The sequence below is a fragment of the Scopulibacillus daqui genome (assembly GCF_016908855.1).
Taxonomy (GTDB): Bacteria; Bacillota; Bacilli; order Bacillales; family Sporolactobacillaceae; genus Scopulibacillus_A; species Scopulibacillus_A daqui.
On record NZ_JAFBER010000004.1, the window covers coordinates 1 to 115343 of the forward strand.

106 protein-coding genes, 2 tRNA genes, 2 pseudogenes, 1 riboswitch and 6 other annotated features (1 of these 117 running past the window's edge) are annotated in these 115343 nt (G+C 40.2%); of the genes and pseudogenes, 10 read left to right on the forward strand and 100 right to left on the reverse strand.

Annotated elements, in window-relative coordinates; genetic code table 11:
- Positions 1 to 125 precede the first annotated feature (125 nt).
- Positions 126 to 367 (reverse strand) — a binding site (T-box leader).
- 293 nt (positions 368 to 660) lie between these two features.
- The 7 genes and pseudogenes from dtd to JOD45_RS04385 form a co-directional block, all read right to left on the reverse strand.
- Positions 661 to 1110, reverse strand: a complete 450-nt coding sequence (dtd, locus tag JOD45_RS04355; protein ID WP_205002647.1) for a D-aminoacyl-tRNA deacylase — start codon at positions 1108 to 1110, stop codon at positions 661 to 663.
- A 124-nt stretch (positions 1111 to 1234) separates the two neighbouring features.
- A complete protein-coding gene (locus tag JOD45_RS04360; RefSeq protein ID WP_205002648.1) occupies positions 1235 to 3409 on the reverse strand; it encodes a RelA/SpoT family protein in 2175 nt (724 codons plus the stop codon).
- A 266-nt stretch (positions 3410 to 3675) separates the two neighbouring features.
- Positions 3676 to 4194: an adenine phosphoribosyltransferase gene (locus tag JOD45_RS04365; protein WP_205002649.1), complete on the reverse strand. Its 519-nt coding sequence runs from the start codon at positions 4192 to 4194 to the stop codon at positions 3676 to 3678.
- A complete protein-coding gene (recJ, locus tag JOD45_RS04370; protein ID WP_205002650.1) occupies positions 4172 to 6541 on the reverse strand; it encodes a single-stranded-DNA-specific exonuclease RecJ in 2370 nt (789 codons plus the stop codon). Before recJ ends, JOD45_RS04365 begins: the two co-directional genes overlap by 23 nt.
- A gap of 43 nt (positions 6542 to 6584) precedes the next feature.
- Complete coding sequence (locus JOD45_RS04375) at positions 6585 to 6911, reverse strand: LapA family protein (protein ID WP_205002651.1); 327 nt, start codon at positions 6909 to 6911, stop codon at positions 6585 to 6587.
- A gap of 113 nt (positions 6912 to 7024) precedes the next feature.
- Positions 7025 to 9227 (reverse strand): annotated as a pseudogene (secDF, locus tag JOD45_RS04380) (protein translocase subunit SecDF).
- Positions 9228 to 9526: 299 nt separating this feature from the next.
- Positions 9527 to 9826 (reverse strand): post-transcriptional regulator, encoded by a 300-nt coding sequence (locus JOD45_RS04385; protein ID WP_239549078.1) that lies wholly within the window; start codon positions 9824 to 9826, stop codon positions 9527 to 9529.
- Between the two features lie 212 nt (positions 9827 to 10038).
- Between JOD45_RS04385 and spoVB the strand changes: the two genes are divergently transcribed.
- The gene (gene spoVB / locus JOD45_RS04390; RefSeq protein ID WP_205002653.1) at positions 10039 to 11592 is read left to right on the forward strand and encodes a stage V sporulation protein B; all 1554 of its coding nucleotides are present in this window, start codon (positions 10039 to 10041) and stop codon (positions 11590 to 11592) included.
- A gap of 31 nt (positions 11593 to 11623) precedes the next feature.
- Here spoVB and JOD45_RS04395 read toward each other — a convergent pair whose 3' ends face one another.
- Positions 11624 to 12277, reverse strand: a complete 654-nt coding sequence (locus JOD45_RS04395; RefSeq protein ID WP_239549079.1) for a YetF domain-containing protein — start codon at positions 12275 to 12277, stop codon at positions 11624 to 11626.
- Positions 12278 to 12453: 176 nt separating this feature from the next.
- Between JOD45_RS04395 and JOD45_RS04400 the strand changes: the two genes are divergently transcribed.
- Positions 12454 to 12831, forward strand: a complete 378-nt coding sequence (locus JOD45_RS04400) for a TIGR04086 family membrane protein (protein ID WP_205002655.1) — start codon at positions 12454 to 12456, stop codon at positions 12829 to 12831.
- A gap of 31 nt (positions 12832 to 12862) precedes the next feature.
- Here JOD45_RS04400 and yajC read toward each other — a convergent pair whose 3' ends face one another.
- From yajC to safA, 10 genes are all read right to left on the reverse strand, one after another.
- The gene (yajC, locus tag JOD45_RS04405; RefSeq protein WP_205002656.1) at positions 12863 to 13192 is read right to left on the reverse strand and encodes a preprotein translocase subunit YajC; all 330 of its coding nucleotides are present in this window, start codon (positions 13190 to 13192) and stop codon (positions 12863 to 12865) included.
- Between the two features lie 78 nt (positions 13193 to 13270).
- Entirely contained in the window at positions 13271 to 14410 is a 1140-nt protein-coding gene (gene tgt / locus JOD45_RS04410) for a tRNA guanosine(34) transglycosylase Tgt (RefSeq protein WP_205002657.1), read from the reverse strand.
- Positions 14407 to 15453 carry a tRNA preQ1(34) S-adenosylmethionine ribosyltransferase-isomerase QueA gene (gene queA, locus JOD45_RS04415; protein ID WP_205002658.1) on the reverse strand — a complete coding sequence of 349 codons (1047 nt, stop codon included), beginning with the start codon at positions 15451 to 15453 and terminating at the stop codon, positions 14407 to 14409. Before queA ends, tgt begins: the two co-directional genes overlap by 4 nt.
- Before the next feature lie 55 nt (positions 15454 to 15508).
- On the reverse strand, positions 15509 to 15709 hold the full coding sequence (locus tag JOD45_RS04420) for a DUF2905 domain-containing protein (protein WP_205002659.1): 201 nt from the start codon (positions 15707 to 15709) through the stop codon (positions 15509 to 15511).
- Complete coding sequence (gene ruvB, locus JOD45_RS04425) at positions 15706 to 16710, reverse strand: Holliday junction branch migration DNA helicase RuvB (RefSeq protein ID WP_205002660.1); 1005 nt, start codon at positions 16708 to 16710, stop codon at positions 15706 to 15708. Before ruvB ends, JOD45_RS04420 begins: the two co-directional genes overlap by 4 nt.
- 16 nt (positions 16711 to 16726) lie before the next feature.
- Positions 16727 to 17320, reverse strand: coding sequence for a Holliday junction branch migration protein RuvA (gene ruvA / locus JOD45_RS04430; RefSeq protein WP_205002661.1), 594 nt, complete (start codon positions 17318 to 17320; stop codon positions 16727 to 16729).
- A gap of 171 nt (positions 17321 to 17491) precedes the next feature.
- Entirely contained in the window at positions 17492 to 18040 is a 549-nt protein-coding gene (locus JOD45_RS04435) for a BofC C-terminal domain-containing protein (protein ID WP_205002662.1), read from the reverse strand.
- A gap of 62 nt (positions 18041 to 18102) precedes the next feature.
- A complete protein-coding gene (locus tag JOD45_RS04440) occupies positions 18103 to 18828 on the reverse strand; it encodes a YebC/PmpR family DNA-binding transcriptional regulator (RefSeq protein WP_205002663.1) in 726 nt (241 codons plus the stop codon).
- A gap of 189 nt (positions 18829 to 19017) precedes the next feature.
- On the reverse strand, positions 19018 to 19593 hold the full coding sequence (locus tag JOD45_RS04445; RefSeq protein ID WP_205002664.1) for a YhcN/YlaJ family sporulation lipoprotein: 576 nt from the start codon (positions 19591 to 19593) through the stop codon (positions 19018 to 19020).
- A gap of 187 nt (positions 19594 to 19780) precedes the next feature.
- A complete protein-coding gene (safA, locus tag JOD45_RS04450) occupies positions 19781 to 21409 on the reverse strand; it encodes a SafA/ExsA family spore coat assembly protein (RefSeq protein WP_205002665.1) in 1629 nt (542 codons plus the stop codon).
- Between the two features lie 191 nt (positions 21410 to 21600).
- Here safA and JOD45_RS04455 point away from each other — a divergent pair, with 191 nt between their 5' ends.
- Entirely contained in the window at positions 21601 to 22125 is a 525-nt protein-coding gene (locus JOD45_RS04455) for a transcription repressor NadR (protein WP_205002666.1), read from the forward strand.
- Here JOD45_RS04455 and JOD45_RS04460 read toward each other — a convergent pair.
- The 20 genes and pseudogenes from JOD45_RS04460 to JOD45_RS04550 all read right to left on the reverse strand — a co-directional run bounded on the left by JOD45_RS04460 (position 22120) and on the right by JOD45_RS04550 (position 40308).
- On the reverse strand, positions 22120 to 22569 hold the full coding sequence (locus JOD45_RS04460; protein ID WP_205002667.1) for an ACT domain-containing protein: 450 nt from the start codon (positions 22567 to 22569) through the stop codon (positions 22120 to 22122). The genes JOD45_RS04455 and JOD45_RS04460 overlap by 6 nt on opposite strands.
- A 124-nt stretch (positions 22570 to 22693) precedes the next feature.
- On the reverse strand, positions 22694 to 23983 hold the full coding sequence (gene obgE / locus JOD45_RS04465) for a GTPase ObgE (protein ID WP_205002668.1): 1290 nt from the start codon (positions 23981 to 23983) through the stop codon (positions 22694 to 22696).
- Between the two features lie 17 nt (positions 23984 to 24000).
- On the reverse strand, positions 24001 to 24537 hold the full coding sequence (locus JOD45_RS04470; RefSeq protein WP_205002669.1) for a Spo0B C-terminal domain-containing protein: 537 nt from the start codon (positions 24535 to 24537) through the stop codon (positions 24001 to 24003).
- Positions 24538 to 24840: 303 nt separating this feature from the next.
- Positions 24841 to 25131, reverse strand: coding sequence for a 50S ribosomal protein L27 (gene rpmA / locus JOD45_RS04475; protein WP_205002670.1), 291 nt, complete (start codon positions 25129 to 25131; stop codon positions 24841 to 24843).
- A 5-nt stretch (positions 25132 to 25136) separates the two neighbouring features.
- The gene (locus tag JOD45_RS04480) at positions 25137 to 25475 is read right to left on the reverse strand and encodes a ribosomal-processing cysteine protease Prp (RefSeq protein ID WP_205002671.1); all 339 of its coding nucleotides are present in this window, start codon (positions 25473 to 25475) and stop codon (positions 25137 to 25139) included.
- An 8-nt stretch (positions 25476 to 25483) separates the two neighbouring features.
- Positions 25484 to 25792, reverse strand: coding sequence for a 50S ribosomal protein L21 (rplU, locus tag JOD45_RS04485; RefSeq protein WP_205002672.1), 309 nt, complete (start codon positions 25790 to 25792; stop codon positions 25484 to 25486).
- 12 nt (positions 25793 to 25804) lie between these two features.
- Positions 25805 to 25908: a sequence feature (ribosomal protein L21 leader region), on the reverse strand.
- A gap of 47 nt (positions 25909 to 25955) precedes the next feature.
- Positions 25956 to 27137, reverse strand: a complete 1182-nt coding sequence (locus tag JOD45_RS04490; protein WP_205002673.1) for a ribonuclease E/G — start codon at positions 27135 to 27137, stop codon at positions 25956 to 25958.
- Between the two features lie 81 nt (positions 27138 to 27218).
- Complete coding sequence (locus JOD45_RS04495) at positions 27219 to 28073, reverse strand: M50 family metallopeptidase (protein WP_239549089.1); 855 nt, start codon at positions 28071 to 28073, stop codon at positions 27219 to 27221.
- A 1-nt stretch (position 28074) separates the two neighbouring features.
- Positions 28075 to 28848 carry a M23 family metallopeptidase gene (locus JOD45_RS04500; protein WP_205002675.1) on the reverse strand — a complete coding sequence of 258 codons (774 nt, stop codon included), beginning with the start codon at positions 28846 to 28848 and terminating at the stop codon, positions 28075 to 28077.
- A 132-nt stretch (positions 28849 to 28980) separates the two neighbouring features.
- Positions 28981 to 29778 (reverse strand): septum site-determining protein MinD, encoded by a 798-nt coding sequence (minD, locus tag JOD45_RS04505; RefSeq protein WP_205002676.1) that lies wholly within the window; start codon positions 29776 to 29778, stop codon positions 28981 to 28983.
- 18 nt (positions 29779 to 29796) lie between these two features.
- Positions 29797 to 30477, reverse strand: coding sequence for a septum site-determining protein MinC (gene minC, locus JOD45_RS04510; protein ID WP_205002677.1), 681 nt, complete (start codon positions 30475 to 30477; stop codon positions 29797 to 29799).
- 65 nt (positions 30478 to 30542) lie between these two features.
- On the reverse strand, positions 30543 to 31061 hold the full coding sequence (gene mreD / locus JOD45_RS04515; protein WP_205002678.1) for a rod shape-determining protein MreD: 519 nt from the start codon (positions 31059 to 31061) through the stop codon (positions 30543 to 30545).
- A gap of 3 nt (positions 31062 to 31064) precedes the next feature.
- Complete coding sequence (gene mreC, locus JOD45_RS04520; RefSeq protein ID WP_205002679.1) at positions 31065 to 31925, reverse strand: rod shape-determining protein MreC; 861 nt, start codon at positions 31923 to 31925, stop codon at positions 31065 to 31067.
- 18 nt (positions 31926 to 31943) lie between these two features.
- Positions 31944 to 32981 carry a rod shape-determining protein gene (locus JOD45_RS04525; protein WP_205002680.1) on the reverse strand — a complete coding sequence of 346 codons (1038 nt, stop codon included), beginning with the start codon at positions 32979 to 32981 and terminating at the stop codon, positions 31944 to 31946.
- Between the two features lie 72 nt (positions 32982 to 33053).
- Entirely contained in the window at positions 33054 to 33743 is a 690-nt protein-coding gene (gene radC, locus JOD45_RS04530; protein WP_205002681.1) for a RadC family protein, read from the reverse strand.
- 462 nt (positions 33744 to 34205) lie between these two features.
- Positions 34206 to 35240, reverse strand: coding sequence for a hypothetical protein (locus JOD45_RS04535; RefSeq protein ID WP_205002682.1), 1035 nt, complete (start codon positions 35238 to 35240; stop codon positions 34206 to 34208).
- Between the two features lie 121 nt (positions 35241 to 35361).
- Positions 35362 to 35814: a prepilin peptidase gene (locus tag JOD45_RS16855; protein WP_338056026.1), complete on the reverse strand. Its 453-nt coding sequence runs from the start codon at positions 35812 to 35814 to the stop codon at positions 35362 to 35364.
- 42 nt (positions 35815 to 35856) lie between these two features.
- Positions 35857 to 36087 (reverse strand): annotated as a pseudogene (locus JOD45_RS16860) (prepilin peptidase); the annotation flags it as partial.
- A 155-nt stretch (positions 36088 to 36242) separates the two neighbouring features.
- Positions 36243 to 37574 carry a bifunctional folylpolyglutamate synthase/dihydrofolate synthase gene (locus JOD45_RS04545; protein ID WP_205002684.1) on the reverse strand — a complete coding sequence of 444 codons (1332 nt, stop codon included), beginning with the start codon at positions 37572 to 37574 and terminating at the stop codon, positions 36243 to 36245.
- Between the two features lie 91 nt (positions 37575 to 37665).
- A complete protein-coding gene (locus tag JOD45_RS04550) occupies positions 37666 to 40308 on the reverse strand; it encodes a valine--tRNA ligase (RefSeq protein WP_205002685.1) in 2643 nt (880 codons plus the stop codon).
- A gap of 47 nt (positions 40309 to 40355) precedes the next feature.
- Positions 40356 to 40770, reverse strand: a binding site (T-box leader).
- Between the two features lie 144 nt (positions 40771 to 40914).
- Between JOD45_RS04550 and JOD45_RS04555 the strand changes: the two genes are divergently transcribed.
- Entirely contained in the window at positions 40915 to 41097 is a 183-nt protein-coding gene (locus JOD45_RS04555; protein ID WP_205002686.1) for a hypothetical protein, read from the forward strand.
- Here the strand turns inward: JOD45_RS04555 and JOD45_RS04560 are convergent.
- The 26 genes from JOD45_RS04560 to JOD45_RS04685 form a co-directional block, all read right to left on the reverse strand.
- A complete protein-coding gene (locus tag JOD45_RS04560; RefSeq protein ID WP_205002687.1) occupies positions 41060 to 42106 on the reverse strand; it encodes a protein kinase family protein in 1047 nt (348 codons plus the stop codon). The two genes, JOD45_RS04555 and JOD45_RS04560, sit on opposite strands and share 38 nt — an antisense overlap.
- Positions 42103 to 43020, reverse strand: a complete 918-nt coding sequence (locus JOD45_RS04565) for a hypothetical protein (RefSeq protein WP_205002688.1) — start codon at positions 43018 to 43020, stop codon at positions 42103 to 42105. The genes JOD45_RS04560 and JOD45_RS04565 overlap by 4 nt, the downstream gene beginning before the upstream one ends.
- A gap of 44 nt (positions 43021 to 43064) precedes the next feature.
- Entirely contained in the window at positions 43065 to 44921 is a 1857-nt protein-coding gene (locus tag JOD45_RS16865) for a LysM peptidoglycan-binding domain-containing protein (RefSeq protein WP_205002689.1), read from the reverse strand.
- A 179-nt stretch (positions 44922 to 45100) separates the two neighbouring features.
- The gene (gene hemL / locus JOD45_RS04575) at positions 45101 to 46390 is read right to left on the reverse strand and encodes a glutamate-1-semialdehyde 2,1-aminomutase (RefSeq protein ID WP_239549080.1); all 1290 of its coding nucleotides are present in this window, start codon (positions 46388 to 46390) and stop codon (positions 45101 to 45103) included.
- Between the two features lie 106 nt (positions 46391 to 46496).
- The gene (gene hemB / locus JOD45_RS04580; protein ID WP_205002690.1) at positions 46497 to 47474 is read right to left on the reverse strand and encodes a porphobilinogen synthase; all 978 of its coding nucleotides are present in this window, start codon (positions 47472 to 47474) and stop codon (positions 46497 to 46499) included.
- Positions 47471 to 48253, reverse strand: coding sequence for a uroporphyrinogen-III synthase (locus JOD45_RS04585; protein WP_205002691.1), 783 nt, complete (start codon positions 48251 to 48253; stop codon positions 47471 to 47473). Before JOD45_RS04585 ends, hemB begins: the two co-directional genes overlap by 4 nt.
- On the reverse strand, positions 48250 to 49182 hold the full coding sequence (gene hemC / locus JOD45_RS04590) for a hydroxymethylbilane synthase (RefSeq protein ID WP_205002692.1): 933 nt from the start codon (positions 49180 to 49182) through the stop codon (positions 48250 to 48252). The genes JOD45_RS04585 and hemC overlap by 4 nt, the downstream gene beginning before the upstream one ends.
- 54 nt (positions 49183 to 49236) lie before the next feature.
- Entirely contained in the window at positions 49237 to 50055 is an 819-nt protein-coding gene (locus JOD45_RS04595; protein WP_205002693.1) for a cytochrome C assembly family protein, read from the reverse strand.
- A gap of 11 nt (positions 50056 to 50066) precedes the next feature.
- Complete coding sequence (gene hemA / locus JOD45_RS04600; protein WP_205002694.1) at positions 50067 to 51440, reverse strand: glutamyl-tRNA reductase; 1374 nt, start codon at positions 51438 to 51440, stop codon at positions 50067 to 50069.
- A gap of 262 nt (positions 51441 to 51702) precedes the next feature.
- The gene (gene yihA, locus JOD45_RS04605) at positions 51703 to 52284 is read right to left on the reverse strand and encodes a ribosome biogenesis GTP-binding protein YihA/YsxC (protein ID WP_205002695.1); all 582 of its coding nucleotides are present in this window, start codon (positions 52282 to 52284) and stop codon (positions 51703 to 51705) included.
- Positions 52274 to 54607: an endopeptidase La gene (gene lon, locus JOD45_RS04610; protein WP_205002696.1), complete on the reverse strand. Its 2334-nt coding sequence runs from the start codon at positions 54605 to 54607 to the stop codon at positions 52274 to 52276. Before lon ends, yihA begins: the two co-directional genes overlap by 11 nt.
- A gap of 71 nt (positions 54608 to 54678) precedes the next feature.
- Positions 54679 to 56349: an ATP-dependent protease LonB gene (gene lonB, locus JOD45_RS04615; RefSeq protein WP_205002697.1), complete on the reverse strand. Its 1671-nt coding sequence runs from the start codon at positions 56347 to 56349 to the stop codon at positions 54679 to 54681.
- A gap of 104 nt (positions 56350 to 56453) precedes the next feature.
- A complete protein-coding gene (clpX, locus tag JOD45_RS04620; protein WP_205002698.1) occupies positions 56454 to 57725 on the reverse strand; it encodes an ATP-dependent protease ATP-binding subunit ClpX in 1272 nt (423 codons plus the stop codon).
- Between the two features lie 287 nt (positions 57726 to 58012).
- Positions 58013 to 59317 carry a trigger factor gene (tig, locus tag JOD45_RS04625; RefSeq protein WP_205002699.1) on the reverse strand — a complete coding sequence of 435 codons (1305 nt, stop codon included), beginning with the start codon at positions 59315 to 59317 and terminating at the stop codon, positions 58013 to 58015.
- Positions 59318 to 59476: 159 nt separating this feature from the next.
- Positions 59477 to 60505 (reverse strand): tetratricopeptide repeat protein, encoded by a 1029-nt coding sequence (locus tag JOD45_RS04630; protein WP_205002700.1) that lies wholly within the window; start codon positions 60503 to 60505, stop codon positions 59477 to 59479.
- A 562-nt stretch (positions 60506 to 61067) separates the two neighbouring features.
- Positions 61068 to 61144, reverse strand: a tRNA-Arg gene (locus JOD45_RS04635).
- 141 nt (positions 61145 to 61285) lie between these two features.
- A tRNA-Gly gene (locus JOD45_RS04640) sits at positions 61286 to 61359 on the reverse strand.
- A gap of 69 nt (positions 61360 to 61428) precedes the next feature.
- Complete coding sequence (locus tag JOD45_RS04645) at positions 61429 to 61950, reverse strand: metallophosphoesterase (protein ID WP_205002701.1); 522 nt, start codon at positions 61948 to 61950, stop codon at positions 61429 to 61431.
- On the reverse strand, positions 61951 to 62553 hold the full coding sequence (locus tag JOD45_RS04650) for an XTP/dITP diphosphatase (RefSeq protein WP_205002702.1): 603 nt from the start codon (positions 62551 to 62553) through the stop codon (positions 61951 to 61953).
- The gene (gene rph, locus JOD45_RS04655) at positions 62553 to 63311 is read right to left on the reverse strand and encodes a ribonuclease PH (RefSeq protein WP_205002703.1); all 759 of its coding nucleotides are present in this window, start codon (positions 63309 to 63311) and stop codon (positions 62553 to 62555) included. The genes JOD45_RS04650 and rph overlap by 1 nt, the downstream gene beginning before the upstream one ends.
- 159 nt (positions 63312 to 63470) lie before the next feature.
- Entirely contained in the window at positions 63471 to 64532 is a 1062-nt protein-coding gene (locus JOD45_RS04660; protein ID WP_205002704.1) for a GerMN domain-containing protein, read from the reverse strand.
- A gap of 158 nt (positions 64533 to 64690) precedes the next feature.
- On the reverse strand, positions 64691 to 65500 hold the full coding sequence (gene racE, locus JOD45_RS04665) for a glutamate racemase (RefSeq protein ID WP_205002705.1): 810 nt from the start codon (positions 65498 to 65500) through the stop codon (positions 64691 to 64693).
- A 277-nt stretch (positions 65501 to 65777) separates the two neighbouring features.
- The gene (locus JOD45_RS04670; protein WP_205002706.1) at positions 65778 to 66002 is read right to left on the reverse strand and encodes a helix-turn-helix domain-containing protein; all 225 of its coding nucleotides are present in this window, start codon (positions 66000 to 66002) and stop codon (positions 65778 to 65780) included.
- A gap of 148 nt (positions 66003 to 66150) precedes the next feature.
- Entirely contained in the window at positions 66151 to 66912 is a 762-nt protein-coding gene (gene sdhB, locus JOD45_RS04675; protein ID WP_205002707.1) for a succinate dehydrogenase iron-sulfur subunit, read from the reverse strand.
- A 14-nt stretch (positions 66913 to 66926) separates the two neighbouring features.
- Positions 66927 to 68678: a succinate dehydrogenase flavoprotein subunit gene (gene sdhA, locus JOD45_RS04680; protein WP_205002708.1), complete on the reverse strand. Its 1752-nt coding sequence runs from the start codon at positions 68676 to 68678 to the stop codon at positions 66927 to 66929.
- 16 nt (positions 68679 to 68694) lie between these two features.
- A complete protein-coding gene (locus tag JOD45_RS04685; RefSeq protein ID WP_205002709.1) occupies positions 68695 to 69318 on the reverse strand; it encodes a succinate dehydrogenase cytochrome b558 subunit in 624 nt (207 codons plus the stop codon).
- A 227-nt stretch (positions 69319 to 69545) separates the two neighbouring features.
- Here JOD45_RS04685 and JOD45_RS04690 point away from each other — a divergent pair, with 227 nt between their 5' ends.
- The gene (locus tag JOD45_RS04690; RefSeq protein ID WP_205002710.1) at positions 69546 to 70031 is read left to right on the forward strand and encodes a YslB family protein; all 486 of its coding nucleotides are present in this window, start codon (positions 69546 to 69548) and stop codon (positions 70029 to 70031) included.
- Between the two features lie 53 nt (positions 70032 to 70084).
- Here JOD45_RS04690 and JOD45_RS04695 read toward each other — a convergent pair whose 3' ends face one another.
- The 8 genes from JOD45_RS04695 to JOD45_RS04730 form a co-directional block, all read right to left on the reverse strand.
- The gene (locus JOD45_RS04695; protein WP_205002711.1) at positions 70085 to 71317 is read right to left on the reverse strand and encodes an aspartate kinase; all 1233 of its coding nucleotides are present in this window, start codon (positions 71315 to 71317) and stop codon (positions 70085 to 70087) included.
- A gap of 105 nt (positions 71318 to 71422) precedes the next feature.
- Positions 71423 to 71601, reverse strand: a riboswitch (Lysine riboswitch).
- Positions 71602 to 71661: 60 nt separating this feature from the next.
- The gene (gene uvrC / locus JOD45_RS04700; protein WP_205002712.1) at positions 71662 to 73434 is read right to left on the reverse strand and encodes an excinuclease ABC subunit UvrC; all 1773 of its coding nucleotides are present in this window, start codon (positions 73432 to 73434) and stop codon (positions 71662 to 71664) included.
- Positions 73435 to 73746: 312 nt separating this feature from the next.
- Positions 73747 to 74061: a thioredoxin gene (trxA, locus tag JOD45_RS04705; RefSeq protein ID WP_205002826.1), complete on the reverse strand. Its 315-nt coding sequence runs from the start codon at positions 74059 to 74061 to the stop codon at positions 73747 to 73749.
- Positions 74062 to 74181: 120 nt separating this feature from the next.
- Positions 74182 to 75156 carry an electron transfer flavoprotein subunit alpha/FixB family protein gene (locus JOD45_RS04710; protein ID WP_205002713.1) on the reverse strand — a complete coding sequence of 325 codons (975 nt, stop codon included), beginning with the start codon at positions 75154 to 75156 and terminating at the stop codon, positions 74182 to 74184.
- Between the two features lie 12 nt (positions 75157 to 75168).
- Positions 75169 to 75939, reverse strand: coding sequence for an electron transfer flavoprotein subunit beta/FixA family protein (locus JOD45_RS04715; protein WP_205002714.1), 771 nt, complete (start codon positions 75937 to 75939; stop codon positions 75169 to 75171).
- 15 nt (positions 75940 to 75954) lie between these two features.
- The gene (locus JOD45_RS04720) at positions 75955 to 76728 is read right to left on the reverse strand and encodes an enoyl-CoA hydratase (RefSeq protein WP_205002715.1); all 774 of its coding nucleotides are present in this window, start codon (positions 76726 to 76728) and stop codon (positions 75955 to 75957) included.
- A 43-nt stretch (positions 76729 to 76771) separates the two neighbouring features.
- Positions 76772 to 77356, reverse strand: a complete 585-nt coding sequence (locus JOD45_RS04725; protein WP_239549081.1) for a TetR/AcrR family transcriptional regulator — start codon at positions 77354 to 77356, stop codon at positions 76772 to 76774.
- A gap of 116 nt (positions 77357 to 77472) precedes the next feature.
- Positions 77473 to 79164, reverse strand: coding sequence for an AMP-binding protein (locus tag JOD45_RS04730; RefSeq protein WP_205002717.1), 1692 nt, complete (start codon positions 79162 to 79164; stop codon positions 77473 to 77475).
- A 357-nt stretch (positions 79165 to 79521) separates the two neighbouring features.
- Here JOD45_RS04730 and JOD45_RS04735 point away from each other — a divergent pair, with 357 nt between their 5' ends.
- Positions 79522 to 79794, forward strand: coding sequence for an autorepressor SdpR family transcription factor (locus JOD45_RS04735; RefSeq protein ID WP_338056024.1), 273 nt, complete (start codon positions 79522 to 79524; stop codon positions 79792 to 79794).
- A complete protein-coding gene (locus JOD45_RS04740) occupies positions 79794 to 80432 on the forward strand; it encodes an SdpI family protein (protein ID WP_205002719.1) in 639 nt (212 codons plus the stop codon). The genes JOD45_RS04735 and JOD45_RS04740 overlap by 1 nt, the downstream gene beginning before the upstream one ends.
- A 178-nt stretch (positions 80433 to 80610) precedes the next feature.
- Here JOD45_RS04740 and JOD45_RS04745 read toward each other — a convergent pair whose 3' ends face one another.
- The 3 genes from JOD45_RS04745 to JOD45_RS04755 form a co-directional block, all read right to left on the reverse strand.
- Positions 80611 to 82971 carry an endonuclease MutS2 gene (locus JOD45_RS04745; RefSeq protein ID WP_205002720.1) on the reverse strand — a complete coding sequence of 787 codons (2361 nt, stop codon included), beginning with the start codon at positions 82969 to 82971 and terminating at the stop codon, positions 80611 to 80613.
- Between the two features lie 17 nt (positions 82972 to 82988).
- Positions 82989 to 84713 carry a DNA polymerase/3'-5' exonuclease PolX gene (gene polX / locus JOD45_RS04750; RefSeq protein WP_205002721.1) on the reverse strand — a complete coding sequence of 575 codons (1725 nt, stop codon included), beginning with the start codon at positions 84711 to 84713 and terminating at the stop codon, positions 82989 to 82991.
- Positions 84714 to 84894: 181 nt separating this feature from the next.
- Entirely contained in the window at positions 84895 to 85428 is a 534-nt protein-coding gene (locus JOD45_RS04755; RefSeq protein WP_205002722.1) for a CvpA family protein, read from the reverse strand.
- Between the two features lie 263 nt (positions 85429 to 85691).
- Here JOD45_RS04755 and rnhC point away from each other — a divergent pair, with 263 nt between their 5' ends.
- Positions 85692 to 86636: a ribonuclease HIII gene (gene rnhC, locus JOD45_RS04760; protein WP_205002827.1), complete on the forward strand. Its 945-nt coding sequence runs from the start codon at positions 85692 to 85694 to the stop codon at positions 86634 to 86636.
- Positions 86637 to 86671: 35 nt separating this feature from the next.
- Here the strand turns inward: rnhC and pheT are convergent, their stop codons facing one another.
- From pheT to JOD45_RS04775, 3 genes are all read right to left on the reverse strand, one after another.
- Complete coding sequence (pheT, locus tag JOD45_RS04765; protein WP_205002723.1) at positions 86672 to 89098, reverse strand: phenylalanine--tRNA ligase subunit beta; 2427 nt, start codon at positions 89096 to 89098, stop codon at positions 86672 to 86674.
- 15 nt (positions 89099 to 89113) lie between these two features.
- Positions 89114 to 90148: a phenylalanine--tRNA ligase subunit alpha gene (gene pheS / locus JOD45_RS04770; protein WP_205002724.1), complete on the reverse strand. Its 1035-nt coding sequence runs from the start codon at positions 90146 to 90148 to the stop codon at positions 89114 to 89116.
- A 62-nt stretch (positions 90149 to 90210) separates the two neighbouring features.
- Positions 90211 to 90421 (reverse strand) — a binding site (T-box leader).
- 66 nt (positions 90422 to 90487) lie between these two features.
- Positions 90488 to 91258 carry a TrmH family RNA methyltransferase gene (locus JOD45_RS04775; protein ID WP_205002725.1) on the reverse strand — a complete coding sequence of 257 codons (771 nt, stop codon included), beginning with the start codon at positions 91256 to 91258 and terminating at the stop codon, positions 90488 to 90490.
- Positions 91259 to 91346: 88 nt separating this feature from the next.
- On the opposite strand from JOD45_RS04775, the gene sspI reads away from it, so the two are divergent.
- Positions 91347 to 91550, forward strand: a complete 204-nt coding sequence (sspI, locus tag JOD45_RS04780) for a small acid-soluble spore protein SspI (protein WP_205002726.1) — start codon at positions 91347 to 91349, stop codon at positions 91548 to 91550.
- Between the two features lie 73 nt (positions 91551 to 91623).
- Here the strand turns inward: sspI and JOD45_RS04785 are convergent, their stop codons facing one another.
- The 21 genes from JOD45_RS04785 to citZ all read right to left on the reverse strand — a co-directional run bounded on the left by JOD45_RS04785 (position 91624) and on the right by citZ (position 113764).
- Positions 91624 to 92712, reverse strand: coding sequence for a M42 family metallopeptidase (locus JOD45_RS04785; protein ID WP_205002727.1), 1089 nt, complete (start codon positions 92710 to 92712; stop codon positions 91624 to 91626).
- Between the two features lie 69 nt (positions 92713 to 92781).
- A complete protein-coding gene (locus JOD45_RS04790) occupies positions 92782 to 93288 on the reverse strand; it encodes a dUTP diphosphatase (RefSeq protein ID WP_205002728.1) in 507 nt (168 codons plus the stop codon).
- A 253-nt stretch (positions 93289 to 93541) separates the two neighbouring features.
- Positions 93542 to 93901 carry a 50S ribosomal protein L20 gene (gene rplT / locus JOD45_RS04795; RefSeq protein WP_205002729.1) on the reverse strand — a complete coding sequence of 120 codons (360 nt, stop codon included), beginning with the start codon at positions 93899 to 93901 and terminating at the stop codon, positions 93542 to 93544.
- Between the two features lie 95 nt (positions 93902 to 93996).
- Positions 93997 to 94185, reverse strand: a complete 189-nt coding sequence (gene rpmI, locus JOD45_RS04800) for a 50S ribosomal protein L35 (protein WP_205002730.1) — start codon at positions 94183 to 94185, stop codon at positions 93997 to 93999.
- Positions 94186 to 94207: 22 nt separating this feature from the next.
- Positions 94208 to 94711, reverse strand: coding sequence for a translation initiation factor IF-3 (gene infC, locus JOD45_RS04805; RefSeq protein WP_205002731.1), 504 nt, complete (start codon positions 94709 to 94711; stop codon positions 94208 to 94210).
- Positions 94712 to 94791: 80 nt separating this feature from the next.
- Positions 94792 to 94914: a sequence feature (ribosomal protein L20 leader region), on the reverse strand.
- 131 nt (positions 94915 to 95045) lie between these two features.
- Positions 95046 to 97010 carry a threonine--tRNA ligase gene (gene thrS, locus JOD45_RS04810; protein WP_239549083.1) on the reverse strand — a complete coding sequence of 655 codons (1965 nt, stop codon included), beginning with the start codon at positions 97008 to 97010 and terminating at the stop codon, positions 95046 to 95048.
- Positions 97011 to 97037: 27 nt separating this feature from the next.
- Positions 97038 to 97270 (reverse strand) — a binding site (T-box leader).
- A 158-nt stretch (positions 97271 to 97428) separates the two neighbouring features.
- Positions 97429 to 98259 (reverse strand): putative sporulation protein YtxC, encoded by an 831-nt coding sequence (locus tag JOD45_RS04815; protein ID WP_205002732.1) that lies wholly within the window; start codon positions 98257 to 98259, stop codon positions 97429 to 97431.
- A gap of 167 nt (positions 98260 to 98426) precedes the next feature.
- Positions 98427 to 99359, reverse strand: a complete 933-nt coding sequence (gene dnaI / locus JOD45_RS04820; RefSeq protein ID WP_205002733.1) for a primosomal protein DnaI — start codon at positions 99357 to 99359, stop codon at positions 98427 to 98429.
- A gap of 12 nt (positions 99360 to 99371) precedes the next feature.
- Positions 99372 to 100769, reverse strand: coding sequence for a replication initiation and membrane attachment family protein (locus JOD45_RS04825; RefSeq protein WP_205002734.1), 1398 nt, complete (start codon positions 100767 to 100769; stop codon positions 99372 to 99374).
- Positions 100770 to 100822: 53 nt separating this feature from the next.
- A complete protein-coding gene (gene nrdR / locus JOD45_RS04830; RefSeq protein ID WP_205002735.1) occupies positions 100823 to 101293 on the reverse strand; it encodes a transcriptional regulator NrdR in 471 nt (156 codons plus the stop codon).
- Positions 101294 to 101470: 177 nt separating this feature from the next.
- Positions 101471 to 101854 carry an adenosylmethionine decarboxylase gene (gene speD / locus JOD45_RS04835; RefSeq protein ID WP_205002736.1) on the reverse strand — a complete coding sequence of 128 codons (384 nt, stop codon included), beginning with the start codon at positions 101852 to 101854 and terminating at the stop codon, positions 101471 to 101473.
- 338 nt (positions 101855 to 102192) lie between these two features.
- The gene (locus JOD45_RS04840; RefSeq protein ID WP_205002737.1) at positions 102193 to 103227 is read right to left on the reverse strand and encodes a glyceraldehyde-3-phosphate dehydrogenase; all 1035 of its coding nucleotides are present in this window, start codon (positions 103225 to 103227) and stop codon (positions 102193 to 102195) included.
- A gap of 99 nt (positions 103228 to 103326) precedes the next feature.
- Positions 103327 to 103923, reverse strand: a complete 597-nt coding sequence (gene coaE, locus JOD45_RS04845) for a dephospho-CoA kinase (RefSeq protein ID WP_205002738.1) — start codon at positions 103921 to 103923, stop codon at positions 103327 to 103329.
- Between the two features lie 26 nt (positions 103924 to 103949).
- A complete protein-coding gene (mutM, locus tag JOD45_RS04850) occupies positions 103950 to 104774 on the reverse strand; it encodes a DNA-formamidopyrimidine glycosylase (protein ID WP_205002739.1) in 825 nt (274 codons plus the stop codon).
- Positions 104775 to 104789: 15 nt separating this feature from the next.
- Positions 104790 to 107420 (reverse strand): DNA polymerase I, encoded by a 2631-nt coding sequence (polA, locus tag JOD45_RS04855; RefSeq protein WP_205002740.1) that lies wholly within the window; start codon positions 107418 to 107420, stop codon positions 104790 to 104792.
- Entirely contained in the window at positions 107417 to 108814 is a 1398-nt protein-coding gene (pnpS, locus tag JOD45_RS04860; RefSeq protein ID WP_205002741.1) for a two-component system histidine kinase PnpS, read from the reverse strand. The genes polA and pnpS overlap by 4 nt, the downstream gene beginning before the upstream one ends.
- A complete protein-coding gene (locus JOD45_RS04865; RefSeq protein ID WP_205002742.1) occupies positions 108811 to 109518 on the reverse strand; it encodes a response regulator transcription factor in 708 nt (235 codons plus the stop codon). The genes pnpS and JOD45_RS04865 overlap by 4 nt, the downstream gene beginning before the upstream one ends.
- A 256-nt stretch (positions 109519 to 109774) precedes the next feature.
- Complete coding sequence (locus JOD45_RS04870) at positions 109775 to 110251, reverse strand: MaoC/PaaZ C-terminal domain-containing protein (RefSeq protein ID WP_205002743.1); 477 nt, start codon at positions 110249 to 110251, stop codon at positions 109775 to 109777.
- Between the two features lie 94 nt (positions 110252 to 110345).
- The gene (mdh, locus tag JOD45_RS04875) at positions 110346 to 111281 is read right to left on the reverse strand and encodes a malate dehydrogenase (RefSeq protein WP_205002744.1); all 936 of its coding nucleotides are present in this window, start codon (positions 111279 to 111281) and stop codon (positions 110346 to 110348) included.
- 18 nt (positions 111282 to 111299) lie between these two features.
- Positions 111300 to 112568, reverse strand: coding sequence for an NADP-dependent isocitrate dehydrogenase (gene icd / locus JOD45_RS04880; RefSeq protein ID WP_205002745.1), 1269 nt, complete (start codon positions 112566 to 112568; stop codon positions 111300 to 111302).
- An 80-nt stretch (positions 112569 to 112648) separates the two neighbouring features.
- Positions 112649 to 113764 (reverse strand): citrate synthase, encoded by a 1116-nt coding sequence (gene citZ, locus JOD45_RS04885; protein ID WP_205002746.1) that lies wholly within the window; start codon positions 113762 to 113764, stop codon positions 112649 to 112651.
- A 234-nt stretch (positions 113765 to 113998) separates the two neighbouring features.
- On the opposite strand from citZ, the gene ytvI reads away from it, so the two are divergent.
- Positions 113999 to 115141, forward strand: coding sequence for a sporulation integral membrane protein YtvI (gene ytvI, locus JOD45_RS04890; protein WP_205002747.1), 1143 nt, complete (start codon positions 113999 to 114001; stop codon positions 115139 to 115141).
- A gap of 24 nt (positions 115142 to 115165) precedes the next feature.
- Here ytvI and JOD45_RS04895 read toward each other — a convergent pair whose 3' ends face one another.
- Positions 115166 to 115343, reverse strand: partial view of an FxsA family protein gene (locus tag JOD45_RS04895; protein WP_205002748.1) — the end only. Its footprint extends 224 nt past the window's final position; 178 of the gene's 402 nt are visible here — the last part of the coding sequence; the start codon falls outside the window, past its right edge; it ends in the stop codon at positions 115166 to 115168.

Genomic DNA, 115343 nt, shown 5'->3' on the forward strand with positions numbered 1-115343 from the left:
TTTTATGTTTCCCCATGTTACCACCCCAAAGTAAATCTACGAACATTTTACCGAACAATTATCCACAAATCGACATTTTATAGTTTCCTAAACAATAAAAAATCCCTTGCTCATCGCGATGATGAACAAGGGACGAGAATTTTTGAAACCCGTGGTGCCACCCTTATTTAAAGACAACACATGCACAATGGCAGCATTATCTTTCTCATAATACAGTTAACGCCTGCGACGTTCTCTCCTACTCTAAATTTCAGAGAGACACCTCTCGAAGTGTCTTTCATTAGACGCATGCAGAAATGCTTGCAGCCTCCGGCATTTCCTCTCTTTGCATACGCTACCTAATTACTCTCTTCATCATCGGTTTTATCCGTGAAACTATTTATGTTTCAATATATTACTTATAACTATTTATATTGTCAAGATATTTTAACGAAAAAATTTTCTTTTTATTTCCGAAATTGATTCTCGGTTATGATGTGTCGGATCTAATATATGTTCATTCAGCGACATAATTAAAGCCGCTTCTTTCTGATCTTCATGTTTATGAAAAAGCCGTGCATATTGTGTGCGGTTAATTCTCATCTTGGCAATCCCTTCCTTTAAGGCTTTTCACATTCTGAAAAAGCACTTTTTGGTTAGGATAGCCAAAATCATTTTTATTTAAACTTTCTGCTTGCTTTCGACGATAAGAGTAACAGGACCGTCATTTGTAAAAGATACATCCATCATCGCTCCGAAACGCCCTGTTTCTACGCGAAGTCCCTTTTCTTTCAAGATATCGTTAAATTGATTATAAAGTTTTTCAGCCTGATCCGGTTTTGCTGCTTCCATAAAATTAGGGCGCCTGCCCTTAGAAACGTCTCCATAAAGCGTAAATTGAGAAACCGATAAAATATCGCCTTGAACGTCTTGAACCGAAAAGTTCATTTTTCCTTCCTGATCTTCAAATATTCTAAGACCGGCAATTTTATCAGCAGCATATTTGAGATCATCAATGGTGTCGTCATGTTTTATGCCAACTAATAATAATAATCCTTTATCTATTTGGCCAACCGGTTCACCATCGACGAGAACAGCAGCATTTTTTGCCCTTTGTACGACAACCTTCATAATAGCCTCCATCCTTCTCTAAATAGGGATAGTGTGCGCGGTGCTCTTGCGCCGCAGCCTATTCTATTCCTAGAAGTTCTCCCTTTCTCGCCGCGGCTTGCAGCGCGATTCGAGATGATTATGCTTATTGCATAACACGTCTGACGCTGTATATGTCTGGGATTTTCTTAATTTTATCGACGACTTTTTTCAAGTGATTTAAGTTGCGGATCGCTATGGTCATGTGAATGATGCCTATTTTGTTTTTATCTGATTTTCCAGAGACAGCATGCATCATTGTATGGCTTTCGGCAACAACTTGAAGAACGTCATTTAATAAACCGGTGCGGTCAAAGCCGGTAATTTCAATATCAACATTATATTGCTTTGAATTTTCCGTATACCCTTCCCATTCAACTTCAAGCAGGCGGTTTTCATCATGATCCAGTTTTATATTCGGGCAATCCTTTCGATGAATAGAAACGCCTCTACCTTTAGTTATATACCCGACAATCTCATCCCCCGGGACAGGGTTGCAGCATTTTGACAATCGAATTAATAAATTATCAACGCCCTTGACCCTAACGCCTGATTCAGTACGTCTTTTTGGTGTATAAGTCTTTACATCAGGAAATGAATTTAATATCTTTTCCGCGCTTTCTTCCTGGCTTTTACGGAGCTTTTCCGTCAAGCGAGTGACCACTTGTTTTGCTGTAATGCCGTTATATCCGACAGCCGCGTATATTTCTTCCTCAGTTGCAAAATGATATTTTTGGGCAACATTTGCGAGGTTTTCTTGAGTAAGAATCTCTTTTGTATCAAAACCTTGGTTTTTCAGCTCTTTTTCAATCATTTCCCGGCCCTTAGCCACATTTTCTTCACGCCGCTGCTTTTTGTACCATTGGCGAATCTTATTCTTAGCGTGGGAGCTCTGGGTAATTTTTAACCAGTCTTGACTGGGGCCGTAAGAATGTTTTGAAGTGAGCACTTCGACAATATCGCCTGTTTTCAGCTTATAATCAAGCGGCACCATTTTACCGTTAACCTTGGCGCCTACAGTCTGATTACCAATCTCAGTGTGAATGCGGTAGGCAAAGTCAATTGGGACCGACCCCGCCGGCAGTTCTATCACATCGCCCTTCGGAGTAAAAACAAAAACCATATCTGAAAATAAGTCTACCTTCAGAGATTCCATAAACTCCTTGGCATCCGCTGTATCGTTTTGCCATTCAAGAATTTCCCGGAACCATGCTAATTTATCTTCAAATTTATTATTGACATTCTTTAGCTTGCCTTCTTTATATGCCCAATGTGCGGCAATCCCGTATTCCGCTACCCTATGCATATCCTGGGTTCTGATTTGAACTTCTAACGGATCGCCCTTCGGACCGACAACTGTTGTGTGCAGCGATTGATACATATTGGCCTTCGGCATCGCAATGTAATCTTTAAAGCGGCCGGGCATCGGTTTCCAATGTGTGTGTATAATCCCTAGAACAGCATAGCAATCTTTAATGCTTTTAACAATAATTCTTACAGCAAGCAAATCATAGATTTCATTAAATTGCTTATTTTGGTGAATCATTTTTCTATAAATGCTGTAAATATGCTTGGGCCTCCCGGAGATCTCTGCATCTATATGAACTTCTTTAAGACGCTCGTCTATATCCTCAATAACTGAGGCAATATAATCTTCACGTTCTTGGCGCTTCCGCTTCATTAAATTAACGATCCTGTAATATTGCTGAGGATTAAGATAGCGTAAAGCAATATCTTCTAATTCCCACTTTATCGTGGAAATACCTAAGCGGTTGGCAAGCGGCGCAAAAATTTCCAAAGTTTCATTGGCCTTTTGGAGCTGTTTTTGTTTAGACATGTATTTTAACGTTCTCATATTATGGAGCCGGTCGGCTAACTTGATCAAAACACACCGTAAATCTCTCGCCATAGCAACAAACATTTTCCGGTGATTTTCGGCTTGCTGATCTTCCTTTGATTTAAATTCAAAATGCCTCAGCTTAGTTACGCCGTCAACAAGAAGCGCTACTTCTTCGCCAAATGTTTCCTGAATATCTTCAAGGGTGACTGAAGTATCCTCAACGACATCGTGCAGCAATCCCGCAATTACTGTTGTCGGATCCATTTGCAAATTAACCAATATATTGGCAACCTCTACAGGATGATTGATATACGGTTCACCGGACTTGCGAAATTGACCATCATGTGCCCGTTCAGCATAATCATAGGCTTGTTTGATTTTATCTACTTGTTCTTGATTAAGGTAGGAGGATGCCTTATCCAATAATTCTTCAATCGTCATATAATCCATCACCTTTAAAAATTCGTTTCGAATGATATTGGTTTGTTAACGATACACTTATTTAAAAAAATTCTTCTTCTCGACGCATTTTTTATAAAAGGCTGAGCATGTAAAGGGCAAGCTGCAATATCAACCGAAAACGAATATATTTAGATGGTATATGCTTGTCCTTTCATTTACCTAAATAGCTTATAACAAAAACTTTTTATCATTTTAAATGATATTTTCCCAACATGTAAACAAAGAGCGCCCTTTTCCGAGCACTCTCAATCATAATATTGCATTAATGTAAATATATCATAGTTGTCAAGCTTTTCTCTACCCTTTAGCTGAGTTAATTCAATCATAAAAGCAAGACCTACGACAATGCCTCCAAGCTTTTCGACTAATTCAATAGTTGCTTTAATTGTACCGCCAGTTGCTAGAAGGTCGTCTGTAATGATAACTTTTTGGCCGGGTTGAATCGCATCCTTATGTAAGGTAAGAACGTCTTTCCCGTATTCTTTTCCATAACTTACCTTGACAACTTCACGAGGCAATTTTCCTTCTTTTCTTACTGGTACAAAGCCGACACCTAGACTGTATGCAACAGGGCAGCCAACAACAAATCCTCTTGCCTCCGGCCCAACGATAACATCCGCATGTTTTTCTTTTGCATATTCCGCAATATCATGAACCGCAGCCCGGTAAGCTTCGCCGTTAGCCATAAGGGGGGTAATATCTTTAAAGACTATGCCTTCACTTGGAAAGTCATTGACGATTTCAATATAATCCTTGTAATTCACAGCTTGTTGCCTCCTCTATGGTGTCTCCTTCTAACCGCCATTGGTTAAACCAATCTTTTAACGATCGATAGGAGGAATAGCAAAATATATCTTCAAGTTCCATTTGCTCTTGTTTTTGTTGATAAATTCGTGATTCGATTAAAGGTTTTTTTTGCGGTGATGGAACAACTGTTATGACATCCTTGTCTTTTTTAACAAAACCTAAATCAAGAAACACATTGACCATAAATTGGATCGTTTCTTTCTGCCACCCCTTATAACGGGCAATCACAGTTTGCATTTTTGATAAGCTTAGAGGGCTCTGTTTTAAAATAAATGCGTACAGCCATTTAAAATGATCCCTTGACGGAAATTCCGAAAAAAAATGTTCTTCTTTATGATGAAAGACCGCATAAATTCTTTTAGGAAACTGTTCGGCATGCAAAAGCGTTTGAAGCTGCTTTTTATCATACGGCAAATCTAACAGCACCAAGTATTCTCTTTTAAGCATTTCTCTGTCTATCTCATCAAAAGAAAAAATCTCATCCTTTAACTCTTGCAAATTCAAATGCTTAATCGTTTGTTCGTCAAATGCAACCATTAAGCTTTTTTCTTTTGGCAGACCGGATAATTGCTCTTGTATCTTTTGTTCATTGCGAAGGTCAAATAATTGCCATTCGTCGACCTTTAAATCTTCAATTAAGATTTGCGGTTTCCTGAACCCGTTCCACTCATTGATAGATAACTCACCAACAGCCGATACTTTGACATCCGGTGTTATTTGCGCATACTTATCACCAAGGTAAAAACCTATACCATCTATTTGCAATTCTTCATCAACAAATGATAATTTAAGATGGTTTTGATTTTTGCCTATTTTTCTCAAGCCGGAAGTTTGGACATTATTGATGACAAACTTAGGCTTTGGATGATCAACACCAAACGGAGCAAGCCTGTTTAATTCTTCTATAAAGTCAATAGTGATGTCATCTAATTTGCATTCACAATCAACCCTTGTCAACGGTGTCATAAGTTCTTCAGTCAACATAACATCACAATATTTATTCAGCCTGCCCGCCAAGATATGTAAATCATCAGCTGCAGCAGTCATACCTGCGGCCATAGGGTGTCCGCCAAAATGCGGCAATAAGTCCTTTACGCCGGACAGCGCCTGAAAAATATCAAACCCTTCAATACTTCTGGCTGAACCTTTGGCCAGGCCTGTATCCGGATCAATGGAGAACACAACAGTCGGCCGATAAAATTTTTCAACAACTCTTGAAGCCGTTATGCCTATGACACCTTCATGCCAGTTTTCCCCGGAAATAACTAAAAACTTCTGCCCATGATTAAACTGCTTTTCCGCCTGCTGCAAAGCCTGCTTCGTCATTTGATCGACAACAGATTTTCTTTTCTGATTAAGCTGATCCAAATCAGAAGCAAGCTGGTTCGCCGTTTCATCATCATCAGTTAACATAAGATGGATTGCCGGTTCCGCATGATCCATCCTTCCAGCGGCATTTAAACGCGGACCGATGCCAAAACCTATGTGTTCGCTATCAACCGGTCTATCAATCCCGCTGACCGATAATAGAGCTTCAATACCAATATATGAACCTTCGTTGATTTTTTTGAGCCCTTTATAGGCTATAAGCCTGTTTTCATCCACTAGGGGGACTAGGTCAGAAATCGTGCCGATGGCTGCCAAACTGAGCAAATCACCCGGCGGCTCCCCCATTAAGGCATGGGCAAGCTTGTATGCCACGCCAACGCCCGCCAGCGATTTAAATGGATAGGGGCAGCCTGGCTTTTTAGGATTAATAATACAATAGGCATCCGGAAGAACAGGAAGCGGTTCATGATGATCTGTAATAATATAATCCATCCCTAATTCTTTTGCCCGCTTCGCTTCTTCAACAGCAGCAATACCCGTATCGACAGTAATCACGAGTTCGGTGCCCGCTTCTTTTGCTTTTTCTAATGCCGGTTTATTAGGGCCATATCCTTCAGCAAACCGGTCAGGAACATAAAAAGAGACGTCAGCCCCTAACTTCTTTAACACTCTTACAAGAAGAGAGGTCGAACTAACGCCGTCAGCATCATAGTCGCCAAAAACTAATATGCGTTCCTGGTTATCTATCGAGCTTTGAATACGTTCTACAGCTTCTTTCATGCCATCCATTAAGAACGGGTCATAAAAGTCTTGTTTATCATTGTTTATAAAAGCTTCTGCTTGAGCCGTTTCTTCAATACCGCGGCTTAAAAGAAGCCTTCCAATAATGGGTGAAACATTTAATGATGCGGCAAGCTGAGCTGCCTGCTGTTCATCTATGGATTTAATTTCCCATCTCGTCATTGGCTCGAGCATTAAAAACACCTCTTAACGTGAATGACCACTCTTAACGAAACAATTATACATGAGGCGGCTCCTTTTCATCAAGACCGGCTCCTTCGTCCCCGATAAGTTGTTTCCTTAACATATCCCCTTCTCCTTGATACTTCTTCAGATCGGCTTGGGCTTTTTTCAATTCCTTTTGCAATTTATAAATTCTCACATAACCGATAGATCCTACAATCAGCGCCCCCATCAATACGGATACAAGTATGACTAAAATAAGCGGCCAATCAGCTTTAACAAATAAAAAGTTAACCGTTACTGAATCAACATTAATCACTGAGAATATGGCAATAATTAAAGCAAAAATGAGTGCAAGTATAATGCCTGCATGTCCTTTCATGATCTCACCTTCTTTTTTATTTTTATTATAAAGCAATCATGGCTGTTGCCAAGTCTTTCTATAGAATAAAAAGGGTGTCAGGAAGGATATCCCTTAACACCCTTTTTAGACAATTATGCTTGAGGCTGGGCCGCCTTCTTCCTTTTTCTTTTTAAATAACTGCTTTTCCAAACAGCCCACAAAGGAGATGCAATAAAAATAGAAGAATAGACCCCGGCAATTAAACCAACAAATAAAGCTATAGTAAAGTTCCTAATCGACTCACTTCCAAAAATCAAAAGGGCAATAACAGGCAGCAGCACGGTGACAACTGTATTAATGGAGCGAACCAATGTCTGCCGGATACTTCTGTTCACAATTTCCCCATATTCCATAAAAGTCTTTGGTTTTTTCTCTGATCGCTTGATGTTTTCCCTAATACGGTCAAAGGTAACAATCGTATCATTAATCGAATAGCCGATAATAGTCAGGACGGCTGCTATAAACTCAACGTTCACCTCGAGATGAAATAAACTGAATATCGTAACGATAAAAAAGGCATCATGCAGCAAAGCGATAATAGCTGCCAATCCTTGCAAGAACTCAAAGCGAATCGTTATATAAATGATCATTGCAATTGATGCAATCACTACCGCCCAAAAAGCATTTTTGGCCATATCGCGCCCAACTTGCGGCGACACTGTACTCACATTTGGATCTATACCTAATTCTTTTTTGAACGTATCTTTAATCTTAGCTACTTCGTTCTGATTTAAATCTTTATTAATCCTTACAGTCGCGATATTGTGCTTATTTCCGGATAATACCGGCCGTTCTGGATTGTATCCTAACTCTTTAAATTTCTGCTCAATCTGATTAATCGACAGCGGCTTGTTCCCCATAATATCCACGCGGGTACCGCTGGAAAAGTCTATTCCCAAATTTAAGCGAAATACAAATAAGCTGATGATACCAATGATGACAATAGCGATCGAAAGGACAAAGAACTTGTTGCGATGTTTAATAAAATCAAATTTTTTCAAGCTCACTGATATCACCCTTTTTCACACCAAATAAACCCGGTTTATTATTTAAAGCTTTGCTTTTCACCCATAAGCTGAGGAGCAGCCTGGATCCATAAACGGAAGTAATAAAGCTGACGATAATGCTGACAATCAACATAATCGCAAATCCTTTAACTTCGCTTGTCCCTAATACGAACATGACAGCTGCTGCGATAATGGTTGTAATATTGGCATCAAAGATTGTCCAAAAGGAGCGCCTGTTGCCGGCTCGATACGCTGATAGAATCGATTTTCCCGAACGGATTTCATCTTTAATTCTTTCAAGGGTAATGATGTTGGCGTCAACGGCCATCCCGACCCCGAGAATCAGCGCAGCTATGCCTTGCAATGTAAGAACTGCCTGCAAACCGATAAAGATTGCAAGTGTTAAATAAATATAAATGCACAGCGATACAATAGCGATAAACCCGCCAAAACGGTAAAACAGAAGCATGAAAAGGAAAATCGCTGCAATGCCGATGATTCCGGCAAATACGGTTTCTTGCATTGAATGTTGACCGAATTGAGCACCGACCGATGTTGAATAGATTTCTTTCATTTTGACTGGAAGAGCGCCGGCATTCAGAAGTTCTGCCAATGTTTTAGCTTCATCCATCGTAAAGTTGCCGGTAATCTGTACGTCATTAGTATCCAGCTCTTGATTAACTGCTGGATCTGATATGAATTTAGGTTTCTGTTTGGCTGCTTCCTTTTTATATGAGTCGCCTTTTTTATAATCGAGCCAAATAACCAATTTATTGTCCGGAGGCGGCAATTTAGATAATTTATTCGTTATTTTCCCGAACTTATTCGCATCTTTAAGCTTTAATGTAACAATTGGTTTGTTCATTTGGTCAAAGGCAACTTTTGCTTTTCCCGGCTCCAAATCAGAACCGTCAAGCATTAATTTATCGTTAACATCACGAAAACTTAAGTTTGCTGTCGTTGACAATAACTTGCGGGCTTTAGCCTGATCCTTTACGCCAGGAAGCTGTACATCAATTCGGTGTCCGTTTTGGATTGAGATATCCGGTTCGCTGACGCCAAGGGCATCAACCCTTTTATTGATGGCCGAAACTGTGCTTTGCATTGTTTTATCCGTTATTTTTTCACCCTTTTTTAGAGGCTCCACTTGATAAAGAACTTCGAAACCTCCCTTTAGGTCAAGGCCAAGCCTTAAATTATGTAAAATAGGTTTAAATGTAAAGCCTATGATGACGGCCAATATCATACAAATAATAAAAAAGGAGGCAATCCTTCCCTTTTTGACCATGCCCTTATTCTCCTTTCTTGATATCATCTTAAGAAAACGAGGCCCGTGTCAAGCTCAGAGGCACGGCAGCTGATCGTTAAAATACTGCCAAACCTGCAACATGCTGCCAAGTTTTGATAGAACAAAAAAAATCAGGGGAAACGCTTCGCCTTCTTAAACATTTCAAAATGACAGCTTGTCTGCAATCAGGTTCAGTTTCCCCTCACTAAAAAGCGAATATATTCATTATAGCCAGTCGGCAATTTTTATGTCAATTTTTATATGTAGAGACGGTTCAATCATATCAAGCTTTACAAGCATTATGATTCAATGGGATTGTTAAGGCTGGAAAGGCTTTCCTCAAGAAAAGACGCCGATCCTTTGAACATGTCTTTTCTTAATTTATCCATATAATCATTTACCGATAGACCCATCACATGATTGACAAATTCATGAAGTTTTACCGATTTGTCCTTTTTCTCCATCGTTTCTTCAATAAATGCCCACAGCTCGCCCATTGTTAATCGCTTCAGACCTAACGTATGGAATTCTTCCAGTTTGCTGTCAAGAAACGGTTGAATATGTTCCCGCCACTCTTGGTAATGTTGTATATCAGACAAGTTCATCACTCCTATCGATATTATCATAGCATAAGTAAAACTAATGGAAAATATGAATTCTTCTTAAAATACTTAGTTCCTTGTCATGCTTTGTCCACCCTTTGGCATATATATGTAATCAAGTACAAGACAAGCATTGGTCATAACAAAGATACATATTCACTATGGGTCAGTGCTAAAGGGGTTGACCCTCAAAAAAGGCGGGCTTGAACATGACAAAACAATCTTTTCTAAAAGGAACATTTATTTTAATGATAGCGGGAATGATTACTAAAATTCTTGGTTTTGTAAATAAAATGGTCGTCGCAAGAATTATAGGTGAAGAAGGCATAGGCCTTTATATGATGGCCTATCCGACGCTTATTCTAACAGTGACATTAACTCAATTGGGGCTGCCTGTCGCTATTTCAAAATTAGTTGCTGAGGCTGACGCGCTTAATGATCAGAAAAAAATCAAAAAAATATTAACGGTCTCTTTTGCCACAGTTGGATTTCTTAGTTTGGTTTTCACAACGCTTATGGTAGTGGCTGCGCCGCTTCTTGCTAAGACTATATTTACTGACCCAAGAACCATTTACCCGCTCATCGCTATCGCACCGATTGTCCCTATTGTTGCCGTAGCATCTGTGCTTAGAGGTTATTTCCAAGGTCTGCAAAATATGAAGCCTTTTGCATTTTCTCAAGTGATTGAACAAATTGTTCGCATCTCACTGGTTGCGTCTTTAACGACAGCTCTTTTGCCCTACGGCATCGAATATGCGGCTGGCGGTACAATGATTTCCGGCGTCATCGGCGAATTTGTTTCACTCTTATATATGATTTCGATGTTTAAAAGAAATAAAGGCGTTAAGGTAAGAAAAAATTTTTGGGGGTTTTTTCAGAATGGCAAAGAAACATTTAAACAATTAATGAAAATTGCTTTGCCGACTACAGGCAGCCGGCTGATTGGTTCCATTTCATATTTTTTGGAACCCATTATTATCTCCCACAGCCTTTATCTAGCCGGGGTATCTACAATTGTGGCTACCAAACAGTACGGCGAATTAGAAGGTTTTGCAATCCCTTTGTTAACGCTGCCAAGCTTTATAACATTCGCTCTGCAAACATCACTTGTGCCGACAATTAGTGAAGCTCAAGCTACACATAATATAGAAGCGATTCACTACCGGCTTAATCAAGCAATGAAAATCGCTATGATCACAGGAGGCATTTCGATTGTCGTTTCCTACGTTTTCGCCGAACCGTTAATGACATTAATGTATCATTCACCTGGATCAGCTGCTTATGTCTATATCATGGGTCCATTCTTTTTTCTGTTTTATTTTCAGGGGCCGCTTCAAGCAGTGCTTCAAGCTCTTGACCTGGCCAATGCTGCCATGATTAACAGTTTTATAGGCGCTGCTGTTAAACTGTTAACCATATTCGCCCTTGCCTCCCGTCCCGAACTAGGCATTATAGGCGCAGCTTTGGGATTTGTTGTAAGTGTTGTTCTCGTCACATTGCTTCATTTGGCAACTGTCATAAAAAGAGTAGGTTTCTCTCTTGTTTTAATCGATTATATTAAAGGCATATTTGCTATTATTGTCACTGGAGGGTTTGCCAAATTCTTAATGAAACACGTCCTGTTAGACTGGGCGCTTTTGCCTCGAACGGCCATGTTGATTACTGCAACAGTTATTTTTTACGTTATTGTTATTCGCCTCATTCGTCTTTTAAAAAAAGAGGAACTCTCAAGTTTCCCTATCATTGGAAAATGGGTAGCATAACAACACCGGTCATGATTCATTGCCCGGTGTTTTACATCTCATCTTTGATATCAATATAAAAAGTTCCGTCTTCATCTAAAATACAATAAGAAATTTGTTTAATATCACGGAACCCCAATTTTCTAAGCTGCTGCCTCAACCATAAGGGCGTTTGATTGATTTTTTCTAAATTTTGTTCTTGAACTTTTCCATCTAGAATAAGAGGAAAACTCATTGCAGAATGCCGCTCATCATCATTTTTATCTGATTTCTTTAAAACAGACAGGTTGCCATTTGGTTCGAGAACGCCGAATTCCACATCGGTGATATTTTTAATATTTTGTTCTCTTAACTGAGTCAGAAGATCATCAAAATTGTAGCGTTGTTTTCGCATCTCATGTTCGTCTATTTTTCCATTTTTAATAATCTCCGCCGGCTTACCGTCAAAAATTTCACGAAGCGACCGGCTTTTTAATGATAAAAAAGAGAGAAACATTTGAATCAATGTCAAAATAAATATGGGACAAATCATAATTAACAGCGGTTTATTTGGATCTTCAATTGATATAACCGCTAACTCGGCAATCATAATAAATACAACGAAATCAACGATGCTTAATTTTCCAAATTCCCTTTTTCCCATCATGCGAAAGGTTATTAAAATGACAATATATAAAAAAATGGTCCTTAAAATAACAGTAGCCATCAATAAATCCCCTTTCAATATATTTAGTATGAGCAGAGCCAAGGGGAAAAATGTTGACATATGTGAAAATGATTTAATCAAAAAATACCAAAAAATCACTTTAATTCTGATTTCAATTCTATTTATGTCCAAGCATGAATAATCATTAATTAAAAGATGGTAAAAGGGGGATTAAAGTGACTAGACGGATATTAACAGCCGCTTGTTACGGAATTGTAACCGCGCTCCTCGTTATTTTGGTTGTGACATGTGTTTTGGCAACATTGCTGCGATTCACCTCAATAACAGAATCTTCAATCGGCCTATTGCCGATAATCGCTTCGTTTGCAGCTTTATTTATTGCCGGCATTATAGCGGGAGCTAAAATGAAGGAAAAAGGCCTTTTTATCGGAGGGACAACAGGTGTCTTATATTCTCTCCTTATTCTTCTAATCCAATTTCTCGGTTATAACAGCGGTGTTTCTCACGAAGAATATTTAATATACGGAGGAAATATATTCACAGCTGCCTTAGGGGGCGTTGTCGGCGTCAATCTCTTCAATAGAAAATATTAAAACGTGCCTCATGATGAAGCACGTTTTTTCTTTACTTTTCTTCTTTTTCTTTATTATCATCTTTTTCTTTAGATCCTTTTGGCTCATGGGTTTGTTTTTTCTGATAAACATCCCTGATCGCCGCACGATCAAAAGTAATCTTTGTCGTATTATGACATTTGATAGTGACCTTTTCGTCGTCAATGACATCTATTGTACCGTGTATACCGCCGATTGTAATGATTTTATCGCCCTTTTGCAGATTCGCTTGCATTTCGCGCGTTTGCTTTTGGCGCTTCTGCTGAGGTCTTATCAGCAGGAAATAGAAAATCACAAAAAAGATAATCAGCGGCCCAATGGTCGCCAAGAAATTACCACTCATCCTCAACCCTCCTTTATAAAATCAAATATTTATGTGATCAAAAAGGAGGCAGCCTTTATCGACTTTTTTGATCATCTCTTAAAAGTTTCTGGCGTTAGGTTTATTAAACCCATACTGCTCAAAGAAAGCCTCCCTATAATCAAGCAACCGATCTTCTCGAATAGCTTGTCTTACACACTCCATCAATTTTATCAAAAAATAGAGGTTATGGTAAGATGTAAGTCTAAATCCAAAAGTTTCGTTCGCTTTGACTAAATGTCTGATGTACGCTCGCGAATAGGTTCTGCATACATGACAATCGCAATTTTCGTCAATCGGCCTAAAGTCACGGGCATATTTGGCATTTCTTATAACGAGTCTGCCAGCCGATGTCATGCAAGTGCCGTTTCGAGCAATCCGGGTCGGGAGCACACAATCAAACATATCAATCCCCCTGATTGCCCCATCAATAAGCGAATCAGGAGACCCAACCCCCATAAGATACCTCGGTTTATTATCAGGAAGCAGCGGTGTTGTATAAGACAGAACCTCATTCATCACTTCTTTCGGTTCGCCTACTGATAATCCTCCGACAGCATACCCCGGAAAGTCTAACGATGTCAAATCACGGGCTGATTGCTTGCGAAGGTCTTCGAATTCACCGCCCTGAACAATACCGAATAATGCTTGAGTGTCCGGATTTTCATTAGCTTCTAAACACCTTTCAGCCCAACGGCTTGTCCGTTCAACAGATGCTTTCATATAGTTATATGAAGCAGGGTAAGGCGGACATTCATCAAATGCCATCATAATATCCGATCCCAGTGCATTTTGTATGGCAATTGATTTTTCAGGCGTCAGAAATAACTTTTCGCCGTTTAAATGATTGCGAAAATGAACGCCTTCTTCTGTGATATCTCTTAAGTCGCTCAGACTAAACACTTGAAAACCGCCGGAATCTGTTAAAATGCCTTGATCCCAATTCATAAATTTATGCAGACCGCCAGCTTCGCGAACAATATCCTCCCCCGGCCGAAGCCATAGGTGATAGGTATTACTGAGAATAACACCTGCTCCCATTTCTTTAAGTTCCTCAGGGCTCATCGTTTTGACTGTCGCTAACGTGCCCACTGGCATAAACATTGGTGTTTCAAAGGTGCCGTGGGGCGTATGGAGTTTGCCGAGCCTCGCCCCCGATTGTTTGCATACTTTTATTAACTCATATGTCACAGCAGTCATGTTGTCTTAATCCCTTCTGTTATGAACATTGCATCTCCGAAACTGAAAAAACGATAACGTTCTTGAACAGCTTCTTTATAAGCGTTAAGCAAAAACTCACGCCCGCAAAATGCGCTGACGAGCATAATCAATGTGGATTTTGGCAAATGGAAGTTGGTAATCATGCCATCGATCGCTTTGTATTCAAAGCCAGGATAAATAAATATATCTGTCCAGCCGGATGCCTCTTTCAATTCGCCGTTAAATTTAGCCGCTATTGTCTCCAATGTCCGTATAACAGTTGTTCCGACAGCAATGACCCGCCCGCCTTTAGCCTTTGTCTGATTCAGGAGTTCGGCTGTTTCTTTTGACATTTGGTAGAATTCCGCATGCATGGTATGCTCTTCGACCTGATCAGCTTTTACGGGGCGAAAAGTGCCTAAGCCGACGTGAAGCGTAATAAAGGCAATAGAAATGCCCTTATCCTTTATTGCTTCTAACAATTCTTCTGTAAAATGAAGGCCTGCAGTCGGGGCAGCTGCTGATCCGCGATGCTTTGCATAGACAGTCTGATATCTATCTTGGTCTTCCAGCTGCTCTTTAATATAAGGCGGAAGCGGCATTTTCCCTAATTCATCAAGTACTTCATGAAAAATCCCTTCATATTGAAATGTTAATTCTCTCCGCCCTTCGTCTAGCTCTTTTGTACAAACCGCTTCAAGCTTGCCGTCCCCAAATTCGAGCACGGCCCCTTTCTTGACCCGTTTGGCTGGTTTAACAAGACATTCCCAAGTGTCGCCTTCTGTTTGCTTTAATAAAAGAATTTCAATTTTGGCGCCCGTGTCTTTTTTTTCGCCAAATAATCGGGCCGGAAGAACTTTAGAATCATTTAAAACTAAACAATCTCCCGGTTCAAGATATTCAATGATGTCCGAAAAACGCCGATGTTCAAAGGTATTCCGATTAGGATTTAAAACCATCAGCCGTGATGCAGCACGATTTTTCAGCGGCGTCTGAGCAATTAATTCTTCGGGTAAATCAAAGTCAAACATTGATACATCCATAATTCTCACCTTTACTTGTTGTTTTTAAGGTTTTAAAAGTTTCTTGATTGGATTTTCAGCGAAATTTGTTAATGAAATAAAAGATAAGAGACAATACTATGCTGATGACGAGACACGTGATCACTGGAAAATAAAAGGTCGTGTTCCCTTTTTTAAAAACAATGTCGCCGGGGAGCCTCCCGATAAACTGCCAAAAGAACCCCACAAGAAACAGAATTATGCCAACCGTCATCATCAGTTTGCCAAAACCAGTCATTTGTTATAAGGTCCTTTAAGATTAAAATGATTATAAACAGCCTCAGTGACCATTCGGCCTCTAGGGGTTCTTTGGATAAAGCCGATTTGGAGAAGGTACGGCTCATAGACATCCTCGATCGTGTGCCTCTCCTCACCGATAGTGGCAGCAATCGTATCAAGACCGACCGGACCTCCGTTAAACTTTTCAATGATTGCTTTTAGGAGCTGATGATCGATATGATCCAATCCTCGATCATCAACCTGCAATCGGCTGAGCGATTCCTGCGTTAAAAAACAATCTATTTTCCCATCATTGGTGACTTGGGCAAAATCCCGGATTCTTCTTAACAGGCGATTGGCGATTCGCGGAGTCCCCCTCGACCTTCTGGCGATTTCGTAAGCTGCCCTTTCATCAATCTCTGTCTTAAGAATCTGTGCCGTTCTCTTAATAATTAACGAAAGCTCCTCTGTAGTATAAAACTCTAGACGGCTGATCACGCCAAACCTGTCCCGCAAAGGCGCTGATAAATACCCTGTACGCGTTGTGGCGCCAATAAGCGTAAACGGCGGCAAATCAATGCGGACAGAGTGTGCAGTATCGCCTTTTCCCAGTACAATATCAAGACAAAAGTCTTCCATCGCCGGATAAAGCACTTCTTCGACATGGCGGTTCAACCGGTGAATTTCATCTATAAATAAAACATCGCCTGGTTCCAAAGCAGTTAATATAGCTGCTAAATCACCGGGCCTTTCGATCGCAGGCCCAGAGGTTGTCCGGATGTTAACCCCCATTTCACTTGCAATAATCATTGATAAAGTTGTTTTGCCTAATCCCGGCGGTCCGTACAGTAAGACATGGTCTAAAGGTTCTCGTCTTTGTTTTGCCGCTTCGATAAAAATAGACAAATTATCTTTAACCTGCTCTTGGCCAATATAGTCGGCGAGTTTTTGCGGCCTAATCGAACGTTCTATAAGTTCCTCTTCAGGAATCGATTCACCTGAAACCATTCGCTCTTCCATCTTCAGATCGGCCTCCTTAACTCTTTAGCATCAACCTTAAAGCTTCCTTAATATATGCCTCAGCCGTTAAGTCTTTGCTTTCTAACTTAGGCAGTACCTTCTTAATTTCTCTCTCTGAATAACCGAGCGCCTTCAAGGCTTCAAGCGCCTCTTCAAGAGCCGCATTTGGCCCAACGGCATTGTCCTCGATCGGTGCAAGCAAGCCAAAATAATCTTTAAACTTGCCTTTTAAGTCTAAAATAATTTGCCTTGCTGTTTTCTTGCCGATCCCGGGAAACTTGATTAAATATTGTTCATTTTCTTCTTCAATCGCTTGGATAACGTTCTCAGGCTGGCCGGATGCCAGAATCGCCAAACCGCCTTTCGGACCAATCCCTGAAACGCTTAAAAGATGAATAAACAATGTTCGTTCTTCTCTTGATTTAAATCCGTATAACGCTATGATATCTTCTCTTACATATTGATATGTATAAATGGTTATTTGCTGTCCTATATGATTTTGGTAGACAAAAGGATTAGGACAAAGAATTTGATAGCCGATGCCGTTGTTTTCGATAACTATATATTCGCTGGAAATATGTTGAACGGTTCCCGTTATATAATCAATCAATGCATTTTCCCCTTCAAAATAAAAATTACCTAAACTACATCATAACATAATTATCGCCAATATGATAGAAAAACCGTCATTATGCATTAAATTGAGGCTGGATCAAAAGTCCCGCAAGATTTTTTATATTTAAGTAGATATGTCAAAAAGAAAGAGGGTGTCCCTGAAAAGCTAAGCTTTTGGGTCACCCTCAGAAGGATGTTTTTCCTCATATTTGGCTAAAGCTTTCATCACCTGTTGAAAATGTTTTTTGTCACGAACAGGGATGCCTTGATTAAGGTGTTTATAGTCATTGACTTCTAATGCCTTTGTATCAATCTGAAAAAAGGTTTGGATGATTTGATTCTTATCAGGGTTGCCTTCAAAAATAGTTAAAGTCCCGTTATTTGTTAAGCCAAAAATGCCGACCGCTTTTGCGACGGGAGAAATATCATTTATTTTTTTCTCAAAGTAGAGGCTGCCTTTCGTTTGCTTTACTAACCGCCAATCATCAAAAGCGGCCACATATTGTTTGACGCTTAACAAATGGGCTTCTCTTGTGCTTTCTATAGAAATGCCGTCCAAATAGTCTTTTTTTAGATGGACACGGACAACACGAGGCATTGGTTTATGTAAAACGTTTGACTCGTCTTGTTCAGCTTTGGCCAAATGAATATTGCTGGGAACAATACCAAAGCATATATAAAGAGTTATACAAAAGGAAAATAAGAGTTTGATCAAAACAAATCACCTCTTATTCAGGAGTTTTCCCAAATAAGAGGTTTAAAATTCGTGGATAACAATTAATCTTCATTCAAATTATGATAGATGTCCTGTACATCGTCGTTTTCTTCCAAAGCATCAATAAGCTTCATCATTTTTTCTTTATCGGCTTCAGACAATGTTGTCGTTGTCTTTGGTATCATTGTCACTTCAGCATCCTCAATACGGTAACCTTGACTTTCTAACGTTTCCCGTACTTGAGTAAAATCTTCTGGTTGCGTAAGAATAATAAAGACACCGTCTTCATTTTCCATTTCCTCGGCTCCCGCCTCAATCGCATCAAGCATCAATGCTTCTTCGTCGACATTGTCGGCCGCTTCGACTGTAATAACGCCTTTCTTATCAAACATATAGGCCACACAACCGGATTCCCCCAAGTTTCCGCCATGTTTTGAAAAGGCGTGACGGACCTCGGAAGCTGAACGATTCTTATTGTCGGTTAAAACTTCAACCATAACAGCTGTTCCGCCTGGTCCGTATCCTTCATAGGTGATTTCTTCATATGTGGCGCCGTTAATGTTTCCCGTAGCTTTATTAATGGCTCGAGTGATATTATCATTAGGCATATTAGCGGCTTTGGCTTTTTCAATGGCTGTTCTGAGCGCATTGTTTGTATCTGGATCTCCGCCGCCGGTTTTTGCTGCTGTAAAGATATCTTTAGCTAATTTCATAAAAAGTTTACCGCGTTTTGCATCTTGTGCATTTTTACGGTGCTGTATATTTTTCCATTTTGAATGTCCAGCCATAAAAGACTCTCCTCTCAATGTTGCTTCTACATTTTACTATACCATAAAAGAAAACAATTAGAAAAACTATGGCTCCCCGCAAGTCCTGAACTTTCTACTGCTGCCGCCAACAGTAAAAACCTGGAGCAAAACTGTGTTTTTTTACACATAAAAAAAGACAAGGGAGCATGTCCCTTGCCATTAGCCAATCTAGCGTCCAACATTATTTTGAAATGGACGTTTTGCAGCATTTCCCAAATCATTAATAATCGCTCTTACATCTGAGCTGACTTCATTCCAAGTGCCGCCGGTTCTTAAGCGATAGTTAACATTTTGAATTCTTTTAACCAAATTTCTGTCCGTTGTCACGCGAACATCTTTATCAGGTGCGTATTGCTTTGCAGTTTTAGTTACATCGTTAATAAAGTCAGGATTTTTCAAACTTCCCTTTGTTGCATTGACGCCTACTATGACAGTATTTCCTCTGATTAATACATGAGCGTCTTCAACACCGTTAATTCGGCTGACCTTTTTCGCAATTCTTGTAGCGGTATTGCGATCATAAGTGTAATTGGTGTCTCGCTCATTAATGCCGTAATCATCAGTAGGTGTACGATTTGTGACATAAGGATAGTTAACATTGTTGCGCGCCGGATTATTATAATAACCGACGTTCCGCATATTGTTGGCCCTGTTGTTAGGACCGGCAGCATTATTGGCAGCACAGCCAACAAGCGCACCGCTAAACATTAATGCAGTGGACAAAGTTAAGATTGTTTTCTTCAAAATAATAAACCCCCTTTCTTTTATATCATGTCTGAAGGAGGTTAGACTTAAACTGTTAGTTGAAGGTGTTACTGTTAAATTTTGATGTATTTTTTCTGTTATGCCCCTGACTCTATTTTGGCAAGCTAAAGCCAAAACTTTTCAGATGCTAAGTCCAAAAGGACGAGTGAACGATTTATCGCAATCGTCACTCATCCTTTTTATTTAGTGTTGGGAATTGCGGCAGGTATGGAGGTTCCTGATAGTTGGCATAACTGTCCCATCGTTGATTATTGCTTTCCTCACGATTGACCGGAGGCGTCGGAGGCGTCGGCGGTGTCGAAGGCGCCGGCTGAACCGCTTGATCGTAATAATGCGTTCCTGGATAGTGCATTGCTGGCTGATAATACATATTAGGTTGTTCTTGACAACCGCAATCTCCTTGCAAAGGCAAATTTTGATAACCATAGTACTCTTGATTAGGATAAACACTTGGATTCGGCATTTGCTGCCCATAATAAACTGGTTCCCAGTATCCAACATTCATAACATGTTGATAGTAAGGATTTAAATGGCTTGAAGACGGATAATACGCCGTTTCATGTTTTATATTTGCCCCGTACCAATGATTTGTTTCAGGATTAATATTGGCATGATGCCACGGATTTATTGCCGGATTGACATTTCCAGGCCAAACGTTTGCTTCGGGAGGAATATGAGTGCCGGGCCATGGATTTTCAGGATTCACATGGTCGTGCCATACATTTGCTCCCGACATCCCAGTTGCGCCATCCCATGTTTCTGCTTCCGGATTCACATGAGCATGCCATATATTCGCTTCAGGATTTACATGATCATGCCATACATTCGCTTCAGGATTCACGTTCGTTTCATCAAATATATGCTTATCAGGAACAAAATGCGCACCATGCCAAGATGTGTTTGACATATATGGATTTTCCCAATCGTTTGAGTCATCAAATGTCTTCTCTTTTAGGACGTCCCATGGATTTTCCAATGGTTTATTTAAAACTGGTTTTTTTTCATTAATGTTCATTTTTGAATCCCATTCCCAGAATGGCATACTATTCATGCTTGGATGAACATCCATCATGTCACTGTCATTTTTAGGATGTATAATATTCGGCAATTCGTTATCCATCATTGGAATTTCATGAATATTATCGTTCGGTTTTGATTTCACATTTGGCTCGTTAATATATTGAATGTCTTCTTGGTCTGTCTTAGCTTCAGGATTGATTTTAGTATTGACATTCGGATTAGCATGGGCACCTGCATTAGGATTAATATTCGGATTGACGTTCGGATTGACATGAGTACCTGCATTAGGATTAATATTCGGATTGACGTTCGGATTGACATGAGTACCTGCATTAGGATTAATATTCGGATTGACGTTTGGATTAACATGGGCATCTGCATTATGATTAATATTTGGATTGACGTTTGGATTAACATCAAGATTCCAATTTTCTTCTTTTTTGTTATCTATTATTGGATATATAGGGGCCGTTTTCTTTGATTGTTTGTAAACGACTGGATGTTCGGCCTTTGGCATTTCCTTTTTCCCATGATATATGGGCTCTTCTTTTTTGGCTTTTTGTTCTTCCTTTTTTATAGGCATCTCCTTTTTCATAGGCTCTTCTTTTTTCTTAACCGGCTTATAACCAGTAGGGACCTTAACCTTCATGCCAGGCATTATTTTATCTGGATTACTCAATTGAGAATTCATTTTTTTTAATTCTTCTAATGGAATGCCGTGCTGTTGAGCAATTTTATACAGCGTATCACCTTTTTGAACAACATAAATTTTCACGTTCTAACCCCTCCTGCACACGTGTATTACATTATATGGCCGGTCTGGGCTGATTGCCACATTTTTTTATATTAAGGAGAGTTTGCGATCATTGAATCTCAAAAAAACGCCTGTTGCGAAGGGGAAAAGTCACTAAAAGATTTTTTTTGATATAATGGTCTTGTATTTAAAACGCAAAATGGAGTGTCAATATGACAAAGCAAAAAAAAGTTCTTGGAGAAACAAGACGTTCATTTATACTTAAACAATTAAAAGAAAGTCCGAACCCTGTAACTGGAAGCCATCTCGCCAAACTTGCCAATGTCAGCAGACAAGTGATTGTTCAAGATATATCATTGCTTAAAGCGAGAAATCATCCGATTATGGCTACTGCCCAAGGGTATATTTATATGGATAAGCAGCAATCTATAAGCCGCATTATCGCTTGCCAGCATTCAAGGGAGGAAACAGAAAATGAATTAAATATTATTGTTGACCACGGCGTGACAGTTAAAAATGTTATTGTTGAACATCCTGTTTACGGTGAAATTACAGCTTCATTAATGATTAAAAACCGCCATGATGTTAAAAATTTTATTGAAAATATCAAAAAGATGAATGCTTCTCTTCTGCTTTCTTTGACTGGAGGGCCGCACTTGCATACCATTGAAGCGGATTCTGAAAAACTTATTGACGACGCCATCATGTCATTAGAAAAGGCGGGCTACTTATTATAGCCCGCCTGATCCAATCATATCGACTTGATCTACAGCATCTAATTTTTTAAAGCTGTCCAGAAGCTGATTAACATCTATAACCATTCCGCTTGTATCTATGGATAAGGTTACATTAGCCCGGCCTTGCAAGGGAATCGTTTGATGAATGGTAAGAACGTTGCATCCCGCTTTGGCAACAATATCTAAAAGTCTTGTCAGAGTGCCTCTCTGGTCCTCTAAATGAAACAGCAAAGTAACAATATTTTCCTTCACAACTTTATGAAACGGAAAAATACCGTCACGATATTTATAAAAAGCACTTCGGCTGAGGCCGACTTTTTTTACAGCTTCTGTAACATTTTCGGCTTTGCCCCGTTCCAAAAGGGTTTTGGCCTTTAGGACTTTAAGCATTGACTCAGAAAGTACATCCTCGCGAACCAAAAAGAATTGCTGGCTTTTTTTCATATGAGCCTCCCGTTAAGAGCTTTAAATGCGTGTTCCAAAAACAAGGAGTGCGCATCACATCCGCATCACCAATCAGCGCATGCAAATTCTGCAGCTTTCTTCCCTGATTTTTCGAACATTCTCTTTAATCAACGAACTCAAATTCAAAGTCCAAAATTCTAACTGTATCGCCATCTTCTATTCCCCGTTTTCTGAGTGCATCATCAATGCCCATGCCCCGCATCTGCCTTGCAAAACGTCTGACAGATTCATCTTGGGTAAAGTCTGTCATTTTAAATAGCTTTTCGATTTTTGGACCACTGATCACAAATACGCCGTCATCACCACGGGTAATTTCAAATGGCTTCTCCTCTTCTTCCAGTTTGTACACTACCCGCTCTGCATTTTCTTCTTCTTGAATGTCATGGATCGGAAACATCGGTGTCTTTTCAAGCAAGTCAGCCACTGCATAGATAAGGTCTCGCAATCCTTCTCTAGTTATCGAAGAAATTGGAAAAACAGGCACCTTATTATCAATTTTTTCTTTAAATTGTTTTAAATGATCTTCCGCACCAGGCATGTCCATTTTATTTGCAGCAATAACCTGCGGACGTTCCAGCAGCCTTAGCTGATAATGTTTTAATTCTTCATTTATTTTAAGATAATCATCGTATGGATCACGGCCTTCAGTTCCGGCCATATCAATCACATGAATAATGACCCGCGTTCTTTCAATGTGCCGCAAAAATTGATGGCCGAGCCCGGCCCCTTGGCTTGCTCCTTCAATCAATCCAGGAAGATCAGCGATAACAAAGCTTCTGGCATCATCTAGAGACACTACGCCTAAATTAGGCTTTATGGTTGTAAAGTGGTACGCGGCCACCTTTGGCTTGGCTGCTGAAACAACTGATAAGAGCGTGGATTTTCCTACACTTGGAAATCCAACTAAACCTACATCAGCCAATAACTTAAGTTCTAACCGGACTTCGCGCTCTTCGCCTGGTTCGCCGTTTTCAGATAAGTGAGGTGCCGGGTTAGCCGGTGTCGCAAATCTGGTATTTCCGCGGCCGCCGCGGCCTCCCTTGGCAATAATGGCCTTTTGCCCCTGCTCGGTTAAATCCGCTATGATCCGTTCGGTTTTTTTGTCTATGACAATGGTCCCCGGCGGCACTTTAACGATCATATCTTTGGCATTCCTGCCGTGTTGATTTTTAGATCCGCCGTTCTCACCGCGCGGAGCTTTAAAATGCCGTTGATAGCGAAAATCCATTAAAGTTCTTAATCCTTCATCGACCTGAAAAACAACATCAGCGCCATTACCGCCGTCACCGCCGGCAGGACCGCCGTTAGGAACATATTTTTCCCTCCGGAAAGCTGCCATGCCGTTTCCGCCGTCGCCGCCCTTCACATAAATATCGACTTGATCGACAAACACTACAATCCACCTCAATATTAAGTAATTTGCAATTTAATAACTGCCTCGGTTTCGTTAATATATTGTTCAACTAAATAAAACGATTGATTCAGCCTGTCTTCTTGTAATAACTCTTCTATCTTTTGATGGTCTGTCAGCGATCCGACAAAATCAAAAATTAGTCTTGCTGATTCCTCTTTGATGTCAAAGGTAAGAGTCATCACGTTCTCTATTGTTTTTGATGCACAGCTGTCAAAGACTTTAAGCCAACGCTTCAATAAAGCTGTCAGTTCTTCATCATATTTATTTAGCATAAAGCCGCTTCCAATAACCTCGTATTCCAGTTTGAAAAAGTGAGGATACCAATTGAATGTTAACAACAGCGCAGCACATTTCGGAATGTTCAAATTAGATATTTGCGCTTCATTTTTCGATTTTATAATGATGCGTTCAATCACTTTTTCAATCTCTTCAAAACGATTTAATGAAAGATAAGCTTTAATCAGCTGCAATTCATTCAGCCATTCATGCCGTTCTTTTCTTAACAGTTCAACAAGTTCTATTTCATTTATCATCATATGGCTCCCATATTTACTTTAAAACATACCGTTTAAGAGTTCAAATAGACTTTGTTCAATTATATCAGAAAATCTTAAGATGATGGCTATGTAGGTATAGAAAACTTCTCGGTTGGCAAGCCTTCATAGGTTTAGACAGAGGCCTGGCCGGCTAATGCTGAAGACAATGAATTGGCCGCTGTGCTGGATATGGCGATTACTGTCAATTTATCGCTTAACGTATAAAATTATTCGTGCTTTATTAGAGAAAAAAAGCAGTGGATATGCTCCACTGCTTTTATTCGTCTTCAATTCATTATATTAAGCTTCTTTAGCTACAGGATAAACACTGACTTGCTTTTTGTTACGGCCGACACGTTCGAATTTAACTACACCGTCAATTTTAGCAAATAGCGTATCATCACCGCCGCGTCCAACGTTAGCACCAGGATATACCTTTGTACCGCGCTGACGGTAAAGAATAGAACCGCCTGTTACAAATTGACCGTCTGCACGTTTGGCGCCTAGACGTTTCGCAATAGAATCACGGCCGTTCTTTGTACTACCTACACCTTTTTTAGAGGCAAAGAATTGAATATCTAGTCTTAGCATTCATGTCACCTCCCATGATCATCAATTTGAATATGTTCACCATATGAAGCTTCAATCGTTCTTAAAGAAACGATCATGCCTTCCAGCAATAATTGAACTTTCTCTTGATGCTCCGGTTGTATGTCCATGGGAACATCACAGCGGAGAAAGCCTCCTTGGTCGCCCTGCTTTACATTAAGCTCCAGACCGGTCAGAGATTGTATGGCATTTAATGAACCAAAAGAAACGGCAGACACGCCTGCACATATAAGATCGTAACCGTGAGGGCCGGCATCCGCATGCCCCTTTATTGTTACAATATGGATGCGTCCCTCTTGGTTACGCCGAACATCTACTTTAATCATAGGAAAACCTATGCATTAATTTTTTCAATAGTTACTTTAGTAAATGGTTGACGATGACCTTGCTTGCGGCGGTAGTTTTTTCTGCGTTTGAATTTAAACACAACAACTTTTTTGCCGCGGCCATGCTCTTCAACTTTTGCAGTAACTGAAGCACCTTCAACAGTCGGCTGTCCAACTTTTACATTGTCGCCGCCAACGAAAAGAACTTTATCGAATGTTACTGTTTCGCCTGGTTCAGCATGCAATTTTTCAATATACAATACTTGACCTTCTTCTACTTTAAGTTGTTTTCCACCAGTTTCAATAATTGCGTACATATTTGCACCTCCCTATTATCTCAGACTCGCCATCATAGGCAGCATATAAGGGATTGTCCTAAGGAACATCCTCTATTATGCATTTAACAACCTATTTTGAGCGGTTGGAGCGGGTGCTCCAAAAAACTAACGTTAAAATCATACCACAGAGAAAAACGTTCTGTCAATTGTTGCGGTATAAATGATCCAGAACAGCCCCTTGCAGCCCATACCAGTTTTTCTTTCGGGACATTTCAACGAGTCCAAGTTTTGTAAAACCTAATACTTGAGTCGTGTCTTTTTCATTGGCAAATCTTACTTTTAGTTTAGCCAATAAAGCTGTTTGATTACGTTCATTTTCCATTTTAACAAAATCGATCATGATAATGCCGCCAATTTGCCGCCACCTTAACTGCCGAGCAATTTCATCAGCCGCCTCCAAATTAACTTGTAAGGCTGTGTCTTCCCAACTTTCAGCTGAAAACCTGCCTGTATTCACGTCGATAGCAGTTAAAGATTCAGTATAATCTATCACGATGTAAGCGCCGGATTTTAAATAAATTTTTCTTTTCAAAGCCTTTTTAAAGGCGCTCTCAATCCCATAGAGTTCAAATAGATTATCGCTTGGCTTTAGAGTTATTTTGATTTTCCCATTTATCCTTTTCAAAGCTGGCTCATTTAATTTCTTATTTATAATGATTTCGTCGACACCAATAGCTGTGTTTTCACCTACTATACGTTGGACAAAATAATCATATGTATATAAAGGAAAACTTCGTCTGCCGGATTCATCCGCCTCCTGCAATAACCTCCCCCATAAATCTTTTAGTTTGAAAAACTGCGCTTCAAGTTCATTTAACGAAAGATTCCGGGCATTGGTTCTTATAATTGCACCTTCTTGGCCGGAACACCATTCGGACACTTGATGGCGCAATTTTTCTTTTAAAGGTCCCGTTATTTGCTTTGATACGGCAATATAACCGCTGTAAGGCAAATACACGATATAATCATTTGACAGTTGGATATATTGCGTTAATTTGGCTCCTTTTCGTTTCGTTTGTTCCCTTACTACTTGAACAATCAGTCTGTCGCCTTTTTGAATGTGTTTGGACAGCGGCATACAAGGGGAAGATTCATTGCCAAATGACAGCGTGTCTTGTTTGTGAAGAAAGCCATGTTTGCTATTCCCAAAATCAACAAATACGCCTTGAAGGCCGTCATTTACTTTGCTTACACTGCCGATATATATATCACCGATTGCAGGGAGATTGTCTCTTCTTGAAATATAGAAAGTGACGACTTCTTTATCATCAACTAAAGCAGCACGTTCAGCGTGCTGCTGGGTATCAATAATTAATTTTGCCATTTAATGGGGCCTCCCGAGCGGTTGTCCTTTCTGAAACTGTTCTTATTGTATTAGATAAAAAGTGCTTCAGTCAAACGGCTCCTAGCAGACTTCGAAAAATTCGCCTATCCTGCGGCGTGCATAATTGCCGCTGAAATAAAGGTTTAACAGTTCACCTTCATCGATCACCCGTTGTTTATTTTTATTGCGGATAATGATCCGGTGATTAAAGCCCTTATAAAACAAATCCAAAATACTAGATATAGACATATGGGATGAGACGATAATCGGCTTATTGCGGCGACTGTAATCACTTTGATATTCTTCTCTCCAGCGAGACAATAAAAATCTCATAAAAACATACCGCCTTTGCCTCCATTCTTTATAAATGGAAACACCTATAAAACTGGCAACAACCATATAACTGAGTGCGAAAGGATAAAGACATAAAAGTGAAATTGTGAGAATCAAAAGCAGGATAAGTGAAATGATTAAAGAGTAATAGTAGGCTTTCTTAAAAGGAAACCTTTTCATTAACAGGATATAAAGAAGCTTTCCGCCATCCAAGGGCCATACAGGCAACAAATTAAACAACAAAATCATTAAATTGTAAGTGATAAACAAATGATGATGGGCATCGCTCCAAAAATTTGCAGAAGCGAGCATACGTGATGCAAATGGAAGCCATAAATGCTGTATTGGACCTGCAATAGTCACAAACAATTCTTCCTTGAGAGGACGATTGGCATGATTCTCCACCTTTGCAACACCGCCGAAGGGAAGCAATTCAATGGCCGTTATTTGCCAGCCTGCCAACATAGCTGCAACGGCATGGCCGCATTCGTGAATAAAGACAATTACAAAAACGATGACAACTTCCCAAAAATGACCTGTGACTAATCCGGCAGCCAGTACAAACCAAAAAACCGGGTGGATTTTGAACTTCGGCAAATACATATTATTCAAACGATATCACCTGGATAGGATCAATGAAATGGTTGCCTTCTTTTAAAGCAAAATAGAAGGTTCCCTTTTGATTATGATCACCCTTGGAAACCGTCCCAACTTTTTGCCCTCTCTTAACGAAGTCATATGTCTTTACATTAACATTGTCTAATTTTCCATACCAGGATTCGCTGCCGTCTTTATGTTGAATAATGACTGTTTCACCTGTTTTATCCTTCTTGCCTACAAATACAACAAAGCCATCTTTAACCGCCTTAACTTGGGAATTTGCAGATGTCTTGACTAATACCCCTTTACTCGCCGCCGAAAATTTTTTGGTTACTTGACCGCTGACTGGTTCAGCATAAGCCATTTTCCCGGACTTGCTTTGATCCTTGTGCTGTTTGGACTGATCCATAAAAGGCAATAATGCGAGCGGCTTTCCAAAGGTATCCTCGTACCATCCTGATACTTCTGCAAATTTGAAGTCATCATTCATAGCTTTCGACACGCCATCCTTAATCGTTGCCAGATGGCCGTTAGATTGCTTGTAGACGATGCCTGTGCCTAACACTAGACAGCCAGCAATCAAACATTTGATGATAAAGGTTTGAATACGAAATAAAGGATGCCATTCGTTTTGGCCGTTGTCTGTTTGAAAACCGCTATATTCTGAAAAATGATCTGGAGATTTGTGGTTGGATTGAAAGGCTGCATGTTTCTTCGGCCGCTCATATGATTTTTTTCTATCCTTATGTCTTTTTCTGATTTCATCAATCCGTTTCATCGATTACCCTTCCTTTAACCGTCTTTGATAAAAAATTTATGTTGGCTGCGGACAAGTTATGACTATAGGTTAAAGGTTGGTATAGGACATAAAAAAACGGCTGGGGAAATTCTCCCCAGCCTGATTCAAAAATTACCGCATCCCCAAAAGTTTTTTTACCCTTTGGAAAAATCCGGGTTTATCGTCTAAAGCCATTAAAGGCACCGATTCTCCCAAGATGCGCCGGCCGATATTTCGATAAGCGATAGAAGCTTTTGAAGAAGGATTCAGAGCAATCGGCTCCCCTTTATTTGTTGCAGAAATGACCGCTTCATCATCCATAACAATGCCGAGCAAATCAATAGCAAGCACATTCATAATTTCATCAATTTCCAACATATCGCCATTTTTCATCATATGATTGCGAATTCGGTTAATAATTAAACGAGGTGACGATAAATTTTCATCTTGCTCTAGCAAACCAATAATTCGATCAGCATCTCTAACCGAAGAAATCTCTGGAGTTGTGACAACAATTGCTTTATCCGCCCCGGCAACAGCATTCTTATATCCTTGTTCAATCCCTGCCGGACAGTCAATAATTATGTAGTCATACTCCCGCTTTAAATCATCAATGATTTTCTTCATTTGTTCAGGGGTAATAGCAGACTTATCCCTGGTTTGGGCAGCTGGAAGCAGAGTTAAACAGTCGAAGCGCTTGTCCTTAATAAGCGCTTGATTAAGTTTGCAGCGTCCGTCAGCTACATCAACAAGATCATAGATGATCCGGTTTTCTAAGCCCATGACAACATCAAGGTTTCGAAGCCCAATATCAGTATCAACCAGGCATACTTTTTTACCTTGAAGAGCAAGCACAGTACCAATATTGGCAGATGTTGTTGTTTTGCCGACGCCGCCTTTTCCGGAAGTTATAACAATGGCTTCCCCCATTTGTCAACACCTCTCTCATCATGTCAACCTTGCTAGTTGCTTGTTCCTTTTAAACAATGACTGGATGCGGTCTATGGCGATTTGTTTAACTGTTGGATCGACAAAAGCACATTCCATTGTATTTTGACCGTTTTTACTGTCATTTGAATTGTCCGGTGAACGGCTGATGACTTCACCAATTCGTAATTGAGTCGGCTTCATCAAAGATGCAGCGATCACAGCATCGTGATTGCCATTCTTTCCAGCGTGGGCGATGCCCCGCAATGACCCCATAACATATATGCTTCCTGTAGCTATCACGCGGGCACCAGGATTGACATCGCCTATTAAAAGCAGATCTCCCTCTATTTCCAAAACTTGACCTGAACGAACAATTGTGGTTTTCGAAGTCAGCTGGGTCTGTTTTAACAGATTCTCACATTCTTCTTTTGAAAGAACGTGAGAATTGAATTCATCGACGTATAATTTCTTTTTGGAGCGGATAATATCCGTTATTTCATCCTTTTGTTCTTTCGTTAAATAACGAAATCCCGCTTCAACCCTAACTGGAATTAGAGGGCCTTCATGATCTCTAGTATCAACTAATAACTTTTCTTTCAGTTCCAAAATGAGGCTATCATATGAACATTTATCATTTAAGGAAAGAACGAGGCCATCTTTCCTTCCTCTGATTGTGACTAAAGGCTGCATATTAGACATAGGATCGCGTTCACCTCAACATAGATATATTCAACATCCTATGATTGGAATCCTTTTTTTGCGGCCTATTCTTCTATCGTTTCTTCTCTCATTCTTTCTAAAAAACGCCGCAGCGGATAAAAGGCGATAATGGTAAATACGCCATTTAAAACAGCAGTCGGCGGCAACCTATACTCAAGAAAATGAACAAATGGGATATTTGTTAAACCAACAATAGAATAGATGCCGTAAACTTCCAATTCTAAAAGACAGACGCCGATCATACTTATAATAAACACAACAAAAAGATTCATGTGAAAAATCTTAGTTAAATAAGACAAGAGATAAGCTGTAAAAGCAATACAAAACGCGTATACTCCCCAAACATTTGTGTAAATAATATCAATGAGAAAACCAAAGACTGCCCCGTATTTTACTGCCGTTCCTTGATTTAGAAAAAAAGCAACCAGCATAACGGCAGCAAAAACAAAATGCGGGATGATCATTAGGTGATAACCAAACCATTCAGGGGAAAAAACGGTCATGACCGTCCCTTGAATGAGAAAAAGAACAAAGAGGATAAGAAATAATTTTACATGCTTCAAGACTTATCCCCCTTTGACGGTTGTCGCATGACGTTCAACAACAATGACATTCGTTAAATCATTTATTTTGGCAGACGGTGTAACTTCAACGTTCTTTGTTAAACCGTATTGATCAGTTTTAACATCTTTAACCTTTCCTATAACAAGTCCCCTAGGAAAGACACCGCCAAGTCCCGATGTAACAACCGTTTGACCTTTTTTAATTTTGGACTTAACCGGCACTTTATTAAATGAAAGCACATTTTTCTTAGGATCATAGCCTTCAATCATACCGTATATATTTTGCTTCTTGTCTTGTATCATACTTGCAATTTGATTATCATTGCTAGAATCTGTAACTAGCATGACATTACTAGTAAACTGGCTAACTTTAGTCACTTTGCCGACGAAACCATCAGGCGTTATGACAGCCATGCCTGATTTAATGCCGTCTTGGGCACCCTTATTAATCGTTATCATTTGATTCCAATTATCGTAGGAACGCGCGATAACTAATGCAGGATGTTTTGTATAATCATGTAAACTCGGGTCGTTGAGCAGATGAAGCTCTTTTTTGAGCTCATGGTTTTCTTGTTTTACTTGTTGGTTTTCTTGAACAACAGACGCATAGTTATCAAGATTTGCCTTAAGCGCCCGGTTTTCCTTATAAGTATTTTCTATGTCTTCAATTGTCTCGAAGAAACCCGCCACATACTGAGCGGGTCTATTGAATATTTGTTGAAACCATCCAACCGTATCATGCACGAATTCTTCGGCCCAAGTCATTTTTGTTTGCTGTTTAATTGAAAAACCAATTAATGCAACGAGTACAATGATGCTTGCTAAGAGTACAATAAGTTTTTTATTTGAGAAAAAAGGGGACATTTAAGACACCCACTTACCTTACTTTGATCGTGAACGTGAAGTAATGCCTGCTTTGGACTTGAATAGATGTAAATTTTCAAGTGCACGTCCTGTTCCGATAGCAACGCAATCCATTGGATTTTCAGCTACTATAACAGGCATTTTTGTTTCTTCGCTGATCACATGGTCTAAATGGCGCAGCAAAGCACCGCCGCCAGTAAGTACGATACCGCGATCCATAATATCAGCGGCGAGTTCAGGAGGCGTTTTTTCCAATGTGACCTTAACAGCTTCAATAATTGCCGCAACTGTATCACTCAGCGCATCAGCTATCTCTTCTGCTGTTACATCAATCGTCTTCGGCAGACCGGTTAATAGGTCTCTCCCGCGTATTTCCATGCTGTCAATATCCTCAGGCTTGCCTGCAGAACCAATTTGCAGTTTCAGGGCTTCAGCAGTTCTTTCACCAATCATGAGGTTATAGGTCTTCTTAATATACTGAATCACGGCGTCATCCATCTCATCACCAGCTACTCGTATCGATTGGCTGGTAACGATGCCGCCAAGCGAAATGATCGCTACTTCAGTTGTGCCGCCGCCGATGTCCACGACCATGCTGCCAGTCGGTTCCCATACTGGCAAATCAGCACCAATCGCTGCCGCAAACGGCTCCTCAATGGTATAAGCCTCTTTTGCGCCCGCTTGCTTTGTTGCATCTTCTACCGCGCGCTTCTCAACAGCAGTAATGCCTGATGGCACACATACCATGACATTAGGTTTGCGTGTAAAAACCGACCGTGTCTTTTGTGCTTGATTAATAAAATATTTCATCATCGTTGCAGTGGTTTCGAAGTCGGCAATCACACCGTCTTTCATTGGACGTACAGCCACAATATTTCCTGGAGTTCTGCCAATCATATTCTTAGCTGAATTACCAACAGCTTCAATTGTGTCTGTATCTGTTCGCAATGCTACTACTGAGGGTTCCCTCACAATAACACCTTTTCCCTTAACGTAAACGAGCGTATTCGCCGTTCCTAGGTCGATTCCCATATCTCTAGAAAATCCGCCAAACATCTATGTAATCTCCCTTCATGATGCAAAACTCATAAATTAAATTATAACTTAATTATCATGAAAAAAATAGTGTTAAACAATACCTTTTTCTTTCAAACTTATAAAAATTTGATCACCAATAATAATATGGTCCAAAACATCAATCCCCAACAGCATCCCGCACTCTACCAACCGCTTGGTAATCTCAATATCTTCCCGGCTGGGCGTCGGATCTCCGCTTGGATGATTGTGAAAACAAATGATTGAAGCTGCCGATCGCCGCAGAGCTTCTTTAAACACCTCTCGCGGATGAACAATCGAAGCATTAAGGCTTCCAATAAAAATTGTTTTTCGATAAAGGACTTGATTCTTAGTATTTAGATATAGACAGACAAAATGCTCTTGTGATAAAAAACGCATTTCATCCATCACGTACTTGGCGCCATCTTCAGGTGAGCGTATCACGTAGCGCTCTTCGTTTTTCAATTGACTGACGCGTCTTCCCAATTCCATCGCGGCAATCAATTGAACGGCCTTTGTTTTTCCTATTCCTTTTACATTTTCCAGTTCTTCAATGCTTGCCTCCTTTAACAAACTGAGCCCCTCAAATTGATGAAGCAGGCGGTGGGACAATTGAAGAACCGATTCATCTTTCGTACCAGTCCTTAAAATAATGGCCAGCAGTTCTTGATTGGACAGGACATGGACTCCTTCCTTAATTAAACGTTCCCTGGGACGCTCTTCTTTCGGCACATCACGGATCATTAAAGATTCTTCCAACATTATTCCTCCTAATACATTTGTTCCGTGACTGACTAGGATGCTTTTCAAGCATACTTCCCCGCACAACAAACCAGTCCTCATATAAGGATGTTCAAAAAGTTGGAGAATTTCGTCGCAATATCCGCGGATGCAAACCGGCAGCTTTCCTTCTTTTCGAACATGCGCTTATAACATTTGAACGCGAGCATTCTATTATAACCGCCATTTAAGCTACATTCGAGCCGGTGAATTTAAATTTGAAAAGAGCGTTCATAAAAAAAGGAAGGATTGAGTCAGTATTAAGCTGATAGATAAAGAGGTTTAAAGAGGATGTATGATTGATAATTTAAATGTATCATAACGTTGATCCCCTGTCATTAAAAAATCTTGCCAAATTCCTTGCCAATCCTAATAAAGAGGTTTCGTCAAAGGATGACTTTTTATGACAAGACAAAAATAAAAAACTCGCCAAAAAGGCGAGTTTTATGACAATAATTCTTTATAGGCCAGCATTGCCGTAAGCAAATGCTGCTGTATATAGCTGCCTGTCTTTTTATCGAGCTTGTCTTTATGTTTCTCAAGGTATTGGACGCTTTTCGAAATTTCTTGTGAAAACGTGTGAACTTGGCTCTGGTTATTTCTTGGCACCGAGGCTCCAGCCGCGTTTTCAGCCTTTTGAAATTCACCTTCTATTTCTTTTATTTTCATCATATCTTTATCTTTGATTGAACCGCCTTCATTCAGAATCATTTGTCCGCTTACCGGAATCATCGATAGCATTAAATCATTTCCTAATTTCATAAAATTATACATATTCTGATTAATCGCTTTCTGTTTGCTTTCAGCCGTCCATTCTTTGGTATAAACACTTATCCCTTGTTCCTTAAAATAATCTTTCATATGATCAACAGCTGTTTGGCTTGTTTGCACGCCAATAAAAATATAATTATTGCCGCTTTTTTCCACAACTGCCGGCACGCCTTGCTTTTGAAAAGCTTTAACAAATGTATCTGCTTGACGCTTATCAGAATATACACCGGCTTGTATGACATATAAATGAAGGTTAAGATTTTTCGCGGGGAGCGTAGAGCCATTCTGCTTCAGCGATTGTCCGGCAGTTTCTTGTTTTGAAACTGATGAAACAGCATGATTTTTGCCATGCCCGGAAAAAGCTAATAGAAGGGTAAAGCCTAACCCCATGCCTACGATTATTGCCGCCAATAACGGAACCCAAATATGCTTAATTAAAATGAGAAGGGGGATGCGCTCATTATTCTCTTTAGCCTTGCGTTTCTTTTTTAATTTTGAAGGAAGACTTTCATGGGCAACAGCGGATTGTTCATGCGTCTTGATAGATTTAAGTTTTTGCTTTTCTTCATTGGCAAATGCTTTTCGCCAATTAAGACTTTTATCTGAATCAGCGGACGCAGTTTCCGCCTTAGTCAATTCTTCAAGCGTTCGCTCCTTGCCATTAAATTTAACGATAATGTCCGGTTCTTTTTTCGCTTTCTTCTCCAATGGCAGCCACTCCTTCCTTAAAAGATGCGTTATATCGAAGAATAGCATACATCGTCAAAAAAAAGACAAGACTTTTGTCGCCCTGTCCTAATTTCTTTTCGTCATTTTTCTTAAAAACCGGTTATAAAACGAAAGAGGCATACCATGCTATCAACTGATCGCCAAAAAAGAATCCGATAAGCGTTCCCAGCGCAATGAACGGCCCGAACGGAATAGGCCGGCCTTTCTTTATACATCCCGTAAATTGCCCGATGCCGCCAACTGCCGTTCCCAGAATCGTTGATAATAACAATGCCAGCAACACTGTTTCTAATCCTAATAAATACCCTAATACGGCAAATAATTTAATATCCCCTCCTCCGATGCCTCCTCTGGAAAAATAACTGATAAAAAGTAACAGGAAGAAAACAGCGGCGCTGCCCGCAATCGATTGCCACCAAGGAAATATTGGGTACGCTATTCTATAAATTATAAAAAGAATAAAAAAAACGATGAGGACCTTATCCGGAATCATCATCCCTGCCACATCTGAGACAAAAATAATAAGCAGAAGGGAGATTAAGAGCCATCCCATAAGAATGGAGGACATTGAGGGCTCAAAAGCGAAGGCAAATACAAACAATAAAGCGCATGATATTTCGACAAGGGGATATATCAAGGAAATGCTCTTTCCGCAGCCGCGGCATTTCCCGCGCAAAAAAAGGTAAGAAAAAACAGGGATCATTTCATATAAAGGAAGCCGGCGCCGACACCCCGGACAATGTGAAGGAGGAGATATGATTGACTGGCCTTTCGTCAAGCGAAAGCCTACAACATTATAAAAAGAACCAAGCACTAGCCCGACCATAAAAATATAAAAGTAAATAAGTATTCAACTCACATCCTTTTAAGAATTAAATACATTTTACTAAATGATTAAATATTTTGGAATAGTATCTATTAAAAACAAGTTAGGATAAACGAGATCCTAACTTGCCGATCATATTATTTAATTGCTGAGCATTAACGCTTCTCGTCCGAAAAGCGCCATTGAAGTTCATTAGAGAGGAAGCTTTGCCGTACTTCAGAAATAAAATAGAGAGAACCCATAACAATAATGACATCATTTTCACTTGCTTCGCTCAGCATCTCAGTCAAGGCTATCTTCCAGTTATCCGCCATCGCCTTATGAGGATGATTGGATAGACTATATAGTTCATTCGCTTCAGCTGATTTTGGAAAGTCGAATGTTGTGAAAGTCATGCTGTCAGCTGTCTTTCCAATTTCTTCAACCATTACTGAATTATTTTTATCCTTCAGTGAAGCATAAAGGACTTTAATGGATCTTCCTTGATAATATCGCCTAATGGTCTCTGCCAGAGCATGGACACCTTCCGGATTATGAGCGCCGTCCAATACAACTAGCGGATCTTTTGAGAGCATTTCAAAACGCCCCGGCCATTGTGTTTCTTTAATGCCTTCAATGACATGCTCTTCTTCAACATGCAGGGCAAAGTAGGTTTTCAAATAATCGACCGTCATTAACGCAACCGCTGCGTTGGTTAACTGATGGGTCCCTCTCATTTTAGTTGTTAAATGTGAATAATGGCTGAATCTCGATTTGAAGTCAAAACACTCTTCATTATCGCGGGCACCGCAGTCTGTAACATGAAATGACTGACCGTATATATAGAGCTTGGCATGTTTTCTTTCCGCTGTTTCTTTAATAACTTCGAGAGCATCCGGATGATCTGCCGCCGTTATTACAGCTGTACCGGATTTTATGATGCCTGCCTTTTCCCGAGCAATTTCCTTAATGGTGTTGCCAAGATATTGCATGTGATCCATACCGACATTTGTAATGATTGAAGCTAATGGCGCTATGACATTCGTTGAATCTAATCTGCCGCCGAGACCTACCTCAAAAATCACAAGATCGCAATAATGAATTTTGGCAAAATAAACAATCCCAATAAGAGTGACGACTTCAAACTCAGTCGGCGTACCGAGATCAGTATTTTCCAATTCTTTGACATAAGGATAAATGATATTGGCAGCTTTAATCAGATCTTCATCACTGATCCCTTTGCCATTAACGGAAATCCGCTCATTAAAGTTTGTGATATAGGGAGATGTAAATGTCCCGACTTCAAATCCGGCTTTTTGGTAAATATTCCTTAGAAAACTAACTGTTGAACCTTTACCGTTTGTTCCGCCGACATGGATCGTACGAAGAGAGCGTTCCGGATGATTGAGTTTCTCCAACACCCATTCCATTCTCATCGTACCGGGCTTAATCCCATGAGGAAGCAATTGATGAATCCATTGCATTGTTTCTTCTATCGTTTTAAACATTAGTACTACCTCCATTAGAAAGGATGACGGATGATGTCCGCCACCCTTATTTGAAAATGTCCTTTAATATTTAATCAGAAGGTAAGGTTTCTTATTGCTTAAGTTCTCTGATTCTCTCTTCAACTTTCCTTCGCTTTTCTAAGTAATCTTTTTCTTTTTCCTTTTCCTCATCAACGATATGCTTTGGCGCTTTATTGACAAAGCCTTGGTTGCTTAGTTTCTTTTGAACTCTTTCAACTTCAAAATTAAGCTTTTCGAGTTCTTTTTCCAAGCGGTTAATTTCTTCGTCGATGTTGATTAAGCCTTCAAGCGGCAAGTAAATTTCAGCGCCTGTTACAATGGCTGATACTGATTTTTCAGGAGCTTTAAGTTCTGTTTGGATATCCAGTGTTTCAGGGTTGCAGAACTTTTCCAGGTAAGCCTTATTTTTAATAAGGCTTTCTTTTTCTTTATCTGACGCGGCTTTAATTTGAATATGGATCGGCTTGCTCGGCGCCACATTCATTTCTGCGCGAATATTACGGACAGAACGAATAATGTTTTGCAATAATGTCATGTCTTGTACGGCCGATTCTGAATGCCATTCTTTATTAACCGCCGGCCACTCGGAAAGTACAATCGTTTCTCCCTCATGCGGCAGATACTGCCAAATTTCTTCAGTTATAAACGGCATAATCGGATGAAGGAGTTTTAATATTTTATCTAATACATAAGTTAATACTGACTTTGTTGTTTGTTTGGCTTTTTCATCATCACCGTAAAGAGGCAATTTAGCCATTTCGATATACCAGTCACAGAAGTCGTCCCAAATAAATGAATACAGGTAACGCCCGGCTTCTCCAAAATCATAGGCTTCAAAGAGATCTGTGACTTTTTCAATGGTTTGGTTCAATCTGGTTAAAATCCATTGATCGCTGACTGACTTTTCTCCTGAAAGATCAATGTCTTCCGCTTTAAATCCTTCAAGATTCATGATTGTAAAGCGCGAAGCATTCCATATTTTGTTTGCAAAGTTCCAATTAGCCTCAACCTTCTCCCACTGGAACCTTAAGTCTTGGCCAGGTGTTGTTCCAGTCGCCAATGTATAACGGAGGGCATCGGCACCGTATTTATCAATAACGTCCATTGGATCAATGCCATTGCCAAGCGACTTGCTCATTTTCCGCCCCTCGGCGTCTCGAACCAGACCATGCAGAAGTACATCATCAAACGGTTTTCCGCCTGTAAATTCAATGGATTGAAAAATCATTCTGGCAACCCAGAAAAAGATAATATCATATCCCGTTACAAGCGTATTGGTTGGAAAATAGCGTTTGAAATCCGGGTTTTCTTCATCCGGCCAGCCCATTGTGGAGAACGGCCACAATGCTGAACTGAACCATGTGTCAAGAACATCCTCATCTTGCTTCCACTCTTCCGGATTTTCAGGTTCATTTATATCGACATAGACCTCGCCGGTTTCTTTATGATACCACGCCGGAATCCTGTGACCCCACCATAGTTGTCTTGAAATGCACCAATCGCGGATATTTTCCATCCAATGTAAATAAGTATTTTCAAAGCGTTCCGGAACAAATCTTACTTTATCATTCTGCTTTTGAAGCGCGACCGCTCTTTCTGCGAGGGGCTTCATTTTAACAAACCATTGTGTTGACAAGTATGGTTCAACAACAGCGCCGCTTCGTTCTGAATGACCAACGGAATGGGTATGTGCTTCAATCCGGTCTAAAACGCCTTCAGCTTCCAAGTCTTTAATAATTTGTTTGCGGCATTCGAAGCGGTCGAGACCTTGATATTTGCCAGCTTGCTGATTCATTTGACCCGATTCGTCCATGACAAGGATGCGCTTAAGATTATGGCGATTGCCAATTTCAAAGTCATTTGGATCATGCGCCGGCGTAATTTTGACCGCACCGGAACCAAAGCTCATATCCACATATTCATCGGCAACAATCGGAATTTCTCTGCCAACTATCGGAAGAACAGCTGTTTTTCCAATCATATCCTGATAGCGTTCGTCATCAGGATGAACGGCAATGCCTGAATCACCTAACATTGTTTCCGGTCTCGTCGTCGCGATTTCAATAGTCCCTGAGCCATCAGCCAGCGGGTACTTTAAATGATAAAGATGGCCTTCTACTTCCTTATAAATGACCTCAATATCTGATAATGCTGTTTTCGTTGCCGGATCCCAGTTAATAATATATTCGCCGCGGTAGATAAGGCCTTTTTCGTAAAGTTTAACAAACACTTTCTTGACTGCGTGAGACAAGCCTTCATCAAGTGTAAAACGCTCGCGGGAATAATCCAGAGACAGACCTAATTTTGCCCACTGTTTACGAATAAATTCTGCATATTCTTCTTTCCATTTCCATGCGGTTTCCAAAAACTTTTCGCGGCCAAGGTCGTATCTTGAAGTTCCTTCTTCTCTTAGTTTGGCTTCCACCTTAGCTTGCGTTGCAATGCCTGCATGGTCCATCCCCGGAAGGTATAGCGCGTCATAGCCTTGCATCCGCTTGAATCGAATTAATAAATCTTGCATTGTTGTATCCCAAGCGTGCCCCAAATGCAGCTTTCCGGTTACATTCGGCGGCGGGATAACGATAGAATACGGCGGTTTGGATGTGTCTGTCCCCGCTTTAAAATAACCATTTTTCTTCCAAGTTTCATACCATTTTTCTTCCGTTTGGCTTGGATCATATTTAGTTGCCATTTCAAGATTTGTATCAGACATTTTTTCTCCTCCTTAACACGCAACTCATAAAAAAGAGCTTTCTTGCCTTAAAGGACGAAGAAAGCTCCGCGGTACCACCTTCATTTATATAGAACAAATTCTATACACGCTTAACCTAGGATAACGGTTGTTTAAACCGGCTTTTTCTACTAAGCTGAAGTTCAAAAAGAACCGAAAAACAACTGCCGGATTTCTTAGTCAGTCTTTCTTGTCTTCGAGACTGCCGTTCCTCGGCTTCCGACTCATGGAGTGTGCCGTACCGGTGTTGTCAAATAGCCAGTCACGGTTCTCCTTTTTGAACACACGCTAAGCCTTTCAAAAAAGCGGCTCAAGGGCGACCTTCCATGCCATCTGCTAAAGAAGCCTCTCAGCTAATGGCTTCTCTCTCTTATCAAATATGTTTAAAAATGAACATATTCTTTTAGCATTCGAACATGTACTCTTCCCTATCTCAGCCTATTATGATGACAAATCTATTTTAATTAAAAATATGCATATTCGTCAACAGATGTTCTTATTTTATCCCTGTTAAATGCTCCTTATTCGTCACAAGAGTAGGTATTTTTCATAAACTGAATTAAGAAAACTTATAAAGGAGGATGGCATATGTTTAACCGTTTTAATATGCCGCCTTGGCTAAGAAGAATTCGGGACGGATTTGAGGTTCTTGTTCTTCCGCTTGTTTGTTTTCAATTGTTAAGAACCATTTTCTTTCCATCGGCAGTTGATGTCATTATACTTATTTTGCTTATTAGCTTTTATGTTTGTTTTCTGAAGGACTGGATTTAGTTTGATCTGTTTCATCATTTTGGCTTAAAGCTTGATCTAAATGATATATGCCTTCAATTGCGGATAAAGCTTTGGACCATCGTTCAATCATTGCCATGTCGCTGGAACGGGGTGCGGTGTTTTCGCTGTAGCCGGCAAGCATTTTATAAAAAATATCCGTATCATGAATAAGACTCTTTAATAATAGCTTTTCCTGCCTCGGCAAAGGACATATTGCTTGATAGCGCTGAATTAAGTTTTTGTATTGTTCGTCATCCAGCCTGAGATCCTCGCCAGCGCTTTTAAATAAATAGACTAAATCAACAGCTGGGCTGTCTAAATATGCATGTTCCAGACTGATTAAATAATTTTGTTCATCAGCCGTCAGCAAATGTTCCGGCGACAGCCGATGGTGGCATAAAACAATAGCGGCTTCTTCGTTCTCGGCATTCCCCTGAAACCATTGATCCAATACATTTCTCATCTGCTCATGTTCCCGCATTAATAGCGCAAAAGTAGTAAGATAAAATTGTTCGAATGGCGATGGGTACGTCCTATGTTCGGCAAAATCGGCAAAACGTTCAAAAAACGCTTTCCTTTTTTGCCAGACATCCAACATTTGTTTGTAAAAAATATTAGTCTCTTCTTTATTCCTCTTAACGGTCCTTTTCGTCCCGCTATGCATGAAGGCTGCCGCGTCAATCAGCCGCTCATATTTGGCATATACGTCTTTTGCGGTCTCATTAATCCATGGCATTAAATAATAACATTTGCTCTCATTATTAATGATCAGTCCGCCATATTTATTAGGCAAAAGCGGAAGAGCATTAATAGAAAGGCCGGCGATTGCCTGGCGGGCTGCGAGAAACGTTCGCTGCTGTGATTCAGACATTGGTGTGCCTTTTAAAGCAAAACTCCCCCGATGTGTTTCTATTTTTAATACAGAACCCTTTCTTTCCATATGAACGGGTTGAAAATCATAATGAAATAATATGCGATATAATTCATTTTCGTCGGCAGTTGTCGTCATAAAACATACCCCTGTTCCTTTAAAAATTGATAGAATACTGCTGTGGTCCGGCTTGTCATCTCCCATTCATTTGCGAACTGCCTGTATAAAACCTGTATCTCCTGACGCTGATATCTAATAGCGTCAAACATTCTCAGCCATTCATCCGGATAGTAAAAAGCCGCAAGCAATTGATTGGCGTGCCGGTTTAACGGCGATACTTCATCCACCGTTTCTATTAAGCTGATTAAACTGTTTTGATTCGTCATCGCCAGCCAATGATTGAAAAAATCACAAAATGATCGATAACCTAATATAGGCGCTGCTTGGCGAATCTCCCAAAATAATTTGCCGGACAGCCATCTGCCTTTTTCAAGCGGCAATAGTTCTGTCGTTAATGGTATATATGCCGGCTTCGTTTCACGGACAAGAGACTTCATTATCTCGATACGTTCCCAAACTTTCGGAATACAATGTTTTATCGCTTGAAACTCGCCAGCATTCATTTGCGGCTCCATGGCATTCATATACTCGAAAGTATCCAAGGTGCGATTAAGCTTATCTTTTAACAGAGATAGACAGCGAGCTTCCGGCACTAAACTTCTGTTCAGCATCGCACCTATGAATTGACCCCAACATCTTTCATTACCTTCAAGTTCAGCTCTTTTTTCTAATACATCGTGGCATGTCAGAAACCCGCCGTCTTCGAATGGAATAAAAAGCTGACCGGATTTTGTCACCAGCATCCGGTCAACATAAAAGGCGTCACAATTTAACCTGTGCCGCCAATTAATATGCCATCGCAAGGTATTGACATCATTCCAGAAATATACCTTCCTCTTTCCAAGATCAGTCTCAATGATTTGCTTATGATCACGAGACCATTCCGCATATTGAAAATAATAATTTGATTTTATTAAAGAGAGGATATCCATAATGGTATATGGTCCCTTCTGATATCATTTTTGAACAAGATCTTTTATCGTTTCTTTGGAATCGGAATATATAAGACTTGCCCTTCGTCTATAAAATCGGACTCTAAATTGTTTTTCCTTAAAATGCTTGTCACCGGCACCTTATAGCGTTCTGAAATGGATTCAATGGAATCCCCGCTTTGTACAATGCACATTTTTACTTTAGAAAATTGTTCTTCTTCATTAGTTAGCATGCTTGTGAGGTAAAAGGCATTTTCTTCCCGTTTATTTAACTTTTTCTTTGGTTCGTTTTCAGCTTCTTCGTTAATATTTTCCTCATTCTCTTCTTTTTCGTGATCCTCTTTCTTATTTTCTTTATACTTTTGTTTATTTTCTTTTTTCATTGCCTTTTTCCCAATTTTCGCTAACTTTTTGTTGTCTTTCTCCTCATTTTCTTCCTCTTTAATATTTTCCCCGCCTTTAACATTCACTTCCTTATTAACATTTTCTTCATCGTTTATTTTTTTGTTCATTTTCTTATTCAGCTTTTGATTTATTTTATCTATTTTTTTATTTTCGTCCTTATTTTCTTTGTTTTCTTTAGGCACTACTTTAATCTTTTTCTCAAACAGCCGTCCGCCTTCATCTTCATCGTTTTCATCTTTGGCGTTATTTACGCGGGAAAGTGATATTTCGTCTGAGATTTCTTCCTTCGGCTGATCTTCTTCCTCGTATTCTTCATCATATTTTTCTTCCTCATATTCTTCCTGATCGCTTATTTCTTCCTCTTGCCTCTCTTCATACACCGGGTCCTCAGTCGTTTCTTTTGTGTCATTTTCATAAGGATCAATAGAATATTTTATTTGTTCTTTCTGCCCTTGTTCCTCAGTCCTTTCTTGATTGTCATCAATCTGATGATTTTGTTTTCTTGCGGCGATATTGTCTGGCTTCTCAGCCGACTCTTCCTCTTCTGACGCATCATCGTCTTTTATAGAAGTTTCTTCATGCCTTTGGACTTCATATTGCTCTTGCTGCTCCTCGCCATCATATTGATTTTTTGAATGAATATCAGATTCACCCTTATTTTTTTCTGTTATTTGATCGATATTTGGAAAAATAGGCCTTAAAGGAAGTATATCGTCGTCTTGGGTTCTTTCATCTCTTGATTCTTCTCTTTCTTTATTTTCTTGATTTGACGAAGGAAACATATTAAACGATGATAAATGACTCTTGTCCTCTTTAAAAGATGGCGCGTCTTGACGTTCCTCGTCTCGTCTCTTCATTTCAACTTGAGGACCTTCCTGCTGCTGAGGTTCATCATCAGTATCCCTTGTGGCTTCAAACTGAAAATCTTGTTGAAATGGTATTTCATTTTCTTCAGACTGAAATTGATTAAATTCAGAAAACGGTGATTGATGATTAAAATACGAACCTTCATTTTCGGCGTTATCACTTTCATTATCATTTTCATAGGTTGATGGCTGCGCCATTTCATCAATGATGCCTGTAATAGAAATATCTGCTTCTAATTGTATGCAATGATGACTTGGCATACTGTAATCAAAGGTCTCAATCATCACGAATACATCTTCAAGATCTTGAATCCGCTCGGCGGGAATAGTGATATCAACAGGAAATTGATGCTCGATCAAAGCCGTTCCGGCGTCGGTTTCGGTCATTTCATCAATCGTCCGAATAGAAAGCTGGCCGGACTGCGGCGGCAATTCAGCATCATTTTCTGCCGGCTTATATTCGCCTGTAAGTCTTAAACCTCCTTTAATGCAGATATAACTTCTATTTTCTTCTATCGTGATGTCTGGTTCTAAGGCCATGGAGAGAATCTCTTGAGCAGCTTCTCCGTCCTTCAACCAAATCGTCTCGTTAATTGAGAACTGCAGGCTTTTAGAAGAAGATTGGGACACATTTCTCACCCTTTCAAGGTTTTCATTATTAAAGATATATGTGTTTAGTCTATGTTTATGTCTACTTTAATGTGTATTCGAAGGATTTGTTTTCATACCTTAATGAATGATATTTTGGGAAATAGAAAAATAAAGAAGCGCCGGGTCAGCCGGACGCTTCTGAAAATAACATCACTTATTTACTTTTTTCCTATAATAGAAAAAGCCTTTTCCGCAGCTTTAATCGTTCTTTCAATATCATCCATCGTATGAGCTGTTGATAAAAAGATGCCTTCAAACTGAGATGGAGGGAATGAAAAGCCTTGTTCTAACATTGATTTAAAATAAGCATTAAAATGTTCAAGATTGGCGCTTTTAGCTGTTTCATAATTAATAACATCTTCGTCGGTGAAAAAGATGCCAATCATTGACCCGGCCTGATTGACTGACAGCGGTATCCCGTGCTTCTCGGCCGCACGTTGGTAGCCATCAGCCAATCGGTCTGCCTTTTCCCTGAACGCTTGATAATCTTCTTCTTTTAATTGTGATAATGTCGCATACCCAGCAGCCATTGCCAGCGGGTTGCCTGATAATGTTCCCGCTTGATAAATCGGACCATCAGGAGCAATTTTCTTCATGATTTCACGTTTTCCGCCAAAAGCACCAACCGGCAATCCTCCGCCGATGACTTTACCCAAACACGTAATATCAGGTGTGACATTAAAATATCCTTGGGCACAATGATAAGCTACCCTGAATCCTGTCATCACTTCATCAAAAATAAGCAAAGCGCCGTATTGATGTGTAATCTCCCTTAATGATTCCAGAAATCCCGGCAAAGGCGGTACGACACCCATATTTCCGGCAACGGGTTCTACAATAATTGCGGCAATATCTTCCCCAAATTGCTCAAAAGCGTATTTAACACTTTCAAAATCATTGTAAGGGACAGTTATGGTATTTTCAGCAACACTTTTCGGCACGCCTGGACTGTCAGGAAGGCCCAGAGTAGCGACACCGGAGCCGGCTTTGATTAATAAGGAATCGCCGTGCCCATGGTAACAGCCTTCAAATTTTAAGATTTTATTGCGTCCTGTATATCCGCGCGCTAATCTTAAAGCGCTCATGGTCGCTTCTGTGCCCGAATTAACCATCCTTACCACTTCAATCGAAGGGACGCGCTCAATGACTAATTCGGCCAGTTGTGTTTCTAAAACGTGCGGAGCACCGAAGCTTGTTCCTTTTTCCATTGTTTCTTTTAATAGACCGATAACATGATCATTAGCATGGCCAAGAATTAACGGCCCCCAGGAGAGCACATAGTCAATATATTCATTGCCATCAAGATCGTAAATTTTCGAGCCCTTGCCTTTGTTCATATATATCGGCGACATATCCACTGACCGAAATGCTCTTACCGGACTGTTAACGCCGCCGGGCATTAAAGGTTTGGCTTGTTCGTACGCTTTAACGGACTTTTCTATATTCATTAGGAGTCCTCCTATCTTGCTTTTATATTTGGATAGAGCAGCCGCCTCTAAAAAAACGGAAGCGCTGGCAATCATTTCTTTCATAAGGGTTAAACTCTTGCTTTAATTACTCTTTCATCCAACGGACGGCATCTTTGGCATGATAGGTAATGATAATATCAGCGCCGGCACGTTTCATACTCATCAACTTCTCTATGACGGCCGCTTTCTCGTCTAACCAGCCATTTTGGCAGGCGGCCTTGATCATCGCGTATTCGCCGCTGACATTATAAGCCACAACAGGGAGATCAAATCGGTTTCTCACATCCCTAATAATGTCTAAATAAGACAATGCGGGTTTCACGATCAGGAAGTCTGCACCTTCATTAAGATCCGATTGTGCTTCCCTTAATGCTTCGCGCCGATTGCCGGGATCCATTTGATATGTCTTCCGGTCGCCGAATTGCGGAGCACCTTCAGCAGCTTCGCGAAACGGACCATAAAAAGCCGAAGCATACTTAATTGCATAAGACATAATCGGGATGTCCTTAAAACCCGCTTCATCCAGTCCATGGCGAATAGCGGTTACAAAACCGTCCATCATATTTGACGGCGCAATGATATCCGCACCTGCTTCTGCTTGAGATACAGCCGTTTTGGCCAGAACGGCCAGACTTTCATCATTTTCAACATCACCGTTATGAATAATGCCGCAATGACCGTGATCTGTATATTCACAAAGACAAGTATCTGCGACAACAATAAGATCTGGATATTTTTCCTTAATGTATCTGATGGCTTTTTGGACAATGCCGTGATCATGATAGGCCATTGTTCCCTCAGCATCTTTATAATCCGGAATGCCGAACACCATAATAGAAGGGATGCCGAGTGCCGTGACTTCATCCAATTCTTCATGCAGACGATCAATAGAATATTGATATACTCCCGGCATTGACGATACTTCTTTTTTAATATGATGACCTTCAACAACAAATACCGGATAAACAAAATCTTTGGCGCTTAATGACGTTTCTTTAACCATACTTCTTAAAGCTGGTGTTTTTCTTAGTCTCCGGTGTCGGTCAAAAATCAAATCTTTCATTTCAATTCCCCCAAATAGTATTCTGCAATAGCAGCAACGAGCGACTGTGCCGTAAAATCTTTTGGAACCGCCTGTACACGGATGCCTTTTGAAAGTGCAGCATCGGCTGTTACTTTTCCGATACAAGCAACCACTTTATGATTTATAAACGTTTTCCAATCATGAGGAGATAATAATTCAATAAAAAAATGAATAGATGACGGGCTTGTAAACGTAATGACATCCAATTGGTTTTGTATCATGCTGTTTATTAAAGCCGGGCGGGACGCCTCATTTTTAACAGTATGATAGACCACGACATCCTTTATATTAAACCCTGCTTCTTTTAATGTTTCTTTTAAGATGGGTTTCGCCAATTGCCCTAATGGCAAAAGCACTGACTGGTGAGGATTTTCATGTTTGATTAAATTTTGAGCCAGCGCCTCTGCCGTATAAGTTTCCGGAACAAGCTCCGGGCTGAATCCGTAATCCTTTAGGACCTCTTCCGTTTTCTTTCCAACCACTGCTATCTTAATATGTTCTAATAAATGTTTCGCATGACCTGCAAAATAAAAAAAGTATTTTATGCTGTTCGCGCTCGTAAAAACAATCCAATCCGTTTTTTTCAGCGCATCAATTAACCGCTCTTGTTCATGTATGGAAAGGGGAGCGGGTCTAAAAGCCAAGACCGGAATAACCACCGGCTCGCCGCCATTCTTTTCTATCGCTTTGATCATCGGCCGGGCTTGTTCTTGTGCCCTTGTAATTAAGACCCTTTTCCCTGCCAATGGCTTGTTCATGATTTGTCAAGCTCTTCTCTGACTTTATCTAAAATTTGCTTAGCGCCCCGTTCCATTAAAACACGAGCCAGCTTAACGCCAAGTTCTTCCGGATTTTCTCCAGTCAGGGTTTCTTTAATGATTGTCTTGCCGTCAGGTGTGCCCACCAAACCAGTCAAAGTCACTGATTGGCCATCTTTATGAGCATGCGCTGCTATCGGCACTTGACAGCCGCCGTCAAGTGTCTTGAGAAAAGCTCGTTCCGCCGTGACTGTGACATATGTGTCTTCATCATGAATTTGTTTTAACAGCTTGATTAGCGCCGCGTGATCCGTCCGGCACTCAATCGCTAATGCCCCTTGGCCGACCGCCGGAAGACAGACAGAAGCCGGGAGATATTCTGTTATGATGTCGTTGGACCATCCCATCCGCTTCATCCCTGCAGCCGCCAAAATAATGGCATCAAAATCTTCTGCTTTTAATTTATTTAGACGGGTGTCAATATTCCCGCGAATCGAACGAATAGTAATGTCCGGCCGAAGAGCTGACAGCTGTGCCGCTCTTCTTAAACTGCTCGTCCCTACGACAGCCCCTTTAGGCAGTTCCATGAAAGGGATGTGGTGTTTGGAAATATAAACATCTCGAAAATCTTCCCGAACCGGAACACAAGCAATTGTCAGACCGTCCGGAAGAATTGACGGCATGTCTTTCATACTGTGTACAGCAAAATCTATTTCTTTATTCAATAAAGCTTGTTCGATTTCTTTCACAAACAAGCCTTTTCCGCCGACTTTAGATAAGGTCACATCCAATATGCGGTCGCCTTTTGTTACAATATGCTTTAAATCAAACTCAAGCAGATCATTTACTTTCTTTAATTGATTGATCACCCAGTTTGTCTGAGTCAGTGCAAGCTTGCTTTTTCTTGAGCCTACTTTAATCAAGTTCAAATTCGGCACCTCCTTTAATCGCTACGAGTTCTTGTACAACGATCATTTTCATGATTACCAGAAATGAAAGTTTGTTAATGTTTCTGATAAAAAGACATTAATCAAGACTAATAAGAAACCGGCAGCATTCCAGTAAGTCAACGGTTTTCCATGGACATTTTTGCCCAAACGCTGATAAAGGAATAAACAATATACGGTAATGACCAAAAAGGAAGAAATAACCTTTGGATCAAGGAGGCTGAAGTCTGCAAGTACCGTATAAGCCCTGATAATTCCTAAGACCAAACTAATGAGCAGAAGCGGAACGCCGACTAAATTGCATAAAAATGACCACTTTTCAATTTGTGATAAACTGCCGAATCTTACGAGTCTCTTTCCCCATTTTTTCTGTTTTAGCATATGATATTCAATTAAATACATCATTGAAAGAATAAAAGATATCGTAAAAACAGCATAAGCGAGAAAGGCAATTGTAATATGGATAACAAGCAAATCGCTCATTAAGTGCCTGGAAAGTTCGTCTCTTACAGGATCTTTTGGCTTAAATAAGCTGATTGCCATCATAACAAAGCCGGCAAGGTTTGTAAAAAACACAAAAAAATCGACACGCAATAGACGATTAATCAAGAGTGAGAGCGTCACTAATATCCATGATAAAAAGAAAAGGCCGTCTGTAATTGTTAAAATGGGAAACTCGCCGATGTAGTCTGCTTTAACAATAAAAATGCCGCATTGCAGGAACCAAATAATAGAAAGCAACCAGAAGGCAGTCCGATTAGCCCTCCGGTTGTTTTCAAGAAAATCTATAAAATAACCGCATACGCTCAGAACGTATAAACAGATTGTTAAGTCATACAATAAATTCAGTGTCATAAGGGCGCCTCCTAGGAGCGTAATGACACATGACCGGCAGCAGGGAACCCTTTTTGGGGGACATTCTCCCAAGTTTCGGGCGACTTTACATTTTCGCTCTTTTGCTTTTCTTGTTTGACGTTCTCTTCAATTGCAAATATATCAATAAATGTTTGCAGTGATTTTTCTGCATTTGGCTCCCCGGCAAGTTCCTTGGCCTTTTGAATGGGGTCCCTTAACAGCTGATTAACAATGCTTTTCGTATGTTTTCTGATCACTTTAAGCTCTCTATCAGTTAAATCCGGAAGCTTGCGCTCAATGCTTTTCATCGTTTCTGCTTGGATATTTAAAGCTTTGTTCCTCAATGCAGAAATAACCGGAACGACTCCTAAGGTTTGCAGCCATTCTTTAAATCGGACGAGCTGCTCTTCAATAAAAAGTTCAATTTGCGCAGCTGATTCCTTTCTTTCTTCCAAATTCGCTTGGACAATGCCTTCTAAGTCATCGATATCATATAAAAAGACGCCTTCAATATCATTGATTTCCGGATCGATATCACGAGGAACAGCGATATCCACAATAAATAACGGGCGTCCTTTTCTTTTTTTCACCGCTGCTTTGGCGAAATCTTTGCTCAAAATATAATCCCGTGCTCCAGTCGAACTGACCAAGATATCGGCTTCTAATAGAGCTTGTGACATCTTTGACATGTCACTTGCCTGCCCGGAAAAACGTTCGGCAAGCTCTTTGGCTTTCGCATATGTCCGGTTCATCACTGTAATTTTTGATACGCCTTGGCCGTTTAAATGTTTGGCGGTTAACTCGCTCATCTTCCCTGCCCCTACAATTAATATATGCTTGTCCGCTAAACCGCCGAAAATTTGTTTGGCTAATTCAACAGCTGCATAACTGACTGAAACAGGATTATCGTTGATTGATGTTTCAGAATGAGCGCGCTTTGCCAAGTAAATGGCCTCTTTAAACAATTCATTAAAAATCGTGCCGGTTGTCTCATATTTCTGAGCTAATAAAAAAGCCTCGCGAATTTGTCCGAGTATTTGCGTTTCACCGAGTATCATAGAGTCTAAACCGCATGTCACCCGGAAAAGATGTTCAATGGCCGCTTCGTCTTCTTTAATAAACAAAAAAGAGGTCAATTGTTCCTTATCTATGCCGAACCATTCCGATAAAAACATTTTGGTATAATAGCGTCCTGTATGCAATTGATCACTGACAACATACACTTCCGTTCGGTTGCATGTTGAAACAATGACATCCTCAAAAATGCTTTTGGTTTGACGAAGTTTAATTAAGGCTTCATGAAGTGTTGATGCTTCAAAAGCCACCTTTTCCCTAATATCAACAGGGGCGGTCTGGTGGTTTAATCCAACTGCAATGACATGCATAAAATGTCCCCCCATTTTAATCCATACAATACAAACAACTCTATTATAACATGTGTATGTTATCCTGCTTTGAAAAAATGTGAACAGGCCATGAAAAACAATATTTCACATTTTATAATGATTCTTATGTTAGAATATCAAAAAACACGAACGAAATCAAAATATACAGAAACAGAACTTATTTCCTATTATTGGCTTTATCTCCTTTGTTTAGTCATATCATAAAAAAAGAAAACCCTAAGAGATTTCCTGCCTCTTAGGGTTATAAGTATTGGCTGATCGTTCGCCACAATTCATCTTTGCCAAAACCTGAATGCGCCGAAAAAAGAGTGATGGGATCATTCGGTTCGATATTTAAGACTTCTTTAACTATCTTTTGGTGCTTCTGTAACTTTCCTTTTGGAATTTTATCCGCCTTTGTTGCCACAATAATCGTTGGGATTTCGTAGTATTTTAGAAATTCGTACATTTGCTGGTCATCGTTTGACGGCGGGTGCCGAAGATCGACAATTTGTATCACTGCTTTTAATTGTTTATTGGTAGTAAAATAAGTCTCCAGCATGCGTCCCCATGCTTGTTTTTCTTTTTTCGACACTTTTGCATACCCGTAACCCGGGACATCGACAAAGTAAAATTTATCGTTTATTTTATAGTAATTTAACGTTTGTGTTTTTCCTGGCTTTTGCGAAGTCCGCGCGATATTTTTTCGATTGCACAGCTTATTGATTAAGGATGATTTTCCTACATTAGAACGTCCGGCGAGCGCTATTTCCGGCAAACCATCTTTGGGATATTGGGATGGCTGAACAGCGCTGATGATAAATTCAACTTGATTAATCTTCATTTTTCTTCACCGGTCTAAGCGCGTGTTTTAAAACTTCATCCAAATGAGTAACTGGAATAAATCTCAAATCATTTTTTACACTGTCAGGAATATCATCCAAATCTCGTTCATTGTCTTGCGGAATAATGATTGTTTTCAAGCCTGCCCGGTGCGCGCTTAATGACTTTTCTTTTAAGCCGCCGATGGGCAAAACTCTGCCGCGCAAAGTAATTTCCCCTGTCATGCCTACCTCTTTTTTTGCCGGTCTGTTCGTTAAAGCCGAAACAAGCGCCGTTGCCATAGTAATGCCTGCAGAAGGCCCGTCCTTAGGTGTCGCGCCCTCAGGCACATGAATATGAACATCTAATTTTTCATAAAAGTCTTCATCAATATCAAGAGCCTTGGCCCTTGAACGGACATAGCTAAATGCTGCTTGAGCAGATTCTTTCATAACATCTCCGAGCTGACCGGTCAAAACTAATTTCCCCTTACCCGGAGATAGGGAAACTTCTATAGATAGCGTATCACCGCCGAAAGGTGTATAAGCCAAACCCGTAACAATACCAACTTGATCTTTAGTTTCTGCTTGTCCATAACGAAAAATCGGTTTGCCTAAAAATTCTTCAAGCACTTTTTTGGTGATTGTCAGGCTTTTTTTCTTTCCGGAAACGATTATTTTAGCCGCTTTCCTGCAAAGGGCGGCAATTCGGCGCTCTAAATTACGGACACCCGCTTCTCTTGTATAATAACGGATAAGATCAATAATAGCTTCGTCACGGAACCTCAATTGGCTTTTCTTTAAGCCGTGCTCTTTCAATTGTCTGGGAATCAGATGTTCTTTGGCAATATGCTGTTTTTCAAGTTCTGTATAACCGGCAATATTAAGAATTTCCATCCGGTCCAATAACGGCCGCGGAATCGTCCCGATATTATTTGCCGTTGTAATAAACATAACTTTGCTTAAATCATACGGCTCTTCTATATAATGGTCGCTGAATGTATTGTTTTGCTCTGGATCGAGAACCTCCAGCATTGCTGCAGAAGGGTCGCCTCTAAAATCATTCGACATTTTATCGATCTCGTCAAGAAGAAAAACAGGATTAATCGTCCCTGCTTTTTTCATCCCTTGAATAATTCGTCCCGGCATAGCTCCGACATACGTTCTTCTATGCCCGCGAATTTCCGCTTCATCACGCACCCCGCCAAGCGATATGCGAACGAAATGACGGTTTAGTGATTTGGCTATTGATTTCGCAAGCGATGTTTTTCCGACCCCGGGAGGTCCCGCCAAACATAAAATAGGCCCTTTCATAGAACGGGTAAGCTGTTGAACGGATAAATATTCAAGCACCCTTTCCTTGACTTTTTCCAGACCATAATGTTCTTCTTCTAAAATCTTTTCCGCATGATTAATGTCTAAATTGTCTTCCGTTTGTTTTTTCCAAGGCAATTGCAAGAGCCAGTCAATATAATTTCGAATCACGCCGCTCTCCGCTGAACTTGAAGGCAGTTTTTCAAAACGGTTTAATTCTTTGAAAGCTGTTTCCTTGACATTTTCCGGCATGGAAGATGATTCGATTTCTTTCCTTAAAGCTTCTACTTCATCTCCCCGTCCTTCACGTTCGCCCAATTCTTTTTGAATAGCTTTCATTTGCTCCCGCAAATAATATTCCTTTTGCGTACGCTCCATCGATTGTTTGACGCGTTGGCCGATTTTGCGCTCGATATCTAATACTTCTTGTTCATTTGTCAGAATTTCAATTAACTTCTTTAAGCGGTCCTTTACATTTACAATCTCTAATATTTCTTGCTTTTCTTTAACTTTTAAAGTTAAATGGGAAGCAACCACATCCGCTAGCTGACTCGGATCTTCAATATCACTGACTGTCCCCATGATTTCCGGTGTAATTTTTTTGGAAAGTTTTATATACCCGCTGAATTGGTCAAGGACATTCCTCATAAGAGCCGTTGTTTCAATGTCATGCTCAACATCATCTTCCAAAATTTCAACATTTACTTCAAAATATTGATCATTTTTATTAAAAGATGTTATTTTCGCCCTTTGTTCACCCTCTACAAGGATGCGTATTGTTCCATTTGGCAATTTCAACATCTGTTTAACCGTAGATATAGTGCCAACCTCATAAATATCTGTTGTTTCAGGATCCTCAGTGGCCATTTCTTTTTGGGCAGCAAGAAAAATGCGATGATCATTAACCATGACTTTTTCAAGCGCCTCAACAGATTTGTCACGCCCAACATCAAGGTGAAGCACTACTGATGGATAGATGAGCATACCGCGCAGCGGCAGGAGGGGTATTGTTAATTGTTTTTCTGCTATCATTGGTAAAAAACACCTCCACTTCATGTACTCTGTACAATTCTATCCTATAAAGCCATGTCATGTCTAATTTTTTATACAGGTTCTGACGGGGCTTGAGCGATTCCGGAAGCCGGAATGGTTTCCTCCTCAAAATCCTGTTTAATCAGGATATGATTTAACACTTCATCTACGTGCGACACAGGTATAATTTCTATATCCTTTATATCATCCAGCATGCTTTGTCTATTTTCTTCTGGAATAATGACCCGTTTCGCTCCTGCTTCTTTGGCCGCTCTTATTTTGGCAACCACGCCGCCTATTGGTTTAACCGCTCCATGAATGCTTAATTCTCCGGTCAAAGCGACCTTTGGATCAATCGGTATGTTTTTTATCGCGGAATAAACGGCAGATGCAATGGCTATGCCTGCGGATGGACCATCAACCGGCGCCCCGCCCGGAAAATTAATATGAATATGATATTGATGCGCCCGAACGCCTAACTTATTTAAAACAGTTAACACATTTTCAACAGAACTTTTGACAAGGCTTTTGCGGCGAATCGATTTACTGCTAGATCCCAGCGTCTCTTCTTCAACAATACCGGTTATTGTCATGCTGCCTTTTCTGCTGCTTTTAACAGCTGTTACTTCTATCTCGAGAAGCGCGCCGCTGTTAGCCCCGTATACTGCAAGTCCATTGACAAGACCCGCTTTCGGTTCTTCATGTATTTTTTTATTCGGTTTTGGCATTAACTGACTGGAATGAATCACCCATTCGATATCCGCTAATCTTATATTTTCGGATTTCTTAGAGATAGCCATTCCAGCTGCTATTTGCATGATATTAACAGCCTCCCGCCCATTCCTTGCATATTCAGCAATCTTTTCAATACAAGGCGGCGATACGTTTAGCCTCAGTTTATCAGCTGCGCGTTTCGCAATGACCTCTATGTCGCTGTTTTTTAATTCATTAAAGTATATTTCTAGACACCTTGAACGAATGGCAGGGGGAATTTCCTCTGGAGACCTTGTCGTAGCACCGATCAGGCGAAAGTCAGCCGGCAAGCCGTTTTGGAAAATATCATGGATATGTGCAGGTATCTGCGTATTTTCTTCATTATAATAGGCGCTTTCCAGAAATACTTTGCGATCTTCCAGCACTTTTAATAGTTTGTTCATTTGAATCGGATGCAGTTCGCCGATTTCGTCTATAAAAAGGATGCCGCCGTGGGCATGTGTGACGGCTCCTTGCTTAGGCTGCGGAATACCGGCTTGCCCCATAGCTCCGGCGCCTTGATAAATAGGATCATGCACGGATCCGATAAGAGGATCGGCAATACCGCGTTCATCGAAGCGTGCCGTTGTAGCATCAAGTTCAATAAATACAGCAGATGGCTTAAAAGGAGATTGAGGATTTTTTTTGGCTTCTTCTAAAACCAACCGCGCCGCTGCCGTTTTTCCCACTCCTGGAGGACCATATATAAGGACATGTTGGGGGTTTGGGCCGCACAGCGCTGCTCTCAACGTTTGTATGCCGTCTGCCTGGCCTACAATATCCTCCATTTGGCTGGGGCGGACTTTCTCTGATAACGGCTCTGTTAAAGATATGTTTCTCATCTTTCTTAACTGCTCGATTTCCTTTTTGGATTCACGGTCTATGGATATTTTCTGTGAATGTTGGCTCCTTAATAAATTCCAAAAATACATGCCGATGATGATCCCAAAAAACAATTGTACAAAGATAAGTAGCGTTGTCCAATTCATTGCCTTACCTCCTGATGATTGCTTCTTGGGTTAGTATCTCCGAGCATGTTTCGTACTAAACAAAAAAATCAAAACTACCCGTTTTCACGGGTAGTTTTGATTTTTTAAGCACTTTCTTTTGGCGTTTCATTATCTTTTAATACTGTACCATCATCCAATATTAAAGTTGGCGCGATTTTGTTAAGAACCGTTTCCCGAGTGATAATGCATTTCTCAATATCGTCTCTTGACGGCAGTTCATACATCACATCAAGCATAATGCTTTCAATGATTGAACGCAGTCCGCGCGCGCCGGTTTTTCGCTCAATTGCCTTTTTAGCAATATCTCTTAACGCCTCATCGGTAAATTCTAACTCAACATTGTCCAGTTCAAGCAGTTTCTTATATTGCTTAACCAAAGCATTTTTCGGTCTTGTCAAAATGTCTACAAGCGCATCTTCATCCAGCTGCTCCAAGCTTGTAACAACCGGCAAGCGGCCGATAAATTCCGGTATTAAACCAAATTTCAATAAATCTTCAGGAAGCACTTGTTTAAGATATTCATCTTTATGGAATTCCTGTTTTATGGTATCGGCGCCAAACCCGATAACCTTTTTTCCGAGCCTGCGCTTAATGATTTGTTCAATGCCATCAAAGGCGCCGCCGCAAATAAATAATATATTTGTTGTATCAATTTGAATAAATTCTTGATGCGGATGTTTCCTTCCGCCTTGAGGAGGCACGCTCGCAACAGTGCCTTCAAGAATTTTAAGCAATGCTTGCTGAACGCCTTCACCAGAAACGTCTCGAGTAATCGACGGGTTTTCAGACTTCCTGGCAATTTTATCAATTTCATCAATGTAAATAATGCCTTTTTCTGCTTTTTCAACATCGTAATCAGCGGCTTGAATGAGCTTCAATAAGATATTCTCAACATCTTCACCGACATAACCTGCTTCTGTTAATGATGTTGCATCAGCGATAGCAAACGGCACATTGAGGATTCTTGCCAAAGTTTGAGCTAAGAGTGTTTTACCGCTACCTGTTGGTCCAATCATAACAATGTTACTCTTCGCAAGTTCAACATCATCCGACTTTTGTTTGGCATTAATTCTTTTATAATGATTATAAACAGCTACTGACAGACTCTTTTTGGCATCCTCTTGACCTATAACATAATCTTCCAATATAGCCCGTATTTCCTGCGGTTTAGGCACATCTTTGAATTCAACTTCCTCTTCAGCACCTAACTCTTCTTCTACAATTTCAGTGCAGAGCTCAATGCACTCATCACAAATATACACGCCAGGCCCAGCAACAAGCTTACGTACCTGATCTTGGGTTTTGCCACAAAAAGAGCATTTTAACTGCCCTTTTTCTTCATTAAATTTAAACATTTTTTCACCCCTATTTCTTCTGTCTTTCCTTTTAAAGCAGACAAGAGCGAAGCATCATATTTATAGCACATTGATATTCCGTTAATTTAACTGCATTGAACAATGTCTTTGGTTATGTACGCATTGTATCACAAATAGTGACCTTAAATAAAATATTTGCTTATTGTAAGGATATGTATAATCAAAATAAAATAAACGTATTTTACATGATCTATTTAAATCTCGGAAAAAATGGGCTTGTTCTTCTTATAAAACAAGGCACGATATCTCGCGCCTTGTTTTTTTCATTATGATGCTTTTACTTTGCTGTGTTCAACAAGAAAGTCAACCGCTTTGCGAAGTTGAAGGTCAGATTTAATGAGGTCATTGCCGCCTTGCATAGCCAGCATTTGTTTGACTTGGTCAGTAGATAGCTTGTAGTTTTCTGCCATCTTCTCAAGTTCTTTTTCAATTTCTTCTTCGCTGACTTCAATGTTTTCAGCCTTTACAATAGCCTCTAGTGTTAAGTTAGCACGAACGCGTTTGCTAGCATCATCCTTCATTTGCTCTCTTAGAGATTCTTGATCAGTTCCGGAAAACTGATAATACATATCCAAAGTAAGCCCTTGAGATTGAATGTTTTGTTCGAATTCTCTTACCATGCGATCAAGCTCAGTTTCGATCATTGCTTCCGGTATGTCGATTTCAGCATTCTCAGATGCTTTTTCAACAACAGTATCGCGTGTTGCATTCTCAGCGTTTCTCTCTTTAGTTTCTTTTAGCTGCTTTTTAATCGTTTCTTTTAATTCATCCAAAGTTTCAACTTCATCATTTACATCTTTGGCAAACTCATCATCAAGTTCAGGAAGCTGCTTTTCTTTAATTTCATGAAGCTTTACTTTGAATGTTGCTTCTTTCCCTTTAAGTTCCTCAGCGTGATAATCTTCAGGGAATGTTACTTTGACATCTTTTTCTGCGCCGACAGTTAAACCTACAAGCTGTTCTTCAAAGCCTGGAATAAATGTATTTGATCCGACTTCTAAGCTATAATTTTCAGCTTTGCCGCCTTCAAACGGTTCGCCGTCTACGAAGCCTTCAAAGTCAATAACTGCCGTATTTCCTTCTTCAACTTCGCCTTCTTCTTTAACGACAAGCTCTGCAAAGCGTTCTTGAAGTTGTTTGATTTGGTTGTCAACGTCCTCATCAGTCACTTCAGTGTCTTGCTTTTCTACTTCAAGTCCTTTGTACTCTCCAAGCTTAACTTCAGGTTTAACAGTGACTGCTGCTGTCAGCACTACCGGACTGCCTTGTTCGATTTTCTCAACATCAATTTCCGGGCGGTCTACCGGCTCAATGCCAGTCTCATCTACCGCTTTTGAATAAGCTTCAGGAAGCATTATATCTAATGCATCTTGATACAGGGATTCAACACCAAAGCGTTGTTCAAAAATCTTGCGCGGCACTTTCCCTTTCCGGAAACCTGGAACATTAACTTTCTTGACTACTTTTTTAAACGCTTTATCTAGCGATTTATTAAAGCTTTCAGCATCAACTTCAAAAGTTAATGTCCCTTGATTTCCCTCTTGCTTCTCCCATTTTGCTGTTACATCCATATATTTTTACCTCCAACATTTATCCTCATACTTAATTTTTTATAATAGTTTTATTACAGCCATTTCATTATAACATAATAGATTCTTATTTCAAAAATCAATTTATAGAGGCCGTTCAAAAAATCCGGAAAAGCATTTTCCTTTTTGTTTGAACTCATATTAGAAATTGTTTTCGGAAGACATTTCTTCGACCTTTTTTATAAATAGTGCTTGTTCTTTAACCTTATTTACCGGGACATTAAATTGATGGAAAAATTTATCCTCATCAATATCCACCCCGTTAATTTGATGTGTATAAAGAGAGCAGGCCCCGGCCCATATATCAGGTTTCATAGGCTCAAGGGGTTTAGGGAAAGACGCCACAATAAAATGCTGCCAGATCTGCTCGGCCAGCTCGCATAATGTCGGGTTTTCCGACATCAGCGCCCGTTGAATCCTTTGAGATACTTGATCTTTAAAGTCTTCATAAAACAAATGGTCGCCATCAAGATTAACCTTAAAAGTTTCGCCCATTTTAGCGACAGTGACAGTACCCTTTCTCCCTCTTGCTTTTAAAAGTTTAAGAACAAGCGTTTTAATAAAGGGATCTCCTGTGCTTGATGATAGGAATTCAGTCAATTCTTGTTCCTCATCCGATGAAAGTCTGTTATTTAAGTTTTGTACAGCCAGCCACTGTTTTTCAGGATCCGGATGATGCAGTTCTGATAAATCAAGTTTGCGAACAGGAGCATCATCTTCTGATGGATGGCTTGTATGGGTTTCTGTTAATCTGACTCGACAAAATTCCGCCAATTGCCGCAGCATCGATTCAATTTCAGGAGGGGTCTCATCTTCTTCTAAAATCGCCTCAGCCATAGCAATGACTTCTTGGTAGCGGCGCCTTTGGATCAGAATCGTCATATGAAGCCTTAATACATCATAATAGTTGCCAATATCTCTTTTCAACATTTCTGAAGTTATAGCCTCAGCTTTTTCATAATCGCCAAGTTCTACATAACATACAGAAAGGCCGTATGCCGCTTGGGGATGATCTGGATCTATGTCATACAGCTGTTCAAATAATACCTTTGCTTCCTTGTATTTTTTATCTTTTAGCTTCTCAATCCCTCTTTCAACAAGGCGTTCTTCCAAATGCGGAAATAGAACGAGCTTGCTGTCCACTTTTCTAGCCATGTGTTTTCGCTTCATATATGTGTCTCTCCATCAATTATACTGCTTACAGTTTAGCAGGTTGCTGCGGAGAAGACAAATATGCCGCCAATATATTATTTAAATTCTCCATCAATGCATCATTTTCCTTTAAAATAACCATTTAAACACAAAAACTTTTATGCTTTAAAACAAAAAATTTTTTGATGCTTATATAGCATAAACATGAGAAAGAAACGAATGAATAAAGTCTCAAGAGAGAAAAAATGCTTATTAAAATTTGTGCAAAAAATACGCGGAGGTTTAAATTAAGGCGGGTTGATCCATTTAAAATCGGCTGCTTAATAAGCAGTATGAGGTACTGACAAGCAAAGCAAAACACAAACTGAATCACGAAATATCCCCTATCATGACAGTTTTTTTGCTCCCTTTCTGCTTTAACATCAAATATTCCATTTCTTTTGGCCATACAAAAAACCTCTTATACCATAAAGCGTCGAAGTCAATAATCGGTGCCATTTCTTAAATGGCCGCTATATTGACCGTTTCACTCAACGATACAAGAGGCTGTTAATCTGCGTTTGTTTTATGTAATATTTTATGGCGTCCCAGGAGAGATTCGAACTCCCGACCGACGGCTTAGAAGGCCGTTGCTCTATCCTGCTGAGCTACTGGGACAAACGATGAAAAATTGTAAACTTCTAAGTATGTACAACGAAACTGTTCGAAACGCTGCATTATCAAAATACCGAGCAAACAAGATGAACGGATATGATTTCAATGATGCTTGAAGCTTCGGCATCATCATAAATAAAAAAATGGAGCGGGTGATGGGAATCGAACCCACGACCAGAGCTTGGAAGGCTCTTGTTTTACCACTAAACTACACCCGCAATACAGTGTAACGACAATAATTAATATATATGATAAATCGTTCACTGTCAACTATTTGTCTAAAATTTCTATGCCAGCACATATTTTTTGCTTAAAGACTCAACAGGCTCCCCGTTTTGATTAAAATAATTAACGTTCACTTCTTTCTTATCATTATTGATCTCGCAAATGACATAAGTTTTCTCATTCATGCCTCTAGGCAAACGCAAGCTGCCGGGATTTATAAAGATTTTCTTCCCTTCCTGGAAAGTGACAGCATGATGAGTATGTCCAAAGCAAACGATATCAGCGCCGGTTTCTTCCGCCTTATATAACAAATTTACAGGGGACATTTTAATATTGTATAAATGCCCGTGAGTCACAAAAAGTTTAAAGCCGCCGACAGTTTTAATCAAATCGTCAGGATAGCCGGATGACGGCGAATCACAATTGCCTTTGACCGCATGAAAAGAGGTCATTTCCTCTGAGCTGCCGGGCAATTCAGAGTCGCCGCAGTGAATAAATAATTGAACATCATCGCGATATCTTTCGACTAAATTTGTCAGTTCATGAGTCAATCCATGACTATCGCTGGCAATTAAGACCTTCATTTATTCACCCTCCATCCATTCCGGCCAGTATTTCATTAGTTTTTGCATGGCTTGGGCTCTGTGACTGATTTTGTTCTTTTCATCGCTTGAAAGTTCGGCCATTGTCCGGCCCAGTTCCGGCAGATAAAAAATCGGGTCGTAGCCAAAGCCCTGGTTGCCAATTCTTTCTTCAGTAATAATTCCTTCGCAGACTCCCTCGACGAATCGCGTTTCCTTGCCGGGCGCACTAATAGCCAGCACACAAACAAAACGGGCAGTCCTTTGATCCATTGGCACATTTTTCAGTTCTTCCAATACTTTATCGATATTTTTATCGTCATTTTTTTCAGTACCGGCAAAACGGGCCGAAAAGACGCCGGGCCGGCCGTCAAGCGCATCAATCACTAACCCGGAATCATCAGCTATAGTGATTGTCTTCATGATGTTAGAAATGCCTTCAGCTTTCAACTTAGCATTTTCGTGAAAAGTTGTGCCCGTCTCCGGTATATCTATCGGCTGTTCCAGATCGCGCAATGACGAAACTTGGACATCAAAATCCCTAAACAGCTTCTTAAACTCTTTTATTTTACCTTCGTTATTTGAAGCAATAAGCAGCTTTTTCATTATCCTTCACTCCGGTTTTCCGTGCTCTCAGCTTTTTCAATATCCCCTATCACTGATTTTTGCACATCGATTAATTCACGAATACCTTTTTTTGCAAGGTTAAGCAGGCTGGCTAGTTGATCTTCGCTAAAAGTCGCTTCTTCACCTGTACCCTGAATTTCAACAAATTGGCCCGTTCCGGTCATCACGACATTCATGTCAACAGCTGCCGTAGAATCCTCTTCATAACAAAGGTCAAGAATCGGGCCATATTCAGGATGAATCCCGACAGAAGTTGCCGCTAGATAAGTTTTGATCGGCAATTCCTTAATGGTCTTATTTTCCACTAATTTCTGGAATGCCAAAACCATAGCCACAAAGGCTCCTGTTATAGACGCGGTTCGCGTTCCGCCGTCTGCTTGAATCACATCACAATCGATCCACAGCGTCCGTTCGCCTATTTTTTCCAAATCAACAACTGAACGCAGCGCTCTGCCGATTAATCGCTGTATTTCCATTGTACGGCCGCCGATTTTTCCTTTGCTGGACTCTCGAATATTTCTTTGCGCGGTCGCTCTCGGCAGCATGGCGTATTCAGCTGTTATCCAGCCCTTTCCTTGCCCTCTCATAAAAGGGGGCACCCGCTCTTCGATTGTCGCATTGCAAATGACCTTCGTTCTCCCTACAGTAATCAGCACTGATCCTTCTGGATGCATAATATAATCAGGCTCTATATGTATTGACCTTAATTCGTCATTCTGACGGTCGTCATGTCTCATTATAATCCCCCTCGTGCATCGACTATAGATTATAAATATTGATCCCCATTTTTTTGGGATCCTTATAAAGAAATTTGGCTGATGCCAAAACATGCTTATTGATGAAAGAAAAGGGGCGGCTGCGGCCACCCCTATAACTATAACATATTTTCTCTATTCTTATACGCCTGTTTTATTCACTTCGGGACGGGAAACGGGTTTTGTTATCTTTTGACCTGACTCTTTTATAACCTTTGAAGAACCGTTTACTTCAATTTTTACTTTATCAATACCCGCTTGACTGGTTAATGTCAGCGCCAGACAATCAATCGCATCATCATCAACGGTCTTTTTATTTTTGTCTGTATATAAAGCGCTATTGAAGTCTAAGGTCACAACACCATCTTTAATCACTGGACGGCCTTTTAAAGCGACATCTGAGCCGAATGGCGACATTAATCCTTTTCCGTCAGGGCCGTCGATTAAAGCATTTACAGCAGCTGTAACTTTATTTTCGCCTGGTTCAACCCTTGTCGTAACAGGGACATAGTAAGTATGCCCTTCATGCTCGGATAAATAATATATTGTTACGCTGTTGCTTGCCGCAACATCCACAACATCGCCAATCTCCGAATTAATGCCGTCAGCCCTAGACAAGCCTTTGCCAATTTCTGTTTTTCCTACAGGCATCACTTTCTCCATTTTACCGTTGATTTTTATTTGTACTCGTTTAATGTAATCAAATTGCGTTAAAGTCCAAGTAATAGCTTGTAAAATACTTTTTTCTTCACTCGCTTTGTAGTCCAGAAATTCTTTCGAAAAATCCACAACGAATGTGCCGTCTTTTTTTGCTTGTGTACTATTAATTGTTGTGCCTGGCGGTATCACTGCTTGAAAGCCGTTTGGCAATATATTGCTTACCGGACCGTCCTGAACTAAATATTCCAAAACTTGCTTTGCCTCATTACTTTTCTTTGGAAGCTTAACGACTTGCGGGGTGACCCTGCCATTGGCATCAAGCAGATATAATTGTCTTGAAACAGCGCCGGTTTTAGACTCATCTGCCGCAGAACTCTTCTCATCTGAATTTGAGTTTAGTTTGTCGCCCTGCTTTATATATTTCACCTTATCCGGCTCGGGCTTAATTGCTGATTCGTGCGTTTTATTAAGTCCGCAGCCGCCGAGTACAAGCGGAAAAATAACTAAAACAGCAAGCAAGGATGTATTCCTTGTCACTCGCATAAACCGCCCCTCCTTGTCAATGTTTGTACTAATATATATACGAGCTTCCGTTAAAAATAGACCATATAAAAATAACCTTTCAGCTTGGAATCTGAAAGGTTATTTTTATACAAGATTTATACTGTTAAAGCCCCATTAAACTAAAAGCCATTTGAACGTTATATCATATCATGGGAGACAGAAACTTTAGAAACGGATGGCCGGAATTTCAGCCATTCACCGGCAATATCAGACATTAGCGACTCTGAACCCGTTGTATAAAATTGATGCTTCGGCGCTTGCGAGGCATCTGCAAGAAGCTTCTTATGAGATAGGATTGTACTGACTTCCCGCGCTGTTTCTTCACCAGAATCTATTAAAATAATATTCTGACCGATAACATCTTGAATAATCGGTCTTAACAGAGGATAATGCGTACAGCCTAAAATCAGCGTATCAATCGCTTCTCGTTTAAGAGGCTTTAAGGTTTCTTCAACGATTTGTTCTGCTTCCGGGCTGTTTAAATCGCCTGACTCTACAAGCGGAACAAAAGGCGGGCAGGCCAAGCTTGTAATATATACATTCTGGTTGATCGCCCGCAAGGCATGGTCATATGCCTTACTTCCCACCGTTCCAATAGTGCCTATAACACCAACACGATACGTTTTTGTCACTTTTAAAGCAGAACGAGCCCCTGGATCGACAACGCCAATGACAGGAATATTAAGCGACTCTTTAATTTCTTCAAAAACGACAGCTGTTGCTGTGTTGCAGGCAATCACAAGCATTTTAATATTATGTTTTTCAAGTAAAAAGCGAGTCATTTCCCATGTATACTTTTTTACTTCTTCAGCGGGTCTAGGACCATATGGACAGCGAGCATTGTCCCCCATATAAACAATTTCTTCACTTGGCAGCTGTCTGATTAATTCTTTTACAACAGTTAAACCGCCTACACCCGAATCTATCACACCAATTGGCTTATTCAAAAAACCGCCCCATTTTTATGATTAATTTTTCTGCTTATCGAACTATGGTCAATGTTATATGAAAAAGACTGATATCATTTTACCTCTACATCCTGGAACCATCAAGGCTGGTTAAAGAATATGAAATTCTGGGAACTTTCTAACGAAGGGGCGCTAAATGACTCAATATCAAAAAATCCAAAAACAAGCCGGCGCTGAATAAACATCTGCGTCACTTTGCCGGGCAAAGGTTCAATAAATAAGTAAAGCCGGCTTCCACTAAGAAAGCCGGTCTTTATTAAAGCTCTAATTCTCCGAGCCGCAGTAATTCGACAACCGCCTGAGATCGACCTTTAACCCCAAGCTTTTGCATGGTATTTGAGATATGATTTCGAACTGTTTTTTCACTTATAAACAATTCTTGAGCAATCTCTCTTGTCGTTTTATCTTGTACGAGCAGTTCAAAAACTTCTCTTTCCCTCTTTGTTAATAAAGGCTTTGGACGATGGTAATTCTCTTTCAACAATTCCCCCTCCTTGCTCGAAAAAAAGAGCTGATGAGGAAGGTATTTAGTCAAGATATCATATGTTTATTGACATCATCCTGTGACTTAAACAAACTAAGAAACTCCCCTATTTTTTCGGGGGAGTTTCTTAAAAAGTTTAAAATAATTATTGATGATCACTGCCAAAGAAATCGCGGAATGATTGAATTGCTGTATCGCGGTTAAGCGCTGCGATAGATGTTGTCAGCGGAATGCCTTTAGGGCAGGATTGAACACAGTTTTGCGAGTTACCGCATGATGCAAGACCGCCTTCTCCCATGATCGTATGCAGCCGTTCTGCTTTATTCATAGCACCTGTTGGATGAGCATTGAACAAGCGAACTTGTGATAACGGTGCAGGACCGATAAAGTCAGACTTACTGTTAACGTTAGGGCAAGCTTCCAAACAAACACCGCAAGTCATACATTTTGAAAGTTCATAGGCCCATTGGCGTTTCGTCTCAGGCATACGTGGACCCGGCCCCAGATCATAAGTGCCGTCAATTGGAATCCACGCCTTAACTTTCTTAAGCGCTTCAAACATCCGGCTTCGATCTACCGCCAAGTCCCTGATAACAGGAAATGTTTTCATCGGTTCAAGGCGAATAGGCGTTTCAAGTTTATCAATTAATGACGAGCAAGCTTGACGCGGCTTACCGTTAATAACCATCGAACACGCACCGCATACTTCTTCTAAACAGTTCATTTCCCATTGTGGAGGCGATGTCGGTTCACCTTTGATATTAACAGGATTACGGCGTATTTCCATTAACGCTGAAATAACATTCATGTTTTTTCTATATGGAATTTCAAATGTTTCCTCATAAGGGGTAGCATTTGGACCGTCTTGCCGCGTAATAATAATCTTAATCGTTTTATTCTCTGACATGACTTTCCCCCCTATTAATGTTTTTTCGTATAATCGCGTTTACGTGGTTTGATAAATGAAGTGTCTACTTCTTCGTATTCAAATTCAGGAGCATTTTTTTCAGGGTTGAATTTTGCTTTTGTTGTCTTCAGCCATTCTTCATCATTACGTTCAGGGAATTCAGGTTTGTAGTGAGCGCCGCGGCTCTCATTTCTATTATATGCTCCAAGCGTAATAACACGAGCAAGCTGAAGCATGTTCCATAGCTGACGCGTAAACGCCGCACCGCCATTATTCCATTTGGACGTGTCGTTAATATTGATATTTTGATAGCGTTCCATTAACTCCTGCAATTTGTCATCCGTTTCTAATAATTTATCGTTATAGCGGACAACTGTAACGTTAGCCGTCATCCATTCGCCAAGCTCTTTATGAAGAACATAGGCATTTTCTTTTCCGTCCATTCCCATAATATGTTCGAATTTCTCTTGTTCACGCTTGACGTTTTGATCATAAAGCGTTGAAGAGATATCCTCAGTATGCTTGTCTAAGCCGTCAATATACTCAACAGCATTCGGGCCTGTAATCATGCCGCCGTAAATGGCTGATAAAAGCGAATTTGCACCAAGACGGTTGGCGCCGTGGTACTGATACTCACATTCGCCGCAAGCAAACAGACCTTTAATATTGGTCATTTGATTAATATCAACCCACATGCCGCCCATTGAATAATGGACCGCAGGGAATACTTTCATCGGCACTTTATGAGGATCTTCGCCGACAAATTTCTCATAGATCTCAATAATACCGCCGAGTTTGACATCCAGTTCATGAGGATCTTTATGCGAAAGATCCAAATAAACCATATTCTCGCCGTTGATGCCGAGTTTTTGATTAACGCAGACATCAAAAATTTCACGCGTCGCAATATCTCGGGGAACAAGATTGCCGTAAGCAGGATATTTCTCCTCTAAGAAATACCAAGGCTTCCCATCTTTATATGTCCAGACTCTTCCGCCTTCACCGCGTGCCGATTCACTCATTAAGCGCAGTTTGTCATCGCCGGGGATAGCAGTTGGATGAATTTGAATAAACTCACCGTTAGCATAGTATACCCCTTGCTGATACAGCGCGGATGAGGCCGTACCTGTATTGATCATAGAGTTGGTCGACTTGCCAAAAATAATACCGCAGCCGCCCGTTGCCATAATAACAGCATCCGCAGCAAAAGATCTGATTTCCATTGATTTAAGATCCTGAGCAACAATGCCGCGGCAAGTTTGATCCTCATCAACAACAGCAGACAGAAATTCCCAATACTCATATTTATTTACAAGCCCTGCAACTTCCCAACGGCGGACTTGTTCATCAAGAGCATATAATAATTGTTGGCCGGTTGTAGCACCAGCAAAGGCTGTTCGGTGATGCTGAGTGCCGCCGAACCTTCTGAAGTCCAATAGTCCTTCAGGTGTTCTGCTAAACATAACACCCATACGATCCATCAAATAAATAATGCCAGGGGCAGCTTCACACATTGCTTTTACTTGCGCTTGATTTGCAAGAAAATCACCGCCATAAACCGTATCATCAAAGTGTATCCAAGGTGAATCGCCTTCACCCTTCGTATTAACGGCACCGTTAATGCCACCTTGGGCACAAACAGAATGTGAGCGCTTTACTGGAACTACTGAAAAGAGATCTACAGCAACGCCGGCTTCGGCAGCTTTCACTGTTGCCATTAGTCCTGCCAGCCCACCGCCAACAACGATAATTTTCCTTTTACTCATAGTGGCTCACTCCCTATTAAAATGCTAATCCAGGATTAGTAAATGCAAATACCGCGCGTATGCCGACATATGCTAATAAAATAAATACGACTACAGTGGCGTATGTAGTAATGCGCTGTGCTCTTGGGCTGACAATGATTCCCCAATGCACACAGAATGACCATAAACCATTAGAAAAATGGAATACAGCGGCTAAAATTCCGATAATATAGAAGACTAACATACCTTTATTAGCTAAAATATTAGCCATCATGTCATAGTTGAGCGTTGTTCCAAGAGCCATTGCAATTCTCGTTTCCCAAATATGCCAAGCAAGAAAAATAACTAAGAATAAACCGGACCAGCGTTGAAGAAAGAACATCCAGTTTCGGAAAAAACCATAACGATTAACATTGGTTTTTGCTTGGAAAGCAATATATACACCGTAAATCGCATGGAAAAGAATAGGCAAATAGATGAAAACGATTTCCAAGAAAAGTAAATAAGGAAGGCTTTCCATAAAATTAGCCGCCTTATTAAATGACTCAGGTCCCCTTGTCGCGAAATAGTTCACCGTCAAATGAACGACTAGGAACAATCCAATTGGAACAAGTCCTAAAAACGAATGCAGCCTTCGGCTGACAAAATCCCGATGTGCCATTAATTTTCCCCCTTTTCCTATGATTTGGACAGTTGTTGAAATTGGTTGATTTTTTTCCATATGGCGGGAATCTGCAACCCCAAACAAAAAGTTTGGTTAAATGTAACAAGTTCATTGTACTCCCATCACTATAACCAGTCAAGGCAATATAGACTGTCCTTTTTAAACATTTGTTATAGAGCTTTTATTGATAAGTAGTTATAATATAAAAGATGGAGGAGATACATATGACAAAAGTAACATATCCGAAACCCGAACATTATAATGATACAGCAATTCCTGCATTCGGTTACGAGTTATTGCGTGATGCCCTTCTTCCTGAATTGCTTGGAGAAGAGCTCTCATCAATTCTTTATTGGTCTGGAAGAAAGCTTGCTCGCCAATATCCTCTTGATACTATAGATGACATACAAGCATTTTTTGAATATGCAGCTTGGGGACAGCTGAGTGTAATCAGTCAACAAAAAGATAAGATAATCTTTGACCTGACATCAGAATTAGTCGAGGCACGAATGAAAGATAATCCAAACGCCTCATTTTCCTTAGAAGCCGGATTTCTCGCAGAACAACTGCAAAGACAATTAAATTGTACAGCAGAAGCCTTTGCTGAGCCAAAAAACAGAAAGGCCAAACATGTAACCTTTCATGTTAAGTGGGACTTTAAGGATATGGTTATTCCGATCAAAAAAACACATGAGAACGCGAAAGCCTAATAAAGGAGCTGTCAAGCTTCGACAGCTCCTTTATTATGATTATATTTCCCCAATTATTGATTAACTATTACGGCCCCCTCCAGCTCAAAGACACGATGCAAAACGTTAAGTGATGATGTCAAATGGCTTTCATCAATAACTGCAGACACCTTAATTTCCGATGTGCTGACCATTTTCACTTTAATGCCGTTATGATTGAGCGCGGCAAACATTTTGGCTGCCACTCCCGGATTCGATGCCATACCTGAACCGACTATCGAAACTTTTGCTAAATCTGACTCTATATCCATGCCGCTATAACCCAAAATTGTTTTGGCATCATTCAGTGCCTCCATCGCATCCGGAACCGATGCGTCGTCAATTGTAAATGATAGATTTGTTTCTTTTTCTTGAAAGCTATTTTGAATAATAATATCAACATTAATCTGTCTATCTGCTAAAACATTAAAGACCTTCGATAATGTATCCTCATGATCCGGCAGACCTAGAAGGGTTAATTTAGCAACGTTTTTTTCAAATGCTAATCCTTTTACAGCTCGCTTGTTTTCCATTGAAACACTCTCCCTAACTACAGTTCCTTTTTCATTAGTAAATGAAGATCTTACAATCAGCGGGACTTTAGCGTTTTTTGCATACTCAACCGCTCTTGGGTGTAAAACGCCTGCACCTAAGTAGGCCATTTCCAGCATTTCATCATAACTGATTTCATCAAGTTTCCTCGCATTCTCGACATAACGCGGATCAACTGTAAAAACTCCTGCAACATCAGTATAAATTTCACAAAGGTCAGCCTTAAACGCCGCAGCAAGCGCGACCGCCGATGTATCGGATCCCCCTCTGCCCAGTGTCGTGATCCGTCCTGATTGGCTTATCCCCTGAAATCCAGCGACAACAACAATTTTTTGATCTTCAAGATAATCGGAAATGGCACTTTCTTTAATTTTTAAAATTTTCGCGTTGCCATGTGTGTCATCCGTACAAAAACCAGCTTGCCATCCTGTTAAAGCCGCTGCATCATAGCCGTCTTCTTTTAACAGCATCGCTAATAAAGAAGACGTGATCTGCTCTCCGGTCGATAACAGCATATCAAGTTCGCATGCACTTGGACGGGCGGAAATTTGCCCCGCTAATTCAACTAAATGATCAGTTGTTTTTCCCATTGCTGAGACAACAACGATAAGCTTCTCTCCTAAATCTGCTTTTTGTTCAATTCTTTGTGCGGCCCGCCTTATTTTTTCTACGTCCGCTACTGATGTGCCACCAAATTTCATCACAGTAAGCGTCATTAAGTTTCTCCCCTTCTTTCCCAGCAAAAGAAATAGGAATAAAAATCAAAAGTAATAAAAAAACAGCAGGGAGGCTACCCACTGCTGCTTATTATTCCTACAACATGCTGAGATAGTACTCCACACTTTAACAGTGTGACAGCCCTGTACTTATTCAATACAGGTCCAGCAAAAAAAATGATTGAGCATTTTTTCGCTTCGGCAGGTCACCCTTTCAACTATCATCATCAAATCTCAATATTCTCAGATAGCATACTCTTGAGACCCGCGCCTCTATCACTAGAAGTTTTTTATGAAATTAGTTTGTATTATAGCAAAGATTGCTTTTTAAAACAATCCACTTCTTAATTCTTTTCTAAATACTCTTTTACCTTTTTCGCAATATTTTCCGGCAGCCCTGATTTTATAAGGTCATCAATGCCGGCTTCGCGTATTTTTTTAATAGATCCGAAATGCTTTAAAAGTGTTTGCTTTCGCTTAGGTCCAATACCATCAATATCATCTAAAATAGATTTTGTCATACTTTTATCCCTTACTTGGCGATGGAATGTGACCGCAAAGCGGTGAACCTCATCTTGAATCCGCTGCAGCAAATAAAATTCTTGGCTGTTCCGTTCTAAAGGGACGACCTGAGGCGGTTCCCCCATGACCAGCTGGGATGTTTTATGTTTTTCATCTTTTACCAGTCCGCAAACTGGTATGGAAACTCCCAGTTCGTTTTCTAAAACATCTATGGCCGCCGCCATTTGTCCCTTTCCCCCATCAATTAAAATGAGATCAGGCAAAGGCAGATTTTCTTTTAGAACCCTGGCATAACGCCTTCTTATGACTTCTTTCATTGTAGCTACATCATCCGGCCCTTTAACTGTTTTAATGTTGTATTTGCGGTATTCTTTTTTATTTGGCTTCCCATCCTCAAAAACAACCATTGCTGATACAGGATGAACACCTTGTATATTTGAATTATCAAATGTTTCGATACGCCTTGGCGTATTTATATTTAAATGTTTCCCTAAGTTTTCCACTGCTCTCATTGTCCGTGATTCATCCCGTTCAATGAGTGCAAATTTTTCTTTTAAAGCGATTTGGGCATTTTTTTCTGCCATTTCAACGAGTTGTTTTTTCTTTCCTCTTTTTGGCTGATGAACCGGTATTTCGAGCATCTGGTTAACTAATTTGCTGTTAATAGACAGAGGAATGAGTATTTCTTTTGGTTTTAAATGATTGTGGTGCAAATAAAATTGGCCAATATAGGTTAGAAGATCTTCTTCTGGTTCTTGATAAAAAGGAAAAATAGATACATCCCGTTCAATCAGTTTGCCTTGCCTAATAAAAAACACTTGAACGCACATCCAGCCTTTGTCAATCGCATAACCAAAAACATCTCTGTCATTCAAATCGTCAAAAAGGACATTTTGTTTTTCCATAATGGTTTCAATATGACGTATCTGGTCACGCAGCTCTTTTGCATGCTCAAAATTGAGCTGCTCAGCCGCTTTAGCCATCTTTTCTTCCAAATCGCGCTTGACGTCTTGATGACCGCCGTTCAAAAAGCGAGTAATATGATCTGTCATTTCTTTATAAGTCTCTTCTGATATATCATTGACGCACGGTGCCATACATTGGCCGATATGATAATATAGACAAACCCGGTCTGGCAGTGTTCGGCATTTTCTTAGCGGATATAGACGATCAAGGAGCCGTTTCGTTTCTGCAGCAGCTGTGGCATTAGGATACGGCCCAAAGTATTTGCCGCTGTTTTTTTTCACTTTTCGTGTAATAATCAGACGCGGATGTCTCTCATTTGTCAGCTTTATATAGGGGTAACTCTTGTCATCTTTTAACATGACATTATATTTGGGTTCATGCTTTTTTATTAAATTCATTTCTAATAATAGAGACTCAATTTCTGATGAAACGACGATATATTCAAAGTCACAGATATCATTGACTAACCTCTGAGTCTTGGCATCGTGAGTACCAGTAAAGTATGATCGGACTCGGTTTTTTAGGTTTTTAGCTTTGCCTACATAAATAATTTGCCCGTATTTATTTTTCATTAAATAACATCCAGGCTGAGCCGGAAGTATATCAAGCTTTTCTTTTAAGGCAGACATAGTTATTCATTCCTTTTTCCATAAAGTCACCTTATCAGTTCAAGTGAAAGGACATCATTCATAACCCTCGTATGGATGTCCGTATATATCTTAGGATGCATCATTACAGTTTTCAACATTTCCCGAGAAATAAATAAAAAAAGAAACATGAAGTCCGAAATGAAAGGACTTCATGTTTTTCTTTAAACTATCAGAAAATATGCCTTGGCAACGCTGAAGCGGATGACATGCAGCTGTCCAAGATAACTGATAGTATGAGTGCAGCTTGGCAGGTGCCTTCGCCTATAGTTTTAACATCAGTTGAGTTTTTCTTTATTGATGTTTTTGAATAGCATTGATTAATGCTTCTTTTGGTTGGAATCCAACTATTTTGTCCACGATTTCTCCATCTTTAAAGATGATCAGCGTTGGAATGCTCATTACACCGTAATCGCCGGCTGTTTTTTGATTTTCGTCAACATTAAGCTTAACAATTTGGACTTTGTCGCCCATTTCTGAATCAACTTCTTCAAGCACTGGTGCAATCATTTTACAAGGGCCGCACCATGGTGCCCAAAAATCAGCCAGTACTAAACCGTTGGAAATTGCTTCAGAAAAATTTGCATCAGTTACATTTTGAATTGCCATATTCAAAAAGTGCCTCCTTTGTCAATAACATACCTTTCTTAGAAGAAGTATAACATCTCCCCTTTAGTTATGCCATTGAAAGGCCTTCATTATTTATCAGAGAATGTTCGAAAAGTCCAATTATGCTTCTTGAAGAACTTCCTTAAAGTATTTCGTTAACAGAGGAACAACCTCAAATAAGTCACCGACAATGCCATAATCTGCGACATTAAAGATGTTTGCCTCTGGGTCCTTATTTATAGCGACAATCACTTTTGAATTAGACATGCCTGCTAAATGCTGAATAGCGCCTGATATACCGCAAGCAATATAAAGATCAGGAGTAACCACTTTACCGGTTTGCCCAATTTGCATTGAGTAGTCGCAATACCCGGCATCGCAGGCGCCTCGGGAAGCACCGACCGCACCGCCAAGCACATCCGCTAATTCTTTAAGGGGTTCAAAGCCTTCTGCACTTTTTACGCCTCTTCCGCCGGACACAATAACTTTTGCTTCCGATAAATCTACGCCAGAAGTTGTCTTTTTCACAATATCTTTAACAATGGTGCGCAGATCTTTAACAACGACATCAAAGGCATTAACAACAGCTTCTTTTGACTCATCCTTTTCCAGAGCTTCAATGTTGTTTGGACGAATTGTAATAAACACAATGCCGTCTTTGATTCGTTTCTTTTCAAAAGCTTTGCCGGCGTATACCGGTCTGATAAATGCAAGTTCTCCATCTGCATCAATGCCTGTAACGTCAGAAATAAGACCGCAATTCAGGCGGCTGGCTATTCCAGCAGACAAATCTTTCCCTATCGCTGTATGTCCCATAACGATAGCTTCGGGTTTTTCAGAATCAATCACTTGCATCATAGCCTGTTTATAGCCGTCCGGTGTGTAATTTTTTAAATTTTCATTTTCTACAGTTAAAATCCGATCCGCACCGTAGTGGCCAAGGGATTGTGCAAGGCTTGCAATGTTGTCACCGCAAAGAACGGCAACGACTTCACCGCCGTCTGCAACCTTTTTGCCTGCTGCAATCGCTTCGTATGAGACATGACGAAGTCCACCATCGCGAGCTTCTGCTAAAACAAGTGTTTTCCGTGCCATTTTAAGTCCCCCTTATATTACCTTAGCTTCAGATCTTAGACTGTTCACAAGTTCCTTAACCTGATCTTCCAGTTCACCCTCAAGGATTCTGCCCGCCTCTTTCTTAGGCGGCAAAAAGACATCAATGACTTCTGTTTGACCTTCAACGTCGTCTTCATCAAGATCCAAATCATCTAATTCCAAGACTTCAAGAGGCTTTTTCTTAGCTTTCATAATCCCCGGGAGCGATGGATATCTCGGTTCATTCAGGCCTTGTTGAGCGGTCACAAGCAATGGCAGCGAAGCTTCAATGATTTCGATGTCTCCTTCAACATCGCGTTCTGCTGTCGCCTTCCCTTCTGCTACTTCTAAGTTAACAATGGTTGCAATATGGGCAATGCCCAGCTTATCTGCTAATCGAGGAGCGATTTGTCCCGTACCGTTATCTACAGACACATTGCCGCCTAAAATAATATCAAATTCCTTATCTTCGAAAAATTTAGCCAAAATAGATGCTGTCGAAACTTGATCATAATCTTCAACATCTTCATTATTTATAAGCACTGCTTTGTCGCATCCCATAGCAAGCGCTGTACGGAGCTCTTTTTCAGTTTCCTCATCGCCGATTGATACAACTGTTATTTCACCGCCGTGTTTATCGCGAAGCTGGATGGCTTCTTCTATGGCATACTCATCATAAGGGTTAATGATATATTCAACCCCGTCATCGGAAATTTTGCCATTTTCAACAGCAATCTTTTCTTCTGTATCAAAGGTGCGTTTCATAATGACATAAATATTCATTTTAGAACCTCCTGTTTATTTATCTTGAAATACCGGTTTTCTTTTTTGAATAAAGGCGGCGATGCCCTCCTTAGCATCTTCAGAACTAAAGGCTTTGCTAAAGTTAATCGCCTCTTGAGACTGTCCTTCGGCGAATTTTCCATCTCTTGCATATGAAAGACAATCAAGAGCCAAGGATACAGCTACAGCACTTTTTGAAGCAATCAAAGCGGCTAATGCCTTCGCTTCATTCAAAAGTTCTTCAGGTTCAACAACACGGTTAATCAATCCTAGCTGGAGCGCCTCTTCAGCTTGCACCGGCTGGCTCGTTAATATCATTTCAGCAGCTTTCGGCACACCCACCAATCTCGGCAATCTCTGCGTACCGGCAAATCCCGGAATCAAGCCTAATTGCACCTCCGGCAAGCCGAGCTTAGCCCCTTTGGCGGCCAAGCGAATATGGCAGGCCATAGCTAATTCTAAACCTCCGCCTAATGCCGCTCCATGAATGGCCGCTATGATTGGCTTTTTAAAGTTTTCCATCCGGTTGAAGAGCCTTTGCCCTTCATTGGCTGTATGAGAAGAGCCTTTTCCTTCTTCAATTTGTGTAAATTCCTTGATATCTGCTCCAGCTGAGAAGAATCGGCCCTCACCATAAATGACAATTGCTTTTACTTGTACATTATTTTCTAACTCATCAGTAATATCCGACAATTCTTTGATGAGTTGAGAGCTTAAGGCATTAGCAGGAGGATGATTTAACACAATCACCGCTGTATGGTCTTCTAATTCCCAATCTACTACTGTCATAACAGGCCTCCTTATAAACCGCTTTCAATTTATATAAAATAATTTAACAGCATAAGCCATTAACGAGCAGCTCACCAACAGGTTCTGCCAGTGCCTGAAGGTCGTATTTTTGATCATTCATGACCCAGTTGGTCACTATATCGTCTAAGGTGCCAAATATCATCTGCCTAGCTAACCGCGTATCAATATTGTCCCGAAAAATCTTCTGCTGCTTTCCTTCAATTAAAATCTCATCGATCACCCGAAGGTAGTTTTTAAAAATATTATTGATTTCCATGCGGATGCCAGGCTCCGATTGCCTTAATTCAAGCTGAGTGACTATTGCCAAAGGGTAATCAGCTGCCAGCTGATTAAAGTGAACTTTTACCATAGTTAATAACTTCTCTTTGGCATCGTTCTTTCCCTTTATTTCAGCTTCAATTTTTTCTACAAACTGACCCATTTTTTCCCTGAATAAAGAAACAAGGATGTCTTCTTTATTCTTAAAATAGATATATATCGTACCATCGGCAACACCTGCACGCTTGGCAATTTTAGAGACTTGCGAACGGTGAAACCCATTTTCAGCGATGACGCTTACCGCCGCATCGATAATTTGTTTATATTTTGGCCGTTGTTCAATTGACATGATAGTTCCCCTCTTCAGAAGTGAATGATTATTCATTCACCCCAAATTATAATCATCTTTCAGATTTATGTCAATATTACTGAAAATATTGAATAATAGAGCCGGGATGGGCTCTATTATTCAGATGATGCTTTTCCCGTTTTTTCCTCGTTTATCAAGCTTCTTTTTAGTATTTTACCTACTGTTGTTTTAGGAAGCTCCTTGCGAAACTCATAAATGCGCGGCACCTTATAAGCTGCTAAATGTTTGCGGCAATAATTATTCATCTCTTTCTCATCTATCGTTTTTCCTTCCCTCGGAACGATAAATGCTTTGACAGTTTCTCCTCTGTATGCATCAGGAACACCGATGACAGCTGCTTCCTGAACATCCGGATGTTCGTACAATACCTCTTCTATTTCCCGCGGATAAATATTAAATCCGGAAGCAAGGATCATATCTTTCTTTCTATCAACAATGTAAAAATAGCCTTCTTCATCCATATAAGCAAGGTCTCCAGTTAATAGCCAGCCGTCTTTTAATACGGCCCGAGTTTCATCAGGGCGGTTCCAATAACCTTGCATAACCTGAGGGCCTTTGACTATTAACTCGCCAATCTCATTAACTTCCGCCTCTTCACCTGTTTCTTGCGATATAACTTTAGCGTCTGTATCAGGAAAAGGAATGCCGATGCTGCCCGGGATTCGCTCTCCCCAGATTAAATTGCTGTGAGTCACAGGCGATGCCTCGCTTAATCCGTACCCTTCGACCAGTTTGCCGCCGGTGAGACGTTCAAATTGTTCTTGAACTTCTTTAGGCAGCGGAGCGGAACCGCTAATGCATGTTTCAATAGATGACAGATCGTATTTTTGAATATCAGGATCATTAATCAGTGCAATATACATTGTCGGCGCTCCGGGGAAGAGCGTCGGCCTTTGCTTTTCGATGACTTTCAAAATATCCTTGACGTTAAACCTAGGGACAATAATCATCTTTGCGACATACATAACAGCATAATTCATCACACATGTCATCCCGTAGACGTGAAAAAACGGCAAAGCACCTAAAACAATTTCCTCTGCATACCGATTTTTGTACATCCAGTGCCTCGCTTGTATCGTATTAGCTGTCAGGTTGTAATGCGTCAGCATCACACCTTTTGCCGGTCCGGTGGTTCCTCCTGTGTATTGAAGCAAAGCCAAATCTTTTTTGGCGTCAACTTGCACCGGCTGAAAAGCGCTTTCGCCTCCCTCTACTATACTTTTAAAATTCAAAACCGAGCCATTAAACAGAATTTTAGGCAGAGGTGTTTTCTTTCTTTTTTCTATGAACGGATACAAAAGTTTTTTTGGAAATGGCAAATAATCTTGAATGGCTGTCACAATAATTTTTTCTAACGCCGTCTTCCCTCTAACACGAGCGACCTTTGGATAAACGAGATCAAGGCAAATAATAAACTTCGAACCGGAATCCTTGAGCTGATGCTCCAACTCCCTCTCCATATATAGCGGGTTAGTTTGCACAACAACGCCGCCTGCCATCAGCGCCGCGTAATATGAAATAACGCCTTGGGGACAATTAGGCAGCATTATGGCTACACGATCCCCTTTTTCTAACCCTAATTCAATCAGTCTGCCGGCAAGTTGGCATGTTTGTTTATACAGCTCCCGATATGTCATTTCTTTGCCAAAAAAATAAAGCGCTGCTTTATTCGGAAATTTGCGGCTTGCTTCTTCTAGGCAGCTGTATAACGGTTTGTCATCATACTCCAACACCGGGCTGATTTCCTCTGGATAGTGATCAAGCCATTTCTTTTCTTTAATAGCCATTCTATAGGCCTCCTTTGTTTCCGCTCCTTCCATAAACGTATTCCTATCATCTATTATTATATTGTAAACACTTGCAAAAAAATAGGGATTTTATTAAATTTTTTAAATATTTATCTTAGGTATGGTGATGACGGCAAGATCAAGAAAGGATTTTTGGCGCTTTGTCGTATCTTGCTGCTTCTGCTGACGGTCATGCCGGTATCCGAAGCAAGTATAGCGGGAGGTAAAGCAGCCACAATGAAAAAGGAATCAAATTTGGACCCTTTTATTATTGACAAAAGAACTTATTAAGGTATCATTTATTTAAACATTTAATTAATTAATTAATTGTTAAATTAACAGATGGAGGCAAAAAATGTGCTTAACGCTTTATTCAAAGCATTAGCTGATCCAACCCGAAGACAAATACTTGATCTTCTAAAAGCTAAAGATCTCACTTCAGGCGAAATAGCAGAACATTTCCAAGTGAGCAAGCCCAATATCTCACAACACCTATCGATATTAAAGAATGCTGATTTAGTTACCTCCTCGAAAAAGGGAAAGTTTGTTTACTATTCACTGAATACGACCATTTTTGAAGAGGCCGTCAATTGGATTCTTAATTTAAAAAATAGCAAGGAGGAGTCATGATGAAAAAGCAAATCATATTTTCAGTTTTTTCATTCATTATTTCACTCATCATTTGGATCTTTTCATATCCTAAGCTGCCGTCAACTTTACCCGCGCATTGGGATATCAACGGCAGCATCAATCATTATGCATCAAAAATGCAGGTCATGCTTGTGCTGCTTGGCCTCATGCTGGCCGCAAATATTTTATTTGTCATTATTCCATTCATCGACCCTAAGTTGAGAAACAATAAAAATTCATTGAAGAATCAGAATGGCATTCAATTCGTTACTCATGCATTTTTTATAATCATTAATATCATGACAGTATATACTGGCTTTCACCATCATGCGCCTTCTCCCAAAATGATATTTTTCATTACAGGTGCTTTATTCATTTTCTTAGGCAACTATACTTTTTCTTTAAAACAAAACTTCTTTATCGGCATCAGAACACCCTGGACTTTAAGTGATGAAGAGGTGTGGCATAAAACGAACAGGCTGGGGGCCAAATTGCTCGTTGTATTTGGCATTTGCATAGGCCTTGGAGGATTTTTGCCTGGCATTTTGCCTTCTATCATCTTGATCATATGTCTCGCATTAATGGTTGTGTTTCCGCTGGTTTACTCTTATTGGACTTATAAAAAAATAAATGGATAAACATGACGGAACAGCAATAGAGATAGGCTGCCCAAAAAGTCCGGGTAATTGACTTTTTAGACAGCCTCTTTTTACACAAAGATTAAATATATAATGCCTGCAATAAAAAATATACCGCAACAGACAATTAAGATTTTAGCCAACGTTTCCACCGAATCCCTCCCGATCAAGCCGCGGCTTATTTTAACTCAGCAATGGTCACGCCGCTGCCGCCTTCACCGGCACCGCCGAAACGCACACTTTTCACCCTAGGGTGGTTTTTCAATTTATTTTGGACGCCTTTGCGCAACGCCCCCGTACCCTTGCCGTGGATAATTGATACTTGATGGTATCCGCTTAATAATGCCTGATCCAAATAACGGTCAACTTTAATCATTGCATCCTCGTACCGTTCTCCCCGTAAATCAAGTTCTGTTTTAGTTGCTGATTTTGCGGTTCTAACGTTAACGACCGGCTTTGTTTCTTTCTCATCTTTAATAGCTTTAAGGTCACTGGCGGGTATATTCATTTTCATAATGCCAATTTGTACAAGGTATTCTTTAGGATTAAGTTTTTCAACAATATGGCCTTTTTGGCCGAAACTGAGTACTTTAACTTTTTGTCCCGGTGAAAATGAGGTTCTTTCTTCGTTGGTTTTGGCAGTTGTATTGACTTTGGCTTCCGGTTCTGATAAAGCGTCTAAAGCATGCTCAAGCCGGCCTTTTGCATCTATCAGCTTATGCTCTTTTATCTTTTCGGGGTTTTGTTGGTACCCGCGAAGTTCATTGATGATATTCTCTGCTTCGGCCTTGATTTTTTGAATTTTTTCTTTTGCTTTTGCCTCAGCTTCATTAAGTAATCGGCGTTTCTCTCTTTCAAATTTTTCAAGTTCATTCTTTAGTTGATTGCGCTGTTCTTCAATTTCTGCTTTCATTTGGTTTGCTTCTTGGTTGGCCGCTTCCGCTTGTTTGCGGTTTTGTTCGAGCGAAGCAATCATTTGGTCAATTTGGTTGGTTTCAGTATCAATCTGACTTTTGGCTTGTTCAATGATTCTTTCTGGCAATCCAAGCTTTCTGGATATTTCAAAGGCGTTGCTTCGCCCGGGCACACCGATGAGAAGCTTGTACGTCGGCCTTAGCGATTGAACATCGAATTCAACACTGGCGTTAATCACGCCTTCTCTTTCATAAGCATATGCTTTTAATTCGCTGTAATGCGTCGTTGCAACAACGCTTGCCCCTTTATAAAACACATCATCTAATATGGCAACTGAAAGCGCGGCGCCTTCTTGGGGATCTGTTCCGGCGCCAAGCTCATCAAATAATACCAGGCTTTCGTGGTCGACCTTGGACAAAATATCAATAATGTTTGTCATATGCGAACTAAAGGTGCTTAAACTTTGTTCGATTGATTGCTCGTCGCCAATATCAGCAAATATTTCTTTATAAACGTTAATAACCGATCCTTCTTCACACGGAATGTGGAGGCCGGATTGCGCCATTAGGGTTAATAATCCGGTCGTTTTCAAAGTCACTGTTTTCCCGCCCGTGTTTGGTCCGGTAATAATCATCGCCCGGTAGCCATCGCCTAAAATGATATCTATCGGTACAACCTCATCAGCTGGTATAAGAGGGTGGCGGGCTTTTTTCAGATAAATATCGCCTTTGTCATTAAGCTTGGGACGAGTGGCCTTGATCTGTTTTGCATATTTGGCTTTTGCAAATATAAAATCAAGCTTGGCCAGACGCTCTACATGGTCTAAAAGAGAATCGGCGGCAGCTGCTGTCTGTTCAGAAAGCTTGTTAAGAATCTTTTCTATTTCATGCTTTTCCCGAGCTTTCGCCTCATTTAACTTATTGCTTAAATCTACAACTGACTGCGGCTCAATAAATAGGGTCGCACCGGATGCCGACTGATCATGAACAATGCCGCCAAAAGCTGCTCTGTATTCTTGTTTGACCGGCACTACGTAGCGGCCGTTCCGGATCGTAACAATAGCTTCAGACAGCTTTTTCAAATGGCCGGATGAACGAATGATGTTTTCTAACTTCTCTTTAATCCGGCTGTCAAAGCTTCTCATTTGCGAGCGGACGCTTCTTAAAGTTTCACTGGCCGAATCCATGACATGCCCCGAATCATCGATGCAGCTCTCAATGCTTCGTTCAAGTTGGGATTCCGGTTCCATATATGAAACAATCTCTGATAATAACGGCAGCTTTGTCCCTTCTTCAACAATATCCAAAATAAAATTTTTAACTATCCTTGTCCCTCTTATCGTACCGGCAATATTAATAAGTTCTTTTGGACCCAGCATGCCGCCGATTTTGGATCTTTTTAAACTCGCACGAATATCAGTAATTCCTCCAAAAGGAAAATGGCCTTTTAAACGTAAAACAGTCGCACCTTCATCGGTTTCCCTCTGCCATTCTTTTACTTTCTCAAGACGGCTTTCAGGCTCAAGCGACTTTATTAATTGTAACCCGAGTGAAGACGCGGCGTGTTCTGACAACTGTTCAACCACTTTATCGTATTCAAGGATATTTAGTACACGCTTTAGCAAAAAATAGTCCTCCCTGTTTATTTATTTTTTTGCAGAAACGCTTCAAATGATGACCTGGACATGGTATTTAAAACGGAATCCTTCCTGATCCAACCTCGTTTGGCACTGGAGACGCCGGCTTTCATATCTTCCAACATATCAATTGAATGGGCGTCGGTGTTTATAGCTATTTTCACATTGGCTTCTTGGGCTTTTTTCAGCCAATGAGAAGCTAAATCAAGACGATTGGGATTCGCGTTTAATTCTAAAGCTGTATTTGTTTTACTGGCTAATTGAATCAGTTCTTCCACATCAACATCATATCCTTTCCGTCCGCCGAGAATTCGTCCGGTCGGATGGGCAATCAATCTCACGTATGGATTTTCAAGCGCGGTTTGCAAACGTTTCATAATCACGCTTCTTTCTTGTGAAAAAGCAGAATGGATCGCACCTATGACAAAATCCAATTCCGCTAACGTGTCATCATCATAATCAAGTGTCGCATCAGGCAATATATCCATTTCAACACCGGCAAAAATTTTAAAGTCATGATATTTCGCATTCAGCCGTTCAATTTCTTCCCGCTGTTTACGCAGACGATAGGCTGATAAGCCATTTGCGACTCGCAAAGAATATGAGTGATCGGTAATAACAATGTATTCATAGCCTTTTAGTCTGGCAGCCTCAGCCATTTCTTCTATTGTATAAGCACCGTCGCTCCACGTCGTATGCATATGCAAATCGCCTTTAATATCGTCAAGCTCTATCAGGTGAAGCCGGCCTTTTTCAGCTGTTTCAATTTCATCTATTCCCTCGCGCACTTCCGGTGGAATATAGGTTAGCCCAAAATGCCCAAAAAAGTCTTTTTCTTTCTCAAAAGTTAATACATTCCCTGTATCTTCTTGCTCTACACCGTATTCGCTGATTTTTTCCCGGCGAGATTTTGCGAGCTGACGCATTTTTACATTGTGGTCTTTAGACCCGGTGAAATGATGAAGGGTTGTTGCAAAAGCCTTAGGTTCGACAAAGCGAAAATCAACGGAAACTTGATAATCATCATTTAATAAAACGGTCATTTTTGTATGGCCTTGTCCGACAATTTCATGAATATCCAGCCCGTCAGCGATCTGCTCTGCTGCCTTTTCGGGAGAGCGGGTTGCAATAACAAAGTCTAAATCTTTTATCATTTCTTTGCAACGCCTAAGACTTCCCGCTCTGGAATACTTTTCAATGACCTGAATAGATGATAAGACTGTTTCTATTTGTTCAGCGATTGGCAGCATATAAGAAATAGGCAGTCTTTCCGGCCGAACTTTCAACTCCTCTATCGCTTTTAACAGCTTTTCTTCCGTCTTTTTCCCGAAGCCTTCCAGCTCTTGCACACGTTCTTTGGTACACGCTTGCATCAAGCTTTCTAAATCGGTAACGCCTAATTTTTGATATAATTTAGCAATCTTTTTCCCGCCAAGACCAGGCAATTTTAACAATTGCAATAAACTCTGAGGGATCTCTTCTTGAAGCTCTTTAAGAAGCGAAGACTCGCCTGTTTCCAATAATTCATGAATCACCTGTGCCGTCCCTTTGCCAATGCCTTTCATTTTGGACGGATCATCAATTTGCGATATGGAACGATTATCGTTTTCAAGCGCTTGCGCGGCTTTTCGATAGGCTGATATTTTAAAAGGATTTTCTCCTTTAATTTCTAAATAAACAGCAATGGTTTCTAATACTTTTACAATTTCCTTCTTATTCAATTTCCTCACCCTTCCCTAAAGACTATCCTATCCTTTTTTTCTCTTCATGAAAACAAAGAAAACTCAAGCTCGCGCCAAGCCCGAAACAACAAGTGATTGACAGCCTGAAACAATGTCAGCAATAAGCTGAAATTAACTCTGAACGTACAAAAAACTTCCCCGTCAAAAGAGGAAGTTCAAAACCGCGCATTTAAAAGGAATCCGGATGATGACCGAAACCGGCAAGCATATCATGCAGTTTGCTTGAAAGTATCGGCGTGTTCTCCATCATTAAACTGGCGACATAAGAATGATTAACCGCGTTGGATATCCCATAAACTGGTGTGATTGTTCCTATATAGAGTAAAATAAATAAGACTAAATAGATTTCAACAAATCCGAGCGCCCCGCCAAGCCAGCCATTGACCGTTCTTAACAAAGGCAAATCGACAATAAAACTTAGAATATGGCCAATGACACCCATAACAACTTTTACAGCAATAAAAATCAAAATAAAAGCGATGGTACGGTAATATATCGTTTGGAAGTCAAAAAAGCTGTGAGCGCTTGAAGAGCCGGGGTAAGGAATAAATGTCAGCATGTGCGCCAGTTTGCCGCAGTACAAAAATGCAATGATATAAGCGGCAAAAAATCCGACTAAGTGAACCACTTGCAGGACCAAACCGCGCCTTAAACCAATAAAGAAACCGCCTATTAATAAAAGGAGAATGATAATATTTAACATATCATTGATTCCTCATCTTTCATTGTTTTTTAATAAGTTTCGCACCTGCATAGTCTTTTTTGTCATATTCTGTTGAATATTGACTGTCATCATTAGAAAAACTTAGCTGGTGCTATACCCTAAAGCGCAAGAGTTTGTATTGAACTTGCCCCTTAGAAGGCTAGATATACTTTCCGATAGTATAACAAAATGAAATCGAATAGAAAAACATCAGCTGTCGATAACAAGTATATGGTAAAGTGTAAATGGAGGTGAAAAGCCTTATGGCTCATGCGGTTTTAAAATTCAACAAGGAAAAAATTAACGAAATAAAAAAACATTACCAAAATGCATTAATCAATAAATCAGCTCCTGGGGCTTTATTTACAGCGAAAACGCCTGATTATACAATTACTGCTTATCAATCGGGAAAAGTGCTTTTTCAAGGGAAAAATGCCGAATTAGAAGCTGCTAAATGGCAAGCTGGAAACAATCAAGATGCGCCGTCGAAAAAGAGCGCAGCGGCCTATTCCGCTCCTCATCAATATCTTCCCCCAAAAAATATCAGTGATTTGACAATCATTGGTTCGGATGAAGTGGGAACCGGTGATTATTTCGGACCGATCACAGTATGCGCCGTACATTCCGGTCCCGAACAACATGATATTTTAGAACAATTAGGCGTCAAAGATTCCAAGTCATTGACAGATGAACGGATGATAATGATAGCTCGCGATTTGATTAAGCATGTTGATTACAGCTTGCTTATTTTGCCTAACGACAAATACAACCAATTGCAATCACGAGGCTATTCGCAAGGAAAAATGAAAGCCATCTTACATAATCAGGCTATTCTGCATGTCATTGATAAACTTAAAGCAAAAAATAAGGCTTATGATGCTGTCTTAATTGACCAATTTGCCAAACCTGATCTTTATTTTTCTTATATTAAAGATGAAAAGCAGCAAGCGAGAGACAAAGTCTTTTTCCAAACGAAAGCTGAAGGCCTTCATCTTTCAGTAGCCGCGGCTTCGATCATTGCCAGATATGCATTCTTAAAGGAAATGGACAAATTGTCGGAATTGGCCGGTCAAAAGCTTCCTAAGGGTGCAGGATACAAAGTCGATGAGGCTGCCGCAGATATTATCAGAAAAAAAGGGGAAGGGTTTTTAAAAAATATAGCTAAAATTCACTTTGCCAATACAAAAAAAGCGCAAAAACTAAAGTAAAAACGCCCGCTAAAGGCGTTTTTACTTTAAAGACATTAGTTTCTCAAAACGGCACCGGCACGTTCTTGACATGCATTCAAAATATTCTCATGGACTTTATTGACTTCTTTATCCGTCAAGGTCTTATTAGGATCTAAATATTGTAAAGAGAAAGCCAGTGATTTTTTGCCTTCTTCTAAATGTTCGCCTTGATACACATCAAATAGTTTAATATCTATGAGCAATGAACCGCCGGCTTCTCTGATAATATCGTGAAGGTCGCCAGCCTGAACGCTCTCGTCAACCACCAGTGCGATATCCCTTGTAACCGATGGATAACGCGGCAAATCACGATAAGTTGTTTCCGGAACATTTTCCTCAAGCAGCGCTTGTAAATTAATTTCAAAGACATAGGTGTCATTTAAATCTTTTTCCTTTTGTACAGAAGGATGCAGCTGCCCTAAATAGCCGATAGCCGAACCATTTAACGAAATATCAGCCGTGCGGCCCGGATGCAAAAGATCACGTTCAGCAGGAGTAAATTTAACGTTATCCAAAACACCCAGTTTCTCAAACAAGCCTTCAAGTATTCCTTTGACAGAATAAAAATCAACAGGCTGCTGCCGGCCTTCCCAGCTTTGGATATTTTCCAGCCCAGTTAATGCACCTGCCGCATGTTCCGTTTCAAGCGGAAGATCTGTCAATGGCTTTTGTTTTGCTGTAAAAACTTTGCCTATTTCATATAATTTAAGATTCGGGATTTGCCGGTTCATATGATAACGAACAACATCGAGCAATTCAGGAACAATGCTCATTCGAAGCGTGCTCCGTTCCTCGCTCATCGGCATGCTTAATTCAACAAGCTGATCCTCAGATTGGGCTTGAATCGTTAGCTGCTGCGCTTTCTCTTTTGTTGTTAATGAATATGTGACCGCTTGATACAAACCAATACCTTCAAAATATCTTTGGACCATCCGGCGCTTCTTTTGGTAAGAAGTTAATTTTCCTCGGGTTGATTCGCCTTCAGGCAAAGTTGCTGGAACATGGTCGTACCCATAAATGCGCCCCGCTTCTTCAACAATATCTTCGGGGATTGTGACATCCGGCCGGCGGGGAGGCACTTCTACATGCAACATTTCTCCAGCTATATTTGCATTGAAATTGAGTCTTTGAAGCAATGATGCGATTTCATCGGCTTCCAGCGTTGTTCCTAATACATCGTTAATTTTTGTCCATGGCATGTCAATTGTATGAGGCGCCACTTCTCTTTCACCTTGCTCAACGATGCCTTTAAGAACTTTCGCCCCCGCAATGGACTGCATCAGTGCGGCTGCACGGTTAGCCGCAGGAACGACTCGGTTTCTATCTATACCTTTTTCATAACGCTGACTGGCATCTGTGCGCAATTGCAGTCTTGAAGATGTCCTTCTCACTGATAATGCGTCAAATACTGCCGCTTCTAACAAGACCGTTTGTGTTTCATCTGCTATTTCTGAATCAGCGCCGCCCATCACACCGGCAAGAGCAACAGGCTGTTTGCCGTTAGTAATAACGAGATCGCTTGATTGTAAAGTACGTTCTTCATCATCAAGCGTTGTCATTTGTTCATTATCTTGAGCATAACGAACGAGAATTTGCTTTGAACCTAAATGATCATAATCAAACGCATGCAGCGGTTGACCGTATTCGAGCAAGACATAGTTCGTAATATCAACAATGTTATTGATCGGACGGATTCCGGCCGCAATCAGCCTGTTTTGCATCCAGCGCGGCGAAGGTTCGATACGAATATTCTCTATGACTCTCGCACCGTAATAGGGTGCGGCATCTGCCGCTTCAACAGAGACTTTGATCTTTTGTTCGGCTAATGTCTGATCTTCTTCTACGGCTGGATCCGGAAGATTGACTGAACGATTTAAAATAGCAGCAACCTCATAAGCAACACCGATCATATTTAAACAATGGGCACTGTTAGGAAGAATATCCAATTCTAATACATAGTCATCCAAATTTAAGTAAGGGAGCGCATCTTCGCCAACGACAGCATCGTCTCCAAAGACATAGATCCCATTTTGATATTCTTTAGGCACAAGTTTGCCGTCAATGCCTAATTCTTCTAAAGAACAAATCATCCCTTCGGAAACTTCGCCCCGGAGCTTTGCTTTTTTAATTTTAAAATTCCCGGGCAAGACAGCGCCAACCTTGGCAACAGCCACTTTTTGTCCAGCGGCTACATTCGGAGCGCCGCAGACAATTTGCGCTTCCTCAGAACCTAAATCGACTTGGCAGACATTTAATTTATCAGCATTCGGATGCTGGCTGCAGCTTTTAACATAACCGACAACAACGTCTTTAATCCCCTCGCCAAGCTTGTGAACATGTTCAACTTCGATGCCTGCTTTTGTAATTTTATCAGCTAACTCTTCAGGAGAGACACCGCTTAAATCTACGTAATCTTTTAACCAGTTATATGATACTAACATAAATAATCCTCCCTCTTATGCACGCTTAAACTGTTTTAAGAAACGAACGTCATTGTTGTAGAAATGTCTGATATCATTAATGCCATATTTTAACATAGCGATTCTTTCCGGACCCATGCCGAATGCAAATCCCGTATATACTTTCGGATCAAATCCGGACATTTCCAAAACATGAGGATGGACCATGCCGGCGCCAAGAATTTCAATCCAGCCTGTTTTCTTGCAAACGGAACAGCCGCTGCCGCTGCAATGGAAGCATGAGATATCCATTTCAACAGACGGCTCTGTAAAAGGAAAGTAACTTGGGCGCAGGCGGATTTGCCGGTCTTCCCCAAACATTTCTTTGGCAAAAACGGTTAAAATGCCTTTTAAATCGCTGAGTCTGACATTTTTATCAACATATAGTCCTTCGATTTGCATAAATTGGTGGGAGTGGGTAGCATCATCCGTGTCACGGCGGTAAACTTTCCCTGGGCAAATAATCTTAACCGGTCCCTTGCCTTTATGGGCCTCCATTACCCGTGCTTGGTTTGGCGATGTATGCGTCCGCAGCAATATTTCTTCTGTAATGTAAAAGGAATCTTGCATATCTCTTGCAGGATGATCTTTTGGTAAATTCAAAGCTTCAAAGTTATAATAGTCATTTTCAACCTCAGGACCTTCAGCAATAGAAAAGCCTAAACCGATAAAGAGATCTTCAATTTCTTCAATGACAGCGGTCAGCGGATGATGGTTGGCAGATTGAACCGGGCGGCCGGGAAGGGTGACGTCAATAGATTCCTCAGCAAGCTGCGCCTTGATTTTTTCTAACTCTAAATGTTCTTGTTTGTCTTTAATGGCTGACTCAATCGCTTCACGGACTTCATTGGCTAATTGCCCAATGACAGGCCTTTCTTCTTTGGACAGTTTTCCCATCCCCCGTAAAACTTCAGTAATCGGCCCTTTTTTACCTAAATACTTGACGCGGAGATCTTGCAGCGATTTAAGATCTTCTGCACTGTTTACTTGTTCTAGCGCTTCATTTCTAAGCGATTCCAATTGTTCCTTCATTCATATCCTCCTCCAAAATCCAGCTTAAGCCAAATAATGACAAATAAAAAAGCCTCATCCCAAAAAGGGACGAAGCATCGCGGTACCACCCTTGTTAGCAAAGACAGCGGTGTCTTTACTCACTTATCATGATAACGGCTGTCGCCGGTTTATCCTTTGAGATAACAGCTCCAGAGTGAATTCGCTATGTTCTACCATAGACACGCTTCCAGTCTTTGGCGCATCCTCCCTATATGGCGGTGCATAGGTACTACTCTCTTTCATAGCATTCGTTCGATAATTTTTTTCATATATATTTGACATTATAAAAGAGATTTCTGCGACATGCAAGCCTATTAGCTACTCGCGTTCAAAACCGCGAAGCCAATACATTAAAATGCCTGAAGCCACAGCAACGTTAAGAGATTCCGCATTCCCGTAAATCGGAATTTTCACATTGACATCTGTCAACGATAACAGATCCTCCGAAACACCGTTTCCCTCATTTCCCATTAATAATGCGAAAGCCTGGACAGCGCGGGGCGTATAGCTTAATTCTTGACCATTTAAAGCCGTTCCATACACTTGGATACTCTTCTCCTTCATTTGCTTGATGACATCTGTCAAGTCAACGGCGGCAGAGGGAAGATGAAAGTGCGATCCTTGAGCCGCCCTTAATGTTTTCTCATTATAAAGGTCTGCACACCCTTTTCCCAAAAATATGCCATCCAAACCGCAGGCATCTGCCGTCCGTATGATTGTCCCGAGATTTCCTGGATCCTGAATACTGTCTAAGAGCAGATACCTGCCTCTTTCCGTTATGTCAACACGTTGATCCGGCATTTTACAAACGGCTATCACGCCTTGGGGTGATTCAGTTTGGGAAAGCTCTTGAAACAATTGATGCGGTACACTGTATTCTTCAACTTCCGCTGTTATATTGACATTTTCTTTTTGAAAATGCTCATCATAAATCACAGCCTGAACTCTCGAAGGCACTTTTAATGCTTCTTCCAGCAAATGGAGACCTTCAATTAAATATAGGCCGTATTCATCACGCCACTTTTTTTTATGGCATTTTTTCCATTTTTTGATCTTTTGATTTTGCGACGATTCAATCCGTTTTACCATTTTGCGACTCCTTTAGAAAAACTCTTATCTTCTTACATAATTCTTTTATTTTAATCAATACTAATACAAAAAGTAAAGGAGTTGTATTATGGATATTAATATTAGAAAGGCCATTAAACATAATATTGCCGATAACGACAAATCTCAATTAAGAGAAACAATTGTAGACGCTATTCAAGATGGCCAAGAAAAAATGCTTCCCGGTCTTGGTGTACTCTTCGAAATCATTTGGCAGGAGTCTGATGAACAGCAAAAAAATATGATGGTTGACAATTTAGCTAAAGGTGTATGAAAATTTCAAATAACTGTAAAAACAGCCTGATCAGAATAGTGATCAGGCTGTTTTAATAAGTTAACATCTATTTCTATGATTCAAAAGTGATTTCTTTAACTTTTTCTTCATCCAGCCCTTTAATGATTTCCACAAGAATTTTAACCGCATTTTCATAATCATCACGGTGGATGATCGAAGCGTGGGAATGGATGTATCTGGTTGCGATTGTAATCGACAGACTCGGCACGCCGTTTGCGGTTAAATGAATCTTGCCTGCATCAGTGCCGCCGCCCGCTGTTGTGTCTAATTGATACGGGATATTATGTTTATCCGCTGTTTCAACGACATAATCACGAAGACCTTTATGTGTCACGATAGAGGCATCGTACATAATGATTTGCGGACCTTCACCGATCTTAGCAATGGCTTCTTTTTCGCTAATGCCCGGCGTATCTCCCGGAATGCCTGTATCAACAGCAATGCCGATGTCCGGTTGAATCTTGTGCGCAGACGTTGTCGCACCGCGAAGGCCGACTTCTTCTTGAACGGTGCCGACGCCGTAAACAATATTTGGATGGTCAACACCTTTTAATTGTTTTAAGACGTCAATAGCAATCGCACAGCCAATCCTATTATCCCAAGCTTTTGCCATTAAGTATTTTGGATTTTTCATGATTGTAAAGTCGCAGACCGGCACGACAAAATCTCCCGGCCTTACGCCGAATTTAAGCGCTTCTTCTTTATTGGCGACACCGATGTCAATGAACATATCCTTAACTTTAACAGGCTTTTTGCGGGCCTCAGCAGGTAAAATATGCGGCGGTTTGGAACCAATAACCCCTGGCACCCCGCCTTCCTTTGTCATCACTGTGACACGCTGAGCGAGCATGACCTGCTCCCACCATCCGCCGACAGTTTGAAAACGCAGAAATCCATTGTCATCAATTTGCGTGACCATGAAACCGATTTCATCCAAGTGTCCGGCCACCATGATTTTCGGGCCATTGGCGCTGCCTTTTTTGACAGCAATAAGGCTGCCCAGATTATCATATTGAATGTCATCAGCATAAGGTTCTATGTATTTCTTCATGATTTCACGAGGCTCACGTTCATTGCCTGAGACACCTTTAGCATCTGTTAAGTCTTTTAACATCTGCAGCGTTTGATCTAATTCAGTCATTGTCCTGTCCTCCTTAACTTTTATTAAACTCATTATACTGAATTTCATTTTTTGCCACAATCGTTTTGGCTAATAGCTCGACTGCTGGCGTTCATGATTAATTTGATTCTTTTTAAAATAAGCGTCTATCATATCATTTGAAGAAAATCCAAGCACTATACCTAAACTTAAGTATTCGTTGTAGAGTTCTTGATAATGGTCTTGGGTTATCTCTTCGCTCAAGCGATTGATCTTTTCGATTACCGCGTGAAAATGTTCAGTTAAACTGCCGCGGCTGATTTGCTTAAATTGTTGAATCAGCTGTTCAACATGATTAAATTCCAGGTCAAGGCCTATCGAAAGCAAGAAATGTACGCCGTCTACATACTCTTCTAAAATAACCTCTTCCTCTGAAGCCGGCTTAACGCTCCAAAATTTAAAGCATCTTGTTTCATTGGCTAATTCGCCCACTTCGACATAAAAGGCCAGAAGCTTATCTTTTAATAAATCCTTTGTCTTCAGATTATGGTTTTCTAAAATTCTATCGTCAAGCATTCTCTGTTCTTTAAATAGTCTTGTCAGCTGTTCTACATTCATGGTGTTCCCTCCTATTTTTGCGGTAAATGAAATGATAGCATGGCAAAACTCCCTGCTGAGGCCGTCATTACGGGATGGTGTCTGGATTGAAGCCGTTCTGTGACTTTTGCGTGCATTCAAACGCTATAAAAAATACCTTATGCTGAATGAACATGGGATCGTTCGTTTTCGGATTGATTGACAATAATAAGCGGCTTAAAGAAGAGGAATGCGCTAAAGAAAAAAGGATCATCCATAATGATGATCCTCTTTATTATTTATTAACGGCTTCTTTTGCTTTTGCAGCTAACTCAGCAAATGCTTTTTCATCGTTAACAGCTAGATCTGCAAGCATTTTACGGTTAACATCGATGCCGGAAACTTTCAATCCATGCATCATGCGGCTGTAAGAAATACCGTTCATGCGAGCTGCCGCATTAATACGCGCGATCCAAAGTTTGCGGAAATCACGTTTTCTTTGACGACGATCTCTGTACGCATATTGTAATGATTTAAAAACTTGTTGTTGTGCAACTTTAAATAATTTATGTTTAGAACCGTAATAACCTTTTGCAAGTTTTAAAACTTTTTTACGTCTGCGACGAGTGACATAACCGCCTTTTACTCTTGCCATAATACTACCTCCTAGTATATCTTGTAATTTCCTAAGTTGTCATTATCAGCCTGCTCAAAAAGTCTTGCTGTCCCTTTTTGAACACGTTCTTTCATTTAGATAAGCTTGCTGATGCGCTTTTGATCCGCACTTGAAACCATTGCGCTTTTGCGAAGCTTGCGTTTTTGTTTTTGAGTTTTATGCTTAAACAAGTGGCTAGTGTAAGCATGGCTGCGTTTTAATTTACCTGAACCTGTCTTTTTAAAACGTTTTGCAGCACCTTTGTGGGTTTTCATTTTTGGCATGATAATTCCTCCTGTCAGCTTCTTATTTTTCGCCTTTTGGTGCAAGGACTAGGAACATACTGCGGCCTTCCATCTTCGGCTTCGCTTCAATGACACCGTATTCCTCGCATTCCTTGGCAAGGCGTTCTAATACTTCTTTTCCAAGATCAGAATGAGTAATTGCACGGCCGCGGAAACGAATGGATGCTTTTACTTTATCGCCTTTTTTAAGGAACTTCTGAGCATTGCGAAGCTTAGTATTGAAATCGTGCTCTTCAATGTTGGGACTTAAGCGAATTTCTTTAACATTGATGATCTTTTGCTTCTTACGGGCTTCTTTATCTTTCTTTTGCTGTTCATAGCGATATTTCCCGTAGTCCATAATCCGGCAAACCGGGGGCTTGGCATTCGGCGCCACCATGACAAGATCAAGGTTGACATTCCTGGCCATATCCAATGCTTCACGCTTTGATTTAATGCCGATCTGTTCACCGTTTTGGTCAATAAGACGGACTTGGCTAGCGCGAATCCCCTCGTTAACAATCATATCCTTGCTAATATTGAGCCACCTCCAAATGTTTATTAAAAGTGCGTTAGAAATGAGCAGTAAGGCACCGACCTAACTTATTCATTAAAAAAGTGCGGGCATACTCATACGCCCACACTTGTTTCATTACATTCCATACTCAAACCTGCCAACTGCCTTAAAGCGTCGATCAGGTGAGAAGCCGGGCGCTTCTTCTTTTGCTCGATTTATCCACTTTCTTTATACACTATATCATTATTTATTAACATGTGCAAGTTCTCTTGAACATCCTATATAACGATACACTAAAATAAAATGAACTTCAAGTCCTCAAAAGAAAAAATCAAGCTTTATTTTATTCATGGTTTTTGACGGCTTTTTCTAAGCGGTCAATAAAAGCATTAACGGCGATAGACTCTGAACTTTTTTCACCATAACGGCGGACATTGACGCTGTCCGTTTCAATTTCTTGATCGCCGACAACCAGCATATAAGGAATTTTTTGTGTTTGGGCTTCACGAATTTTATAACCGATCTTTTCATCGCGCTCATCAACCTCAACACGAATGTTATGCCGGCGAAGCTGACCGGCCACTTGATTGGCATAATCGTGATGAACCGATGCTACAGGAATAACTTTGGCTTGAACCGGCGCAAGCCAAGTCGGAAAAGCGCCTTTGTACTGTTCAATAAGGAAAGCGACAAAGCGTTCCATCGTTGAAACAACGCCTCGGTGGATGACAACCGGACGATGTTCTTTGCCGTCTTCACCGATATAAGACAAATCGAAGCGTTCCGGCAAATGGAAGTCAAGCTGTACAGTGGATAAAGTTTCATCTTTTCCTAATGCTGTTTTGACTTGAACATCAAGCTTAGGTCCGTAAAATGCCGCTTCACCTTCCGCTTCCACGTAGTCAAGTCCAAGAGCATCCATAGCTCCTTTTAGCATGCCTTGTGCTTTTTCCCACATGTCATCTTTGTCCACATATTTTTCTTTGTTTTCAGGATCACGGTAAGACAAGCGGAAATAATAATCTTCAATGCCGAAGTCTTTATAAACTTTCTGGATAAGTTTGACGACATTGGTGAATTCCTCTTGAATTTGATCTGGACGGCAGAAAATATGAGCATCATTCAGCGTCATAGAACGTACACGCTGCAGCCCGGCAAGCGCACCTGACATTTCATAGCGGAACATAGTGCCAAGCTCGGCAATCCGTACCGGCAGATTGCGGTAACTATGCAATTCATGCTTATAAACCATCATATGATGCGGGCAGTTCATCGGTCTCAGTACAAGTTCTTCGTTATCAATTTTCATCGGCGGATACATATCATCCTGATAATGATCCCAGTGGCCGCTTGTTTTATATAAATCTACACTGGCTAAATGGGAAGTATAGACATGTTTATATCCGCAGGCTGTTTCCAGATCAACGATGTAACGCTCAATTATTCTGCGGATTGTTGCTCCCTTAGGAAGCCAAATCGGCAAGCCTTGTCCAATTTCTTGTGATATTGTAAAGAGATCGAGCTGTTTGCCAAGTTTGCGGTGATCGCGTTCTTTCCTTTCTTCAAGCACTTGCAAATGATTTTCAAGCTGGCTTTTCTTAGGAAACGCTGTACCGTAAACCCTTTGCAGCATTTTATTATTGCTGTCTCCGCGCCAATAAGCACCGGCGACGCTCAGCAATTTGAAAGCTTTTATTTTACCTGTTGAAGGGAGGTGAGGTCCGCGGCATAAATCGAAAAATTCACCTTGCTCATAAATGGTCACCGTCTCTCCTTCAGGAATATCCTCAAGCAGTTCAAGCTTAAGATCATCACCGATTTCTTCAAAACGGCGCTTAGCCTCTTCTCGCGAAACTACGTGACGCTTAATTTCGAAGTTTTGATCAATAATTTTTTGCATTTCTTTTTCAATGCGCTTAAGATCCTCCGGACCGATCGCCTCTTCCATGTCTATGTCATAATAGAAGCCCTCTTCAATAACCGGACCGACTCCGAGCTTAACATGATCATACAAACGTTTAATCGCTTGGGCCATAACATGCGTCGTTGTATGACGAAGGATTTCTATACCTTCAGGATCATCAAGCTTCAAAATTTCAATCTTGCCGTCTGTTGTCAGTTCTCTTCGCAAATCAACGGGCTCACCGTTAAATTTGCCAGCGATGGCTTGCTTTTTTAAACTTGAGCTAATAGAACCGGCAATCTCTTCTGTTGTTGTATTTTTTGGAAACTCCTTGATATTGCCGTCTGGAAAAGTTATTTTAATCATTTCAGCCACTATTATCACTCCATTCTTCATACTTGCCATGATAAAAATAAAAAACACCCATCCCAAAAAAGGGACGAGTGCTGATCTCGCGGTTCCACCCTTGTTCATGCATAAATCTGCATCTCAAGTTAACATAACGGCTGTTATACCGGCGACAGATACTTTTTGTGACTGCGCACAATTTCCCTGCCGCAGCTAAGAGGTGGTAAGTTATTTTAACCGTTAGGAAGATCCCAGCAACCCTTCCCTCTCTAATAACGGTTCTACAAATAACCCTTGTCCTCTATCAAAGCTTTTTTAAAAGTCATGTTATTATGTAAGGTATTATAGCCAGTTATCATTATAAAATCAAGCCCTTTAAAGAAAATATGCCGGCCGCCAAAATTCAAGCGGCTGCCTGATTCGGGCAATTTGCTTGACGGAACATACTTCCTATATATTTTTCGCCCTCGACATACTATTTATTAATTGTAGCCGCTGTACTTTTGGGAAGAAATGTAACGCGTTCTTCAAAGACATTTTGCAGAGTCTGCATCATGCCGTATTCAGGGCGGTCCGTATAAATAAAAATATTTTTTGGAGCTAAGCCGATGAGCGTTAATAGTATTGACGGTTCGGCTTCAATCCCCCACTGTTTTAACAGAGGATAAAACGAGCGGATAGACTGGACATTCTTAATATACTGATAATTTTCATCCAATAATTTAAACGGCTGATCGTCAATCACATAAATGGTATGATGCAATGGGCGATATGCTCTTACAATCCTTCGCAATTTATCAACGAAAGCCTGATACTCCTGCTGAAGCTTATATTCATCAATAGCCAGCTCAACATATTTTTGCAGGCATGTCCTGTATTTATGAAGTCGAAAACGAATAATGGATTGAAAGGATAAACTTTTCTTATCTTCAAAAATATCATGAATTGCTTCTTTTAATATTTGATGCCTAGAAGGCAAAATATCCAGCCTCGGAAGATCCGTCCTTTCACCATCAAATATTGACTGAACAATTTCCAAAATTTCTTCCTGATCATGTTTATCCTTAAAGTAGAATGTTGACGAAATAATATCAAGCAACCATTTTTTCTCATAAGTGTCAATAATAAATTCCACAAAAACATCGATTAATTTTTTTCGGAAATCAATCGATAAGGCATCTCCTTTTAGACCGATTGTTAACGTTTCTTTATGGATTTGAAAATGCAAAGGCTCTTTGATCGCTTCGGCAATATGTGTATTCAAGGACACTGCTTCGTGTCTTGATTCAAAAGTAACTGAAATCAATCTTGTCCCCCCTTGTCCCTTCTCACTACACTATATGGAACAAGGCGGGAAAAAATGTCCAAATTTTTTATTATCATAAATAAAACTTGCCGGCCCGCATCTTTTATGCGTTCACAGGGTCAAACCCTGTGAACTTTTTGAACATGTTTTTATCTAAAGTAATGCCTTTAAATTCTGCGGTTTTTTCCTTTAACTGTAACAAGTTTTGTATAGTGGCGAATCCGCTCCATGACACGCTTTGCTTTGAGCAGCTCAGTACCGCTTTTTTGCGAATATGAAAAGTGCTCTTCTAATTCATCATAATTATAATTAGACGTATATAATGTCGGCAGCTTCTTCATCACTCTATATTGCAAAATGCTCCCAATGATTTCATCACGAATCCATGGAGAAATGATTTCTGCGCCAATATCATCCAAAATTAATACGGAAACCTTTTTTATATAATCCAATTTCTCATCAAGGGTTCTTTCTTGAATCGACCCCTTTAATTCTCTGAAAAAGTCGGGGGTATATACCATTAATGACGGTATATTTTTATCTTTAAGAGCATTCATGACAGCTCCCATTATATAAGTTTTCCCAACGCCAAATTGTCCGTAAAAGTAAAGCCCTTTTGTCTCCTTAGGATTTTCAGTATATTCCTTTACAAAATCCCTAGCAGCTACCAGCGCATCGTAACGATCCAAATCGCCTGTATCTATCGATTGAAATGTCGCTTGCAAAACATCATCCGGTACATAATAGCTGCGAATCAGTTCTGCCTGTTTTTTCATTTCCTCATTTCTCTGTTTAAGCGGACAAGAATGAAACGTTAAATTGATCGTTGCTTTATCATAGACGAGTTCAGGCTGGTACCCTTTTAAAATATTTGGGCATTTATCAAGACCTGGACAATGATCACAATGATTGCGTTCTTGTACAAATTGAAATAAATGAGGAATGCTTTTTTCGACAACAGCAGCTGTAATGTCCGGATGGCTGTTCAAAAACGCTTGTACGTCACCATGCCTTAAAAGGGACGACATGATCTTTTCATTAAATTGTTCAATATCATGACCTTTCGCCATTTGACGGATGACAGATTTTATGGAATCCATATTTTTCACCGCCTATATTTTGTTTAAATAATCTTTAAGGAATTGACGCTTTCTCTCAGCTTCTTCATCCGACAACTCCGGCTGTTCATTTTGGGATGATTGATCTGTCATCCAGCTAGGCAGTCTTTCTTGCCGTTCGTTTTTTCGTGCTTTTTGATAGGGCTTTTTGCTTTTAGTTTGCGACCATTCCTGATACTTTTTGTGCTCAGAACGCGCCAGAGCCATTGCCTCTCGTACCGTCTTGACTTTTTTTCTAGCCCAGTGTGCCGCAATTTTTTCTACATAATTCTTAACGAGCTTTTGATCGTTTGTTTCCATGACATAGTGAATGAGAACATTAACAACGCCGGGGGTTAATTTTTGTTCGAATAATATTCCTTCTACGATTTTCAGATCGGCTGGAACCGGCTTGCCGCCTTGCCCGACTTGTTCGAGCACTTCATACGGCGATAATTGTTCAAATGCCCGGATTGTCTGCTCTTCTTCATTTTGCGGTTCCCGATGAGCCATTTCTTGAAGAGCAGGAGGCTGAGTTCGGTAGCTTAAAGCCGGCAGCTGGTCGCCTGATTCTAATCGATAAAAGTTGCGGACTTGTTTTCTAAGTTCTTGAATATCTATAGCACCAGTGTGCAGAAAGGCTTCCTGTATGACACGGCTCATCTGTTCCGGTGATAACTGGTAAACAAACGCAAGCTTAATGATTGCTTCTTTTACCTCAGGAGTAAAAGCTTCCCTAGAAATAATAACATCTGAAAGATGATGGTATAAGGCCTGGAAATCAAATGTTGATGTAACGGCAGGCGCCGTCGGCTCTTTGCGGTCAATCCATTCATATTGATCGTCTATCTGCGAAACCTCATATTGATTAACGCTTAATTCCGATGGATGAACAGATTGGAAAACATCGCTGAAAGATACAGTCATTTCTTCGTAAATATCCTTATCAACTTGTTCTTGTGCAAAAATTTTTTTCAATCGGATAAAATCTTTTTGGCCGATCCTATTATAAAGATATATATTTAACAGCCCGTCTGTAAAAAATTGCTTCGGTGTTAAAGGCGGCTGAAGTTCATAAATAAATTCTATATGTTCGCCGCTCTTTTTTTTATAAACTTTAAGCAGCCCGATGGCCTCAAGCTTTTTCCTGTCTTCTAATAATAAATCAAGGGAACAGTTCATTCGGACCATCAGCTGATGATGTGTACACCAATCGCCAAAAAAAGTCATTTCATTAACTTCCTGCCAAAGCGAAGTATATAAACTGACCGGCCTTGGTCCGATAAGCGGCTGATATAAATAATGAATAACCTTTTGATCGTATGGATGGATTAATCCATTTAATCGTACTTGATAACGATCAACAGGCAGCAATTCTTTCCAATGGTTTTGCACCCTGATCACCTCGCACATCGTTAAGGGTACATTTAAAAATGGCTAGATAAAAAGAGCTTTGACAAAGCTCTTTAGTTTTCATCTTTATTGACTTTTTTTAATAGATCCTTCAGCTCATGAATAAACACATTAATGTCTTTAAACTGTCTGTATACAGATGCAAAGCGGACGTAAGAAACTTCATCAACTTGAGCCAATTCATCCATTACCAATTCGCCAATATCGTGGCTTTTTACTTCTGATATTCCTTGGTCTCTCAAGTTTTTTTCGACTTTATTAACGATTTCTTCAAGGCGTTTTAAAGGCACAGGCCGTTTTTCGCAAGCCTTAATTAATCCACGTAATATTTTATCCCGGCTAAATGATTCTCTATCATCATTTTTTTTAACGACAATAAGCGGCATTTCTTCTACAGTTTCAAATGTTGTAAAACGGTATTGGCATGATTCGCATTCACGCCGCCGCCTAATAGACCGTCCTTCATTGACAGGCCGGGAGTCAAGAACTTTAGTTCCTAGTTCCTTGCAATTAGGACAACGCATGAATCCCACCTCTATTGGGGCCTTTTGTCTTTAATCATATTAAAAAAAACGTCGAATAACAAGTTATTTTCTTTTTTATCATTAAAAATGTCCGCCAAAACGGCATTATTCACAGCATGAATAGCAAAAGGGATACCTAAGGTACCCCTTTGAGCGGATTTTTTTCAATTATAATCATTATGCAGATGTGATTTGTTTATCCTTTGATTCAGCCGGATGGATGCCTCTTGGCAATTCCATATTATCTGATACTTTAGCATCTAACGCTTTGGCAATGTAATCAGCCGCAACATTTGGATCAATCCGGTCACCGCATGTGTAAACATCAATGCTTGCGTAGCCATGCTCAGGAAAACTATGAATCGTTAAGTGCGATTCAGAAATAATAACAACCCCGCTGACGCCTTGAGGTGCAAATTTATGAAAAGCCACTTCTCTTACTTCGGCGCCAGCTTCTAAAGCTGCGTTGACGAACGTTTTCTCAATAAATTCGATATCGTTTAATTTATCAATATTGCAATCCCATAATTCTGATATAACATGACGTCCCATTGTTTCCATATGTCAGTCCCCCTTTAGGAAAAGTACCATGCCGTAAGCATGCAGGATTGCTATAACACCACGGGGGATAGTTAGTCCGATGAGGTCCTAACCCTTTAAGTGCTATACAAATCCCTTTCGTACATTTTTGTGTTGACGATGAATAGTATAATCGTTTTAAATCCGGTTTGCAATGACTTTTTTATACTATAAAAAATTCCCAAATACAAAGCCGAATGGGTGCTTGTTTTTCCTGTCTTTTTCTATACGTTTTGCCATTTTCGGCAGTCAAAAATGAAAGAGGGCGCCAAAAAGCCAGTTGCTCTGGCTTTTCGGACACCCCCTTAGAATAAAGGTGTTTAAGACACTTTAACATCTTTTGCAGCAGACATATAGGAAGCGACTAATTTCGCCAAGTCTACAACCCGGCAAGAATATCCCCATTCATTATCATACCATGCAAGAACTTTCACTTTATTGCCATCAATAACCATAGTCGATAATCCATCAATGATTGCAGAGTGGTCATCAGTATTAAAATCCTTAGAAACGAGCGGTTCCTCAGTATAATCTAAAATACCCTTGTAATTAACTCGCGAAGCGGCTTGGAAGGCATAATTGATATCATCGACCGTAACTTTAGTATTAAGTTCCACAACAAGATCGACCAGAGACACATTTGGTGTTGGCACTCGCAAAGCCATGCCATTCAGCTTTCCTTCAAGCTCAGGGAGCACTTTAGAAATGGCTTTTGCCGCACCAGTTGATGTTGGAATAATTGATTCAGCACAAGCGCGCGCGCGTCTGAGATCCTTATGCGGATTGTCAATATTTTTCTGATCATTTGTATAAGAATGCACGGTTGTCATCATGCCTGACACAATGCCAAATTGCTCTTCCAATACTTTAACAACAGGCGCCAAACAATTCGTCGTACATGAGGCATTTGAGAGAACATGATGTTGATTCGGGTCATACTTATCATCATTGACACCCATGACAATAGTGAGATCTTCATCTTTTCCAGGTGCTGTAATGATGACTTTCTTGGCACCGGCTTCAATATGATAACCCGCTGTTTCCCTTGTTTTAAATTTACCTGTTGCTTCAATGACAATATCTATCCCCAGACTCTTCCAAGGCAATTGTCTTGGATCACGGTGATTAACGAGTTCAATGATTGCGCCGTTGACACTTAGATGGTTATCATCGACCACCTCTACTTCGCCTTGAAAGCGCCCGTGAATACTATCGAATTTTATTAAATGGGCTAATGTTGCAGCTGGATAACTTGCATTAATGGCTTTAATATTTAATGAACCGTCAGCCATCGCTTTCCTAAAAACCATACGCCCAATTCTTCCAAATCCATTTATCGCAACATTTACAGGCATGAACATCAACCTCCGAAAATATGTGTTATACAATTTATGCTTCATCTACAAATAGTATAACATAATAACCGGAGATTGAAAGCGCTTTTTCATTTTTTATTAAAAAATGTGCCAAAGCCTAAAAATTCTTTTTAGTTGATGCAAAGTTTCTTCAGTCGATCCATTATTGTCAATAACGGCATCGACCAGCGCCCGCTTTTCATCCAGCGGCATTTGTGAACGGATTCGATCTAAAGCTTCTTTTTCAGAACTTTGATCCCGATTCATTAATCTTTCTAATTGTGTTTTGGCGTCAACATAAACCAGCAGTGTTTTATCGACCATTTCTGTTAATTTGCTTTCGAAAAGCAAAGGAATATCCAGAACGGTGACTGCTTCGCCCTGTCTTTCGTATGCATTTACTTTTTGTAACATACTTTTTCTGACTTGAGGATGAACAATGCGGTTTAGCATTTGCCTTTTATCAGCATCTTGAAACACAATATTGCCGAGTTTTTTTCGATTAATTTGACCGTTGTCAAACAATATCTCAGAACCGAAGGAGGCAACAATTTGCTTGTATGCCTCTTCGCCCGGTTCTACCACTTCCCTTGAAATCCTATCTGCATCGACGACAGGAATGCCGAAATCTTTAATCATAGCGGAAACAGTGCTTTTACCGCTGGCGATGCCTCCTGTCAAACCAATCTTCATCATTTTTCCGATCATCCTTTACATAAAAATCAACACTGGCAAACCGAACAAAAATGAGTTCCCCTGCCTCCGACTTTAATTTTTTCAATTGAGGTTCCGCAGTTTGGACAAGGAAAGCCTTGCCGTCCATAAACATTTAATTTTTGTTGAAACATCCCCATTTGTCCTTGGCTGTTTAAATATGATCGAATCGTGCTCCCGCCCATTTCCACTGCTTCTTTTAACGTTTGCTTGATGGCGGCCGTCAGTTTATCAATTTGTCCGGCGTTAAGCGGCTTTGCTTTTGTTAATGGGTGAATACCTGCGCGATACAGGGCTTCATCTACATAAATATTGCCTAACCCCACTACAATTGTTTGATCTAATAAGGCCGTTTTAACAGCGCGATCTGTTTTTGACAGCCGGTCAGCCAGATATTCAGCATTAAAATCAGGAGCAAACGGTTCAGGGCCCAATTGACAAAGGGGCGGATACATCAGCTCCTCCCCCTTTGAAAAAAGATGCATCGTGCCGAACTTTCGGACATCCCGATATCTTAGCTCTGTCCCATCTGTCAATTTAAAAATAACATGAGTATGTTTATCTAATGGTACTGCTGCTTCTTGCAAACTATATTTCCCTTCCATTCGCAAATGAGAAACAACGACATCATCATTGCAATAAAAAAGCAAAAACTTTCCTCTTCTTTTAATATCCCTGATGGTTTGTCCGATCAACTTGGTTCGAAAGGCTTGAATATCATCAGGCCTTTTAATGATTTTCGGCCAAAAAACAAGGACGTCTTTGATTGTTTTTCCGATAATCAGCTGCTTTAATGTTTGTTTAACCGTTTCTACTTCAGGTAATTCAGGCACGAATATCTCCCTTTCTTATTTCGCATCGTACCATGTGTTGCCAAAAGCATAATCAACTTTTAACGGCACCTTCAGTTTCACCGCATTTTCCATAACTTCTGGAACGATGGTTTTTAATTTCTCTATTTCAGCTTTCGGTGCTTCAAAAATCAGCTCATCATGGACTTGAAGCAGCATATTAGCTTGCATATTTTCTTCTTTCAGCCGCTTAGCCATTTGAATCATGGCTTTTTTAATAATATCGGCCGCGCTTCCTTGGATTGGTGTATTCATTGCCGTACGTTCAGCAAAGCTTCTTCTGTTAAAATTCCGGCTGTTAATATCCGGCAAATAACGCCTTCTGTGCAGCAAGGTTGTCACAAATCCTTCCCTTTTTGCTTTTTGGACAACATCTTCCATATATTGCTTGACCCCTGGATAACTTTTTAAATACCGATCTATAAAAGCCCCGGCTTCTTTTCGGGTAATATTTAAATTCTGTGACAAGCCGTAATCGCTAATGCCATAGACAATGCCAAAGTTGACCGCTTTGGCATGGCGCCGCATAAGATCCGTAACCTCATCCTTATCAACGCCAAAAACGTCCATAGCCGTTTTTGTATGAATATCCATTTCTTGTTCAAACGCTTCAATAAGATTTTCATCGCCTGCCATATGGGCAAGCACTCTTAATTCAATTTGTGAATAATCGGCCGAAAACATCATCCAATCCGGTTTGGATGGAATAAATGCTTTACGAATCTTGCGTCCTTCTTCTAAGCGAATAGGGATATTTTGCAGGTTTGGATCCGTTGAGCTGAGCCGTCCCGTTTGTGTCAGCGCTTGATTGAAGCGAGTATGAATTTTTCCTGTTTTAGGGTGAATAACTTTCAACAGCCCTTCAATATATGTTGAATTTAATTTTCCAAGCTGACGGTAATTGAGAATCTCTGAAACGATATCGTGTTCTTTTTCTAACTTTTCGAGAACATCCGCGGAAGTCGAGTAGCCTGTTTTAGTCTTTTTAATGACAGGCAGATTCAATTTCTCAAATAAAATTTCCCCGAGCTGTTTCGGAGAGTTAATATTAAAGCTTGTACCCGCCAACTCGTAAATATCCTTTTGTTTCTCCTCAAGTTTCTTTGTTAATTCTTCACCCATTTTTTCTAGTGTTTCTTTGCTTGTTTTTACACCCTTTTCTTCCATTTCCGCTAAAACGAACGAAAGGGGCATTTCCAGTTCTGAAAAAAGGCTGTATTGCTCGTTCTTTTCTAGTTCCTCTTTTAAAAGGGGCTGACATTTTAACATGGCCTCAGCTTTTCTTATCAAATGATCGCCGAGCTTTTCGCCTTCAGGAATGGCTCTTTTCGCTCCTTTTCCGTAAAAAGCGTCATCTGAATACACAAATTTAAAGTTCTTGCGCTTAGCGATGGCGGATAAATCATGCGATGATTCAGATGGATCAATTAAGTATGACGCCATTTGTATGTCAAAAACAACGCCGTTAAGATCTATATTGCGCCATTTTAGCGAAACAATGGACTTCTTGCCGTCAAAGACAATTTTCTTTTGCTCTTTATTTCCAAGCCATTCTTTGAATGCTGTTGAGTTTAAGGCTGTTTCTGTCGGAATATAAAAGCGGCCTTTCTCATTAGCCAGCGCCAGCCCTATAATATCAGCAAAGTGGTAATTATCATCGAGCACTTCAACAACTAAGGCACTCGGCGATGCCAAGTGTTTTTCAGTGACTTCTGTCAGCATTTCAAACGCTATTGACTCTTCTTCAGCTTCTTCGCTGATGACGTCTTCAAAGCCGACCCTTTCAAGCAGTGTTTTAAATTCTAAGTCTTTAAACAAGTCGATTAACTCGCTCGTTATTTGATATTCATATTGCAAATCTTTTAATTGAACATCGATGGGTGCGTGCTTCTCAATTGTGGCTAATTTTTTGCTCATCAATGCCTGTTCACGGTCATTTTCCAGCTTTTCTTTCAGCTTTTTACCGGGAACATCTGCTAATGATTGATAAATCTCTTCAATAGAGCCAAATTGTTTAAGCAGCTTAATGGCTGTTTTTTCGCCAACGCCTTGTACACCGGGAATATTATCTGAAGAATCGCCCATTAATCCTTTCAGGTCTATGATTTGTTCCGGAGAAATTTCGTAGCGTTCATATACCTTATCCTTATTATAATCTTCAACATCTGAAATGCCTTTTCTTGTCAATGAGACTGTTACATGGTCGTCTACAAGCTGAAGCAGGTCTTTATCCCCGGTGACAACTTTAGTTTCAAAACCTTCCTTCTCGGCCTCCGCCGCCAACGTGCCAATAATATCGTCCGCTTCATAATTTTCCAGCTCGTATCTCTTGATTCCCATAGCATCAAGCAGTTCATGTATAAATGAAAATTGCTCGGACAGCTCAGGAGGGGTCTTTTGCCGGGTGCCTTTATATTCTTTATATGTTTGATGCCTGAACGTTGTTTTTCCGGCATCGAACGCAACGAGAACATGTGTGGGCTTTTCCTCCTCAATAATCTTCATCAGCATTGTCGTAAAGCCGTATACAGCATTTGTATAAACGCCTTTATCATTGTTCAGCAAAGGCAGAGCGAAGAACGCCCGATAGGCAATACCGCTCCCGTCGACTAGGATGAGCTTATTCAATGAATGACATCTCCTTTTTCTTTAGCTTTGTTAAATGTTATCGCAAAAGTTGTTCCTTTGCCAATTTCACTTGATACATCAATGCGGCCGTTATGCGCTTCTACAAGGTGTTTGACGATAGCCAGACCGAGTCCTGTGCCGCCTTGATTTCTGCTCCGCCCTTTATCAACCCGGTAAAATCGTTCAAATATGCGCGGGATTTGGTCTTCACTAATCCCGATGCCTGTATCTTTAACCATTAATTCTATATAATCATTGCCTTTATCTTTCACTTGAATCCAGACATGTCCGCCGCTAGGCGTGTAAGCAATGGCGTTTGTTACTAAATTAATGATCATTTGCTGAATTCTGTACGGGTCCCCTAATGCCAGACCATTACTGGACGGCAAAACTTCCAAAATAATAGACTTTTGATTAGCCTTCTCTTTTAAAATGATGAGCGTTTCTTCCACGATATCCTTTAATGAAACACTCTGCCATTTTATCGTAAAATGCTCTTGTTCGATTTTCGACAGCTCGAGCAAATCTTGAATGAGACTTTGCAGCCTTTTACTTTCATTAAGAATGATGTTTAGGAACTTCGTTTTTAATTCACTATCATCCATTGCACCATCTAAAAGCGTTTCTGTAAACCCAATAAGCGAAGTAACCGGCGTTTTCAATTCATGAGAGACATTGGCAACAAAATCTTTGCGCATTTTTTCGAGCTTTTTCAGTTCTGTTATATCATGAAAAACGACAACAATGCCTTGCAAACGTTTCTGTTGAGCTAAAATGGGCGCACAAGAAACGTCAAAGTGCTTTCTTTCAATGTGGACGGGCAAAAGCACTTGCTTTGATAATCTTCTTTCTGTACTAAAGGTTTCGTCAATAATGTCGATGACTTCCTGGTAAGGAATAACCTCATAGTACGTTTTGTCACTCCAATTGTTTGTTTTAACTTGAAAAGTTTCCCGATAAGTTTTGTTTAATAAATTGATGCGCCCATGGTTATCAATAAAAATCAATCCGCTCCCGATATTTTCAATTAAAGTGGCCAATCGATCCTCTTGCGTTTGATAGGATTTTGTCATTATCTCTAAATTTGCGGCTAAATGATTAAGAGACTGATAAAGACGTGACAGTTCCGAATTTTTAGCGGATTCTGTTATGCGTTTTTTATATTTTCCATAGACAAGATCTTCAGCCATTTCAGCAGCCCTTTCAACCGGCTGACGGTATCTGATCAGAACAATCTCGTAAAAAATAATAAATGCAATGCCCATGATTAAAATAAATAGGTTGTCCTCAGCCGGAATAAGAAAGTGAAGACCAAAAATAATAAGCAGAAAAAAAACGGCGGAAATGATACGTCTATATTTTGTTTGGAAAATGTCATTTATAAATTTATTCATGACTTTGGTTCCTCTAATTTATAGCCTAAACCCCGTACAGTTTTGATATACAAAGGCTTCCTTGTGTCATTTTCAATTTTTTCTCTTAAGTGGCTGACATGAACATCGACAATTCGTGTATCCCCGGCAAAATCGTAATTCCAAACAGTGCTCAATAGCTGCTCTCTCGTTAAAACTTTCCCTTTGTTTTTGACTAAATAGAGAAGTAATTCAAATTCTTTTGGCGTTAATGTCATCAGTTTCCCTTGAAAATAAGCTTCATATTTATCTGGATAAACCGCTATATCACCAACTGATAAACGGAAGTCTTCGGCCGGCTGTTTGGCCGGATTCACTTGATTCGACCTCCTTAAAATCGCCTTAACGCGGGCAACGACTTCTCTGGGACTAAAAGGCTTTGTCATATAATCATCTGCCCCCAGTTCCAGCCCTAAAATTTTATCTAATTCATCGTCTTTTGCCGTCAGCATTAATATGGGAATAAACATTTGATTTTCTCGTAAGGTTTTACAAACATTTAAGCCGCTCATTTCCGGCAGCATTAAATCTAATACGATAAGATCGAGCGGAAATTTTTTTGCTAATTCAAGCGCTTCATTTCCGGTTGATGCGGTTAATACTTCAAAACCGGCTTTTTCCAGGTTAAAAGACAGTAATGTAACTATAGACGGTTCATCATCAACAACAAGTATTTTATTCGACAAAGAAAAAACCTCCAATTATCGGCAGACTCTAAACCTATATTCCCTTTTATCATACTATTTTTTAAGGGTATGATAAACTGATAAATAAAGTTTTGGGGACATAAAGAAGCGCGAAAAAGAATCCAAAGAAGCCCCGCTCTGAGAGCAAGGGCTTGGTTAATCTTTTATGCTGCTTGGCGGCACCGCTAGTTGGATTTCAAGAAGTATGGCTCGGTGCTTTTTGCGCTATTAAGGTTTGTGCCAAACAAATTTTTTATCAGAAATTCTCCAATGTTGAAGAGGTGATTGATTTAAGAGGGTACGGCGGTGATACAATCAATTCGCCAACGATGACTGGATCACCGGAATCGTTTTTCGCATCAACACTCATAATAATCTGATTTTTTCCTTGATCAGTCGCTTCAACTGCCAAGAGAATATGAATTTCCTCATAGTGATAGACAGGATTAGGAAATTGAAGGGATTGGCTGAGAACACTGCTGCCGGGGCCGGGGAGTATTTTAGAGACAGCCCCAGTTACCATGCCTGTCAGCATCACTTGCGGAACGATGGGTTTTTCATAGGGTGTTAATGAAGCATAGTCATGTTGTATAAATAAAGGATTATTGTCATCAGATAGCCCTAAGTATAAAAGCAAGTCTTTATCTTCTATCTTTTCCGAAAACTCAAGTTTCTCTCCTGGCCTTATTTCATCGATTAAACGGCCTATTTTTCTTTTCTTTCCTAAAAGCATGGATGCGCCTCCTTTTTTCCGATAATGAAATATAGATTAAAAGGATTCGAAGCTTTCCTTCGAATCCTTTTAATTTTAATGTTTAAAGCGGAAATTATAGTGCTGCCATGACGTTTCTTACAGACTCAACGGATTTGCTCAACGCATGTTTTTCTTCGTCTGTAAGATCAAGTTCAATGACCTTTTCAATGCCGTTTCCGCCAAGAACGACCGGCACGCCCAAATAGAGATCATTATAGCCATATTCACCTTCAAGATAAGCAATTGCCGGTAAAATGCGGCGTTTATCTTTAACAATAGCTTCAACCATTTCTGTTAGAGAAGCTGCAGGTGCATAGTACGCACTGCCATTGCCAAGAAGATTAACGATCTCTCCGCCGCCTTTTCTTGTTCTTTCGACAATTTCATCTAAGCGGTCTTTAGAAATAAGCTTTTCAAGCGGAATGCCGCCTGCATAAGAGTATCTTAAGAGCGGTACCATATCATCGCCATGTCCGCCGAGAACGAAACCTGTAATATCTTCAACAGAAAGGTTCAGCTCTTGAGCAACAAATGTTCTGAAGCGTCCTGTATCAAGAACACCGGATTGGCCAATGACGCGATTTTTAGGGAAACCTGATTCTTTATACACTGTATATGTCATGGCATCAGCCGGATTAGTTAAAACAACAATTGTACAATTTGGCGAATACTCAACAACTTGGCGAGTCACATCTTTCATAATTTTAGCATTTGTTGTGACTAGATCATCGCGGCTCATACCAGGTTTTCTGGCAATCCCTGCTGTTATGACAACGATATCTGAATCAGCCGTTTCTTTGTAATCAGATGTTCCGACAATGTTGACATTTGCATTCAAAATAGGCGTTGATTCAAGCATGTCTAAGGCTTTTCCTTTAGTTGGCCCATCCAGCTGCGGAATATCCACTAAAACAACATCGCCAAGTTCTTTTTGAGCAACAAGAAATGCCGTTGTAGCTCCGGTAAAGCCCGCACCGATGACGGAAATCTTTTTGCGTTTGATAGTCATAAGATTACCCCCTAAAAATCACATATTTTTAATGAGTTCATCTGCAAACTCAGAACATTTAACTTCTTTTGCGCCATCCATAAGACGTGCAAAATCATACGTAACCACTTTGCTGGCAATTGTTTTTTCCATTGATTTCATGACTAAATCGGCAGCTTCATACCAGTTGAGATGTTCGAGCATGAGCACGCCGCTCAAAATAACAGAAGACGGGTTAACTTTGTCCATGCCGGCATATTTAGGAGCCGTACCGTGAGTGGCTTCAAAAATGGCATGGCCTGTTTCATAGTTGATATTAGCTCCCGGAGCAATGCCAATACCGCCAACTTGTGCCGCCAGCGCATCAGAGATGTAGTCGCCATTTAAGTTCATTGTAGCGACAACATCATATTCTTCCGGGCGAGTAAGGATTTGCTGCAAGAAGTTGTCTGCAATCGCATCTTTAACAATGATTTTGCCTTCTTGTTCGGCTTTAGACTGCGCTTCATTCGCAGCATCTTTGCCGTCTTTTTCAGCAATGCGGTCATATTCTTGCCATGTAAAGACTTTGTCGCCGAATTCTTTTTCAGCAACTTCATAGCCCCAATTTTTAAATGCGCCTTCAGTAAATTTCATGATATTGCCTTTGTGTACAAGCGTAACATTTCTGCGGCCTTCATTAATGGCATATTGAATCGCTGCGCGTACAAGGCGTGATGTTCCTTCTTTAGATATTGGCTTTATGCCGATGCCAGAAGTTTCAGGGAAGCGAATTTTGTTGACGCCCATTTCATTTTTTAAGAAATCGATTACTTTTTTCACTTCATCTGTGCCTTCAGCATATTCGATGCCTGCATAAATGTCTTCAGTATTCTCTCTGAAGATAACCATATCTGTCTTTTCAGGATGTTTAAGCGGTGAAGGAACGCCTTGGAAATAGCGAACAGGACGCAAACAAGTAAATAAATCAAGCTCTTGTCTGAGAGCAACATTTAATGAACGAATGCCGCCGCCGACAGGTGTTGTTAAAGGTCCTTTAATGGCAATTATGTACTCTCGAATAGTATCAAGCGTTTCAGCCGGGAGCCATTCTCCTGTTTCGTTATAGGCTTTTTCGCCTGCCAAAATTTCTTTCCATACGATTTGTTTTTTGCCGTTATAAGCTTTTTCAACCGCTGCTTCCAGCACACGTGATGCAGCCGCCCAAATATCTGGACCTGTTCCATCACCTTCGATAAAAGGAATAATTGGTTGGTCTGGCACATTCAGTGCTCCGTTCTGTACAGTAATGCGTTCTCCGTTAGCCACAATTCATACCTCCTGCTCTTAATCATCTATACATAAGTATAACAGATTGGGGAGCCCCCCTCCCTGTTATACATTAATCATTATCTATTTTCAATTGGTGTATATTCTCTTTCTTTCGGACCGACATATTCTGCACGCGGACGAATCAGACGGTTATCGCTGTATTGTTCAAGAATATGGGCAAGCCATCCTGAAGCCCGGCTGATCGCAAAGATCGGAGTAAAGAGATCATGCTGAATGCCTAGGGAATGATACACACTGGCTGAATAAAAATCGACGTTAGGAAGCAACCCTTTTTCTTCTCTCATCATTTCTTCGATTTTTACACACATTTCATAAAGTTCAGGTTCCCCGATTTTTTTAGTCAGTTTTTCTGACATGTCTTTTAAATGTTTGGCGCGCGGGTCACCATTTTTATAAACTCTGTGGCCGAATCCCATGACTTTTTCTTTATTAGCAAACTTTTTATTAAGGTAGTCTTCAACATGGTCAATTGAGCCGATTTCTTTTAGCATTTTCATAACTTGTTCATTGGCTCCGCCATGAAGCGGCCCTTTTAATGCGCCGATTGCCGCAGTGATGCCGGAATAAATATCAGAAAGCGTTGCCACACAAACGCGTGCTGTAAATGTTGAAGCATTAAGCTCATGGTCCGCATGCAAAATTAACGCTTTATTAAAAGCTCTTACTTCAATTTCATCAGGGACTCTGTCGTTTAACATGTATAAGAAGTTTGCAGCAAAGCTTAAATCTTTACGGGGAGCTACAGGCTCTTTTCCAGCTCTTATTCTCGCAAATCCCGCAGCAATGGTCGGCAATTTCGCTTGTATGCGTAAAGCTTTAGCCTTATTTGCTTCTTCATTCATGTCATCTGCTTCTGAATCATAGACACCGAGGGTTGAAACAGCGGTACGTAGCACAGCCATTGGATGAGTATTATTAAGTGGAAAGGCTTTCAGTTGACGGAAGACTTCATCAGGAACTTCAGCATTCTCTGCTAATTCCTTTTTGAAGGCATCAAGTTCATTTTGACAAGGCAGCTTATCATGCCACAACAAGTAAACGACTTCTTCAAAAGAAGATTGTTTCGCCAGATCGTCGACGTTGTATCCTTTATATCTAAGAACGCTGTCAATAATTGAACTAATGGTCGAAGTTGTTGCTACAACACCTTCTAGCCCTTTTGTTGCTGTCATAAGATCTCCTCCCTTATATGAATCCCTAATGCATATTCATAAAATAAAGGCACTTAATAATTAGCTTTAATAAAAAAACTAAAAAATATTAAATGTCATTACATATATGATTATAAACAATTAATTGTCATTTGTGAATAATAATGCAACACAAACTAGAAAACAGTGGAAAACATTTGAATGAAGAAATATACATGTCTTATAGTTCGTATAAGCAGGCAGAGGGAGGCTGAAATGAACCAATATACCAATCAAATTTTGCGATACATTTATATTTTATTTCGTCTGGCCTTTGTTGTTTTTATTATTTTTCTTATAGGTTTATGTCTTTATTATGCGGGAAAGCTTGCTTATCCGTTTTTAATAGCGCTTGTCATTTCATTTCTCCTGAATCCTATAGTTGATACTTTCGAAAAAAAAGCGAAAATGCCGCGGGGATTAGCGGCATTCTTTGCTATCATTTTAATATTCGGACTTATTTTTGGTTTAATTTTTTTGATTGTCTTTCAAATGATTAATGGCCTGACATATCTTACTGCCATTGTTCCCAGTCATGTTGAAAAACTTATCGAATATATTCAAGCATATTTTTTCTCGCAAATTTTGCCGCTGTGGAAGCATATCACTCATTTATTTAACCATTTAAATGCCGTTCATCAGCAAGCTATACAAAATAACATTAAAGACATGGGTGAAAAAGCCGGAAATAGTTTGGCTGAGCTGGGTACGTCCCTTATTAGCTGGCTGAGCAGTTTCATTATTTCTCTTCCCAATATTTTAACCGCATCCGTATTTATATTGCTTGCGACTTTCTTTATAACAAAGGACTGGCATAAAAACGCCTATTTTTTAAAGTCGAAATTAACTCCTAAAGTAACCAGCTGCTTAAAGCTTGTTTACGATGATTTAAGGAAAGCTTTTTTTGGTTTTTTCCGCGCCCAATTAACCTTGATAGCCATAACAGGCATGATTGTGCTAATGGGATTATTTATCATGAAGATCGACCACGCCTTTACGATTGGTATGATATCGGCTGGTGTTGATTTATTGCCGTATTTGGGAATAGGCTTCATATTTTTCCCTTGGATCATCTATGAATTTTTTACGGGGCATTATTATTTAACCATAGGATTATCTATTCTTTTCAGCTCTGTCATTATTGGCAGGCAAATCTTAGAGCCGAAAATTCTTTCTTCATCAATCGGACTCGATCCCTTGCTTACATTAATCGCAATGTTTATTGCTTTTAAATTATTTGGTTTTTTAGGTTTAATCCTTGGCCCTGTTTCGCTGGTTGTCTCAAAATCATTAGTTCAGGCAAACGTTATTCATGATATATGGTCCTTTATCATTGGAAATGATTCAACTGAAACATAAAAAAACAGCTGCTGCAGCTGTTTTTTATCTTCGGAAATAAAAAGACATCCGGCCGTTTGCCATTTTTCTTCTTAATCGCTTAAGAATATATTTTTTTACTTTTTTTCGAACTGGAGGAAAAAGCAAAAGAAACCCGCAAATATCTGTAAAAAAGCCCGGTGTTAACAATAATACACCGCCTGCCAAAATACAAGCGCCTTCG

What these genes read in the sequence shown, in the direction of transcription:
- dtd (WP_205002647.1), bottom strand. Translation starts at nt 1,110, where the DNA reads ATGAAGGTTGTCGTACAAAGGGCAAAAAATGCTGCTGTTCTCGTCGAT.
- JOD45_RS04360 (WP_205002648.1), bottom strand. Translation starts at nt 3,409, where the DNA reads ATGACGATTGAAGAATTATTGGATAAGGCATCCTCCTACCTTAATCAA.
- recJ (WP_205002650.1), bottom strand. Translation starts at nt 6,541, where the DNA reads ATGCTCGAGCCAATGACGAGATGGGAAATTAAATCCATAGATGAACAG.
- JOD45_RS04375 (WP_205002651.1), bottom strand. Translation starts at nt 6,911, where the DNA reads ATGAAAGGACATGCAGGCATTATACTTGCACTCATTTTTGCTTTAATT.
- spoVB (WP_205002653.1), top strand. Translation starts at nt 10,039, where the DNA reads ATGACAAAACAATCTTTTCTAAAAGGAACATTTATTTTAATGATAGCG.
- JOD45_RS04395 (WP_239549079.1), bottom strand. Translation starts at nt 12,277, where the DNA reads ATGGCTACTGTTATTTTAAGGACCATTTTTTTATATATTGTCATTTTA.
- yajC (WP_205002656.1), bottom strand. Translation starts at nt 13,192, where the DNA reads ATGAGTGGTAATTTCTTGGCGACCATTGGGCCGCTGATTATCTTTTTT.
- tgt (WP_205002657.1), bottom strand. Translation starts at nt 14,410, where the DNA reads ATGACTGCTGTGACATATGAGTTAATAAAAGTATGCAAACAATCGGGG.
- queA (WP_205002658.1), bottom strand. Translation starts at nt 15,453, where the DNA reads ATGGATGTATCAATGTTTGACTTTGATTTACCCGAAGAATTAATTGCT.
- JOD45_RS04420 (WP_205002659.1), bottom strand. Translation starts at nt 15,709, where the DNA reads ATGACTGGTTTTGGCAAACTGATGATGACGGTTGGCATAATTCTGTTT.
- ruvB (WP_205002660.1), bottom strand. Translation starts at nt 16,710, where the DNA reads ATGGAAGAGCGAATGGTTTCAGGTGAATCGATTCCTGAAGAGGAACTT.
- JOD45_RS04440 (WP_205002663.1), bottom strand. Translation starts at nt 18,828, where the DNA reads ATGGCTGGACATTCAAAATGGAAAAATATACAGCACCGTAAAAATGCA.
- JOD45_RS04455 (WP_205002666.1), top strand. Translation starts at nt 21,601, where the DNA reads ATGACAAAGCAAAAAAAAGTTCTTGGAGAAACAAGACGTTCATTTATA.
- JOD45_RS04460 (WP_205002667.1), bottom strand. Translation starts at nt 22,569, where the DNA reads ATGAAAAAAAGCCAGCAATTCTTTTTGGTTCGCGAGGATGTACTTTCT.
- JOD45_RS04470 (WP_205002669.1), bottom strand. Translation starts at nt 24,537, where the DNA reads ATGATAAATGAAATAGAACTTGTTGAACTGTTAAGAAAAGAACGGCAT.
- rpmA (WP_205002670.1), bottom strand. Translation starts at nt 25,131, where the DNA reads ATGCTAAGACTAGATATTCAATTCTTTGCCTCTAAAAAAGGTGTAGGT.
- JOD45_RS04480 (WP_205002671.1), bottom strand. Translation starts at nt 25,475, where the DNA reads ATGATTAAAGTAGATGTTCGGCGTAACCAAGAGGGACGCATCCATATT.
- rplU (WP_205002672.1), bottom strand. Translation starts at nt 25,792, where the DNA reads ATGTACGCAATTATTGAAACTGGTGGAAAACAACTTAAAGTAGAAGAA.
- JOD45_RS04490 (WP_205002673.1), bottom strand. Translation starts at nt 27,137, where the DNA reads ATGGCAAAATTAATTATTGATACCCAGCAGCACGCTGAACGTGCTGCT.
- JOD45_RS04495 (WP_239549089.1), bottom strand. Translation starts at nt 28,073, where the DNA reads ATGTATTTGCCGAAGTTCAAAATCCACCCGGTTTTTTGGTTTGTACTG.
- JOD45_RS04500 (WP_205002675.1), bottom strand. Translation starts at nt 28,848, where the DNA reads ATGAAACGGATTGATGAAATCAGAAAAAGACATAAGGATAGAAAAAAA.
- minD (WP_205002676.1), bottom strand. Translation starts at nt 29,778, where the DNA reads ATGGGGGAAGCCATTGTTATAACTTCCGGAAAAGGCGGCGTCGGCAAA.
- minC (WP_205002677.1), bottom strand. Translation starts at nt 30,477, where the DNA reads ATGTCTAATATGCAGCCTTTAGTCACAATCAGAGGAAGGAAAGATGGC.
- mreC (WP_205002679.1), bottom strand. Translation starts at nt 31,925, where the DNA reads ATGTCCCCTTTTTTCTCAAATAAAAAACTTATTGTACTCTTAGCAAGC.
- JOD45_RS04525 (WP_205002680.1), bottom strand. Translation starts at nt 32,981, where the DNA reads ATGTTTGGCGGATTTTCTAGAGATATGGGAATCGACCTAGGAACGGCG.
- radC (WP_205002681.1), bottom strand. Translation starts at nt 33,743, where the DNA reads ATGTTGGAAGAATCTTTAATGATCCGTGATGTGCCGAAAGAAGAGCGT.
- JOD45_RS16855 (WP_338056026.1), bottom strand. Translation starts at nt 35,814, where the DNA reads ATGGGATGGCTCTTAATCTCCCTTCTGCTTATTATTTTTGTCTCAGAT.
- JOD45_RS04545 (WP_205002684.1), bottom strand. Translation starts at nt 37,574, where the DNA reads ATGTTTAAAACGATAGAAGAAACAATGCAATGGATTCATCAATTGCTT.
- JOD45_RS04550 (WP_205002685.1), bottom strand. Translation starts at nt 40,308, where the DNA reads ATGTCTGATACAAATCTTGAAATGGCAACTAAATATGATCCAAGCCAA.
- JOD45_RS04555 (WP_205002686.1), top strand. Translation starts at nt 40,915, where the DNA reads ATGTTTAACCGTTTTAATATGCCGCCTTGGCTAAGAAGAATTCGGGAC.
- JOD45_RS04560 (WP_205002687.1), bottom strand. Translation starts at nt 42,106, where the DNA reads ATGACGACAACTGCCGACGAAAATGAATTATATCGCATATTATTTCAT.
- JOD45_RS04565 (WP_205002688.1), bottom strand. Translation starts at nt 43,020, where the DNA reads ATGGATATCCTCTCTTTAATAAAATCAAATTATTATTTTCAATATGCG.
- hemL (WP_239549080.1), bottom strand. Translation starts at nt 46,390, where the DNA reads ATGAATATAGAAAAGTCCGTTAAAGCGTACGAACAAGCCAAACCTTTA.
- hemB (WP_205002690.1), bottom strand. Translation starts at nt 47,474, where the DNA reads ATGAAAGATTTGATTTTTGACCGACACCGGAGACTAAGAAAAACACCA.
- JOD45_RS04585 (WP_205002691.1), bottom strand. Translation starts at nt 48,253, where the DNA reads ATGAACAAGCCATTGGCAGGGAAAAGGGTCTTAATTACAAGGGCACAA.
- JOD45_RS04595 (WP_205002693.1), bottom strand. Translation starts at nt 50,055, where the DNA reads ATGACACTGAATTTATTGTATGACTTAACAATCTGTTTATACGTTCTG.
- hemA (WP_205002694.1), bottom strand. Translation starts at nt 51,440, where the DNA reads ATGCATGTCATTGCAGTTGGATTAAACCACCAGACCGCCCCTGTTGAT.
- yihA (WP_205002695.1), bottom strand. Translation starts at nt 52,284, where the DNA reads ATGAAGATTAATCAAGTTGAATTTATCATCAGCGCTGTTCAGCCATCC.
- lon (WP_205002696.1), bottom strand. Translation starts at nt 54,607, where the DNA reads ATGATAGCAGAAAAACAATTAACAATACCCCTCCTGCCGCTGCGCGGT.
- lonB (WP_205002697.1), bottom strand. Translation starts at nt 56,349, where the DNA reads ATGAATTGGACAACGCTACTTATCTTTGTACAATTGTTTTTTGGGATC.
- clpX (WP_205002698.1), bottom strand. Translation starts at nt 57,725, where the DNA reads ATGTTTAAATTTAATGAAGAAAAAGGGCAGTTAAAATGCTCTTTTTGT.
- tig (WP_205002699.1), bottom strand. Translation starts at nt 59,317, where the DNA reads ATGGATGTAACAGCAAAATGGGAGAAGCAAGAGGGAAATCAAGGGACA.
- JOD45_RS04630 (WP_205002700.1), bottom strand. Translation starts at nt 60,505, where the DNA reads ATGAAGCGAAAACACATGGCTAGAAAAGTGGACAGCAAGCTCGTTCTA.
- JOD45_RS04645 (WP_205002701.1), bottom strand. Translation starts at nt 61,950, where the DNA reads ATGAAGGTCTTAATTGCCAGCGATAGTCATGGATTGACTCATGAACTG.
- JOD45_RS04650 (WP_205002702.1), bottom strand. Translation starts at nt 62,553, where the DNA reads ATGAAAAAGCTGCTTATTGCTTCAAATAACGAAGGTAAAATAAAAGAG.
- rph (WP_205002703.1), bottom strand. Translation starts at nt 63,311, where the DNA reads ATGAGACATGACGACCGTCAGAATGACGAATTAAGGTCAATACATATA.
- JOD45_RS04660 (WP_205002704.1), bottom strand. Translation starts at nt 64,532, where the DNA reads ATGCGAGTGACAAGGAATACATCCTTGCTTGCTGTTTTAGTTATTTTT.
- sdhB (WP_205002707.1), bottom strand. Translation starts at nt 66,912, where the DNA reads ATGTCAGAGAATAAAACGATTAAGATTATTATTACGCGGCAAGACGGT.
- sdhA (WP_205002708.1), bottom strand. Translation starts at nt 68,678, where the DNA reads ATGAGTAAAAGGAAAATTATCGTTGTTGGCGGTGGGCTGGCAGGACTA.
- JOD45_RS04685 (WP_205002709.1), bottom strand. Translation starts at nt 69,318, where the DNA reads ATGGCACATCGGGATTTTGTCAGCCGAAGGCTGCATTCGTTTTTAGGA.
- JOD45_RS04690 (WP_205002710.1), top strand. Translation starts at nt 69,546, where the DNA reads ATGACAAAAGTAACATATCCGAAACCCGAACATTATAATGATACAGCA.
- JOD45_RS04695 (WP_205002711.1), bottom strand. Translation starts at nt 71,317, where the DNA reads ATGACGCTTACTGTGATGAAATTTGGTGGCACATCAGTAGCGGACGTA.
- uvrC (WP_205002712.1), bottom strand. Translation starts at nt 73,434, where the DNA reads ATGTCTGCCTTAAAAGAAAAGCTTGATATACTTCCGGCTCAGCCTGGA.
- trxA (WP_205002826.1), bottom strand. Translation starts at nt 74,061, where the DNA reads ATGGCAATTCAAAATGTAACTGATGCAAATTTTTCTGAAGCAATTTCC.
- JOD45_RS04710 (WP_205002713.1), bottom strand. Translation starts at nt 75,156, where the DNA reads ATGGCACGGAAAACACTTGTTTTAGCAGAAGCTCGCGATGGTGGACTT.
- JOD45_RS04715 (WP_205002714.1), bottom strand. Translation starts at nt 75,939, where the DNA reads ATGAATATTTATGTCATTATGAAACGCACCTTTGATACAGAAGAAAAG.
- JOD45_RS04720 (WP_205002715.1), bottom strand. Translation starts at nt 76,728, where the DNA reads ATGACAGTAGTAGATTGGGAATTAGAAGACCATACAGCGGTGATTGTG.
- JOD45_RS04725 (WP_239549081.1), bottom strand. Translation starts at nt 77,356, where the DNA reads ATGTCAATTGAACAACGGCCAAAATATAAACAAATTATCGATGCGGCG.
- JOD45_RS04730 (WP_205002717.1), bottom strand. Translation starts at nt 79,164, where the DNA reads ATGGCTATTAAAGAAAAGAAATGGCTTGATCACTATCCAGAGGAAATC.
- JOD45_RS04740 (WP_205002719.1), top strand. Translation starts at nt 79,794, where the DNA reads ATGAAAAAGCAAATCATATTTTCAGTTTTTTCATTCATTATTTCACTC.
- JOD45_RS04755 (WP_205002722.1), bottom strand. Translation starts at nt 85,428, where the DNA reads ATGTTAAATATTATCATTCTCCTTTTATTAATAGGCGGTTTCTTTATT.
- rnhC (WP_205002827.1), top strand. Translation starts at nt 85,692, where the DNA reads ATGGCTCATGCGGTTTTAAAATTCAACAAGGAAAAAATTAACGAAATA.
- pheT (WP_205002723.1), bottom strand. Translation starts at nt 89,098, where the DNA reads ATGTTAGTATCATATAACTGGTTAAAAGATTACGTAGATTTAAGCGGT.
- pheS (WP_205002724.1), bottom strand. Translation starts at nt 90,148, where the DNA reads ATGAAGGAACAATTGGAATCGCTTAGAAATGAAGCGCTAGAACAAGTA.
- JOD45_RS04775 (WP_205002725.1), bottom strand. Translation starts at nt 91,258, where the DNA reads ATGGTAAAACGGATTGAATCGTCGCAAAATCAAAAGATCAAAAAATGG.
- sspI (WP_205002726.1), top strand. Translation starts at nt 91,347, where the DNA reads ATGGATATTAATATTAGAAAGGCCATTAAACATAATATTGCCGATAAC.
- JOD45_RS04785 (WP_205002727.1), bottom strand. Translation starts at nt 92,712, where the DNA reads ATGACTGAATTAGATCAAACGCTGCAGATGTTAAAAGACTTAACAGAT.
- JOD45_RS04790 (WP_205002728.1), bottom strand. Translation starts at nt 93,288, where the DNA reads ATGAATGTAGAACAGCTGACAAGACTATTTAAAGAACAGAGAATGCTT.
- rplT (WP_205002729.1), bottom strand. Translation starts at nt 93,901, where the DNA reads ATGGCAAGAGTAAAAGGCGGTTATGTCACTCGTCGCAGACGTAAAAAA.
- rpmI (WP_205002730.1), bottom strand. Translation starts at nt 94,185, where the DNA reads ATGCCAAAAATGAAAACCCACAAAGGTGCTGCAAAACGTTTTAAAAAG.
- infC (WP_205002731.1), bottom strand. Translation starts at nt 94,711, where the DNA reads ATGATTGTTAACGAGGGGATTCGCGCTAGCCAAGTCCGTCTTATTGAC.
- thrS (WP_239549083.1), bottom strand. Translation starts at nt 97,010, where the DNA reads ATGGCAAGTATGAAGAATGGAGTGATAATAGTGGCTGAAATGATTAAA.
- dnaI (WP_205002733.1), bottom strand. Translation starts at nt 99,359, where the DNA reads ATGGATTCCATAAAATCTGTCATCCGTCAAATGGCGAAAGGTCATGAT.
- JOD45_RS04825 (WP_205002734.1), bottom strand. Translation starts at nt 100,769, where the DNA reads ATGTGCGAGGTGATCAGGGTGCAAAACCATTGGAAAGAATTGCTGCCT.
- nrdR (WP_205002735.1), bottom strand. Translation starts at nt 101,293, where the DNA reads ATGCGTTGTCCTAATTGCAAGGAACTAGGAACTAAAGTTCTTGACTCC.
- speD (WP_205002736.1), bottom strand. Translation starts at nt 101,854, where the DNA reads ATGGAAACAATGGGACGTCATGTTATATCAGAATTATGGGATTGCAAT.
- JOD45_RS04840 (WP_205002737.1), bottom strand. Translation starts at nt 103,227, where the DNA reads ATGCCTGTAAATGTTGCGATAAATGGATTTGGAAGAATTGGGCGTATG.
- coaE (WP_205002738.1), bottom strand. Translation starts at nt 103,923, where the DNA reads ATGATGAAGATTGGTTTGACAGGAGGCATCGCCAGCGGTAAAAGCACT.
- pnpS (WP_205002741.1), bottom strand. Translation starts at nt 108,814, where the DNA reads ATGAATAAATTTATAAATGACATTTTCCAAACAAAATATAGACGTATC.
- JOD45_RS04870 (WP_205002743.1), bottom strand. Translation starts at nt 110,251, where the DNA reads ATGCTTTTAGGAAAGAAAAGAAAAATAGGCCGTTTAATCGATGAAATA.
- mdh (WP_205002744.1), bottom strand. Translation starts at nt 111,281, where the DNA reads ATGACTATCAAACGCAAAAAGATTTCCGTCATCGGTGCGGGCTTTACC.
- citZ (WP_205002746.1), bottom strand. Translation starts at nt 113,764, where the DNA reads ATGACAGCAACAAAAGGGCTAGAAGGTGTTGTAGCAACAACTTCGACC.
- ytvI (WP_205002747.1), top strand. Translation starts at nt 113,999, where the DNA reads ATGAACCAATATACCAATCAAATTTTGCGATACATTTATATTTTATTT.